The sequence below is a fragment of the Aquimarina megaterium XH134 genome, from assembly GCF_000520975.1.
GTDB lineage: Bacteria > Bacteroidota > Bacteroidia > Flavobacteriales > Flavobacteriaceae > Aquimarina > Aquimarina megaterium.
The window spans coordinates 1-115,343 of the sequence record NZ_JACB01000036.1 but is presented as its reverse complement, the minus strand read 5'-3'; the positions used below and the strand labels follow the sequence as shown (position 1 = coordinate 115,343).

General features: G+C 32.1%; 107 protein-coding genes, 1 tRNA gene and 2 pseudogenes. 67 read left to right on the top strand and 43 right to left on the bottom strand.

Annotated features, from left to right (window positions below; translation table 11 throughout):
- Positions 1-133: 133 nt before the first annotated feature.
- Positions 134-814, top strand: a complete 681-nt coding sequence (locus Z053_RS0119385; RefSeq protein ID WP_025666636.1) for a Lipl32 family lipoprotein — start codon at positions 134-136, stop codon at positions 812-814.
- A gap of 94 nt (positions 815-908) precedes the next feature.
- On the opposite strand, the gene Z053_RS0119380 is transcribed toward Z053_RS0119385, so the two are convergent.
- Positions 909-1,403 carry a YkgJ family cysteine cluster protein gene (locus tag Z053_RS0119380; protein ID WP_025666635.1) on the bottom strand — a complete coding sequence of 165 codons (495 nt, stop codon included), beginning with the start codon at positions 1,401-1,403 and terminating at the stop codon, positions 909-911.
- Positions 1,404-1,473: 70 nt separating this feature from the next.
- Between Z053_RS0119380 and Z053_RS0119375 the strand changes: the two genes are divergently transcribed.
- Complete coding sequence (locus tag Z053_RS0119375) at positions 1,474-2,184, top strand: class I SAM-dependent methyltransferase (RefSeq protein ID WP_025666634.1); 711 nt, start codon at positions 1,474-1,476, stop codon at positions 2,182-2,184.
- A gap of 200 nt (positions 2,185-2,384) precedes the next feature.
- On the opposite strand, the gene Z053_RS0119370 is transcribed toward Z053_RS0119375, so the two are convergent.
- The 3 genes from Z053_RS0119370 to lodA are packed head-to-tail and all read right to left on the bottom strand — an operon-like array spanning position 2,385 to position 7,247.
- The gene (locus Z053_RS0119370; protein ID WP_025666633.1) at positions 2,385-4,052 is read right to left on the bottom strand and encodes an FAD-dependent oxidoreductase; all 1,668 of its coding nucleotides are present in this window, start codon (positions 4,050-4,052) and stop codon (positions 2,385-2,387) included.
- Positions 4,052-5,236: a lysine-epsilon-oxidase maturase LodB gene (gene lodB, locus Z053_RS0119365; RefSeq protein ID WP_025666632.1), complete on the bottom strand. Its 1,185-nt coding sequence runs from the start codon at positions 5,234-5,236 to the stop codon at positions 4,052-4,054. The genes Z053_RS0119370 and lodB overlap by 1 nt, the downstream gene beginning before the upstream one ends.
- Positions 5,199-7,247 carry a CTQ-dependent lysine 6-oxidase LodA gene (gene lodA, locus Z053_RS0119360; RefSeq protein ID WP_025666631.1) on the bottom strand — a complete coding sequence of 683 codons (2,049 nt, stop codon included), beginning with the start codon at positions 7,245-7,247 and terminating at the stop codon, positions 5,199-5,201. Before lodA ends, lodB begins: the two co-directional genes overlap by 38 nt.
- 443 nt (positions 7,248-7,690) lie before the next feature.
- Here lodA and Z053_RS0119355 point away from each other — a divergent pair, with 443 nt between their 5' ends.
- Entirely contained in the window at positions 7,691-8,461 is a 771-nt protein-coding gene (locus Z053_RS0119355) for a hypothetical protein (RefSeq protein ID WP_051476096.1), read from the top strand.
- A gap of 94 nt (positions 8,462-8,555) precedes the next feature.
- Here the strand turns inward: Z053_RS0119355 and Z053_RS0119350 are convergent, their stop codons facing one another.
- Positions 8,556-8,936: a hypothetical protein gene (locus Z053_RS0119350; protein WP_025666629.1), complete on the bottom strand. Its 381-nt coding sequence runs from the start codon at positions 8,934-8,936 to the stop codon at positions 8,556-8,558.
- Positions 8,937-9,047: 111 nt separating this feature from the next.
- Between Z053_RS0119350 and Z053_RS0119345 the strand changes: the two genes are divergently transcribed.
- Entirely contained in the window at positions 9,048-9,719 is a 672-nt protein-coding gene (locus tag Z053_RS0119345) for an RNA polymerase sigma factor (RefSeq protein WP_025666628.1), read from the top strand.
- Here Z053_RS0119345 and Z053_RS0119340 read toward each other — a convergent pair.
- Positions 9,716-11,338, bottom strand: coding sequence for an amidohydrolase (locus tag Z053_RS0119340; RefSeq protein ID WP_025666627.1), 1,623 nt, complete (start codon positions 11,336-11,338; stop codon positions 9,716-9,718). The genes Z053_RS0119345 and Z053_RS0119340 overlap by 4 nt on opposite strands.
- Positions 11,339-11,630: 292 nt before the next feature.
- On the opposite strand from Z053_RS0119340, the gene Z053_RS0119335 reads away from it, so the two are divergent.
- From Z053_RS0119335 to cysE, 5 genes are all read left to right on the top strand, one after another.
- Positions 11,631-12,461 carry a class I SAM-dependent methyltransferase gene (locus tag Z053_RS0119335; protein ID WP_160170124.1) on the top strand — a complete coding sequence of 277 codons (831 nt, stop codon included), beginning with the start codon at positions 11,631-11,633 and terminating at the stop codon, positions 12,459-12,461.
- Positions 12,462-12,533: 72 nt separating this feature from the next.
- A complete protein-coding gene (locus Z053_RS0119330) occupies positions 12,534-13,910 on the top strand; it encodes a nuclear transport factor 2 family protein (RefSeq protein WP_035096437.1) in 1,377 nt (458 codons plus the stop codon).
- 42 nt (positions 13,911-13,952) lie between these two features.
- The gene (locus Z053_RS0119325; protein WP_025666624.1) at positions 13,953-14,699 is read left to right on the top strand and encodes a DUF6503 family protein; all 747 of its coding nucleotides are present in this window, start codon (positions 13,953-13,955) and stop codon (positions 14,697-14,699) included.
- A 4-nt stretch (positions 14,700-14,703) separates the two neighbouring features.
- Entirely contained in the window at positions 14,704-15,117 is a 414-nt protein-coding gene (locus Z053_RS0119320) for a DoxX family protein (protein WP_025666623.1), read from the top strand.
- Positions 15,118-15,127: 10 nt separating this feature from the next.
- Positions 15,128-15,865, top strand: coding sequence for a serine O-acetyltransferase (cysE, locus tag Z053_RS0119315; protein ID WP_025666622.1), 738 nt, complete (start codon positions 15,128-15,130; stop codon positions 15,863-15,865).
- Between the two features lie 17 nt (positions 15,866-15,882).
- Here cysE and Z053_RS0119310 read toward each other — a convergent pair whose 3' ends face one another.
- Entirely contained in the window at positions 15,883-16,578 is a 696-nt protein-coding gene (locus Z053_RS0119310) for a LytR/AlgR family response regulator transcription factor (RefSeq protein ID WP_025666621.1), read from the bottom strand.
- Between the two features lie 32 nt (positions 16,579-16,610).
- Complete coding sequence (locus Z053_RS0119305) at positions 16,611-17,627, bottom strand: sensor histidine kinase (RefSeq protein WP_025666620.1); 1,017 nt, start codon at positions 17,625-17,627, stop codon at positions 16,611-16,613.
- Positions 17,628-17,863: 236 nt separating this feature from the next.
- Between Z053_RS0119305 and Z053_RS0119300 the strand changes: the two genes are divergently transcribed.
- The 3 genes from Z053_RS0119300 to Z053_RS0119290 are packed head-to-tail and all read left to right on the top strand — an operon-like array spanning position 17,864 to position 21,650.
- Complete coding sequence (locus Z053_RS0119300; protein WP_025666619.1) at positions 17,864-18,868, top strand: SMP-30/gluconolactonase/LRE family protein; 1,005 nt, start codon at positions 17,864-17,866, stop codon at positions 18,866-18,868.
- Positions 18,869-18,892: 24 nt separating this feature from the next.
- Positions 18,893-19,396: an ankyrin repeat domain-containing protein gene (locus tag Z053_RS0119295; protein ID WP_025666618.1), complete on the top strand. Its 504-nt coding sequence runs from the start codon at positions 18,893-18,895 to the stop codon at positions 19,394-19,396.
- Between the two features lie 28 nt (positions 19,397-19,424).
- Complete coding sequence (locus Z053_RS0119290; protein ID WP_152538346.1) at positions 19,425-21,650, top strand: carbohydrate binding family 9 domain-containing protein; 2,226 nt, start codon at positions 19,425-19,427, stop codon at positions 21,648-21,650.
- Positions 21,651-21,661: 11 nt separating this feature from the next.
- Here Z053_RS0119290 and Z053_RS0119285 read toward each other — a convergent pair whose 3' ends face one another.
- The 3 genes from Z053_RS0119285 to Z053_RS30370 form a co-directional block, all read right to left on the bottom strand.
- A complete protein-coding gene (locus tag Z053_RS0119285) occupies positions 21,662-22,591 on the bottom strand; it encodes a helix-turn-helix domain-containing protein (protein ID WP_160170123.1) in 930 nt (309 codons plus the stop codon).
- A gap of 250 nt (positions 22,592-22,841) precedes the next feature.
- Positions 22,842-23,615, bottom strand: coding sequence for a LytR/AlgR family response regulator transcription factor (locus Z053_RS0119280; protein ID WP_025666615.1), 774 nt, complete (start codon positions 23,613-23,615; stop codon positions 22,842-22,844).
- Between the two features lie 42 nt (positions 23,616-23,657).
- Entirely contained in the window at positions 23,658-24,701 is a 1,044-nt protein-coding gene (locus tag Z053_RS30370) for a sensor histidine kinase (protein ID WP_025666614.1), read from the bottom strand.
- Positions 24,702-24,933: 232 nt separating this feature from the next.
- On the opposite strand from Z053_RS30370, the gene Z053_RS0119270 reads away from it, so the two are divergent.
- Positions 24,934-26,133 (top strand): hypothetical protein, encoded by a 1,200-nt coding sequence (locus Z053_RS0119270; RefSeq protein WP_025666613.1) that lies wholly within the window; start codon positions 24,934-24,936, stop codon positions 26,131-26,133.
- 139 nt (positions 26,134-26,272) lie between these two features.
- The gene (locus Z053_RS0119265; protein ID WP_025666612.1) at positions 26,273-27,508 is read left to right on the top strand and encodes a hypothetical protein; all 1,236 of its coding nucleotides are present in this window, start codon (positions 26,273-26,275) and stop codon (positions 27,506-27,508) included.
- 124 nt (positions 27,509-27,632) lie between these two features.
- Here the strand turns inward: Z053_RS0119265 and Z053_RS0119260 are convergent, their stop codons facing one another.
- From Z053_RS0119260 to Z053_RS0119240, 5 genes are all read right to left on the bottom strand, one after another.
- Positions 27,633-29,426: a DUF885 domain-containing protein gene (locus Z053_RS0119260; protein ID WP_035096436.1), complete on the bottom strand. Its 1,794-nt coding sequence runs from the start codon at positions 29,424-29,426 to the stop codon at positions 27,633-27,635.
- 162 nt (positions 29,427-29,588) lie between these two features.
- On the bottom strand, positions 29,589-29,945 hold the full coding sequence (locus tag Z053_RS0119255; RefSeq protein ID WP_025666610.1) for a hypothetical protein: 357 nt from the start codon (positions 29,943-29,945) through the stop codon (positions 29,589-29,591).
- A 172-nt stretch (positions 29,946-30,117) separates the two neighbouring features.
- Positions 30,118-30,930, bottom strand: coding sequence for a M23 family metallopeptidase (locus Z053_RS0119250; protein WP_025666609.1), 813 nt, complete (start codon positions 30,928-30,930; stop codon positions 30,118-30,120).
- Positions 30,931-31,112: 182 nt separating this feature from the next.
- Entirely contained in the window at positions 31,113-32,891 is a 1,779-nt protein-coding gene (locus Z053_RS0119245) for a TonB-dependent receptor (protein WP_160170122.1), read from the bottom strand.
- A 29-nt stretch (positions 32,892-32,920) separates the two neighbouring features.
- The gene (locus Z053_RS0119240; protein WP_025666607.1) at positions 32,921-35,938 is read right to left on the bottom strand and encodes a tetratricopeptide repeat protein; all 3,018 of its coding nucleotides are present in this window, start codon (positions 35,936-35,938) and stop codon (positions 32,921-32,923) included.
- A 328-nt stretch (positions 35,939-36,266) separates the two neighbouring features.
- Here Z053_RS0119240 and Z053_RS0119235 point away from each other — a divergent pair, with 328 nt between their 5' ends.
- From Z053_RS0119235 to Z053_RS0119225, 3 genes are all read left to right on the top strand, one after another.
- Complete coding sequence (locus tag Z053_RS0119235; RefSeq protein WP_025666606.1) at positions 36,267-37,136, top strand: LytR/AlgR family response regulator transcription factor; 870 nt, start codon at positions 36,267-36,269, stop codon at positions 37,134-37,136.
- 103 nt (positions 37,137-37,239) lie between these two features.
- On the top strand, positions 37,240-38,349 hold the full coding sequence (locus tag Z053_RS0119230; RefSeq protein ID WP_025666605.1) for an acyltransferase family protein: 1,110 nt from the start codon (positions 37,240-37,242) through the stop codon (positions 38,347-38,349).
- 288 nt (positions 38,350-38,637) lie between these two features.
- Positions 38,638-39,321, top strand: a complete 684-nt coding sequence (locus tag Z053_RS0119225; RefSeq protein ID WP_024768942.1) for a cell division ATP-binding protein FtsE — start codon at positions 38,638-38,640, stop codon at positions 39,319-39,321.
- Between the two features lie 96 nt (positions 39,322-39,417).
- Here the strand turns inward: Z053_RS0119225 and Z053_RS0119220 are convergent, their stop codons facing one another.
- From Z053_RS0119220 to Z053_RS0119210, 3 genes are all read right to left on the bottom strand, one after another.
- Positions 39,418-39,759 (bottom strand): tRNA-binding protein, encoded by a 342-nt coding sequence (locus Z053_RS0119220; protein ID WP_025666604.1) that lies wholly within the window; start codon positions 39,757-39,759, stop codon positions 39,418-39,420.
- Between the two features lie 411 nt (positions 39,760-40,170).
- Positions 40,171-41,970, bottom strand: coding sequence for a translational GTPase TypA (gene typA, locus Z053_RS0119215; RefSeq protein ID WP_025666603.1), 1,800 nt, complete (start codon positions 41,968-41,970; stop codon positions 40,171-40,173).
- A 134-nt stretch (positions 41,971-42,104) separates the two neighbouring features.
- On the bottom strand, positions 42,105-42,656 hold the full coding sequence (locus Z053_RS0119210; RefSeq protein WP_025666602.1) for a hypothetical protein: 552 nt from the start codon (positions 42,654-42,656) through the stop codon (positions 42,105-42,107).
- 119 nt (positions 42,657-42,775) lie between these two features.
- Here Z053_RS0119210 and kdsA point away from each other — a divergent pair, with 119 nt between their 5' ends.
- Entirely contained in the window at positions 42,776-43,594 is an 819-nt protein-coding gene (gene kdsA, locus Z053_RS0119205; protein ID WP_025666601.1) for a 3-deoxy-8-phosphooctulonate synthase, read from the top strand.
- Here kdsA and Z053_RS0119200 read toward each other — a convergent pair.
- Entirely contained in the window at positions 43,581-43,943 is a 363-nt protein-coding gene (locus tag Z053_RS0119200) for a DUF1801 domain-containing protein (RefSeq protein ID WP_025666600.1), read from the bottom strand. The two genes, kdsA and Z053_RS0119200, sit on opposite strands and share 14 nt — an antisense overlap.
- Positions 43,944-44,293: 350 nt before the next feature.
- Here Z053_RS0119200 and Z053_RS0119195 point away from each other — a divergent pair, with 350 nt between their 5' ends.
- From Z053_RS0119195 to Z053_RS0119150, 9 genes are all read left to right on the top strand, one after another.
- Complete coding sequence (locus Z053_RS0119195) at positions 44,294-44,947, top strand: hypothetical protein (protein ID WP_025666599.1); 654 nt, start codon at positions 44,294-44,296, stop codon at positions 44,945-44,947.
- 321 nt (positions 44,948-45,268) lie between these two features.
- Complete coding sequence (locus tag Z053_RS0119190; protein ID WP_025666598.1) at positions 45,269-45,892, top strand: hypothetical protein; 624 nt, start codon at positions 45,269-45,271, stop codon at positions 45,890-45,892.
- Between the two features lie 112 nt (positions 45,893-46,004).
- On the top strand, positions 46,005-46,298 hold the full coding sequence (locus Z053_RS0119185; protein WP_025666597.1) for a winged helix-turn-helix domain-containing protein: 294 nt from the start codon (positions 46,005-46,007) through the stop codon (positions 46,296-46,298).
- A gap of 54 nt (positions 46,299-46,352) precedes the next feature.
- Positions 46,353-46,814, top strand: coding sequence for a Coq4 family protein (locus Z053_RS0119180; RefSeq protein WP_025666596.1), 462 nt, complete (start codon positions 46,353-46,355; stop codon positions 46,812-46,814).
- A complete protein-coding gene (locus Z053_RS0119175; RefSeq protein ID WP_025666595.1) occupies positions 46,811-47,122 on the top strand; it encodes a hypothetical protein in 312 nt (103 codons plus the stop codon). Before Z053_RS0119180 ends, Z053_RS0119175 begins: the two co-directional genes overlap by 4 nt.
- 10 nt (positions 47,123-47,132) lie before the next feature.
- On the top strand, positions 47,133-47,417 hold the full coding sequence (locus Z053_RS0119170; RefSeq protein WP_025666594.1) for a hypothetical protein: 285 nt from the start codon (positions 47,133-47,135) through the stop codon (positions 47,415-47,417).
- Between the two features lie 12 nt (positions 47,418-47,429).
- Complete coding sequence (locus tag Z053_RS0119165) at positions 47,430-48,077, top strand: DUF1361 domain-containing protein (RefSeq protein ID WP_025666593.1); 648 nt, start codon at positions 47,430-47,432, stop codon at positions 48,075-48,077.
- A gap of 30 nt (positions 48,078-48,107) precedes the next feature.
- Entirely contained in the window at positions 48,108-49,463 is a 1,356-nt protein-coding gene (gene creD / locus Z053_RS0119160) for a cell envelope integrity protein CreD (protein WP_025666592.1), read from the top strand.
- 149 nt (positions 49,464-49,612) lie between these two features.
- Positions 49,613-50,110, top strand: coding sequence for a DUF192 domain-containing protein (locus Z053_RS0119150; RefSeq protein ID WP_025666591.1), 498 nt, complete (start codon positions 49,613-49,615; stop codon positions 50,108-50,110).
- 115 nt (positions 50,111-50,225) lie between these two features.
- On the opposite strand, the gene secDF is transcribed toward Z053_RS0119150, so the two are convergent.
- The 5 genes from secDF to gyrB form a co-directional block, all read right to left on the bottom strand.
- Positions 50,226-53,267: a protein translocase subunit SecDF gene (secDF, locus tag Z053_RS0119145; protein ID WP_025666590.1), complete on the bottom strand. Its 3,042-nt coding sequence runs from the start codon at positions 53,265-53,267 to the stop codon at positions 50,226-50,228.
- A 177-nt stretch (positions 53,268-53,444) separates the two neighbouring features.
- Positions 53,445-54,065, bottom strand: coding sequence for a hypothetical protein (locus tag Z053_RS0119140; protein WP_025666589.1), 621 nt, complete (start codon positions 54,063-54,065; stop codon positions 53,445-53,447).
- Between the two features lie 248 nt (positions 54,066-54,313).
- On the bottom strand, positions 54,314-55,240 hold the full coding sequence (gene mdh, locus Z053_RS0119135) for a malate dehydrogenase (protein ID WP_025666588.1): 927 nt from the start codon (positions 55,238-55,240) through the stop codon (positions 54,314-54,316).
- A gap of 86 nt (positions 55,241-55,326) precedes the next feature.
- The gene (locus Z053_RS0119130) at positions 55,327-56,328 is read right to left on the bottom strand and encodes a DUF6588 family protein (RefSeq protein ID WP_025666587.1); all 1,002 of its coding nucleotides are present in this window, start codon (positions 56,326-56,328) and stop codon (positions 55,327-55,329) included.
- Positions 56,329-56,417: 89 nt separating this feature from the next.
- Positions 56,418-58,358, bottom strand: coding sequence for a DNA topoisomerase (ATP-hydrolyzing) subunit B (gene gyrB, locus Z053_RS0119125; RefSeq protein WP_025666586.1), 1,941 nt, complete (start codon positions 58,356-58,358; stop codon positions 56,418-56,420).
- A gap of 444 nt (positions 58,359-58,802) precedes the next feature.
- Between gyrB and Z053_RS0119115 the strand changes: the two genes are divergently transcribed.
- Positions 58,803-59,009, top strand: a complete 207-nt coding sequence (locus Z053_RS0119115; protein ID WP_025666584.1) for a hypothetical protein — start codon at positions 58,803-58,805, stop codon at positions 59,007-59,009.
- Positions 59,010-59,014: 5 nt separating this feature from the next.
- Positions 59,015-59,092 (top strand): annotated as a pseudogene (locus tag Z053_RS32210) (hypothetical protein); the annotation flags it as partial.
- A 174-nt stretch (positions 59,093-59,266) separates the two neighbouring features.
- Here the strand turns inward: Z053_RS32210 and asnB are convergent.
- Positions 59,267-60,946: an asparagine synthase B gene (gene asnB, locus Z053_RS0119110; protein WP_025666583.1), complete on the bottom strand. Its 1,680-nt coding sequence runs from the start codon at positions 60,944-60,946 to the stop codon at positions 59,267-59,269.
- 260 nt (positions 60,947-61,206) lie between these two features.
- Here asnB and Z053_RS0119105 point away from each other — a divergent pair, with 260 nt between their 5' ends.
- A complete protein-coding gene (locus Z053_RS0119105) occupies positions 61,207-61,740 on the top strand; it encodes a DUF2911 domain-containing protein (RefSeq protein ID WP_025666582.1) in 534 nt (177 codons plus the stop codon).
- Positions 61,741-63,709: 1,969 nt separating this feature from the next.
- Here the strand turns inward: Z053_RS0119105 and Z053_RS0119095 are convergent.
- The gene (locus Z053_RS0119095; protein ID WP_025666581.1) at positions 63,710-64,339 is read right to left on the bottom strand and encodes a 7-carboxy-7-deazaguanine synthase QueE; all 630 of its coding nucleotides are present in this window, start codon (positions 64,337-64,339) and stop codon (positions 63,710-63,712) included.
- Between the two features lie 135 nt (positions 64,340-64,474).
- Entirely contained in the window at positions 64,475-64,933 is a 459-nt protein-coding gene (locus Z053_RS0119090; protein WP_025666580.1) for a RidA family protein, read from the bottom strand.
- A 111-nt stretch (positions 64,934-65,044) separates the two neighbouring features.
- On the opposite strand from Z053_RS0119090, the gene Z053_RS0119085 reads away from it, so the two are divergent.
- From Z053_RS0119085 to Z053_RS0119030, 11 genes are all read left to right on the top strand, one after another.
- Positions 65,045-66,580: a helicase HerA-like domain-containing protein gene (locus Z053_RS0119085; RefSeq protein WP_025666579.1), complete on the top strand. Its 1,536-nt coding sequence runs from the start codon at positions 65,045-65,047 to the stop codon at positions 66,578-66,580.
- A gap of 40 nt (positions 66,581-66,620) precedes the next feature.
- Positions 66,621-67,190, top strand: coding sequence for a hypothetical protein (locus Z053_RS0119080; protein WP_025666578.1), 570 nt, complete (start codon positions 66,621-66,623; stop codon positions 67,188-67,190).
- Positions 67,191-67,201: 11 nt separating this feature from the next.
- Entirely contained in the window at positions 67,202-67,570 is a 369-nt protein-coding gene (locus Z053_RS0119075) for a cupin domain-containing protein (protein WP_025666577.1), read from the top strand.
- Entirely contained in the window at positions 67,567-68,406 is an 840-nt protein-coding gene (locus Z053_RS0119070) for an alpha/beta hydrolase (RefSeq protein WP_025666576.1), read from the top strand. Before Z053_RS0119075 ends, Z053_RS0119070 begins: the two co-directional genes overlap by 4 nt.
- A gap of 127 nt (positions 68,407-68,533) precedes the next feature.
- Positions 68,534-69,547, top strand: a complete 1,014-nt coding sequence (locus Z053_RS0119065; protein WP_025666575.1) for an SIMPL domain-containing protein — start codon at positions 68,534-68,536, stop codon at positions 69,545-69,547.
- 52 nt (positions 69,548-69,599) lie between these two features.
- The gene (gene rluF / locus Z053_RS0119060; RefSeq protein WP_025666574.1) at positions 69,600-70,469 is read left to right on the top strand and encodes a 23S rRNA pseudouridine(2604) synthase RluF; all 870 of its coding nucleotides are present in this window, start codon (positions 69,600-69,602) and stop codon (positions 70,467-70,469) included.
- 98 nt (positions 70,470-70,567) lie between these two features.
- A complete protein-coding gene (locus Z053_RS31125; RefSeq protein WP_152538345.1) occupies positions 70,568-71,524 on the top strand; it encodes a YybH family protein in 957 nt (318 codons plus the stop codon).
- 21 nt (positions 71,525-71,545) lie between these two features.
- Positions 71,546-71,971, top strand: coding sequence for a VOC family protein (locus Z053_RS0119045; protein WP_025666573.1), 426 nt, complete (start codon positions 71,546-71,548; stop codon positions 71,969-71,971).
- A gap of 222 nt (positions 71,972-72,193) precedes the next feature.
- A complete protein-coding gene (locus tag Z053_RS0119040; RefSeq protein ID WP_035096432.1) occupies positions 72,194-73,015 on the top strand; it encodes a hypothetical protein in 822 nt (273 codons plus the stop codon).
- Positions 73,016-73,205: 190 nt separating this feature from the next.
- Positions 73,206-74,138, top strand: a complete 933-nt coding sequence (locus Z053_RS0119035) for a sterol desaturase family protein (RefSeq protein ID WP_025666571.1) — start codon at positions 73,206-73,208, stop codon at positions 74,136-74,138.
- Positions 74,139-74,180: 42 nt separating this feature from the next.
- A complete protein-coding gene (locus tag Z053_RS0119030; RefSeq protein WP_025666570.1) occupies positions 74,181-75,545 on the top strand; it encodes an aldehyde dehydrogenase in 1,365 nt (454 codons plus the stop codon).
- A 58-nt stretch (positions 75,546-75,603) separates the two neighbouring features.
- Here Z053_RS0119030 and Z053_RS0119025 read toward each other — a convergent pair whose 3' ends face one another.
- Positions 75,604-76,404 (bottom strand): class I SAM-dependent methyltransferase, encoded by an 801-nt coding sequence (locus Z053_RS0119025; protein WP_025666569.1) that lies wholly within the window; start codon positions 76,402-76,404, stop codon positions 75,604-75,606.
- A 143-nt stretch (positions 76,405-76,547) separates the two neighbouring features.
- Here Z053_RS0119025 and Z053_RS0119020 point away from each other — a divergent pair, with 143 nt between their 5' ends.
- From Z053_RS0119020 to Z053_RS0118935, 18 genes are all read left to right on the top strand, one after another.
- A complete protein-coding gene (locus Z053_RS0119020) occupies positions 76,548-77,366 on the top strand; it encodes an SMP-30/gluconolactonase/LRE family protein (protein WP_025666568.1) in 819 nt (272 codons plus the stop codon).
- A 308-nt stretch (positions 77,367-77,674) separates the two neighbouring features.
- Positions 77,675-77,932 (top strand): hypothetical protein, encoded by a 258-nt coding sequence (locus tag Z053_RS0119015; RefSeq protein ID WP_035096431.1) that lies wholly within the window; start codon positions 77,675-77,677, stop codon positions 77,930-77,932.
- A gap of 201 nt (positions 77,933-78,133) precedes the next feature.
- Positions 78,134-78,982, top strand: a complete 849-nt coding sequence (locus tag Z053_RS0119010; RefSeq protein WP_025666566.1) for a helix-turn-helix domain-containing protein — start codon at positions 78,134-78,136, stop codon at positions 78,980-78,982.
- 108 nt (positions 78,983-79,090) lie between these two features.
- The gene (locus Z053_RS0119005) at positions 79,091-79,564 is read left to right on the top strand and encodes a hypothetical protein (RefSeq protein WP_152538344.1); all 474 of its coding nucleotides are present in this window, start codon (positions 79,091-79,093) and stop codon (positions 79,562-79,564) included.
- A gap of 41 nt (positions 79,565-79,605) precedes the next feature.
- Complete coding sequence (locus Z053_RS0119000) at positions 79,606-79,977, top strand: DoxX family membrane protein (protein WP_025666564.1); 372 nt, start codon at positions 79,606-79,608, stop codon at positions 79,975-79,977.
- 176 nt (positions 79,978-80,153) lie between these two features.
- Positions 80,154-80,309 carry a hypothetical protein gene (locus tag Z053_RS31615; protein WP_160112139.1) on the top strand — a complete coding sequence of 52 codons (156 nt, stop codon included), beginning with the start codon at positions 80,154-80,156 and terminating at the stop codon, positions 80,307-80,309.
- 158 nt (positions 80,310-80,467) lie between these two features.
- A complete protein-coding gene (locus tag Z053_RS0118990) occupies positions 80,468-81,016 on the top strand; it encodes a carboxymuconolactone decarboxylase family protein (RefSeq protein WP_025666563.1) in 549 nt (182 codons plus the stop codon).
- A 102-nt stretch (positions 81,017-81,118) separates the two neighbouring features.
- Positions 81,119-81,487 carry a cupredoxin domain-containing protein gene (locus Z053_RS0118985; protein ID WP_025666562.1) on the top strand — a complete coding sequence of 123 codons (369 nt, stop codon included), beginning with the start codon at positions 81,119-81,121 and terminating at the stop codon, positions 81,485-81,487.
- 87 nt (positions 81,488-81,574) lie between these two features.
- Positions 81,575-82,297, top strand: coding sequence for a hypothetical protein (locus Z053_RS0118980; protein ID WP_025666561.1), 723 nt, complete (start codon positions 81,575-81,577; stop codon positions 82,295-82,297).
- A gap of 214 nt (positions 82,298-82,511) precedes the next feature.
- On the top strand, positions 82,512-83,780 hold the full coding sequence (kynU, locus tag Z053_RS0118975) for a kynureninase (protein WP_025666560.1): 1,269 nt from the start codon (positions 82,512-82,514) through the stop codon (positions 83,778-83,780).
- Complete coding sequence (locus tag Z053_RS0118970) at positions 83,777-85,177, top strand: FAD-dependent oxidoreductase (protein WP_025666559.1); 1,401 nt, start codon at positions 83,777-83,779, stop codon at positions 85,175-85,177. The genes kynU and Z053_RS0118970 overlap by 4 nt, the downstream gene beginning before the upstream one ends.
- Before the next feature lie 104 nt (positions 85,178-85,281).
- Complete coding sequence (locus Z053_RS0118965; RefSeq protein WP_025666558.1) at positions 85,282-85,698, top strand: RidA family protein; 417 nt, start codon at positions 85,282-85,284, stop codon at positions 85,696-85,698.
- Positions 85,699-85,730: 32 nt separating this feature from the next.
- On the top strand, positions 85,731-86,498 hold the full coding sequence (locus Z053_RS0118960) for an IclR family transcriptional regulator (RefSeq protein ID WP_025666557.1): 768 nt from the start codon (positions 85,731-85,733) through the stop codon (positions 86,496-86,498).
- Between the two features lie 19 nt (positions 86,499-86,517).
- A complete protein-coding gene (locus Z053_RS0118955) occupies positions 86,518-87,960 on the top strand; it encodes an aldehyde dehydrogenase (protein ID WP_025666556.1) in 1,443 nt (480 codons plus the stop codon).
- Between the two features lie 278 nt (positions 87,961-88,238).
- Positions 88,239-89,018, top strand: coding sequence for an SDR family oxidoreductase (locus Z053_RS0118950; protein ID WP_025666555.1), 780 nt, complete (start codon positions 88,239-88,241; stop codon positions 89,016-89,018).
- A gap of 131 nt (positions 89,019-89,149) precedes the next feature.
- Positions 89,150-89,680 (top strand): 3-hydroxyanthranilate 3,4-dioxygenase, encoded by a 531-nt coding sequence (locus tag Z053_RS0118945; protein WP_025666554.1) that lies wholly within the window; start codon positions 89,150-89,152, stop codon positions 89,678-89,680.
- A gap of 46 nt (positions 89,681-89,726) precedes the next feature.
- Positions 89,727-90,824, top strand: a complete 1,098-nt coding sequence (locus tag Z053_RS0118940; protein ID WP_025666553.1) for an amidohydrolase family protein — start codon at positions 89,727-89,729, stop codon at positions 90,822-90,824.
- A gap of 55 nt (positions 90,825-90,879) precedes the next feature.
- On the top strand, positions 90,880-91,521 hold the full coding sequence (locus Z053_RS0118935; RefSeq protein ID WP_025666552.1) for an O-methyltransferase: 642 nt from the start codon (positions 90,880-90,882) through the stop codon (positions 91,519-91,521).
- Between the two features lie 67 nt (positions 91,522-91,588).
- Here Z053_RS0118935 and Z053_RS0118930 read toward each other — a convergent pair whose 3' ends face one another.
- The 7 genes from Z053_RS0118930 to Z053_RS30365 all read right to left on the bottom strand — a co-directional run bounded on the left by Z053_RS0118930 (position 91,589) and on the right by Z053_RS30365 (position 99,369).
- The gene (locus tag Z053_RS0118930; protein WP_025666551.1) at positions 91,589-93,088 is read right to left on the bottom strand and encodes a S8 family peptidase; all 1,500 of its coding nucleotides are present in this window, start codon (positions 93,086-93,088) and stop codon (positions 91,589-91,591) included.
- Between the two features lie 344 nt (positions 93,089-93,432).
- Positions 93,433-93,726: a Sec-independent protein translocase subunit TatA/TatB gene (locus tag Z053_RS0118925; RefSeq protein WP_024768994.1), complete on the bottom strand. Its 294-nt coding sequence runs from the start codon at positions 93,724-93,726 to the stop codon at positions 93,433-93,435.
- 89 nt (positions 93,727-93,815) lie between these two features.
- Positions 93,816-96,125: a M1 family metallopeptidase gene (locus tag Z053_RS0118920; protein ID WP_025666550.1), complete on the bottom strand. Its 2,310-nt coding sequence runs from the start codon at positions 96,123-96,125 to the stop codon at positions 93,816-93,818.
- Positions 96,126-96,189: 64 nt separating this feature from the next.
- Positions 96,190-96,702: a DUF6702 family protein gene (locus tag Z053_RS0118915; RefSeq protein WP_231389068.1), complete on the bottom strand. Its 513-nt coding sequence runs from the start codon at positions 96,700-96,702 to the stop codon at positions 96,190-96,192.
- A gap of 138 nt (positions 96,703-96,840) precedes the next feature.
- On the bottom strand, positions 96,841-97,536 hold the full coding sequence (locus tag Z053_RS0118910; RefSeq protein WP_025666548.1) for a hypothetical protein: 696 nt from the start codon (positions 97,534-97,536) through the stop codon (positions 96,841-96,843).
- 180 nt (positions 97,537-97,716) lie between these two features.
- The gene (locus tag Z053_RS0118905) at positions 97,717-98,472 is read right to left on the bottom strand and encodes a peptidase associated/transthyretin-like domain-containing protein (protein WP_025666547.1); all 756 of its coding nucleotides are present in this window, start codon (positions 98,470-98,472) and stop codon (positions 97,717-97,719) included.
- A 108-nt stretch (positions 98,473-98,580) separates the two neighbouring features.
- A complete protein-coding gene (locus Z053_RS30365; protein ID WP_025666546.1) occupies positions 98,581-99,369 on the bottom strand; it encodes a carboxypeptidase-like regulatory domain-containing protein in 789 nt (262 codons plus the stop codon).
- Between the two features lie 103 nt (positions 99,370-99,472).
- Here Z053_RS30365 and pepE point away from each other — a divergent pair, with 103 nt between their 5' ends.
- The 3 genes from pepE (at position 99,473) to Z053_RS0118885 (ending at position 103,508) form a co-directional block, all read left to right on the top strand.
- Positions 99,473-100,180 carry a dipeptidase PepE gene (pepE, locus tag Z053_RS0118895; RefSeq protein WP_025666545.1) on the top strand — a complete coding sequence of 236 codons (708 nt, stop codon included), beginning with the start codon at positions 99,473-99,475 and terminating at the stop codon, positions 100,178-100,180.
- A 10-nt stretch (positions 100,181-100,190) separates the two neighbouring features.
- Entirely contained in the window at positions 100,191-101,105 is a 915-nt protein-coding gene (locus Z053_RS0118890; protein WP_025666544.1) for a glutaminase, read from the top strand.
- A 69-nt stretch (positions 101,106-101,174) separates the two neighbouring features.
- A complete protein-coding gene (locus Z053_RS0118885) occupies positions 101,175-103,508 on the top strand; it encodes a tetratricopeptide repeat protein (RefSeq protein ID WP_152538343.1) in 2,334 nt (777 codons plus the stop codon).
- A 26-nt stretch (positions 103,509-103,534) separates the two neighbouring features.
- Here the strand turns inward: Z053_RS0118885 and Z053_RS0118880 are convergent, their stop codons facing one another.
- The 6 genes from Z053_RS0118880 to Z053_RS0118855 all read right to left on the bottom strand — a co-directional run bounded on the left by Z053_RS0118880 (position 103,535) and on the right by Z053_RS0118855 (position 109,069).
- Positions 103,535-104,380, bottom strand: coding sequence for a GNAT family N-acetyltransferase (locus Z053_RS0118880; protein WP_025666542.1), 846 nt, complete (start codon positions 104,378-104,380; stop codon positions 103,535-103,537).
- On the bottom strand, positions 104,381-105,247 hold the full coding sequence (locus tag Z053_RS0118875; protein WP_025666541.1) for an NAD-dependent epimerase/dehydratase family protein: 867 nt from the start codon (positions 105,245-105,247) through the stop codon (positions 104,381-104,383).
- Positions 105,240-106,856 carry a hypothetical protein gene (locus Z053_RS0118870; RefSeq protein ID WP_025666540.1) on the bottom strand — a complete coding sequence of 539 codons (1,617 nt, stop codon included), beginning with the start codon at positions 106,854-106,856 and terminating at the stop codon, positions 105,240-105,242. Before Z053_RS0118870 ends, Z053_RS0118875 begins: the two co-directional genes overlap by 8 nt.
- Positions 106,847-107,257, bottom strand: coding sequence for a hypothetical protein (locus Z053_RS0118865; RefSeq protein ID WP_025666539.1), 411 nt, complete (start codon positions 107,255-107,257; stop codon positions 106,847-106,849). Before Z053_RS0118865 ends, Z053_RS0118870 begins: the two co-directional genes overlap by 10 nt.
- Positions 107,244-108,092 carry a polysaccharide deacetylase family protein gene (locus Z053_RS28935; protein ID WP_025666538.1) on the bottom strand — a complete coding sequence of 283 codons (849 nt, stop codon included), beginning with the start codon at positions 108,090-108,092 and terminating at the stop codon, positions 107,244-107,246. Before Z053_RS28935 ends, Z053_RS0118865 begins: the two co-directional genes overlap by 14 nt.
- A 101-nt stretch (positions 108,093-108,193) precedes the next feature.
- Positions 108,194-109,069 carry a glycosyltransferase family 2 protein gene (locus Z053_RS0118855; protein WP_025666537.1) on the bottom strand — a complete coding sequence of 292 codons (876 nt, stop codon included), beginning with the start codon at positions 109,067-109,069 and terminating at the stop codon, positions 108,194-108,196.
- A gap of 121 nt (positions 109,070-109,190) precedes the next feature.
- On the opposite strand from Z053_RS0118855, the gene Z053_RS30360 reads away from it, so the two are divergent.
- The 4 genes from Z053_RS30360 to Z053_RS28925 all read left to right on the top strand — a co-directional run bounded on the left by Z053_RS30360 (position 109,191) and on the right by Z053_RS28925 (position 114,527).
- Positions 109,191-109,868 carry a DUF4956 domain-containing protein gene (locus tag Z053_RS30360; protein ID WP_025666536.1) on the top strand — a complete coding sequence of 226 codons (678 nt, stop codon included), beginning with the start codon at positions 109,191-109,193 and terminating at the stop codon, positions 109,866-109,868.
- A 34-nt stretch (positions 109,869-109,902) separates the two neighbouring features.
- Positions 109,903-112,917 carry a hypothetical protein gene (locus tag Z053_RS0118845; protein WP_025666535.1) on the top strand — a complete coding sequence of 1,005 codons (3,015 nt, stop codon included), beginning with the start codon at positions 109,903-109,905 and terminating at the stop codon, positions 112,915-112,917.
- Positions 112,898-113,614 carry a polyphosphate polymerase domain-containing protein gene (locus Z053_RS0118840; protein ID WP_160170121.1) on the top strand — a complete coding sequence of 239 codons (717 nt, stop codon included), beginning with the start codon at positions 112,898-112,900 and terminating at the stop codon, positions 113,612-113,614. Before Z053_RS0118845 ends, Z053_RS0118840 begins: the two co-directional genes overlap by 20 nt.
- A gap of 223 nt (positions 113,615-113,837) precedes the next feature.
- Positions 113,838-114,527 carry a hypothetical protein gene (locus Z053_RS28925; RefSeq protein WP_035096429.1) on the top strand — a complete coding sequence of 230 codons (690 nt, stop codon included), beginning with the start codon at positions 113,838-113,840 and terminating at the stop codon, positions 114,525-114,527.
- Between the two features lie 55 nt (positions 114,528-114,582).
- Here the strand turns inward: Z053_RS28925 and Z053_RS0118830 are convergent.
- Positions 114,583-114,655: transfer RNA gene (locus Z053_RS0118830), tRNA-Gly, on the bottom strand.
- A gap of 297 nt (positions 114,656-114,952) precedes the next feature.
- On the opposite strand from Z053_RS0118830, the pseudogene Z053_RS28920 reads away from it, so the two are divergent.
- Positions 114,953-115,343 (top strand): annotated as a pseudogene (locus Z053_RS28920) (hypothetical protein); the annotation flags it as partial.

Sequence of the window (115,343 nt, the reverse complement as noted above, 5' to 3'; positions counted from 1 at the left end):
TCATCTTTTATATTTTATTTTAATTATAAACTCTCATATTTGTAATTAAATCGATAATCATAGATTATCAATAAAACTAACCTATAGTGATAAGAAGTGTGTGTATTTATCACTAAAATCAAATCAATTATTTATGAAAACAAAAATCTTAATTTTACTAAGCATATTTGCTTTAGGAACTTCTATTGATGCTCAAGCACAAAAACTGAAGAAATTTGGTGGTTTAACCGAAAAAAAGATAGGTCCAAAAACTATAAAGGTGCCTTATACAGATGTTGTAACATATCTTGGATATGCTGCACCCGGTAATGAAGATGAAGTAAAAGATGGTAAGAAATTTTATTATATCTATGTTTGGATTCCTGCTGTGGCTCCAGAGCTTGGTATAAGAATGATGTCTCCTGTCGGTAAAAACAAAATAAAAGGAGCTACTGCATCTGCTGCATATACAGAAAATGCAAGTTCTAGTGATTTCTTTGATACTTATATTACGTTAGAGCGTTCTGATATCATAAGCAAGGATAAAATTACTGGAGAAGCTGTAAAAAGTGCTAACTGGACTGTTCTAGAGCGTAATGATGACAGTAGTGAAATGCCTAAGCAGCCTAGCGGAAGTAGTTACAATTCATTATTAAGATATAAAAGTGAAGTTGGTGACCCTCTTAAAGCATTAACTGCTGGACTATATCGTATTGGATTTACAACATACAAAACTGGCGAAGTAAAAGGTACTTTCTTAGCTCAGGTTGCCGCTCCTATCAAATTACCAGGAGTTATAATGGCCAAAACTATCGAAGAGTTAAAAAAGGGATAATAATATATAGATCCTAATTTAATAAGCACACACTTGCGGTTATTCCCATATGTTTCTTAAAAGAATATATGGGAATACCTGTTTTATATATGTGCTATAAAGATATTTTAGATTTCATTTTTTCTACAATATTATATGCTGCAGGGCAAATTGCTACATTCTTCAACGTTAAATTAGATATCTGTTGAAACTTTTTACGATCCGTATGAGGGTACTCTCTACATGCCTTTGGTCTTACCTCATAAATTGCACAGTAATTATCGGCTCCAAGAAAAGTACATGGAGTTTGTTGTAATATCAAGTCTCCATCCTCATCTGTTCTCAGGTATTGATCTTCAAATTGCCTGGGTTTAATTTTTAAAAATTTTGAAATCCGATCTACATCTTTATCTGTAAATAACGGTCCCGTAGTTTTGCAGCAATTCGCACATTCTAAACAATCTGTATTACTAAACTCTTCATCATGTAACTCCTGCATGATATAATCCAGTTGTTTAGGCGATTTTTTTTTAAGTTTAGCAAAGAACTTTTTGTTCTCGTTATGTTTATCTTTGGCCAGTTTTGGTAATTGATCTATGAATTCTTGCATAGTACAAAAGTAAGACTTTTGAGAGTTCTGATTACCAAGTATCGTTTCCTATAATCACAAACTGCATCTCATGAATAAAGATATCTTCGGAAAAGCCATCAAAGATTTTTACAATAAAAAATACACAGAAGATATTATTGTGCAGGCAAATGATTTTGATGATGATCATATCCCTATTCCTTACCTATTTAGAGGGTATACCGAAATGCCCAAAATAGAACAAAAGGCATTAGAGCTTTCATACGGAAAAGTACTAGATGTAGGTTGTGGTGCCGGAAGCCATAGTTTGTTTCTTCAAAATGATCAAAAGTTAGACGTAAAAGCTATAGATATATCCGAAGGCGCTATCGAAGTTTGTAAAAAAAGAGGGGTATATCATGCCATGGCACAAGATATTTATGATCATAATAATGTCACGTATGATACCATACTATTGTTAATGAATGGTAGTGGTATTATTGGCACTTTGGATCACATTGATCGTTTTTTTACTCATATTAAAACACTTCTTGCTCCGGGAGGTCAAATTTTAATGGATTCATCAGATGTTTCCTATCTTTTTCAAGATGACGATGGAGGTTTTTGGGTAGATGCCTCTGCTGGATATTATGGAGAAATGCAATACAAATTAAAATACAAAGAACAAGAATCAGAATGGTTTGATTGGTTATATGTTGATTATAACACCCTTCAAAATGCAGCTAATGCCAATGGCTTACTGTCAGAATTAATAGTTGAAGGAGAAAATAACGACTACCTGGCTAAATTTACCTTAGCTTAGTTTTACTTTGGCAAAGTATAGAAACCCTAAATGTTTTGCGTGAAGGATTACGGTGAGAATCCCACTGCCTGAGCTTTTTTTTGCGAAGTACAAGAAATTGCAACACGACAGCGATATAGCGATGGGCAAAATGAAGCGCTGGTAAAGCCCCTTGCGGTCATGTTCAAATACTCAACAAGTGAAATTTGTCTCATCCCATTTTAAATAATCGTCTTTCGGGTTCTAAAATGATTATATGGATCTTTGGAATAGGTTTCTTTTATTTCTTTTAAACGTTCGTAACTTTTATCAAAATAAGTTTTAGTTGGGATTGAACTATCTTTAAAGCTTATAAAAGCCCCTGAAGTATTAGGAATATCAAAATCCCGACTGGTTTCTATCCAATCCAATGAACGGTTTGTTCTATCATACACAAAGTTATCTTGAAATTCTTCCTTCTCTTCTTTTTTTGTATTCCACCAGCATTGATATTGTATAGTATATAGTTTGTCCTTATAAGGAAAAGCACTATCCGTATTTTCTGCATGTTTCATATAATAATCTCCAACAATAGCTCCTAAAGTCACATAAGTAAATAATCCCAATTTCCTGTTACCATCTAAAATAAGATTAGAAAACAAACTCTCGAACAAGGCTTTGTATCCATTTTTACCTTGAGCATCTAATCCATCATTATTGACTAATCTTGATGTGATTTTATGAGGAGCAGGAATATCATAATCTGGTTGTAAAGGGGTTCCTTCTCTAAGCAACCCTAATTTATTTAAAATTTTGTTGTGTGATTCCCGGTCCCAGTTCCCCATTAAATGGGAACCATATTGGTTTTTATGTGCATAATCTGCTCCGGTTGCCGGTTCTATGGTAAGAGTATAAGGCGAAACTTTTTCTTTAAGATAATCATCTATAAACTTGCATAAGCTATTCTCATCTCCTTCCCAATATCCATAAAAAACACAATTATTATATACTGTGTTGATATTTACAGGTTCTCCTGTATCCCATGGTCTCCCATTTATTTTCAAGTTAGTTCCTATAAGGTTTGAAGTATTTGGTGACTCGATTAACTCTTCCCATTTTTGCAATATTTCAATTGTTGGCACCTCTTCATTTAATGTATCTGGTTTCTGATCTTCATAACAATTCCATTCTACCTCAAAACGATGTAGTACAGCGGGTAAGGTAAAGGTTTGTATACGTAATTCGGTTATGATACCATAGCTCATACCTCCACCTCCTCTAAGTGCCCATAATAATTCAGGCACAGAACCATTTTTTACATCCAGCTTTTGAAGGGTTCCATCACCCAATAGAATATTGGCCCCAACAAGATGTTCACAGCACATTCCCATTTTACGAGTCCAGGGCCCCCAGCCACCTCCCATGGTAAAGCCAGCGATTCCTACAGTGGCACAAGTACCATGTGGAATCATTACATCTTGTTCTGCAAGCTTAGAAGTAAGCGTTTGAAAGCGAATCCCTGGGCCTATACTGGCAATCTTGGTTACCGGATCAATAGTTAACGAAGCCATTTTTGAAACATCAATCAATACCACATTTGTCCCAGTGCATTCTCCCTCATGATCATGTCCCCCAGCACGAACCCGAATTGGTAATTTGTTATCTATAGCTGCTTTATACGTAATTACTACATCAGATTCGTTTTCGCAGTACACGATAACAAAAGGATTGTATTGAAGTCTTCTGTTAAAAATTTGACTATTCTTATTATGTTTATACACGTTATCTAATCCTCCCCAATTGGTAGATATTGTTATATTTGAAGGAAGATGGCTATTCAGTTCTTTTAAAAATGCATCAATATTGTCTTTCAGTAGTTCTGAAACTGTGTGTAAAGGTTCTTGTATCATCAGTATGATTTTATTTTTGATTTTATAGTATTACTCATCAGTCTTTGTTGCCAAAATTCGGATTCTTTCCAACGTTGTTCTGTTGTATAAAATTGATTTTTAGTCTGTTGGTAATCTTTATAAATAGTATTGATATTGTTTTGATAATCTAATCTATACGTATCGTCCCTGTTATTTTCAAAATCAATGATCGTTTTAGAAGCGTGACAAGCCGAACTAAGGGCAAATCCAATTCCCATAGAAGAAATGGGATCAAAAGACGCTATGGCATCACCAACAGCGATATAATTTTTTATAGGAGTAATATCTATCAATTTTGAATAAGCATTCCGTACCCAAGGCGATTGATATGAAACCCCTTGTTTTATTTTATTTTTGATATATCTAGTATTTAAAAGTAATTGATTAAATTGATGTGTCTTCTGAAGTTGTTTTTCCTTTGCAATTCCTGCATCTGTAAATAGTGTTAGTCCTATTTTGTCATTGGGTAAGGTAGCACAGTACCACCAACCTTCTTCTACTGTTTCTAATAACACTTCTTGTGCAGGCACTTTTCCTTTTTCAAAAGTTATAAAGGTCCCTATTGCTACTAATTCATCACTTTTTAGGGGTTTTAATCCCAAATTTCTGGACACAGCATTTTGCCGTCCCGTAGCATCGACCAAAAAGTTTGTCTTTACCAAAATATCACCTTTGGTTTTATGCTTAAGTTCAATCGTCCAGTCTCCTTCTTTGGTTTGCTTAAAATCAATACATCTGGTTCTGGGTAAAATGCTTGCTCCTCTTTGGCCAGCTCGTTCTAATAATAATAAATCAAAAGCTTTCCTATCCAGTTGTATACTATCCTCTACTGTGCTTGAAATAGAATACCTCGAGGACAGGTTAGCACTACCCCAGGCAGCTACATGGTTATAACCATATATAAAGCTATTTGTTTCAAAATCTGTTCGGTCGATATTCATATAAGCAAGTAAGTCAAATATTGCTGGACTTACCTGTTCCCCTACCCTTAAGGTATCTAAATCACTTTGTTCAACAATCGTTACCTTAAGATCTGAATATTTTAATAAACTTAATGCGGTGGAAGCCCCTGCTGGGCCTCCACCTACAATAAGTACATCTGTTTTAAATTGATATGCCATTGTATTACCTTCTGCTTCTTGTTCCAGATCGAGGCATTTCAAGCCCTTCTGGCGCTATTTCAATCTTATTAAACACGACCATTTCTAAGTGCTCTATCAATAGTTTTGCCTTATTGCTTTTCTTTTTTACTTCATGCTTATTCTGCTCAATAAAAAATACGGGGATAGTGGTGTCATTATCAGCATCATTTCCGGTGATCTCTCCTACGGGCACTTCTTTATAAGAGAATTGTTCATTATTTCTTTCGGTCTCTACAATGTATGGATATCCTGGAGTTGCCCCATTTTTATCTCTGATAAACCCAAGTGCATACCAATACTCCACCATTTGTACAAAACTGTTGATACCACGGGCATAATTAACCTGTTGTCCAGCAGGTAAGTGCGTTTGTCCTTGTCCCTTATCCGTAAATTCACCTACGATCACATCCCAAGGGCTTTGTGGCGGCCACCAATATGTATAGTAAGTAGGTGGTAACGGAACATTAGTCCCATTACTAAGTGTTATTTTATTGATGGAGGGTACGGTAAAATTGATATACTGGACTGTACATTGAAAAAAGTCGGCTTGCCATGGGCATGCCATTCTTTTGGTTAAATCTCCAGGTTCACAACCACCACCTTCACTCTCATCTCTAGAAGGGTTCAATCCATGTTGCACATAATACTCTTCATTTTCATACTGTTTGATTACATATGGTGCCTCATAAATTACATCATTTTGCATACTCCATGTAACTTCAATACCAGGACACATCGGTAACCCTACACAGTTTCCTACTCCTACCGTATCCATTGGGTTAATAGGATATTCTTGTGGAGTTTCATTATTAACAAATTTTCCTTCTGCCCATTGTTCTAATAAAAACAACTGGGTTTCATTTAATGCCATAAATTTATTGACATTGATATTGCTTACAGAATTACTACCAGAATTCAATGGCATCATCGGAAAAATATCACCTTCATTTTCTTTAAACAATTGTTGTTGTGGTAAATGTGGAGGCACTGGCGGTTGGGCATCATTGTTTCTGAAATAAGATAGATATTGCTTACGGTTTTCTTTATTTCCATCTGATGGATCTGAAAAATCAAAAATGTTACTAGTAAATGCCATCATCGACTGAACGTTGGAAACCCATTGGTAACGACTTATCCTATTGATAATAGGAAGTATGTCTCTTTTAAAATCTACAATAAAACTGGTGTTCCATTCACCTGTAGTCTTTGAATACATATCTGGATCCAAATCAAAATTACGCACCCCAACATCAAACATCGTATCACTTAGGGTAGAAATATTTACAATCTCTGGAGCAAAATCAGGAGATCCTATAATCACCCACGCTGAAAGCTTATATTCATTATCATCTGTATCTGTAACGGTACAATATACCGTTCCATCTGAAATATCATCGTGCCAAGTATTAGAGCCTCCATAACTTGTTAAGGGTTCATTTCCTCCTGCATGCCCGTATCCACCAAATACAATGAGTCGTCCTTTATCATCTGTCAATAAATCTCCTAATTTTTCTACAGGTAATCCATATTTTACCTTTGAAGGAGGGAATCGTGCCGGATATCCATTTGGTACATTTTCTTTATCAAAAGCGATTGATTGATTCTTTCCCAGGATAGTTCTAGGCCCTGGATCTATAATTAAGGTTTGTCTATCGGTCGTATCAGGATTTCGTAAGGGTACTCCACGATTTTCATAACTGTTTTCAGGACCGAATAATAAATTTCCTTCAAGTTCACTAAACTGATACCATGCTGCTTTTTTATTCGCCAAATGTACCGTCCATTCAATAGATTTGATATGCTCAGAATCCAGAGTGATTTCATTCTGATTTTCATCAAATATTTTAAAAGGTTGACCCTGTCTTTTAATAAGACCTTTAGCATCTTTAAATTCTTTAATTGGCCCTGTTAGATTCCCATGTTCATCACAATCAAAAGGAAGTCCTCCTATCTGATCTGGTGATAAACAAAGTTCGGTTGTACTGTTTCCTAATCGGGCAACTCCAATAGATGGGTGAATGGATAATTGCATTTGATTTTAATTTTTTGGTTAATTTTTGATTTTAAGATCTAGAATATGTTTAAAAAGATTTTTTCTAGAAAATGCTATTTACATGTTTGTAACTATATTCATTTTTCAAAAAAATAAGACTTTCATAAGTTTAATATGAAAAGCATTCCTATATTAAATGTACTTAAAAATCAGCCTTCAATACTATTGAAAATTCTAAAAAAATGTCTTTATCTGTAAAAACACGTATAAATACGGTTATAGATTTGCATTTAGCTTCGCTCTCACAAATTTCTTAAAACCAGACACATACACAGTTCCTCAAAGACCAAAACTTCCTAACAACATTGATGGTACAATCTTTGTGGCAAAGAAATCATTTAACAAAACAACCTTAAACTAGAAATAAGAAGCGATGTAAATTCGTTTATTTACTAGTCATAACCTCTTTAAAAAGAAATCCTGTGCAAATAACAAAGCTCTTTGGTTACCTGTTGATCTCTTCTTTTATTCTCATTGGATGTTCTGATGACGACGATAACACACTAGTTACAAACACCTTACAGGCAAACAACAAAAAACCTCTAGGTAGCTCTGCAAATGACCTGCTAAGTGCAACCAATTTTAATAGCATAACTATTGAGATCGTAGCTGTACAAGGATTCGAACCAACCTCACAAGCAATACAAGGGTTTAGAGAATTTTTACAAGATCGATTATTTAAGCCCGACGGAATTACCATTACACAACGTTCTATACCTTCTTCTGGTAAAGCCCCTTTTTCTATTGAAGAGATTGCAGAAATAGAAAACGCTACCAGAACACTATTTAATAAGGAAGATGATATCACTGTATATGTATATTTTGCAGATGGAAGTAAAGAAAATGACACTAATGAGCAAGTAACTTTAGGTTCTGCGTACCTAAATACTTCGATGGTAATTTATGAAGGTACATTACGCGCATTAAGCGTAAGGCCAAATTCTCCTTCTCTTAGCGCCATAGAAACTGCTACGCTAAACCATGAATTCTCTCATCTAATGGGGCTGGTAAACCTCGGTACTCCTTTACAATCTGAGCATGAAGATCCAGATGCGAGTAATCACTGTAATGTATCAAACTGTTTGATGGAAGCCGCAATAGAATTTGGTAGCGGGATGATGGGTATGGGTGATATAATCCCAGAACTAGATGCCCAATGCATTGCCGATCTGCAAGCAAATGGAGGAAAGTAAAATAAGAAAGCACCACCCTTTTATACTGATGATGCTTTCTTGAAAAAAATCACTGGCATTCCTAATACGCTAATCTTTCTCTTTTCTAATCTGCTTATACTTTTTGTTCTACTATAGAACTTGCTAGTTTTACTAATGAGAGTGCTCCTATTGCCATCACAACATCTCTTACGGCTACATCAATATAATGCCCGCTAAATAGAAGAGTTAATGCTATAGCTAATAGCCATCCCATAACTACATATCCGCCTATCTTGGGACGATAAAGCACTAAAATACCTGCTATAATTTCGATCACCCCTACAATACTCATAAATGTTTTGGCTTCAAAAGGTAATATAGCTGCAAATCCAGGAGAAACATATTGGCTCCAATCTGTAAGTATATTGGTAAATTTGTCTAATCCGGCAACTATGGGCACAAGGCCATATGTATATTTTAGTAGTGTAAAAACTGTCTTAATCTGCGAATCCATAATTTCAAATATTTTTTTGTTATTCGGTTTTTAGATAAAAAATCAACTTTTTGGTTACAAAGTTTTGTAACTTTTTATGCAGTTTTTCATCTAAGCTATAAATGACAAGCTATGGAACCCATTAAAATCAATGATTATAAAACTCATAAAATATCAGATTCTGATGTAATATGCCGTATTCATTCTGGAGAAAAAGAGTTGTATGAAATCTTGTTAAGAAGAAATAATCAAAAACTATATCGAGTTATTCGAAGTTATATAAATGATCTTGCAGAAATAGAAGACATAATGCAAAACACTTATTTAAAAGCCTATGAAAAACTCTACCAGTTTAAGCACAACTCACAATTCTCTACCTGGTTGATACGAATTGGAATAAATGAAACTCTAGCTCGATTAAAAACAAAAGGAAAATATCTTAATTTATATAAATCTGAAAATAGCGTATCGAATGATTTTGTTCTCGAGATTCCTGATACGGAACAATTAAATCCTGAAAAAAAAATGATACGACAAGAAGCAAAACAGATCTTAGAAAATACGATTGATCTATTAGATGTAAAATATCGAACCGTTTATGTTCTTAGAGAAATTGAAGGGATGAGTATGGCCGAAATATCAGATTGTTTGGGATTAACGGTTTCTAATGTAAAGGTTCGCCTACATCGTGCCAAAGATATGATTAGAGAAGAACTCTATGAACTCTCTCAGGATACCGATATCTTCGAATTTGGATTTAGTAAATGTGATACTATCGTAGATAAAGTAATGAATGCGATCTAATACACCTTTTCTCCATCAATATAAGTAGCTTTCACTTTTATATTTGGAATTTGGTCTTCATCAATTTCCATAATATTATCTTCAAGGATTACAAAATCTGCAAATTTACCTGCAGTTATGCTTCCTTTTTCGTATTCTTCAAAGTTACTGTAAGCTGCCCAAAGCGTCATTCCTTTCAGAGTTTCTTCTCTACTAAGTGCATTTTCTTTTTGAAAACCACCTTCTGGATATTGCTTTAGATCTTTTCGGGCTACCGCAGCATAAAAAGTATAGAATGGACTTACATGCTCTACAGGGTAATCTGTACCCAAAGCAATTCTACCCGTTTTTTCTAATAATTTTTTATATGCATATGCTCCTTTTATACGTTCTTCTCCTAATCGTTCATCTGCCCAATACATATCGCTTGTAGCATGAGTTGGTTGTACACTCATGACCAGATTATTATTAAGGATTTCAAATTCTTCGGGAGCCACCACCTGGGCATGCTCTACTCTCCATCTTCTATCCGATTTATTTTGAAGCACATCATAATACGTTTTCATTACTACTGCATTTGCCGAGTCCCCAATAGCATGAGTATTCATCTGAAAAGGCGATCCTGCTAATCGTTTTGCCAGAGTTTTAAAATCATCGTTTCCGATGACCATAGCTCCATAATGATTTTCCTTATCTGCATATGGTCGTTTTAATGTAGCTCCTCTAGATCCTAATGCTCCATCAGCATATACTTTGAAAGAAGAAACATTTAACTTATCTGTTTTATGTACTCCATTCTTTAGATAATGATCTACATATTCGGGCACATTACTTACCATAGCGTACATCCTGATTTTAAGTTCGTTTATTTTCTGTAAGCTATCTACTAGTGTAATTACTTCGGGGCTCAATCCCGCATCATCTACAGTTGTTAGTCCATACCCAAAATTAATTTTTTCGGCGTCTTTTAAAGCCTGTATTTGCTCTCGCACTGTGGGTTTAGGGATAACTGCACCAATCAATCCCATAGGGTTATCGATTAATACACCGGTAAGTTTTCCATCTTTTTGAAGTATCTCTCCACCTTCTACTTTAGTATCTACCGTAATTTTAGCCAGGTCTAATGCTTTTTGATTTGCTATCATCGCATGGCCATCTACTCGGGTTACTGCCACAGGAGTGTCAGGAAACAAGCTATCTAATTTTTCTTTGGTCGGAAATTCTTTTACCTCCCAATCATTTTGATCCCATCCTCGCCCCGTAACAAATGATACATTTTTTTCTTTCTGAAAAGCGACAATCCTATCCAATACTTCTGCATAGCTTTTGGTTCCCATCAAATCTACTTTTTGCTGTTGTAATCCAAGGCCATAAAAATGACAATGTGCATCAATCAATCCAGGTACTATTGTTTTTCCTCCTGCATCCAAAGTATTAGCTGTCGTATACCCCTTTAAGATTTCATCGTTACTCCCTACAGCAATAAATTTACCTCCCTTTATAGCAAATGCCTCTGCTTTTGGATTCGTATCCTCTACAGTATATACATTTGCATTAATAACCAATAAGTCTACTTCAACTGGTTTCTTACAAGAAAAAAGTAATACAGTAATAACTAATAGTAAGGATGATTTTTTCATTATTGTCGAGTTTTTAAAGCTCTAAATGTAAATATATCTTATGGGTGTAGTGGTTAAGGTTTTCTTAATATAATAAGAATCCTACTTTAATAACCATATTGTACTCAAATTCATAAAAACTGTTAAGAGTTGTCTCATTTCATAAAAGTGAGACCGTTTGATACCAAAACTCACGATTTATTCATAAAAGGAAATGATACTTTTGACCACAATCGGCATAAAAGTATCAATCAAAAAACGAATAGAGATACTACATAGTCTTTTGGCAACGGCTATACCTAAAAACAAATTTATGAATACAAACTTACCAGAGGATCATGCTTCAATACAATATTATGATAGTGATTATCCCTCAGAAGAACATTCAGTTTTTTCTAAAAACTTCGATGATATCGTTTCCTCACAGGGTCTTAAACATGATGTTGATCGTTTTCTTGATTTTGCATCAAAAAGTAATGAAGATATCCTCGAATTATGTTGTGGATCGGGCCGTGTAACTATACCATTGGCCAAAGCTGGTCATCGAGTTACTGGAGTTGATAACTCTAGAGGTATATTGGAACAATTTGAACATAATTTACAAAGAGAAAATGAAGATGTTCGTCAAAACATAAAATTAATTGAGCAAGATATAACCTTGTTGAATTTGGATAAAACAGATTACAAATTGGTAATCTGTGCGTTTAATAGTCTAATGTGTATTCCTGATTTTGATAGTCAATGCAAGGCCTTATCTAGTATTTATAATCATATGTCTAAGGATGGATTAATAGTAATAGATCTTATGAATCCATTTATTTTAAACCTATCTGGCGATGCCATACCCAAACCATTTTTTACAAGAAAAAATTCACATACCGGTAATTCATACACAAGATTTGCAGCATCAGGACCTATGAACAAAAACCAGGTTCAGGAATTATATGGCTGGTATGACGAAGTACTTCCTGACGGTACATTAAAACGCAAAAATTATAGTATGAAATGGCGTATTATATTTCCATTTGAAATCAAACTAATGCTTAAACAAGTCGGGTTTAACATAAAAACTATAGAAGGAGGGCATCAAAAAGAACCTTATACTACTGATGCTAAAAAAATGTTTATTGTTGCAGAAAAATAAGGAATTGGATCGTACCGAAAGTTATATCTCATACTATTAATAATTATTTAAATGATAAATAAGAGCAAATACATGAAATGTAGACATATTGTTATACTATATATTATTTTGATATTCAATTATTCTTTGATCGCACAATCTAAAGCATCAAGCATTGAAACCACAAGATATTTTGAATTTCATAATAACTTCTGGATTAATCTTCACTTCTACTTATATGAAACTGCTATTGCATCGTATGAAAAACCATTAGATAAGCTGGTTAAAAAAGGGATTTGGCAAAAACTTAGTCAAAAAGAAAAAGTAGTTTTTCAAAAAACCATAACCTACTATAAAGATCATATAGATTTAAAAAATCATTTCAACCAGGAATTGATAGGGTTTAGAAAATGGATTATTAACTATAATGAGCAAGATATGCTTCCTGAATCCAGGTTCGAAATTCTTTTTATAAAAAACCTCAACGAATTTAAACCAATCTATAGTACTCATTTTTGGAAAATTCATCGACAAATCAACACAGATAAGTTACAGGAGAATATTGATCTTATCAAAAAAACAGAAGATATTGTCATTTCTCGAATGGCAAAATTAGCTCAGGCAAAATGGCAGGATACCAAAATGCGCATTGATCTTTCGATAAAAAGTCCGGGAGGTGGCGCTTTTACATTAAGTCGAATTCCTAGCTCTATTGTATTAAGTACTGTTATTAATTATCCAGAAATAGCAGGCGATTGGGTAGAAACCTTATTTCACGAAGCAAGTCATACTATAATAAAAGGACAAAAAGGAGCTATCGCAGAAAGTATAAATAGAGCAAGTGAGAAGTTAAAAGTAAAGCCTCCAAAAAATCTCTGGCATGCTATATTGTTCTATACAGCAGGAAAAGTAAGCCAGGAAGCATTTTTAGAACAAGGAATTAATGACTATACGCTATATATGAATCGTGAGAACGTTTTTAGTTTTTATCAGAACGCCATACATAAGTATTTTGCTTCTTATCTGGTTGATGAAACCGAACTAGATATTGCAATAGAAAACGTAATTAATTCTATATCTGATAAGCTGGAACTTGCCCGAACAATTACTATTTTTAATACAGCATTTAAAGAAGGTAATATTACAAGACTCGAGAGTTTGATAACCGGTAAGTATCAGCATACTAACGGAACATCAAAATCGATAGGAAAAACAGCATGGTTAAAATATTTAAAAAATAGAAAAAAAGATATTGATGATGGTAATTTGGTAGTTACCAAGTATGAAATGAAAGAAACTCAACTCGAGCTATATGACAACTTTGCAATTGTTACCGCAAAAATAATAACTTCAGATATTCGAGATGGAAAACTCAAAGAAAGTCAATATAGAGTAACCCATGTATGGGTGAAAGATGGTAGCCTATGGAAACGTACAGGATTTCATGATAGTAAAATTGAATCGAATTAAAAATAAAAACTTAAATTTCATAAAAATAAAAACATGAAGATCATGTATAACAAATTATACTACATCTTAATCCTTACCATATGTATTGGATTAAGTTGTAACTCTCAAAAAGATCAACAACTACTAGATCCTCAAGTCATTCTTCAAAAAAGCACAAAAACATACGACCCCGATAATCGTTGGTCGATGACCAATCTCAAAGTTCATATCCAAGAACCTCGTTTATCCAACCCTCACCGGTATTCTATCTTAAAAATGAACAATAATGACAATAGCTTTGAATTAACAAGAAATAGAGATCAGCATATATCTACACACATCATAGATGAAAAAGGAATCTCAAGAACACTTTTGGATGGAGAGATTAATACAGATAGTATTCAAATAAAAAAATATCGACTACAACCAGAGCGAAATCTTAGCTATCAAAAATTTTATCAGCATTTAATTGGCTTACCTATGTCTCTAAATAACGCAACAGTTGACACTTATGGTAAAGCAAGTAAAGCCATATTTAGCGACACAGATAGTTATAAAATCGAACTTGTCTTGAAAGAAGCTATATTTTCTAAACACTGGAATGTATTTATTTCTCAAAAAGATTATACTTTACTAGGTATCGAAATTGTATTTCCTGATGATCCTGAAAAAGGAGAACGTCTTTATTTTTCTGGTGAGATTACTATTGAAGGAGTTAAAGTCCCAAGAATACGACATTGGCACGAATATGATACCGATGCATATTCGGGATCTGATATCATAGTGAAAGAGGTAGTTCAAAATAAGTAAATGTATGAGTAGAACATATGATTTGAAACAAAAATTAAGCTCCAAAGCATATATTGGAATTTTCATTCTACGAATTTTTGTGGGTTTACGTTTGCTATATGGAGTAATAGATAATATCGTTAGTTGGGAACGAATGTTAGAGTTTTCTGGTTTCCTTCACATCAACAGTTTTCCTTTTCCTGTAATTAGCGCTATCCTATCTGTATATATACAAGCTATAGGAGGCTTGTTGATTCTTATCGGTTATCATATACGATTAGCTTCATTAGTTCTGGTAATCAATTTTATAATAGCAGTACTGGTACATATACGTCTTGGCGATAGTATTGAGGCCATGACACCAGCATTGGCTATATTATTCTGTTGCCTTGCCTTTATATTTATGGGATCAGGTAAACTATCTATAAGTAAACCTTAAACTCTAAAAAATGACAGGTAATATTTGGGATAGAATTCGATTAGAATTAGAAAATACTTCAGAACCAATTGCAAAGAAAATTTTAGATCAACACCAAAAACAATGCAAGGACTTAGCAGATGTTTTAAGTATTATACTGAGTAAAAAGCTTTCTGATGACCTTATAACTTCTAACGAGTTAACTGCTATTTTTAAGGAGATTCTCACTGATAACACAGAACTAAAAGATACTTTTAAGCGAGATCTCACCTCTTATTTCGAAAGAGATTTTGCGTGCACTCATTATTTTGAAGTATTGTTTTTTTTAAGAGGATACCAAGCATTACAAGCGCATCGATTTTCTCATGAATTATTCAAAAAAGGAAATCTGATAACTGCCAAATGGTTACAAAATAAAATTTTTGAAACTTATGCAATCGATATACATCCTGCTGCAAAAATTGGCAAAGGCCTGGTAATAGATCATGGGATAGGTGTTGTTATAGGAGAGACCTGTGAAATTGAAGATGATGTATTTATTTTTCACAATGTCACCTTGGGAGGTACAGGAAAAACAGAAGGAAAAAGGCATCCAAAAATCTGTTCTAATGTGGTGATTGGAGCAGGTGCTACTGTATTAGGGAATATAACTATAGGAGCACATTCTAATATTGCTGCCGGAGCTGTAGTTCTAAAAGATACAGCACCAGGCATGACAGTTGCAGGAATACCGGCAAGACCTAAAGGAAAGGCAAATAAAATACAATAATTCTTTTAAGAAAAACTTCAGGATTTTTCTAAAAATGACAATAATGCATTTCGATAGGTTAAGCTTATTGGGATGTGTCTTTTTTTAATTTCTACATACTCTTTGGTATAGGTTTTTATTTTTTTGGTATTTACAATATAAGACCTATGTATACGCATAAAAGAAAAAGAAGGTAATCGTTGTACGAGATCACTCAGCTTTTCATAGACAACCAAAGTATTTTCTATTGTATGAATTTTGACATAGTTACTTAAGCCTTCGATATATAATAATTCTGAAAAATTAATTTTAACCATTTTTTTATCGGCTTTCACAAAAATATGATCTACTACAGGTGTAGACGTAACAGCAGTATTTAAAAAATTAGGGTTAATTTTCTGAATAGCTTTTAAAAATCGATCAAAAGAAAAAGGTTTTAACAGATAATCAACTGCACTTAAATCGAAGCCTTCTAGCGCAAACTCACGATGTGCAGTTGTAAATATGATTTTAATTTTATGCTCTACAATTTTGGCCAGATTTAAGCCCGAAAGCTTAGGCATTTCAATATCCAAAAACATCACATCTACCGAATGATTCTGAATATAATCTAAGACTTCGAGAGCATTTTTAAACTCTCCTGTTAGATCCAAAGTAGAAACATCTCCAATATATTTTTTTAAAATATTTCTTGCAGTCTGTTCATCATCTACTATAATACATCTAAGCTTCATCTGTCTCTTTTATTTTTTTGCAACTTACCTTATCAAATAGCAATTTTTAATACAATAGTATATAATCTTTCTTCATCTTTAATATCCAATTGATATCGATCATTATATAGGATATCTAATCTTTTTTTGATGTTCTGCAAACCAATTCCTTTTAGTGAAGAATCTTCTACAGTAGCTTCTGGTTTCGAGTTTATAACTTCATAAATTAGTTGATTATGTACTACCTCTAATTTAACAATTATATGAGCTATTTTGGTTTCGTTTTTTAAACTATGTTTAAATGCATTTTCTACAAATGGTACCAAAATAAGAGGAGGAATAGATATCGGGTCTATATGTTCGGGAATAGAAACCTGTACATCTACCCTATCTTCAAAACGAGATTTTTCTAGATCAATAAAATCATTTAATAAACTAATTTCTTTTTCTAAAAGAATAAACCTTTGAGAACTCTCGTATAAAGAAAAGCTAAGGAAATCTGATAATTTAAGTATAAGTTCGGGGGCTTTTTTTGAACTTTCTAAAGATAGTCCGTAGATATTATTTAAAGTGTTAAAAAGAAAATGTGGATTAATTTGTGATTTTAGATACTTCAATTCTGATTGCAATTTTTCATTTTCAAGAGTTTTGGCCCTCTTTTGTAACTCTGCTACTTTCCAAATAACCGAAATTCCAATAATAAAAATTAAAGGAGAAGCTATGATCATAGAAGCCTGTAAAAACTTATATGGTAGCCATAATCCAGAATCTTTCATATTAGGATAAAGCATAGATAGCACCTCATAATTAATAATTCGTTGAATACACCCAGAGATGATTAATGTGAGTATCGTATACACAAAGTATTTTACCGTTTTGCCTTGCAATAAGAGTTTTGGCAACAGAACAAAATAATTAAAATATACGATAATAAGTCGCATCGGCATATTCATAAGCTCAAAAGCCAATGCCTCGGTATATTCCCCTTTATAACTAGCTTCAACAATAGTAAATATTGCGGTATATACAATCCAAAAACCAATATGAAACCAAATGCTTTTAATCTTCATTGATAACAAAGCTATATGATTTTTGGTTTTCAGTCCTACCCAAATCCATAATTTATGTAAATCTATAATTTACTTATGTGTAATCAACTCACATAAGCACAATACAATTACACATTAAAAAAGAAGAGTTTAATATAAAATCGATCTTCTCAATTCCTTTATCAAATACATTCGTCTTAGGACGAAAAATACTAAACATTATCCACCTCACATATTTTATTTTTAAAACAAAATAGATGAAAACAGTTTTTTATATCATTTTTTTTACCGGATTTGGTTTTTATAGTAGTGCACAAAAACCAAATGAGCAATTCAACAAAAGTTTTATAGCCTATACGATTCCCGAAAAAGATCTATTACCCGAAAACGTGGCTTATGATCCCACAGATATGTCTTTTTATATAGGAAGTACCCGAAAAGGAAAAATTATAAAACGATCCAAAGACGGGACATATCGTGACTTTGTAAAACCACAACAAGACGGTTTACATATGATTATCGGGATGAAAATTGATCCGGTACGAAGACACTTATGGGTATGTAGCTCTGGAGGAAGTAATCTTATCGGGTATAGTAGAAAAGATAAAAACGAGGGACGTCCTGCAGGGGTTTTTAAATATGATTTGCAAACGGGGAAACTTATCAAAAAATATTGGATCGATATACCAGGAGAAGTTCATTTCTTTAATGATATCGTTTTAGATACATCAGGAAATCTGTATGCTACACATATGTTTTCTAGTCCTATGATATATACCATTCAGAATAATGAAGATGAACTAAAAGTATTAGCTCATCTTTCTGAAATAAAATATCCTAATGGAATTACTATTTCTGATGACCAAACTTATTTATTTGTAGCACATTCTGAAGGAATTACTCGCATTCATATCAAAACCAGAAAAAAAGAGAATATACAATACCCCAAGGGTGCAGATACAACTAGTAGCAAAAGCATAGACGGATTATACTTTTACAAAAACTCTTTGATCGGTATACAACCTGGTAAAAACTCGGTTAAAAAATTCGTCCTCAATACAGAGCAAAATACTATTACAAAAACTGTATTACTAGAACACAATCACCCTATAATGAACAATCCTACAACAGGAGTTTTGGTAGATCGCGAATTGTATTACATCGCAAACGCACAATTCGGAAGCTTTAATAAAGACGGATCCCTATTCCCTATGGAAAAATTATACGAACCTACCATTTTAAAAGTAAAACTAGATGACTAATAACATCTTATAAAAACAGTAATTATGGACAGGAAACAATTTTTAACTACTGGTGTATTAACTACTGGACTATATATTGCAGCTCCGCATGTGATATTTTCGAAAGAACAAGAAAAACCACAATTAGACAAAAAAATAGTGCAAAATTTTGTTGGTGCCGGACATAAAAGTTTGGAAACAGTAAAAGAACTATTAGCAGAACACCCTACACTGATCAATGCTGCACATGATTGGAGAGGTGGAGATTTTGAAACATGTTTGGGAGCCGCAAGTCATGTTGGATATAAAGAACTGGCTCAATACCTATTAGATCATGGAGCTCAAGCTAATGTATTTACTGCTGCTCTTTTCGGGAAGATCGACATCATCAAATCGATACTAGAATTTTCTCCCAGAACACTACATGCCAAAGGGCCGCACGGATATACTCTTCTTCATCATGCAGAACGAGGAGGTGAAGAATCAAAAGAAATTACCGAGTATCTAAAATCTTTAGGTCTAAAAAAAACAAAAATAGACCTCTTTTAAACAATCAAAAAACGAACAGAAAAATCAAATGAGGTCTATTTTTATTGTATGTATGCTGGTGAGCGTAGTATCATCGGCACAAGAAATTATTGATGTTCCTTTGGGGAATGGCACTATTATTTTGGATGGAAAATTAGAAGAGAACGCATGGAATGACGTCTTAGAATTTTCTGACTTTAAGCAAATAGATCCTAATATAGGAACTCCAGCATCGGAGCAGGTAATCGTAAAAATTCTATACGATAAGGAATACCTCTATGTAGGTGGAATTATTAATTTTAGAGATCCTTCTCAAATATTCGCCACAACACTAGAAAGAGATGTAGCTCAAGTAAAAGACGATTATTTTCAAATACATATCGATACTTACAATGATAAAATAAATACGCTCATTTTTAGGACAAATCCATTAAGCGCACGACAGGACATGGAAGTAAGCCGTAATGGCGAAGAATTTAATACTTCGTGGAATACCTTTTGGAATGTTAAATCGAGCATTACAGAAAAAGGATGGAGTACAGAAATGAGGATCCCGTTTTCATCGTTACGGTATGAAAAATCTTCTGAGAATATCATGAGGATTAAAGCAACGGTAAAATACAAAGAGATCAATGAGCGTATAACGTCTCATCTCAAAAATATCGATATTGGTAACGCGTTACATCATTTTACAAATGCTCAGGAAATACGTTTTACAGGTTTACCGGTAACAAAACCGCTGTATATAACTCCGTATATAAAGGCAAATGCCATTCGGGAAAACCTCATTAACGAAGAAGGAACAGCATATAAAAGCAACACTTCCATTTTAGAACGTAAACAATATGCAGATCACGAAGTATTAGACAAAGTATTAAGTAATTTGGGAGTAGATGTAAAATTTAAGCCTAACGCAAATCACACGATAGATTTTACATTAAACACAGATTTTGCAGAGGTAGAAGCAGATGATCGAATCGTTAACATTTCTCGTTTCCCAATATTTTTAAATGAAAAACGACTGTTTTTCCTCGAAAATGCAGATATTTTCAACTCTAATCAATTTGATCATCGTTTATTTCATTCCAGACGTATCGGTATTCAGGACGGTGCTTCCATTCCTATTATAGGAGGTGTTCGTTTTACAGGCGGAAATACAAAATGGCAATACGGGCTTTTATCAATGCAAACACATGAGGTAGATGAAGTGGCAGCTTCTGCTAATAAAAGTGTAACCCGAATTAAAAAAAACATAGGAGAACTAGGGTCATATATTGGTTTTATAAATACCAATTCACTAAGCAGCGAAAACTATAATCATCTCATGGCTGTAGATGCAAATATTCGTTTAACTAATACTGTTAGAACTCAATTAACAGTAGGTACAACCTTTGATAAAGAAAAGGGAGATTGGAAACCAATGTATGGTGCTTCAATAAACACCTTTAAAAACAATGGTTTTGGGCTGCAATACAGATTTCGGGAGTACACAGAAAACTTTGATCCCAAATTAGGTTTTGTTTCTCAACCCAACACCAAACGTTTAACATTAAATCATGGGTGGAGAAAGTCATTCACTAATCATTCATTCTTGCAATTCTTTTCAATAGGTCACTATTTCAGAAAAAACTGGTTGTCTAATTCTGATCATCACGATTTTTTTCAAACGAATTTCTACATGACAGCGATACATAAAAAAGGGCATCGTTTAACTATGTTTTTTCCTATATATCAAGAAGATAATTTATATAGTGATTGGGAAATAGCCGAAGGAGTAACTGTTCCTGCTGCACAGTACAAGATGTGGAAATTTAATCCCATTTTTATTTCTGGAGATGCAAAACCATATAAGATTACACTAGATACAGAAATAGGAGAGTTTTATGGTGGAAACCAGTTTACTATATCGTATAATGTTTCTTATGATTTTAGCAAACTCTTTCAAGCTCAATTAGGTGGCACATACAATAATCTTAGGTTTCCAGATGAATATGCTAGTGAAACCTCTAGAAAACTAAATTTAAGTCGATATTTTTCGAGGTTGAAATTCAATTTATCTTCGAAAACATCATTAAACTCTTATGTGCAATATGATACGCGAAGTGATCAGCTAGGATGGAACCTTAGATTTAGATATAACCCTACAGAAGGTACTGATCTATATGTCGTCTATAATCATAACGCCAATACTAATAGAAACGCATTACAACCAAGACTACCATTTACAGATAATCAAATACTAATTATCAAATTTTCTAAAACCTTTATACGATAAAATCCCTTAATCTATTCTAATAATTTATTACTTATTACACTTGCCTTATACTCATTAGGAGTCATACCAGTGTGTTTTTTAAAAACTCTGTAGAATGTTGCTTTAGAATTAAACCCTGATAGTAAAGCAATACTGGCCAGGTCATAATTATTATACTTTTCTTCTTTCAGATTATTTTTAAATTCTTTAATTCTATACTCATTCACAAAATCAGTAAAACTAGAATATCCTTTTTCGATCAAAACAGATCGAATTGCAGATTTGGTAACTCCCGAAGAAAGAGATAATTCGTCTATAGTAAGGTTTGGGTTTTTAAACACCTCGTTGGCAGAGAAAAATTCTTTGATATGCATAAAAACATCTGCGTTTTTTTGAAAGTCATTCACAGGTTGATGTATAGAGGCTATCAGGAAATATTTTTTTACCCATTGTAATTCTGTAATCCCGTAAAAGAGTAAGAATATAAAAAGAAGCATATATATAGGAACAGCCCAATATTCATAATAAGGTAATACAACGGCTTCTGTTAAGTTCTCAATGATGCTAACATCGGTATATATACTAAGAAACAATATAAATCCCGGTATAATGGTAAACAATAAATGAGTATTTACTATGGTATAAAAACTTTGAAATCTAATTTTTGATTTTTCTTTTAAGTTTATTCTTATATGCTGTTTAAATTCTTTTATCCCTAAAATGAAATAAGAAATTAACAGGGTCCAGTAGAAAAAATACCCCACTGCTTTTAGCTTTACAATCATTGAATCTTCCTGGCTTATAAAAAAATAACGATAAAGAGACAATCCAAATAAAGCAAATGGAAGTATTAAATGAATCCATTCTTTTTTATGATTCCATTTTTTACTTAACGATTTTAAATAGAGGTATAAAACAGGTCCATAAAAATATCCTTTCCATCCTCCAAAAAAAGCATACATATAAGGTTCTTTTTTGAAGAAATCACTAAAAATAAGGGCGATATGGGCATTAGCCACAAGAAGGCAGTATATACCTAGGAAAACATTTTTTGTATTTTTTGTAAATACATTTAAAGAGCCGACTACGACTAACTGAATTGTAATACATAGTTGGATACCAATAAAAATCTCACTCCAATGATACATTATATAAAAATAGCTTTTTCTTTTTTTATCCTCATGAAAAGAAAAGTTTTATCATGTTTGTCTCCTATTTCCCGTCGAGTATAAGTTTTAACCATCTCGATCGTTCTGGACTCAAATATATTTCATCGTGGTATTCTGGAGTTAACAGTACCGATAATTGGCCAGGTTTTGAAGGGGTTAATTTGTTTATTGCGTTTATGTTTACCAAAAGTTGCCTGTTTAATCGAATAAATTCTTTGGGATTAATCATCGTTTGTAATTGATTTAAAGAATCATCCAAAGGAAATAATTTTCCATCTAAAAGCTTTGCAAAAACTAATTCGTCCCGATAGAAATATGCTATATCACTTATTTTTACCGGAGTCATGCTATTTCCTGATTTTAGTAAAAAACGTTCCTTATACTCAGGTTTATCTTCTTTTTGTATACGTTGAAGTAAATCTATATTTCTAATAATCCATTCATCTGCTTCTTTGACTCGGCTTTTAAAGAATTTTCTTAATGCGTTTTGTAAATCTTCTTCATTTATGGGTTTTAGTAGATAATCAATTCCTGTAGTTTTAAAAGCTTGTATAGCATATTCATCATAAGCGGTAATAAAAATAATGGGAGCATCGATGATAACTTCTTTCAATATGTCAAAAGAAACCCCATCGGATAGGTGAATATCCATAAAAATTAGATCCGGATGTTTATTTGATCGAAACCAATCTATACTTTCTGTTACTGTAGAAATTGATGCAATAACAGAAATATCTGTATTGACTCGGGTTATTAATTTCATGAGATGATCCCTGGCCGTTGCTTCGTCCTCTAATATGATAGTTTTAATTTTCACATGTTCATTTTTTTATAATCTATTGATACTAAATGAAAAAAATTAAACATTGCTGTTTATTTCATTGGTTGTTGGCAGTAAAGGTATAGACACTCTAAATTCATCTTTGGTATTAGAAATAATCACCTTATTCTCGGTTAGGAAATCATATCGTTTTGTGATATTTTCTAATCCGGTTCCGGTAGTACCAGACGTACGTTTAGGATTATTGTTGTTTTTTACGGTAAAGTAGTTTTCTGTTACTTCAAAGTGAATGTGTAACGGTGATCGTTCATCTATTCTATTATGTTTTACGGCATTTTCAATAAGTTGTTGTAACACTAATGGAGGAACACTTTTATACTCAAAAAATGATGAATTTACTGCATCATGTACTTTTAGAGCAGTTTTATAGCGTTGTTCAATAAGTAAAAGATATTGTCGTGCCATCTCGTATTCGCGTGATATAGGTATAATTGCCTTTTCATTATTTTGAAGAATATATCTATATACCGATGCTATGTTTTTTAGAAATTTTTGCGCCAGTGCACCATCTTCATCAATTAAGTAATATAACGTATTAAAGTTATTAAACATGAAATGCGGATCGAGTTGATTTTTTAGAATTGATAAATTTGCCTTTATAATTTCCTTTTTAAATTGTTCGTTTTGTATATGTGAAATATAGTACTGATTTTTCCAGTTGAATGTCAGTAAAATTAAGCCAAAAATCATACAAATTGCTAATCCAGTCAAAGCAGAAAATATCACATGTTGTATCATAGGAGGTTCACTACCGAGGATCAAATAGTCTAACCATTTATAAAAATAAAAAAAGATTGTATAGATAACTGTTCCTCCGATACTACTCCCCAAAAAGATCCAAATAGAGTTTAGATTTTTTTGCACCAACTTTTTCTGAAGCCGATGAATCACTTCAAAACTTAAGTAAATAATAGACATCCATAACAATAAAAAAAGTAGATCTACTTTAGGAGCTTCTCTAAATTTTGATGCAATTGCTATAATGCTAAACATAACTATCCCCACAATAAAAACGATAACAAGTCGCCATCCCAGAGATATTTTAGGTGTTTCTATATTCATATCGAATCTTTTTACACTAATAAAAATAGGCAATTGAAGGCAAAATCTATTTTACGAAAGCAGATTTACTCTACTATTTCATAATCTTATCGTCATGCTCATATTCTATATTATGTAGTTTATCCTTTAAAAAAATAAGTTCGAGAGTATAATATTAGGGTTCATGATATTCTTCAAAAAAACACAGAGCAAACGAAGTATTTTTGAGGTATCAATCTCAAAATAATATGCAATGAAAACTATTTTTTCTTTATTTCTAAGTATTACCTTTTTATCTATCACATTCATATACTCACAGGATAAAATCGATTTATCAAAGTACAGTTTTCAGATAGAAAACTTCAACGATGGTACTTTTCTATCCTTTACAAAACAGCGATTAGAAAATAGTCAATTTGTATTTGTAGGAGAACAGCACGGCATTAAAGAAGTGGGAATTTTTACAAATTCAATATACGATATTGCACAACCTTTTGGTTATCATACACTCTGTATAGAGACAGATGCTATAGCTGCAGAAAAAATAACTGCCATAGCGTCGTCTCATGATCCTATTGGTAACGCAAAAAAATTACATCAAGAGTTTCCTTTCGCTATTCCTTTTTACAATAATGAGGATGATTATGATCTGTTTACCAATGTAATTAAAAAGAAAGGAATGCTCTGGGGGATTGACCAGACTTTTATGGTTCAGTTTCGTCTTAATTTTGATTATATTATTTCTACTACAGATAATACACCTTTAAAAGAAAAACTACAGGAATTAAAAAAGGAGGCCAACGAAGGTTATCAATATGCTATAGCTAATAAAAAGTACGGAGCGACTTACATTTTTAAATATAATGAAGCTTTACACAAATCGTTGCTAGAACTAGCTACTGATGCCAAAGAAATCGAAATTTTAAAACAACTCTGGAAAACTAAGGAAATATATGCCTATAATATGATCACCAAAGAGTATTATAAAAATAATAATACGCGAAGTCAATTAATGAAACGCAATTTTTTAAACTATTATGATAACACAAAAGATCGTAATACTACTCCAAAAGTGATCTTTAAACTAGGAGCCAATCATGCGGCAAAAGGATTAAATCGAACTAATATTTATGATATTTCTAATATGGCTAGTGAATTGGCTATTATCAACAAAATGCATTCGTTGCATTATATGGTGATGGGTATAACTGGAAAAGCTGCTATAGGAAATCCATTTTCACCTATTTCTGTAGTGCCATTTGATAATATTAAAGATTTTCCTGAAGAAATTCAGAAGGTTATACCAACTATAACCAAGAAGTATTATGTACTGGATTTAGCTTCCTTAAGACCTCTTGCTTATGCTAATTTTTCTGATGCCTTTAAGAAAACCATCTTTAGATATGACGTTCTTGTTCTGGTACAAAATGCAGAAGCATTTAAGGGTTTTTAACCCTGTTGGAACCAAATCTATCTTTGTGAATTAACAACTACATAAAGCGTTTGTTGTTAAATAAGGAGGGAGATTTATGGTTTTACCATAATCTGTGCGTTTTTTTTATATTTGCCCTTTAAAGCTAAAGCCCTAATTTATGAAAAAACAAATACTTAGTACCATTTTTTGCATTGGTATTATAATATGTTCTTGTTCCTCAGATGATAGTCCTGCACCCGCACCTACAGGAGGTGAAACCCCAACAGAAGAAACTCCTACTCCACCAGAAGTTGGTCTAAAATTTTTTGGATTAAATGAAAGTAGTGATTTTGGAGTTAATATATTTAAAACCTCCTATGGTTATATTTCTTTTGAGCTAATTAATGGATCTAATGGCGCTGGTACTACAGGTGATAGTGATATTGCAATCAGAAAACTAACAGATAAGTTAGAAGTAATTGAAGAAAATATTATGGATACTTCATCATATGATATGCTTAGGAAAGCAATTCAAATAGATGAAGACACTTATATTTTAGTAGGTTCAAGATCAGTTGTTGATTTTTTCACTTCAAATTTCCCTATCATTCAAATGGTAAATGGTAAGGGCGAAGTATTAAAATCTACTATTATTGGTGGTTCGGCAGCAAACACAAGCAATAATGGTGCTATAAATGATGTTTTTTTATTAAATAACGAAATATATCTTGCTATTAATTTTGATGGGAGTCAAACTACAGCTATTGTACTAGATATGAATCTTGTAGAAAAATGGAGAAATACATTTAATAGTACCCGCTATAGTAAGATATTTGCAGATCCCACTGCTGTATACTTTATTAACAACAAGTTAAACCCAGCTGCCAGTTTATACAATACTCTGATTTTAAACAAGCTAAATATTAGCGATGGTACAACTGTTACTAGTACAGAGTATGAGAATATTCTGGGACAATTTAACAGTGAATTTAATATTAATAAAATTAATGCCGATAATGATTATCTATATCTAGCAGGTCAGGGAGGAAGACCAAAACTTGCAGAAAATGGGCAAATCCCACAAGGAACACTTCTAAAAGTTAATAAAACTGATGGGAACGAAGTTGCAAGGCTAACTTTTGACAAGTATTGGTATTTGTCCGATATAGAGTTTTCTGGAAATGATATAATTATTGGTGGTTGGAGCAATCGAAGTTTTATTAAAATTGATAAGATCGATACTGAAGGAAATCAAATATGGACTTATGAATATAATGAAAGTCAAAATGATGTTGTTTCTGATATTATCCTTAATGATAATGGCCTCACTTTTATAGGAAGTGTACAAAGACAAGCTACTGGAGATAGAGATATTGTTGCCGGAATTTTAAAAAGTGACGGAACTTTAAAATAATTTCTGGTTAGAACTATACATTAAAGTATATAAAAAAACCTCTTTGGTGTACTAAAAAAATGATTTAGTACACCAAAGAGGTTTTATTGTTTATCATAATATTTATAGTAGTGTACCTATAAAATTACTTATTACTGGCAATCCATGTATTGATTTTATTTTCTAGTAATGCCAATGGTACGCATCCGGTTTCTAACACTTGATTATGAAACTGGCGAATATCAAACTTATCTCCCAGTTCTACCTCTGCTTTGGCACGAAGCTCTCTTATTTTTAACTGTCCGATTTTATATGATAATGCCTGACCTGGATTAGCCATATACCGTTCGATTTCTGAAGTAATTCCTGCTTCTGATTCTGCCTCGTTATCTAATGAATATTGAATTGCCTGCTCACGTGTCCATCCCTTAGAATGTAATCCTGTATCTACAACAAGGCGAATAGCACGATGCATCTCTGCTCCCAACATTCCGAAATACTGATATGGATCTGTGTATAAGCCTAGTTCCTTACCCAAAGACTCACTATATAATGCCCAACCTTCTCCATAACCACTGTACCACAATGTTTTTCTAAATTTTGGCAATTCTCCACTTTCTTGAGTTAACGAAATCTGATAATGATGCCCTGGTATGGCTTCGTGTAAAAACAACGACTCATCACTATAAGTATTATACTTGGTTACTTCTGGAATTGGAGTATAAAAAATCCCAGGGCGAGTACCATCTAATGATCCTGGATTATATTCGGCACTAGCTGAGTTCTCACGAAAAGCTTCTGTTCTACGTACTTCAAATGGTGTTTTTGGTTTTACATCAAACAGTTTTTCAATCTGTGGCTTCATGCGATCATGGATTGCATTAAAATTATCGATCACTTGTTGTGGTTCTGTAAATGGCATCAATTCTTTTTTGCTACGCACATGATCAAAGAATGATTTTAGATCTCCTTTAAATCCTACTTGTTCTTTTATTTTTTCCATTTCAGAAGAGATTCTGGCAACTTCAGAAAGTCCCAGCTTATGAATCTCATCGGCTGTCATAGTTGTTGTTGTGTACAACTTGATTTGATATTGATAAAATTCCTTTCCGCCAGGAATCCCTTCGATTCCAGAACTGGCTCTACCTGCTTCCATATAATCTGTACTCATAAATTTATGAAGACTTTTATAGGTAGGAATAATTTTTTCGGAAACCATTTTGCTATAGGCTTCTGTTAATTGTTTTTTATCTTCATCAGAAAAATCCTCTGGAAAATTCTTAGCTGGAGTATAGAAAAGATGTTGATCTAAGTCTTCAACTGTTAATGCCTCTAATTGCGGAAGCACTTTTACGATTAATGATTTTGGTAATACATACCCAGCTGCCATACCTTCTTTCATTTTTGCTTCGGCAGACGTCATCCAATCTATATATCCTTCCAGACGTTTTAACCAATTATGATAATCATCGACAGTCGTAAAAGGTTGTGCACTAGCACCACTAGCCAATTGTCCGGCAACAAGGTTAATAGACCACATTTGATCAATAGGAAAATAGTCTTGCTTATAATTAAAGCTTTCTAAATTCATATCGCATTCCCAATTGAGGATTGCCTTAGTCATCTTTTCGCTTTCAGATAATGCAGCATCATCAAATTGCGCTAATTGCTCTTTATACTTATTAAAATAAGCTTTGGTTTTATTTACTGTTTCCTCTGCCAGAGGATTAGGAAATTGGTCATTAAATCTATTATCACCAGCAAAAGTAGCTTGTACTGGATTGAGTTGTAGACCTTCTTCATAATAATTATCTAGCATCTCATTAAATTTGGCACTAACATCTACCTTTTCTACAGGTTCTTTGGTAGTAGTAGCTTCATTTTTACAGCCCGTAAAAATCATAGCAAAACAAGCTATAGAAAGCATCTTTTTGATCATGGTATGGTATATTTTGATTTAGGAATGGAAGATAGGAAAATTAGCACGAAAAGAAATGCATCTTAACAATGTAGTAACTTCTCTAAACAAACGTGACCTCGCAAGTTTTTGAAACCTGCGAGGTCAATGATGTATTGGATTTTTGGTAAGTTTTTGATATACTTACTTCTCTATTAGCAAAATAGCACGTTTGCTTTTTTTAGTTATAATTTTTGCTTTTAAAACACTTCTTTTCAGGGCTATTAGGCAAAAAACAAAACGCTCTACTACAAGAGAGTATAACAATACATTAAGGATTAATCCCCCTACTACACCATAGATTCCATTAACAAATGTAGCATATCCTATAGTATTTGTAGGAAGGTTAATTATCGAATCTAATTTTAGTAAAAACTCTGTTGTGGGAGTCAAAACGAGTGTTCCTTCATTGTTAGCGTACCCAATTAAACTACATATTGCTGCTAGGACATATAGTAAAATAAATATAACAATATATGTATGTATATTAATCTTTTTCATCTGTATATCTGGTATTAAAAGTTATAATAAAACTGTTCTTAATACTGTGCAAGATATAGCCGTTTAAGCAGGTACAAAACACGGTAAACGATGAAAATTAGGGTACTGAAAACAGGGATGTTTTATACCCTATTTACCGGTATAATATATTTAGAATCTATTAAAAAATACGTTAATACTCCCTACGGTACTTTTCTTTTTCTTTAAGTGCAATGGCTTGTTTTCCTTTCCCGGTCAGGAATTTTGTTTTTAAGGTAATTCTTTCTTTTAGTCTTTGAAAAAATACAATGAAATGTAAATGTGGCCCTGTAGCCCAACCTACATCACCACTATATCCTATAAATTGACCTATTTTTATCTGGTCACCAATGTTTACCTGTGCTCCATTTTTTTTAATATGGGTATACTCGGCAAATGTACCATCGCTATGATAAATGAGAATAAAATTATTATACTTGGCACAATCTGCAGAAGTACAACTTTTACTAAAACTTTCTTCTACATCTACAACTACTCCGTCCCGCGCTGCATAAATTTTAGTTCCTACAGGCATTTTAAAATCTAGTGCATTTTCATTTTGGTGAGAAGTAGCTCCATTATATCCCTGGGATAGCCAATATTCTTCTCCTTTTTTAAAAGGCAAGTAATATTTAAAACCGGTATCGTATTTTTTTTGATTATGGTTTCCATGATTATAGATAGATTCATAACCTAATTTTATCCGTTTTTTTCTATCAATTACCTTTAGATCTGTAATCGTATGTCTTTTTGTTTTTGCTGGTACTACAAAAACTTTGTTACTCCCATTAGTAGATGTAAGGTTTTCTAATCTGAAATCTATTTTTGCAGACACCGGAGTATATTCGTCATTATCTGCCAAAATCTTAAACCCATTTTCTGTTTCTTCATAATAGAGTTTAAAGTTATCCTGGGAAAACATACCTATTGAAAACAGGCAAAAAATAAGAAGTAAAGTACCTTTCATAAGTTTTATTTTATCTAAACAACTACAAAAACTATACCGATAGCAATATGTTAATCAATCAATTAACAAGACATCATCGATAAAAAAATCAAGTTATTATATTCAATATATGAATAAATAATTGACATTTTTATTACTATAAGGTACCAAAAAATTTAAATTTATCTAATTCGAGATTAAATTTAGTAGTTAAATTTATACGTAACTCCTCCTAAAACTTGTATATCCTGAACCGGGAAATTTACCCAGCGCTCATAATTCTCTCCCGCCAGATTGTTTCCTTTAATAAAGAAAGATAATTTGTCACTTAATCGATATCCTAAATTTACATTAGCGTCAAAATAAGAATCCAGAGTTACAATAGATTCTGGAACTGTAGGTAAAGAAATTACCTGATTATTAATATCTTTTCGTTCGCCAACATAAAACAACTGTGCTCCTACGTACCATTTTTTATTGATTTGGTAATCCATAAGTACCGAAGCTTTTAGTTCAGGGAGATTCCATGCTTCTTGTTCGTCTTCTGAGCTATAATTAAAATATTCTGCAGAGGCTCCTAATTTAAATTTTTTGTTAATTTCAAAATTTAACTCTCCATATCCTATTAAGGTATTAACATCGTCATAGCGATACGAGAATGAGTTTCCATAATCAAACCCTTCTCGTTGTAATGTTGCGCTAACATTATTAACAAATAAAGGTTTCTCATCTTCTGAAATATAACTTCCTCTAAAGTTATAGCTCACTACATCAGATATTTTTCCTTTTAATCCTATATACGCATCATACAACATGTTTGTAGGTTCTATAATCAAAGTAGGAGATACAAAAGGATTTTTTTGTACAGCATCCCGATATGTATTTTGTTGTAAATCACCTTCAAGTCCACCATAGGCAATTACAGCTTCTTCTAATAATCTATAGGAAGCGGTTACTTTGGGATAAATAAAGAAATCATTATCACTATTTTCTGTATCAATACTATAATATACTGCTGCACCAAGATTTACAGTAAGATTATCTCTTAATATTACAAGACTTGGGTTGACCCCAACATTTAAAACACCATATTCATTAGGGGTTTGGAACGCAAGATCACGATCGAAACTTCCTTTTAAATAATCTGCGATAAAATTAGTTGTGATTAGGTTATCTCCTATTTCGAACTCAAAAGTAGGTTTTGCTATCACATGGTGTTCTACAGAACTTAAAGCATCACCAAAATATCTATAGTTTAATACAGCTTTCTTAAAATACAGGTCATCAAATTGAAGTTTCCCTCCTAGTTTTGCCCCAAAATAACTCTGTTGTGAATCAATCGCATTAATCTGTTCTTGTGTTAATGAAGGAATATCCGGTAATCCATACCAATTGTATAATTGATGCTCTGCTCCTACTTCTATCCCATATGTATAATCTCTTGTACGGGATGTATAATTAAGATCTAAAAAGGTATTATAAAATTTATCATCTAATTGCACTTCTTCTATACCTCCCTGTGATGAATTATGGTGCAAATACAATCCAATATTATCTGATCTATTAAGCTGAAAATTACTATAAAACTCTGCGAGAACCGATGTAAAATTCCCAAATCCCAATGTAGCATAGTTATCATAGATATCTATAGGTTTTGGTCTATCGATATTAGCAGCCCTTCCTTTTGCAGGTGTATATGTAGACGCCACAGGAACAGAAAAAATACTATATCGTATTTGCTTTTTCTGCTGTGTCACAGAATCATTAAGAACGGGAGTAGATTTTACTTTAAATGCATCACTAATTGTTGGTGTGTATGCTTTTACAATAACCACACGTTCTGTATCCAGGGTTTCATTTTCTTTTTCCTGGGCAACGCCCTTTATCCCAATTATAAAAATTGGCACAAAAAGTAACACTCTAGACCTCAAAGGTCTTGAAGACCTGTGAGGTCTATTCAATTTCTTAAAATATGTAAACATACAATACAACTCGTTTTACTAACTGATTATTACTGTTCGGTTTGGATGGATGAATTTGTTTTTGCCTCTTCGGCTTTGATTTTTCTGAGTTCGGTTTGCGCTTCATCAATTACCTCGGGAAAATCTGTGAAATTTTTAATTACGCTTTCCAAAATATATGTGGCTTGATAAGCATCTTTAAGTCCGTAAAAGTTTTTAGCCATAAGTACTAATCCTTTAGAACCATATAATCTATATCCAGGGAAATCTTTAGATAATTTTTGAATGGTTTCATTAGAAACCTTGTAATTACCATCTAGGTTTTTAAAATACGCATTATAGTATAATGCTTCGGCAGCCAATTCTCCTGTTGCTATTTTTTGCACTTCGGCATATGCTCTTTTTGCACGTTGCATGTCTACAGTCTTAAATGCTGCACGAGCAGTAAAAATCTTAGCATCACTTTTTACATCATTTTGAATTTTTGGATTCGCTAAAACTTTATCTGCATATTCGATAGTTTTTTGATAATTCAACAATTGATAATAAGACTTCATTAAATTAGATTGTGCAAAAATGATATTTTGCGGATAATCGGCATCACTTTCTAAACGTTCTAGCACAGGAATTGCTTTTTCATACTTTCGATTCTCCAGATACACTTGTGAGAGTCTTGCCAATGCTTGCTCTGTAAACTCTGTCCGATCTTGTTGCAGCACAAATTCGTAATGCGGAATTGTTGCATCCTTATTTCCTTTTTTGAAATACAACTGTGCCAGGTGAAAGTGGCTCTTAAGAGCGTGTAAACCATTAGGAAATTCATTAAGGTATTTCTCAAAACCACTGATTGCACCTTTATCATTATTTTCTAAGAATTGTTTTTCTGCGGCTTCAAAAGCCGTATTATCCAGATCAGCATCGCTAACATCTACAAAGCTTAATCCTTTTACCCAGCTAGCATATTCACTTGTTCTTCCTAAATCTACGTAGATCAATCTTGCTGTATTCACAGCCTGGATTGCTTCATCGGTACCTGGATATTCTGCAACTACTTTTTTAAATTTTGATAAAGCTCTGTCTCCCTGATTTCCGTTATAATAAATTAGCCCTTGTTTTAATAATGCTTTTGGTACATATGAACTTCTGGGTACATCTCTAATTAGACGATCATAAGCTTCGATACCTCGCTGTGTTTTATTTTCGGAAACATACACATCGCCAAGAGCAAACATAGCATCATCCCGATATGTGGATCTGGGATACATTTTTAAGAACATTTCTAGGTCCTGAATTTTTTTATTATGCTTATTTACAAAGCCATAACTAATTGCTTTTTGATAATGTGCATAATCAGAATCTGGTCCATTCTTTTTAATTGCCAGGTTATAGGCTTCCATTGCCGGCCAGTATTTACTAGAAATAAAATGGCTATCTCCTAATCTTAGATAGGTATCTGTTTGTCTTGCTTCATCGGCTTGGTTACTTTTAGAGAACGTTTCAAAATATTGAGCCGCCTGGGGATATTGTTTCAGCTTAAAATAAGTATACCCCAAATTATAATCTATATGTTCATACTCACTAGTCGATGACGCTCCTGTACTGCCTTGAAATTGTTTAAATCCAATTAAAGCATCATCAAAATTGTTTAGTAAGTAATCACTTTCGGCTTTCCAATATATTGCTTTAGCGGTAAATGCAGGATCTACTTGTTCTTTTAGAGATTTATCAAAATAGACTATTGCTTCTGGATAATCATTTTCAGAATACAATTCTATCCCACGGTAAAAAGCTACTTTTTGATACACTTCTTTATCTGCAAAGTTTCTACTTCCTTCGAGCAGATCCATCGCTTCTTTATAATTCTTTGATGTGATATACGAACTGATCAGTAGTTCTTTGATCTCTTCTTCAAATTCTGTGTTAGGATATTGATCTAAATAGGATAGCAAAACTTTTGGAGCACTCTCGAAAGAGTTTCCTATTTCATAGCTCAATTTTGCATAATTATACGTAGCATCTTCTTTGATTTTAGCTTCAAAATCCATTTCTGAAGCATTTTTAAAAGCATTTAGTGCTTGCTGTTTTTGATCTGTTTTAAGATAAGATTCTGCCAGGTGATAATATGCGTTTTGGGCAGTAGCATTACGCCCATCTACAATTTTATTAAATTCTGAAATTGCATTCTCATACGCTCCTTGTTTATAATAAGCATAGCCTAATAAATAATAGTCTGTATTGTTCCATTTGCCTTTTCGTCCTTTATACTCTTTAAGGTATGGAATTGCTTTATCATACTGACCAAGGTTAAAATAACTCTCTCCTATAATTTTATTTAACTCTGATCTTTCTGAACGTTTCGATTTAGGCAATTGTACCAATCCTTCATTAATTGCTTCTTCGAAATTTCCTGATTTGAAATTCATATCACTTTGGAAATACGATAAATTCTTATTGTATTGATCCAGATCCTTTACTTCGTCAAACAATTTATCAGCTTCTTTATAATTATCTCCTTCGTAAGCAATAAAACCCAGATAGTATTTTGCTTTAGCACTATATTCTGGAGAATCTTCTACGCGATTTAAAAATTTCTTCGCTTCGTTAAATCGTTGAATTTTGAAATAGGCATACCCATTATTAAAATTATATTTCTCCTTTTCTGCCCTGCCTAAATTACCTTCATCAACCTTATCATACCATTTACGTGCATAGGCATACTTACCATTATCAAAATAGTAAGTCGCTGCATCAAGGTATGCTGCATTACGTTTAATACTTGTAGGGTATTGTACTACAAAATCTTCTAAAAGTTGATCTGCTCCTTTTTGATTTAACCATACTGCACAATTAGCAATATAATAAGTACAATCAGCATCAATATTTTCATCTGTAGAGGCATCTTTAACCTTATCAAATAGGTTTTGAGCGGCCAGAAATTGTTTATTGTTATACAATTCGAGAGCCTGATTATACAGTACTAATTCATTGGTGTAAATTGCGGATTGCTGTGCAGACATATATGTAGACAGAACAATCACAAAAAGCATCGAGGTGATGTATTTGTTCATTTAAGTAAGTATTACAATCTAAAAAGTAAATATCGTTTCCCGCGAATAAATTTTGTGTTAAAGATACCCTAATCTTCATTTTAATAACGAAATATTTTAGATATAATTACATAGTAAATTTAGAATTGTGAATACTTTATGAGTATAACGCCTATAAAATATGATCTTACAAACATCTATTTTATGTATTTCTTCTTTTAAAATAAACGAATACAACGAAGATTTGAGTCTAGGGTTACTATGCTAATAATACAATTGTTTTTCATATAATTTTATAATGTGGTTTTAAAAAATTTAAATTTGTTTCGCAAATTGTAATCTATATCAAATGCAGCTTAAAAAATATTTAGAAGAGCCATATCCATATTATTATGGCAACCAAAAAAAGTTAATTCTAATTTTGGTTTTGATTTCTTTTTTAAGTTTTGTTTTCTCTTATTTTTTCGATCCTTTTGTCGTTAATATATCCGAGCATCGAATAGATTACATCTGGATTTTAGGAATTCATTCTCTTATTCCTTTTCCCATTGCCTATTTATATTTTAGCTACCTTAATTGGAAATCAAAGGGTGATTCTTGGACTCTAGGAAAGGAAATTTTAAATCTTTCTATAATTTTATTGATCATTGGTATTGTTGATTTTTTAATTCGCGATATCATTTATTTGAATCCAGATAACTGGTCATTGCGATATCTTTGGGAAGAGATACGGAATACTTTTTTGGTGGGTGTTCTTTTATTAGCTATTGTTTTACCGATAAACCTTGAAAGGCTTATCAAAAAACATTCTTCTAGTTTAAAAAAACTATCTCTTAAACCAAAGGAAAGCTTAGTTAAAGACAGCACAATACACATAAAATTAGGAGTTTCAAATGATCATTTTGAAATTAAGACAGAACATTTTTTGTTTGCAAAAGTCGAAAGTAATTATACCGAGATTTTCACCACATCATCTAATGGTTTTAATAAAAAACTAATTAGAATAACGCTAAAAGAATTAGAATCTCAATTACAATCATTTCCTTTTATTTATAAAACTCATAGGTCTTATCTTGTAAACATTAACCACATCAAATCATTCTCTGGTAATGCTCAAGGTTATTTGATTAATTTTAAAAATTACGAATGGTCAATTCCGGTTTCTCGTTCAAAAATCAAAGAATTTAATCTACTTTTTTCATCCAATTCGGAAACATAATTTACTTTGCATTTCGTCACATACTGTTGCTATTTATCACATAAAAAAAATTACAATAGCATTTGTTTATAAGTTTACCAACTCAAATTTAAAAACAAATATTGTGATAGAAAAAAAGAGAAGGTATGATTTAGATTGGTTAAGAGTAATTGCGATTTTGGCTGTATATCTTCATCATATCGGAATGCCTTTTAATGGCGATAAATTTCATATTATGAATTCAGAGTCCAGTAAAATCCTGGACGATATTATGGTATTTTTTGAACAGTTTAGATTGCCGTTATTATTTTTAATTTCTGGAACCGGAACTATGTTTGCTTTTTCAAAAAGAACATGGTTTCAATTCTTAAAAGAACGAAGTATTCGTTTATTGATTCCTCTTTTTTTTGGAGTCCTTTTTATTGTTCCTCCACAAACCTATTATGAAAATATAGACAGTTACATTTCTTATTTTAAAATATATGATAATATAAATCTTAAAGTTAACCACCTCTGGTTTATTGAAAACTTGTTTATCATTTCTGTTTTGGCAATACCGTTAATTTTGTTTTTGAAATCATCAAAATCAAATAAAATCTTAACAATACTAGAACACAGTACTTCTAAAAAATATGGAGTATTATTATGGGTAATTCCGTTAATATTTATAACTATAGTTTTAAAAAAATTATACCCGAGTGATTCCAAATCAATCACAAACCTTTCGTCTACTGCTTTTTATGGATATTTCTTTATATCTGGTATGCTATTTACTTCGGCAGAAAACATTTGGGTGTACTTGAAAACATATCGTAAATTTAATTTGACTATTTTCTTAACCAGTACTTTGATTTTTTATGGCTATTATTTTTTACCAAATACGTTTATTGCGCCATATCTATCTAACAGTATACAATGGGATATTTGGTATTTAGTTTGTGCATTAGTTAGCTGGACATTAATTATTTCTATACTTGGTTATGGACAAATTTGGTTTAATAAATCAAGTATTGTACTTAAGAAGTTTAATGAAGCCATATATCCTTTTTATATTCTACATCAAACAATTATTGTTGTATTAGGGTACTATATTATTCAATTAAAATTAAACATCTCTTTAAAAATACTAGTATTAATCATTACTACATTTCCGTTAATAATTATCATTTACAGGTTTTTAATTTACCCTTTCACAATCCCAAGAATATTATTTGGTATGAAAAAAAGAATTTGAAAATTCTAAAATAACTTATGATAGATAGATTTTTTTAGTGATTTAGTAAGAAGTGTATTTAAATACCTTACATGAAAATAATCATTATATTACAATGTTTCATTACATCAAATCATTACTTCTGGCAATCTAACAGTTCAAATTGTCTTATAATAACAAAAAAGTAAACTATTTCCTGAAAAATTGAGTTATTAATTAACTTATGTATTAAAAACTATTTCCATACCTGATTTTTTTAACAGAAAACTTTTTACTTTTACCAAGTATATTAATTCAGAACCATAAACTATGTCTAATACGGTATTAAGCCTCAAAAATGCTTCAATTTATCAACGCGAAAGTTTAATTCTTTCTGATGTCAATGTTGAAGTAAATAAGGGGGATTTTGTATATCTTATTGGTAAGACCGGTACAGGAAAAAGTAGTTTTATGAAAACATTATATGGGGATCTTCCTTTGTTAGAAGGTGAAGGGAGTATAGTTGATTTTGATCTACCTACCTTACAAGAAAATCAAATCCCATTTTTACGTAGAAAATTAGGTATTGTATTTCAGGATTTTAAATTGCTTAATGACAGAACTGTAAAAGGTAATCTTTTATTTGTCCTTAAAGCCACAGGGTGGACAGATGAAAAAGGTATGGACAGTAAAATTGATGATGTATTGGATAAAGTAGGTATGAAAACCAAAGATTTTAAATACCCTTATCAATTATCAGGAGGAGAACAACAACGTATTGCTATTGCCAGAGCATTACTTAATGATCCTGAGCTAATATTAGCCGATGAGCCTACCGGAAACCTAGACCCGCAAACATCTGTCGAAGTTATGGAAGTTCTACGGGATATCAATAAAAATGGTAATACTATACTTATGGCAACTCATGATTATGCTTTATTGCTTAAATATCCTTCTAAAACATTAAAATGTGATGGAAATAAAGTATTTGAAGTGGTACAGAGAAAAGGATAAAGATATATTGGTCTTTAATAAATTTAGAATCTAAGCTTTTCGTAATTCTATTACTCACCCTTCATATACAATAATGTATGTAACATATTACAGAGACTAACCTATTCGCAATCCATTTTTAACAGCTAAGTCAGGAGTTAACAAAGTTACTTCTTTATCTTCTCCTACAGCTCCCAAAACCAAGCATTCACTCATCATATTAGCAATTTGTTTTGGTGGAAAATTGACCACCGCTATAACTTGTTTTCCTATAAGTTCTTGGGGTTGTTGGTAGAGTTGCGTGATCTGCGCAGAGGTTTTTCGCTCTCCCAATTCGCCAAAATCAACAATCATTTTATAGGCTGGATTTCGTGCTTCTTTAAAGATTTCTACATGTATTATAGTGCCCACTCGCATATCTACATTCATAAATTCTTTCCATTCTAAATCTCGATCCATTATTTTTTACTTCAAATTATTTCTTAAAAGTATTGAAGTTCTTTTAAAAAATAACACTTTAAGTATCGATCTTTCAAAAGAGCAGTAAAAACCGTATTAAAACAATGTTTTTTGCGTATTTTATCGTTGTTAATTGTATTTTACCGATAATTTGTTGTTTTTTACAAGCTTAGTTACGGGAATTATTCTTACATTTGTACCACACAAGTAAAATATTGTATACGATAATTCGCCCCAAAATATAGAATTAGCCCCAAATACCCCAATGCATACCCCAAAATATCGACGATAAATCCCGAGTTAACTCGGGATTTTATTTTTAATATCAATTATAGTTTAAATCTACTGTAATAAAAAAACCGTGAGAAATCCTCACGGTTTTTTACTTCTATATGTATAACTTAAAAGAGTTTAAACGATTTTATTTCGTTTACGTTCAACTTCGGTTAAGTAAATTTTACGTAATCTCAAAAAGTTAGGAGTAACTTCTACGTATTCATCTTTTTGGATATATTCTAAAGCTTCTTCTAATGAAAACTTGATTGCAGGTACAATCTTAGCCTTATCATCTGCTCCAGAAGAACGTACATTTGATAATTTCTTTGTTTTGGTGATATTAACAGTCATATCATCACCTCTAGAATTTTCTCCAATCACCTGTCCTTCATAAATATCTTCTCCTGGGTCTACAAAGAATTTTCCTCTATCTTGTAGTTTATCAATAGAATATGGTATTGCAGAACCTTTTTCCATAGAAACTAATGAACCATTAATACGTCCAGGAATATCTCCTTTAAGTGGTTGATATTCTTTAAAACGGTGCGCCATAATTGCTTCACCTGCGGTTGCTGTTAATAATTGATTACGTAAACCAATAATTCCTCTAGATGGTATCATAAATTCACATACCATACGATCTCCTTTGGCTTCCATACTAAGCATTTCTCCTTTACGCATAGTTACCATTTCTACAGCTTTTCCTGATACATGCTCAGGCAAATCAATAGTTAATTCTTCGATTGGTTCACATTTAGTACCATCTATTTCTTTAATGATTACTTGTGGTTGTCCTATCTGTAATTCATATCCTTCACGACGCATAGTTTCAATCAATACTGATAAATGCAGTACACCTCGTCCGAATACCAAAAACTTATCTGCACTATCTGTATCATTAACTCTAAGTGCTAAATTTTTCTCTAATTCTTTTGCTAATCTTTCTTTAATATGTCTGGATGTTACAAATTTTCCATCTTTTCCAAAGAAAGGTGAGTCATTAATTGTAAACAACATACTCATCGTAGGCTCGTCGATAGCAATAGTTTTTAATCCTTCAGGATTTTCTATATCTGCTACAGTATCTCCTATTTCAAAGCCTTCAAGTCCTACCAGAGCACAAATATCTCCTGCCTCTACTTTTTCTACCTTCATTCTTCCCAGGCCTTCAAAAGTGTGAAGCTCTTTTATTTTTGATTTTTTTATCGTCCCATCTCGTTTCACCAAAGAAACCTGCATACCTTCTGTCAGAGTTCCTCTTTGTAAACGTCCAATAGCGATACGTCCTGTAAAAGATGAAAAATCTAATGATGTGATCAACATTTGAGGAGTACCTTCTTCAATTTTCGGAGAAGGAATATGCTCAATTACCATATCAAGCAGAGGTTCGATATTATCTGTTTCATTCTTCCAGTCTTCGCTCATCCAATTATTCTTGGCAGAACCATATACCGTAGGGAAATCGAGTTGCCATTCTTCTGCACCAAGTTCGAACATCAGGTCAAATACTTTTTCATGTACTTCGTCTGGTGTACAGTTTTCTTTATCTACCTTATTAACCACAACACAAGGTTTTAATCCAAGGTCAATTGCTTTTTGCAGTACAAAACGAGTTTGTGGCATAGGCCCTTCAAAAGCATCTACCAAAAGTAGTACTCCATCTGCCATATTCAATACGCGCTCTACTTCTCCTCCAAAATCGGCGTGACCAGGAGTATCTATAATATTAATTTTGGTTCCTTTATAAGTAACCGAAACGTTTTTCGAAGTAATTGTAATCCCTCTTTCACGCTCCAGGTCATTATTATCCAAAATTAAATCACCTGTATTTTCATTTTCACGAAATAATTGACAATGGTACATAATCTTATCTACCAACGTAGTCTTACCGTGATCTACGTGAGCAATTATCGCAATATTTTTTATAGCTGTCATAAACGCCTCATTTTTAAGGGTGCAAAGGTACGAGATATTTTGACAGGTTGTATACGAAAATTTTAATTATTAATAAATAGGTATATATGTATTCAAAAAAAACAAAAAAAACACTATAACCAACTCATTGTCTATTAATTAGTATCTTTTCCGAATGTCCATCCTATTGAAAAACTGGCAATTGGTGATATGTAAGTCTCCTTATCATTAAATCCATAACCAACTCCTAGTTCCAAATTCCAGTTAAGTTTTGATTCATAAGTTCTCTGTATTCCCCATACAGGACCAACTACCCCATTATAATCCGACCTTGTTTCTAAATCACCAATCAAAGGATCTCCAATGCTTAGATAGGATGATAAAGCAAGATAATTTCCAGAGTTATTGGCTATTCTTTTTCCCTTTTGTTTTCTTCTTTTAAAATTATAATAATAACGATATGCACCTTCAAAATTAGGGAAAACCCCATATTCAGAGCCATTGGCGTCGCTATACACCCAAGCGAATCCTGTGCCAACTCCAACACTCAATGAAGTTTTAGAAGTTAACCCTACTTCGTATCGTAGTCCTGGCATTATTATATTTGCAGTAAACATATTTTGTGTTCCTTGCGCATGATTAGTACTAGTCTGAGCATTACTACTAAAAACACCCAATATCAAAATAGTGAGAAATATTTTTTTCATGTATAAAAGCTTAATTGATAAAGAAAAAATCTATGAATCAAACTTTATACCAAAAGTTGATGGTTAAATCGCTTATACATTAACAAAACTCATATCTTTGCGCCATAAAATAAGCTATCATGCAATTAGAAAATATTCCAAACCTTAAGAACCTTGATTCAAACAACTTTTTTCTCCTGGCCGGACCCTGTGCTATTGAAGGAGAAGAGATGGCATTACGTATTGCAGAAAAAGTAGTTACTATTACTTCTAAGCTCAAAATTCCTTATGTTTTTAAAGGATCATTTAAAAAAGCTAACCGTAGTCGTATTGATAGTTTTACGGGAATTGGTAATGAAAAAGCATTAAAGATCCTACGTAAAGTTGGAGATACTTTTGAAATCCCAACTGTTACTGATATTCATGAAAATGAGGATGCAGCACTTGCAGCCGAATATGTAGATATTTTACAAATCCCGGCTTTTTTGGTGCGCCAAACCGATCTTGTGGTTGCTGCTGCAAGAACAGGAAAAACGGTTAACTTAAAAAAAGGGCAATTTATGAGTCCCGAAGCTATGCAACATGCTGTAAAAAAAGTAAAAGATAGCGGTAATGAAAATGCAATGATCACCGATCGTGGAACTATGTTTGGTTACCAGGATATGATTGTTGATTTCAGAGGGATTCCTACAATGAAACAGTACGGCACTACGGTACTCGATGTAACACATTCGTTACAGCAACCTAATCAATCTAGTGGTGTAACTGGAGGAAGACCTGATATGATCGAAACTATTGCACGTGCAGGAATAGTAACTGGCGTAGATGGTTTATTTATGGAAACACACTTCGATCCTGCAAATGCCAAAAGTGATGGTGCAAACATGTTACATCTTGATCATCTCGAAAAACTATTGAGCAATCTGGTTGCTATTAGGCAAACCGTTAATCAGTTATAAATTTTTCATTTCTAAAAGTATATGCTTGTTCAAGAACTTCGATAAGTACTTGATCATCGATATCATCTATACTTTGGTATCGAAGAGATTTTACATATTTTCTTTTATCAGACTCTAGTTTCTCCTGGTGTTTGGTAAAATACTGTGCGCTCCAAAATCCCACGTCTACATATCCTTTAGTTACATTAAAGTAACAGATCGGGCTTTTACCTATATAATAAAAAGGAACTCTCCATTTAAACAACAACTCTACTTCTGGTAATGTCGTTTCAATCACTACCTGTAGATGAAGTACTATAGATTTAAAAGGTTCTAATTGTCTTAAAATATATTCTTCTGCTGGATTCATACCTCAAAAATACTAAAAATCAAAGGCGGCTTTATTTTCCTTTACAACAATCGGTGGATAAACCGCAAAAAACAATTGATTAGCCATGTTAGTTGTGTTTTTACGCGAAGATTCCTTTCGTAAACACTCCACCAAAGTTTAAATTTATAAAATCATTTTCACCTTTTTTGATTACGCATTTTTATATCTAAAATTAAAATATTGATGTAGTATTATGTGTAGAAATAGTGATTTGTTTTGGAAGTTATTCTAGTCGACAAGAATATTAAAAAAACAATTCCTTTTTGATAAAAATCAAAAATTTGAATCATGATAACACAATCATTTTATAATCTTAAAACAAATTAATTATGAAAAAAACAAAAATGCCGTTTTTCCTTTTACTGGCACTACTATTGGTAATGGTATCCTGTCAAAAAGATGAAATTACGGAAGAAATTGATACTACAGAAAGTATAGATTTTAAATTGGCTATGCAAAAAAGTTCATCTTCATGCGAAACAAGGACTATATGTTATAATGAACCTGTACCTACGGGGTATGAACTCATAGACTACACCTTTAGTGATGATTGTCCTGACAGAAGACCCCCTAGAGATTTGGAAGAGCCTCGTGAAAATGCAAAAATAATTAGTTACGGTTTAACTCCTAGAATAGTAAGAGGCGGATATGGTTGCGCAGACAGTAATTGCATCTGGATGATTGCTACCAAAGTCGGTAAGAATGTGGGAGTAACAACACGTCATCCCGTAACTTGGGCTCCTTTGGAGAGTTACACAAAAAACCCTTCTAGTCCTAACAATAAATTAACTGTAGTATTCAGAGATGGAAAATGGACATGTACACTAAGATTAGCTACTCAAAAAGAAAAAGATCTTTTTGCTTCTCAAGGTCTGCTATGTACAATTTATAACTTAAATGACGGATGTGGTAAATGGTCTACAAAGTTAATTAAAGGACGAAAACCTCCAGTTGAACCTCCATGTAACCCACATTGTCCATGATCTACCATAAATCAAGATAATTTAATTACAAACTATATAATAAATAGATTTAGATTAAAGTAAATTATATATCCGTAAGTTTTATGTAAAATTTACGGATATATCTCTCTCCTTTTGCAAACAGGTCAAAACTTTCTCATTATAAAATCTAATTTTAGTTACTATTAATTCACGAAAAACTTTCAACACACAGTAATTCATATATAAAACGGTATATCAATAACTGGAGCATCAAAACGATTAAGAAAATAATAAAAACATACCAAAATTTGCAAAATTCAATATTTTGATTTTACTTTGTATTTCAAAGTACTTTTTAATATGAGCACAGAAGAATACTTAAAAGACATTACCGAGATTAAAGATATGATGAACAAATCATCTCGTTTTTTCTCCCTTAGCGGTTTATCAGGAATAATGGCTGGTATCTATGCCTTAATCGGTGCTGCTGTTGCGTATTACCTGGTTAGTATTAGTGGAAGAAACTACCTTATTCTAGATGGTAAAATATTTAATTATATCCTTCTAGACCTGGTTCTAGTTGCTTTTCTAAGTATTATTACAGCCATTATATTAAGTATTACAAAAGCGAAAAAAAATAACGAAACCTTATGGAATAGTGCTTCCAAACGATTACTTACCGCTTTTTTGATTCCATTAGTTACTGGTGGTATTTATATCATTATAAAAATATCCAGCGATCATTATGGTCTTACCGGTTCATTAATGCTTATTTTTTATGGTCTCGCTCTGGTAAATGCTTCAAAATACACTATTGGTAATGTAAAATATTTGGGATATATAGAAATTGTATTAGGTTTGATCTGTGCAATTTTTCCTGGATATGGCTTCTGGTTTTGGGTGCTGGGATTTGGTGTAATGCATATTATATACGGAAGCCTGATATACTTTAATGAGACTTCAAATTCGAAATCTAAACCATAAAGTAGCAATCCTTACCCTATAAATTAGTTTTTGATTTATACGGAAATGCAATTCAATCAGGTTAAACTGAGTACAAAATTTGAAAAAATTCCTTTTTTTTAGGGAATCCGGAATGAAAAATATAATTAACAATATAAACAAAGCTTTTGACCATCGAATTCGATTAGGAATTATGTCGATATTGATTGTTAACGAATATGCCGATTTTAAAACGCTAAAAGAGCTTCTGGGAGCTACCGATGGTAACTTAGCCAGTCATACTAAAGCTTTGGAAAAAGAAGAATATATTATAGTAGAAAAATCATTTATAGGCAGAAAACCCAATACAAGGTACAGTGTTACCAAAAAAGGCCGAGAAGCTTTTAAAAAACACGTAGAAGCTATTGAAAAATTATTAAAACAGTAGCTATATTTTTTTATCATTTTTACTTTGAAAAACAAAGTACTTTTAAAATAAATAATGAGAGCGTTTATATTAGAAACAATTTATGAGTTAAGTAAAAAGCCATATCAAAAATGGTTTAAAAAACAACCATCCTGGGATATCTCAGTAAAAACACTTATTACATATCCCAAAGGAAGTCTTGGGTTTCATTTAGGTTGCTTTTTGCTACAACATGATTTTAGCTCGCAACCCAAATTAGAAAATCATGATGTTTTTCATGTATTAACCAATATTGGCATCTCTGTTTCCGAAGAAGTGGCTATGCAGTATTATCTTTTAGGAAATGGTAAACGTACAATATACCTAATCTCTGTCATAGTACTAGGCACCCTATTCTATCCAGACAAGATCAAACTTTTTAAAAAAGCATATCAAAAAGGGAAAACCGCTTATCCTTTTTACCAACTGGATTACAAAAAGCTTTTACATCAATCTGTGCAAACCCTGAAAACCACATTTTTAATCTCATCATTATGAAAATCATACAACCTATTAACAAAAATGCACTTATCGTAGCAACCATAAGCTTTCTTTTGGGAACTTTACTATTACTGTTCTTTTTAATTTCTCAATCTAATATCGTATTAGACATAGGTTTTTTTTATGTGATCATAGCATCAGTTCTTAATGCAATCGTCTTTGTAGGGATCATAACTAATGCTATCATCAACCACCAGTACTATAAAGAGAATTTAACAACGATCATACTGGTCGTTCTCAATATCCCAATTACTATTGGGTATATCATTATCGTAATCAACAACCCTTTCTTAAAATATTTTTAATCTCATCATTATGAAAATAGCGCATCCTATTAATAAAATTGCAATCATTTTAGCCTTAGTTAGTTTTCTTATCGGAACCTCTCTATTGCTTCTTTACATATGTTTTAAATGGAGTGCACTATTACACATAGGAATTAATTATGTTAGAATTGCTTTCCTTGTTAATGCAATTTTTCTGGCATTTCTAATTATTAATGCGCTTTTCTTTTCAAAAGACACCAAAGAGAATCTAATCACAATACTGCTCTTTCTACTTAACATTCCTATTACACTTATCTATATCCAAATCGTATAAATACTAATCATTATGAATATTATAGAAAAACAATTGCCTTTCATAAAACTGTTTACGTTTTCAGTAACATTTAGTTTATTATTACTGGCAATCAGAATTTTAAAAACAGAATCTTCTTTTTATCTATTTCTGGTCTGGAACCTCTTTTTGGCATGCATTCCTTATGGCATTACAATACTACTAAGCATACGCAAAACAAATCAGCTCATTTTCTGGTTAGGTTTTGTGATATGGCTCTTATTTTTACCTAATTCTCCATATATCTTAACAGATTTACAACACATCAGATTAAGTAACTTACAGTCAGTTTGGTTTGATGTTTTACTTATTCTATCCTTTGCCATCAATGGTTTAATTATCGGTTTTGCTTCTTTATGGATGATGCAGACACTACTTCTTGAAAAATTTTCTAAAAAAATTACAAACCTCATCTCTTATAGCATTCTGTTATTGTGTGGTTTTGGAATATATCTGGGAAGAGTATTAAGATGGAACAGTTGGGATATACTTCAAAATCCATCAGGGATTTTATCAGATATCTTAAAAAGAGTTCTATTTCCCACTCAACATATTAACACCTGGGCTTTTACGATAAGTTTTGGCGGTTTTCTAATCATCACATATCGAATGATCCAACATTATCAAGAAAAAAATAATTAAAAAAATACAATCACTATAAATATTATATCTATGGAAACCCAAAAACAAAAAAAGTCCTTTGGTCAATGGTTAAAGACTTCAATTACCGTTCGAATGCTAATGGTCGGAATACTAATTTTAGTATTATTAATCCCTTTATCTTACATTAAAGATTTAATACGAGAACGCTCCTATAGACAAGAAGAAGTTGTTAAGGAGATCAATCAAAAATGGGGAAATGAAGTATTATTATATGGTCCGATTCTCAAAATCCCGTATCAGGTGCATACTTTAAAAAAAACCTGGGATGATAAAACAAAATCCTATAACGAAGAAGATATTATTACTATAAAACATGCTTTTTTCTTTCCTAACACATTAGATATAAAAGCCAATATCGAATCCGAAACTCTGGGAAGAAGTATCTATGAGTCTGTAGTATATACTGCTGATATGAAAATAACAGGCTCTTTTACTACTCCAAACTTCGAAACACAGGATATCGCAGAAGCAGATATCTTATGGAACAAAGCTACTGTGCAAGTGAACTCAACAAACCTAAAGGGTATACGAAGTAACCTGGAACTAAAACTAGGAACAGATCAATATCCTTTGCGCTCTCGATATGCACAAAACTCATACACAAATACTCTGGAAACCAAATTTCTAAAAGATAGTTCTTTACCCAAAGAAAGTACAGTTGATTTTAGCCTGGATCTCCTGATTAATGGAAGTGAACAGTTACGATTTATACCTGTAGGTCGTGAAACCAATGTATCTATGACATCAAATTGGGCCTCACCAAGTTTTAATGGTAATTATCTACCTGATACCAAAACCAAACAAATCTCTGATCAAGGTTTTAAAGCCAATTGGAAAGTATTACAAATCAACAGAGAGTTTGAGCAAGAATTTTTTGGAGAACTGCCACATATTAATGCCTCTGCTTTTGGTGTAAAATTACTGATCCCGGTAGATGAGTATCAAAAAAGTGAACGTGCTGCCAAATATGGATATCTGGTGATTGCACTTACTTTTCTGGTATTCTTCTTAATCCAGGCAATAAGTAAAATTCATATTCATCCTTTTCAATATTTAATGATTGGATTAGCATTAACCATGTTTTATACATTATTAATTTCTATATCAGAACATTCAAGTTTTTTACAAGCATATGCTATAGCGGGTAGTGCAGTAGTTTTACTAATTTCTATGTATTCTAAAGCAATACTGAAAAGCTACAAATTTATGGGATTCATAGCTGCTTCTTTAGCAGCTTTATATGCATTCATATTTGTAATCATCCAATTAGAAAACTATGCATTATTAGTAGGAAGCATAGGGTTATTCCTAATCCTGGGAACCATAATGATGATATCCCGAAAAATTGATTGGAAAAATGAGTAAAAACAATATTAGCCATTACTAATTAACTCATAATTAATAATGGCCAATTTATAATAAAAGATGCTGGTTAGTTAGTTGATAAAAGTCGTGCTTCATATTTTTGAAGTGCGGCTTTTTTATCTACTTTTAGTTCTGCTAAAAATAAACTGATGAAAAAAAGCATTTATATTTCAATTTTTGCATGTGCAACACTAAGTATGTTTTCTTGTAAAACAGATTCTAAAAATGATAAGAACCTAACTAAGGAGATTACATTTACCAAGGAAGGTGAGCTTTCTTTGTTTGACCTAAAGGATTCAATCCCTAATCCAATAACCAAACTAGATATCGAAATTGCCGACTCTGATTACGAAAGAGAAACAGGCTTAATGTATCGTAAATCTATGCAGAACGATCAAGGTATGTTATTTATATTTTCTGAAGAAGCTCCGCATTCGTTTTATATGAAAAACACAAAATTTCCTTTGGACATCATCTTTATAGATGCAAAAAACAAGGTAGTAAGTATCCAAAAAAATGCACAACCTCTTAATGAATCTTCATTACCATCTGAAGGACCAGCGCAATATGTGTTAGAAGTAAATGCTAAACTTACAGATACCTGGAATCTTAAAGCCGGTGATTCTATTTCTTTTACTAAAATGTAAAATAAGACCTCACAGGTTTTAAAAACCTGTGAGGTCTTGAAAAAATAATAGAAAATACAAAAATCCTTTCTAATCGCTTAGAAAGGATTTTTTGTAATTATAACTTAGAAAAAGATTATTTTTTCTTCTCTTCGGTTACTTTTTCTTTAGTCTTTAAACCAACTTTACGTACGGTATCATACATTACCGGAGTTGCAATAAATAGAGACGAATAGGTACCTATAATCACACCAATAATTAACGAGAACATAAACCCTCTTAAAGGCACAGCGAATATAAAGATCGCGATCAGTACCAATAATGTGGTTAAAGATGTATTTAAAGTACGACTTAACGTACTATTTAAAGCTCCATTAACGTTTTTATCCAATGGTCTTCCAGTATGCTCGTTGAAGAATTCCCTAATTCTATCAAATACAACCACGGTATCATTTAACGAGTATCCAATTACAGTAAGTATAGCCGCAATGAACGCTTGATCAATTTCCATATTAAATGGCATAAACTTATAGGTTAACGAGAATATCCCTAGTACTATTAATACATCATGGAATACCGCCGCTACAGCACCTAAACTAAATTGCCATCTTCTAAATCGTAGTAAAATATATAAGAAGACAACTATAAGAGATGCAAGTACCGACCAGAATGCTGCTTGTTTAATATCATCTGCAATTGTTGGCCCTACCTTCATAGAATGCATAATACCTACTTGCTTATCATCTCCACCATTAGCAAATTGATCATAAGTCAACCCATCTGTTAAATAAGGCTTTAAAGCTGTAAATAATTTGTTTGAAATTTCTGCATCTACTTCTTCACCTGTTTCATCAACTTTGTACTTTGTTGTAATTTTTAATTGATTATTGGTTCCATAAGTTTTTGCCTGTGCACTTTCAAATGCTGCAACAAGATCTTTCTCTACAACAGTAGGAACAACATCTTTTGCAAAACGAACAGTATATGTTCTTCCTCCTACAAAATCTACACCTTGATCCAAACCATTGGTGAATAATGAACCAATACCTGCAACGATAATAATACCAGAAATGATATAAGCAACTTTACGTTTCTTTAAGAAATTAATATTAACATTCTTAAATAAGTTCTTGGTTGCTCCTGTAGAAAAAGCTAATTCTTTACCATTTTTACCGTAACCATCGATAAATAATCTGGTTACAAAAATAGCTGTAAATAGAGAAGTTAAAATACCTATTAATAAGGTAGTCGCAAACCCTTTAATTGGTCCAGTACCAATAACTAATAAAATAAGACCTGTAAGACCAGTAGTTATATTCGCATCAAGTATTGACGATAATGCATTACTAAATCCATCTTTAATAGCATCTACCTGAGACTTACCCTTTACCAACTCTTCTCTAATTCGTTCAAATATTAACACGTTTGCATCCACCGACATACCAATCGTTAATACGATACCTGCAATACCAGGAAGTGTTAATACCGCTTTTAATCCTGCTAATACTCCAAAAATGAATAAGATATTAACCACCAAAGCCACATCTGCAAAAAGTCCAGCTTTACCATAGTAAAATACCATCCAGATTAGAATTAACACTAATGCTATTGCAAAAGACATAATACCACTATCAATAGCTTCTTGACCTAAAGACGGTCCTACTACCTCACTCTGTATAATATCTGCAGAAGCCGGTAATTTACCTGCTCTTAATACATTTGCCAAATCCTGACCTTCTTCTATAGAAAAGTCTCCGGTAATCTCACTTCTACCTCCACTAATCGCTCCTGTTGTAACACCTGGAGCAGAATATACTATATCATCTAATACAACTGCTATCTGGCTACTTTGATTAAAAGCACGGCCAGTCATTTCTTCCCATTTTTTAGCTCCTTTACCATCCATTTGCATGGTAACTGTTACTTTACCTAATTGGCTATACTCTTGTCTTGCATCTGTAATAACACCACCACTTAATTCTGGCTCATTATCTCTATTTCCTTTTATAGCATATAAATCTAAAAACTCAGAATCTTTTTCTGGTTTTCCCCATGCAAATTTCATAAAACGTTGCTCTACCGGCAATAAAGCTTTTACTTTAGGATCATTAAGGTATGCCATAAACTGATCTGCATTCTTCTTCTCTACGGTAGCCACTACTGGTCCTCCTTGTCTTCCTTGTCCTACAATTAGGTCAAACAATGGGTTTACCTGTGCTTCAATATCAGTAGAATCTTCTGCATCTTCCAATAAGTTTTCGATCGCTGCATCGGCATCAGTTGTTGTAGAATCAACTTTTGCCGTATCTACCTGAGTAGAATCTACCACATTCTCACTGGTTTCAGCAACTTTTTCTTTTATTTCATCTACACCTTCAAGCTCTTCTTTAATCAAATTATTAGCAGCAATAAGATGATTAAAAACTTCTTCCATCTTATATACATCCCAAAATTCTAATTGAGCTGTACTTGTTACCAAGCTTTTTACCCTCTCGATATCTTTAGCACCTGGAAGCTCTACCAAAATACGACCAGATTCACCTAAACGCTGGATGTTAGGCTGTGTAACCCCAAACTTATCGATACGCTTACGCAATACTTCGAATGCTGATACTACAGACTCATCAATCTTACGTTTTAGAACAGGTTTAACTTGCTCATTAGTCATATCATAAGTGATATCATCACTTAAGTTTTTGTTTGCAAAAATATCTGGTGATGCCAATTTTGCATCCGGAATTTTTTCAAACTCGGTAAAGAAATCATCAATATAATTATTTTGGCTATTTTTCTGTACCTCATCAGTAGCAAGCAAAGCCTGATTAAACGAAGGGTCTTTAGAATTATTTGCAAGTCCACTTAAAATGTCTTTTACAGAAATTTGTAGAATAACATTAATTCCTCCTTTAAGGTCAAGCCCTTTATTAAGTTCTTTATCCTTTGCATCATTATAAGTAATACCGGCAAAAATTTCTTCTTTACCAATAGAATCTAAATAATTACGCTCTGCTGTCTCCCTTAATTTTGAGTAATCTTTTACGCTTTCGGGATACTTTTGCTGTGCATAAATTTCAGCTTCTGCCTCTTTTGTGTAGGCCATGTACGTATATGACAATTGGTAAATACATACCAAGCCAAATAAAATAGCAAACACTCTAACAAGTCCTTTATTTTGCATTATCTATTTATTTTGGTCAAACCTGCTAACAAGAGTACTTACAATATTCCTCTTCAGATTTGACAATTATTTTTATTATTTAATACTATGTGATTGAGCTTTATCATACAACTGACAAAGGCTCTATTTTAAAATATGATTAGTTTTTAGGAATTTCTTAAAAGCTTAGAATTCCAATCAAGAGGTGGGTCCAGCTCTTACTTCAGGAATATTATGCGAAGTGTGGTCTATTGCAATTGCAATATTTGTATTTACTTTTTGGGCTACTTTGACGAGCCTATCTATATAATCGGTATCAATTCCTTTAACAAAACTATACGAGTTAGAACCAGAATATCCATCGCGTTCATGTTTTACTTCTAAAACATACTTTCCATTAAAGTCAGCATCAAAATCTGTACTTTTCTGGATTTCATAAACATCGAAATTATAGTCTTTAGAATTTTTATTTAAAGGAAACTGATCACCATCTTCGTTTTGATCATAAAAAACATGATCCAAGGCTACATTATGTGCTTCAGAAAGTATTCTTTTTATATACTCTACATCTGCATCACTATAGTAGGCAATTTTGAGCTTGCCATTTTTTAGCCCTTTTGATATCCTTGTATGCTGCACTCCTATAGATTGCAGTTGTTTTTTTACAAGTGTTATCGCATTTTGAGCTTCAACAGAAGTAATCTCATTATTAACAAACTCTAATACAATTTCCTGATTAGGTACTACGGTTTGCTGCTGAATAACAACAAGTGTTGCTAAAGCAGAAATTAAAATCCCGAAGTACCATTTTTTCTTCATGCGGCAAATATAAAAAAATTAAAACTGCATTTCTAAAGTCTTCAAATAAATATCTATTGCAATCTTCAAACATCAAAACGTATAAGTTTCAATTTTGGTATTTATCACTATTCCAAAAACATCAAAACCGAGACTTGTTCTATTGTAAAGACTTCATTAATTAGAGAAAACATATTTCTTTCTACACTACCGTAAAACAATAAGAGCTGCATAAAGCAGCTCTTATTAAACTTATTTATAAGGATATATTATAACTCTAATAATCCATTTGTTTTCTTAACACCTTCAGCACTTTCTGCAAGTTTAGCTTTTTCTGCATCGTTAAGTTCTATTTCAACAATCTTTTCGATTCCGTTTCTACCTAATACAACTGGCGCACCTATACAAAGATCATTTAATCCATATTCTCCTTCTAATAAGGTAGAGCAAGGGAAAATTTTCTTTTGATCACAAGCGATTGCTTGTACTAAACCTGATACTGCTGCTCCTGGAGCATACCATGCCGATGTACCTAATAATTTGGTCAATGTAGCTCCACCAACTTTAGTATCTGCAGCAACTTGCTCTATTCTTTCTTCTGAAATAAATTCTGAAACAGGCACGCTATTTCTTGTAGCCAATCTTGTTAATGGCACCATACCTTTATCACTATGCCCACCAATTACCATTCCGTCAACATCAGAAATAGGAGCACCTAATGCTTCTGCTAATCTGTATTTAAAACGGGCACTATCTAAAGCACCACCCATACCTATAATTCTATTTTTAGGAAGATTGGTTGTTTTATGTACCAAATAGGTCATTGTATCCATAGGGTTACTAACCACAATAATAATTGCATTAGGAGAGTGCTCTATCAAACTTGAAGATACTGATTTAACAATCCCAGCATTAATACCAATTAATTCTTCTCTTGTCATTCCTGGTTTACGAGGAATTCCTGAAGTAATTACAGCAATATCACTTCCTGCAGTTTTAGAATAATCTCCTGTAGTACCAGTGATTTTGGTATCAAACCCATTTAAAGAAGCGGTCTGCATGAGATCCATTGCTTTTCCTTCTGCATATCCTTCTTTAATATCTAACACTACTACTTCTGAAGCAAAATTCTTTATTGCTATATATTCAGCGCAACTAGCACCTACTGCACCAGCTCCTACTACTGTAACTTTCATGGTATATTTTTTTGAATGTAATTAAACTTATTTATTTCGCGAAAATACGAATTCTTTGATGAATTAATTAACAAATAGAGTGTTAATTACCAGCCAAAATTAAGTCCTAAAGAAAGGTTATTATAGTTTTGCAATGTATAATCCAGATTCGCTCTAAAAATACCAAACTGTACTTTTGCACCAATTGATGCTTTAACTCCTTTTGTTCTATTTTTTACACTTATTGGATCTATTACCGTTTGGGATGTTAGCGGTCCGTTTTGAATTTGATAGGTTCCTAATAAATCTGCATCACTCGAACCAAAATAATATCCTAGTCCCCCATAAAAGTTTAAAACAGGTAATTTGGTAGATACAATACCTGTGATCAACCATGAATTAGTATTTAAGCGTACTTCCTGATCTGCACCTTCTATCCCACTACTGGCATTAATATCATAAAAACCTTTTACATTAGTATATCCCAATAAAGCAGATAGTCTAACAGGCCATCTCTTTAACGGAAAAACCCAATCGGTAAACTCATGCTGAAAAGCGACACCATACAGTTGTATTTCTGCATCTTGTACTGCTTTGATCCTTGGCAAAAACCTAAGTTTTATTTCTGTACTTTTTATTAACCCCATTGATCCTTGAATAAATCCGCTTGGTAAAGAATTAATTTCAGAATCACCAATACCATTTGGTAAAACAACTTCTAATTCTGTGACTTGACCTCGATTTATTACTACTACTATTTCTTCTCGGTTTACACCTAATGCATTTGCAACAGTCTGACTGGTTTGCCCATTTCTAAATGTTAAATCTGTATAATCCTGCACATTTAGGACAAAAGATTGTTTTTCTTCTCTTACAAAAGAAAGGTTACCTACAATCCCAGCTTCGAAGTGCCATAATTTCTTTGTTTCTGCTGTATTATACCAACCATTAGACATAGCGTTTACCAAAGACTCTCCTGCAGATGCAAAATAATCTTCACTAAATCTCTGGGCATTTTCAATTCCTATTTCAAGAATTTGATCGATATCTGTTTGCGAAAACGTAACATGACCTAGAAGTAATGCTAACAGCAAAGTACATTTTTTCATAAGATTTGGGTTTAATAGGCATTGCAATATAAAAAAAATCCGCTATACCTATTATATAGCGGATCTTAAATATACTTCTAAACTATTGTTTATGCATCGATATTTGCATATACAGCGTTCTTTTCTATAAACTCTCTACGTGGTGGTACTTCGTCTCCCATTAGCATAGAAAATATACGATCGGCTTCGGTAAGATTTTCGATAGTAACCTGACGCATTGTTCTAAATTCTGGGTTCATGGTAGTATCCCAAAGTTGTTCTGCATTCATCTCTCCAAGACCTTTATATCGTTGTATTTTAGAATTTTCTCCAAACTCTTTTACAATCATATCTCGCTGATCATCGTTCCATGCATATTGCTTTTTGGCTCCTTTTTTCACCAAATATAGTGGTGGAGCTGCTATATAAATATGCCCTGCTTCGATGAGTTCCTTCATATAACGGAAAAAGAAGGTTAAGATTAATGTAGAAATATGACTACCATCGACATCGGCATCACACATAATTACAATTTTATGATAGCGTAATTTTGAAAGATTTAGTGCTTTGCTATCTTCTTCAGTACCAATGGTAACACCAAGAGCTGTAAAAATGTTTTTGATTTCTTCGTTTTCAAAAACTTTATGATGCATTGCTTTTTCTACATTCAATATCTTACCACGTAACGGAAGAATTGCCTGAAACATACGATCTCGCCCTTGTTTTGCTGTTCCACCTGCAGAATCTCCCTCGACTAGAAACACTTCACATAATGCGGGGTCTTGTTCTGAGCAATCAGAAAGTTTACCAGGTAAACCTCCAATACTCATCACAGATTTACGCTGCACCATTTCACGTGCTTTTTTAGCAGCATGACGTGCCTGGGCAGCTAGGATTACTTTCTGAACAATCGTTTTAGCATCATTTGGATTCTCCTCAAGATAATTCTCCAGCATTTCAGAAACAGCTTGCGATACCGCAGAAGTAACTTCTCTGTTTCCTAATTTGGTTTTAGTCTGACCTTCAAATTGTGGTTCCTGAACTTTTACAGATACAATTGCTGTTAATCCTTCACGGAAATCATCTCCCGCAATTTCAAACTTTAGTTTATCTAATAATCCTGAAGCGTCTGCATATTTTTTTAACGTAGATGTAAGACCTCTTCTGAAACCTGATAAATGCGTTCCTCCTTCATGCGTATTAATATTATTTACATAAGAATGTAAATTCTCTGCATAAGAATCATTATAAATCATAGCGACTTCTACCGGAATATTGTTTTTTTCACCTTCCATAGAAATTACATCTGCTATAATAGAACTACGACTTGCATCAAGAAATCGTACAAATTCTTTCAACCCTTCTTCAGAAAAGAAAGTTTCAGTAACATCGTTACCTTCATCATCCTGATGGCGCTTATCGGTTAACGTAATTGTTATTCCTTTATTAAGATATGCCAATTCTCGCAGACGACTTGCCAAAGTATCATAATTATACTCTAGCGTTTGTTGAAAAATTGTGGCATCTGGCTTAAAAGTTACTATAGTACCGTTAAAATCTGTATCTCCTGTAGATTTAACCGGATATAATGGTTTTCCTCTTTCATATTCCTGCTCCCATACTTTACCATCTTTATGAACAGTTGCGTGCAAATGATCTGATAATGCATTTACACAAGATACTCCTACCCCATGAAGACCACCAGAAACCTTATAAGAATCTTTATCAAATTTTCCTCCTGCTCCTATTTTGGTCATTACAACCTCTAGAGCAGAAACACCTTCTTTTTTATGTATACCTACAGGAATCCCTCTACCATTATCACGAGTAGTAACAGAATTATCTTCATTGATAGTTACTTGTATAGCATCGCAATGCCCTGCTAGTGCTTCATCAATTGAATTATCTACTACCTCATACACCAAATGATGTAACCCTCGAGATCCAACATCACCAATATACATCGATGGACGCATACGTACGTGCTCCATCCCCTCGAGTGCCTGAATACTATCGGCGGAGTAATTTTTCTTATTAGCTTCTTCGCTCATAAAATCCCTTAATTAATTATTTTATTTTTTTGACAACAAACAAAGATAAAAAAAGAGTAAAAGGATCAAAGAGTTTTATCAAGAAGGATTTAACGAGTTATCAACAATTAGTTAAGAATAGTACTAGAAAAATAAAAAACGCTCTTAAAAACGATAAAAACGCCCTTAAAATGAATTTAAGATTTATTTATATTCTTGAAAGGATGATTTTCAATTTGCAAAATCTGTAGTATTCATCACAGTAAATTATAAGTATTATAAATCATACCCCGAGTATATATATACGCCAAAAACAAGTAGTTATTACACAAATCTTATCAGTTTACACCTCATAAATAACATTTTATTTACTAAAACGACATGTTTATGTAAAAGAAATTAATCTTTAGAATGTTGCGTCTATATTTGATAATAACATTTTTACACAAACTTAATATAACAATTATGAAAACTAAAAAAATTAATGTGCTCAAAACCCTTACATTGAGTGCAGTATTACTTTTTGCTTCTTGTCAAAAAGAAAACATTGATGAGAGCACAAATACAAACTCATCATCGACAACTGGAAAAACTATTGAAAAATATTTTCAGGGAGATTTGGTAACTGTCGAAGACATAGGTAATGGTCTTCGGGACAATCGTATGCAGTAGGAGATAAAGTAACCTATTCTGGTTATTTATACACGTTACAAAGTAATAACAGATGGCTTCGGGGAGAAAGATGTAGCAACTAAATTAGTTCATATCACCCAAAAAAAATGAATTTGTAAAGAAGGCTATAATCATTTTTGTAGCCTTCTTTTATTTTAATTTTCAACATAAGATATATTACAAAACCCTAAGAAAATATTCTTAGGGTTTTAATCTCAATTAACTCAACTTTCAGCTAAAATAAACTGTAATTTTTATCATATAGCAACATCATCATAAGCTTCTTCATGTACATTGGCAATAGCTCTACCACTTGGGTCATTCATATTTTTAAAAGCTTCATCCCATTCTAAAGCAATTTTTGTACTACATGCTACCGATGGTTCTTGAGGAACACTTAATGCCGCAGTATCACTAGGAAAATGTCCTTCAAAAATAGTTCTATAGTAAAATTCTTCTTTGTTTTGAGGTGTTTGTATTGGGAACCTAAAATGCGCATTCGCCATTTGTTCATCTGTAACTTCGACCTCAACAATTTCTTTTAATGTATCGATCCAACTATACCCTACTCCATCAGAGAATTGTTCTTTTTGCCTCCAGGCTACGCTCTCTGGTAAATATGATTCAAAAGCCTTACGAATAACCCATTTTTCCATTCTTTCCCCATTAATCATTTTATCTTTTGGGTTAATTCTCATTGCAACATCTATAAACTCTTTGTCTAAAAACGGAACTCGCCCTTCGATTCCCCATGCAGCAAGCGATTTATTTGCTCGTAAACAATCATACATATGTAATTTGTTGAGTTTACGCACAGTTTCTTCATGAAATTCTTTTGCATTTGGTGCTTTATGAAAATATAAATACCCTCCAAAAATCTCATCGGCTCCTTCTCCCGACAGTACCATCTTTACTCCCATAGATTTAATAACTCTAGCCATTAAATACATTGGAGTTGAAGCTCTTATGGTAGTAATATCATAGGTCTCTAAATTATAGATCACATCTTTTATCGCATCAAGACCTTCTCGAATAGTAAATTTTATTTCGTGATGTATGGTTCCTATATGATCGGCTACTTTTTGTGCAGCTTCCAAATCCGGCGAACCTTCTAATCCAACAGAAAACGAGTGCAATTTTGGCCACCATGCATCTTTGGTGTCACCGGATTCTATTCGTTTTTCTGAATATTTTTTTGCTATAGCAGAGGTTACTGAAGAATCTAATCCGCCAGACAATAGAACACCGTAAGGAACATCAGACATCAATTGTCTATGAACAGCTGCCTCTAGAGCATCTCTTAGTTCATCAATACTCGTTTGATTTTCTTGCACTGCTTTATAATCAGACCAATCTCTAACATACCACTTCTTTGGTTCTCCTTCTTCACTTGACAAATAATGTCCCGGAGGAAACAATTCTATTTTAGCACAAACTCCTTCAAGAGCTTTTAACTCGGATGCCACATAGAAAGTACCGTTTTGATCCCATCCCATATAAAGAGGAATAATCCCCATATGATCTCTAGCAATGAAATACGTATCCTTTTCTACATCATATAGTGCAAAAGCAAAAATACCATTAAGATCATCTAAGAAATCTACACCTTTTTGTTCATATAGTGCCAAAATTATCTCACAATCAGATTCTGTTTGAAAATCATAAGTTCCTTCAAATTGTTTACGAAGCTCCCTGTGATTATAAATTTCTCCATTAGCTGCTAGTACCAGTTTATTATCTGCACTAAACAATGGTTGTTTACCAGAAACCGGATCTACTATAGCCAATCTTTCATGAGCTAGTATTGCATTTTTACTGGAGTATATTCCACTCCAATCCGGGCCTCTATGTCTAATTTTTCTTGACATCTCAAGTAATTGAGGTCGTAACATCTCTGAATCTTGCTTTATATCAAAAGCACAAACAATTCCACACATATTCTTCTTTTTCTATTATTTTGAAAGGTCAAAGGTGGATTTATAGTTACAAAATTAAAACAATAAACACAGTACAGCTTACACATTAAAACAAAAAATATAATAAACTATAACAAAAAGAAACTTTAAAAAGGATATATTCTTATATATACTACCATATTGTTATCTCAAACATTTAACACAATTTATAGACTCGATTAACATTTCAATTGTAAGTTCAACAATATCTTTACGTCTGTCATAAAAATTAAAATCAAATTATGAAAAAATCACTCGTATTAATTATTATTATGTTTTTGGGTACATTATCAAGTGTAAACGCTCAAAAATTTGCAGGACTGCAGAAAAGTCCAACCGATATTTCTTATGCTAAGAAAGATAGAAATGCCAAACCAGAGATTAAAGTTGTCTATAGTCGTCCACAAAAGAAAGGGCGTAAAATTTTTGGTAGTTTAGCTGCATATGATAAAGTATGGAGAACTGGCGCTGATGAAGCTACCGAAATTAGATTCTCTCAGGATGTAAAAATGGGAGACAAAACCATTAAAGCAGGTACATATTCACTATTCACTATTCCTGGTGAAAAAGAATGGACTATTATTATAAATTCTGATCTAGATAGTTGGGGAGCCTACTCTTATGATAAAAGTAAAGATGTGGCTAGAATTAAGGTTCCGGTTGGAAGTGGTGATGAGTTAGAAGTTTTTTCTATAGCTTTCAAAAAAGTAGATAAAGGGTATCACATGGTTATGGGATGGGATACTACTCGTGTAGAAGTACCTTTTTATTTATAGCAAACGAAAGAGTTTACAATTTAATTCATAAAAAAATAGCTTGAAAATAAATTTTCAAGCTATTTTTTTCCTCAACTTTTGTGTTTGTTCTTATCTCGAACAGAGATAATAAGTTCTTATGTTATCTGTGAATAGCATGACCAGATGCCCCAGGTAACTCTTTTAGAAAATCCATCACAATTCTAAAAGTTAATCTAAATTTTGTGTAAAATAGCCCCATATGTTACGTTTAAAATTAATGTAATTATTATTCAAATATAATACCGATATAACTCGATGTCAATAAATTTATATATATTTTAGATATAAATCAAGATTTTATCGATAATAAGCACGAAAATCTTAATTCTAATAAGTCCACCCCCTAATGCTTTGTTATTTTATACAAGGATAATGGGGTAATTTCCCTAAATTCCTTAACATAAATTTTTCAAAAGCTTATTCTTTTTCGTTTCATTCGGTTTTCAAAATCGTCCCTCAACAATTTCAAAAAATCTTATCTATGGATTGCATTACTGCAAGCCGATGGTAGTTGTCTTAAAAAGGTTTTTAAAGCCTTTATATCAACAAAAAAAATACCGTAAAATAGCTTCATAATCTTTTGGTTTAAAATTGTTATACAAAGATAATGTCTATCTCATTTGACCCATAAAAATTAACATCGACAAAACAAAATTTTAGACATAAAACACTTTAAAACGCCATAACACCAAAAATCAATTTACATGTGTTAATTTTTGAGGTTTTTTCCCACACTGTAAAGTTGTGTTTTAGGGGTTTTCTCCCCCTTTTTTATTTCACATCCTTTCAATCAAATTTTCTTAAAACATATAAAACAACTAAAAAGCAGAGTTATATCTATATATTATTCTAGAAATACCATTATTCATTCCTTGTTAGAAATGTGAAAAAGAGATTATATTTAATATTATATAACCCATTTTTATGTTTTTTTTTGAATATTTTTTCCTTCAATTGAATATTATACTATGAAAAATTAAAGAAAATAATGAAGTCTATTGATCAAAACAATTATGACGTTTATCCATATAAAAACTTAAAACTTAATTGATCACTAAATGTAGCAATGAATTTCTAAGGAACTGTTAATTACACTGGGGATATGAAGTATTTTGTTTAACCCAAATAAAAAAAGCAGTATTTTAAAAAAGAAGTATTGATCATAAAAACAGATATAGTCCTTTTCTTATAAACCATATCATCTTTTTCTTACTTATAAAAATTAGTAAGAGACTGTTTCTTAAAACAATCTCTTACTAAGGATCTAAAAAATAAAATGATCGATGATAATAAACTAGTACATTCATCATTATCATTTATTGATTGCATACTGAGATGCTCCTGGAAGATCTTTTAAAAAATTAATTACTACGTTAAAACTTAATCCGAAAATAGAGGTAAAATATTTCATAACTGTCTGGTTTTTAATTACAGTTACAAATTTATCTCATATTTACATTGTAAGTATAAAAAATCGTTAGCTGGTCTAAAAGAATAATTAAAACGACATTTACATTCGACGAAAGGTAAATTCACGTTCAAAATCAAAAAGTTTATATACTTCTTTATGCAGATATTTATCTACGCATAGCATATAGAGATGCTCCTGGCAATTCTTTTACAAAACTGATAAAAGCTCTAAAAGTTAATCCAAATGTAGCGTATAAATTTTTCATAAGAAACTGATTTTAAATTGTTCACATAAATTTAAACACTACCAAAACAAGTAATAAAACAAAAATGATAATTTCGATATAAATACTTAAAGAGCTGGGTAAAAAGTATACGAAATATTGAAAAACCACAAATACCGTAGTCTTTTTCCTTCAAAATGAAAAATAAAATATGGGGAATTATCCCCAAAATTATGGAAAAACCATAACGCATTAGTGATTAAATACTTGTATTTTTATTCAAAAAGCTTTAAGAATCAAAGTGATAGATCTTTTTAGGGAATATTTAAGTATTTATGAGTTTGAAGAGAAACTTTCCATTTTGGGTTTTTCATAACATAATCGACAATCAGAGGAATGATTTTTTCGCGAACACTCCATTCGGGTTGAAGATACAATACACAATTATCAGAAACCTTGTCTGCTTGCCTCTCGGCAAATTCAAAATCACTTTTGTTATAAACAATACATTTTAACTCATTAGCTTTTTTATAAACTTCTTCTTTTGGAAGTTTTACTTTTTTGGGAGAAAGACAAATCCAGTCCCATTCACCTGTTAGAGGATAAGCACCAGATGTTTCAATATGAGTTTTAGCTCCTTTATTTCTAAGACCTTGAGTTAACAAGGTCATATCCCAGGTAAGAGGTTCTCCTCCTGTAACCACAATTACATCGCTATATTTTAGCGCATTTTCTACGATAACATTTGTATCTGTTGGAGGATGCAAATCTGCATTCCAGCTTTCTTTTACATCACACCAATGGCACCCAACATCACAGCCACCGATCCTAACAAAATATGCTGCTGTTCCTTTGTGATAACCTTCTCCCTGGATGGTATAAAATTCTTCCATCAAAGGAAGCATTTTACCATCATTCACCAATTTCTGTATACTCTTTTGCATAAGGTTGCAAATGTAAATAATATTAAATTACGATTTCAGAATAATTACATCTTAAAAAAATCTTCTAATCAAAATTATGAAACACTATCAAAAGCAACTTAATCCTGTATCTATGGTAGATGATAACTATTATCTTTATTCAGACTTAACAGCGATACATTCTATTTCGATTTTAGCACCAACAGCCAATCCTTTGGCAGCAAAGGTGGTACGTGCTGGTTTTTGTGGAAAGTAGGTTTTATACACTTCGTTAAAAGCAGAAAAATCTTCTATGTCAGCTAAAATCACGGTACATTTAACTACATCTACCATATCCATACCATGGTGTTGTAAAACTGCTTTTATATTTTCCAGAGTTTGTTTTGTTTCGGGCTGTATTCCTCCTTGCACCAATTTTCTCACACTATGATCCATTCCTACCTGACCAGACAGAAAAAATAGATTCCCTACTTGTACGGCATCAGAAAAAGGAGCTGTTGATTTTTTAGGCTCGTGAGTTTTATGAAAAACGACTGTATCTACAGGCTTTATAGTATCTGTATTACAACTCATTAAAAAAGCGAATAGACAAATAATTAATGTTATTTTTTTCATGGATCCTGAGTAATAAAAAATTAGTATTGTGATTTACTTTATATTAAAAGTAACTTATAATTTCTATAGAAAAGTTAAGATTCCTATTTTTATGCAAAATTATATCTAATTATGAGTGATAACCAGGCATTTCTTGAACATATTAACGAAGGTTATAAAACCAAAGGTGATTTTCTAACTATGGGAGCCGCTATGTATAATGGAGAAACAATAACCGATGCTCATGTAAAAATCCCTTTAAAAACATTAAATCGTCACGGGTTAATTGCCGGCGCTACGGGTACAGGTAAAACCAAAACTCTACAAGTGCTTGCAGAAAATCTAAGCGAACAAGGAATACCTGTACTCTTAATGGATATAAAAGGAGATCTTAGTGGGATTGCAGCTGCCAGTCCTGGTCATCCCAAAATTGACGAACGTCATGAAAAAATAGGTATCCCATTCGAAGCCAAAGATTTTCCTGTAGAGATTTTATCTCTTTCTGATCAGGATGGCGTTCGGCTAAGAGCTACAGTAAGTGAGTTTGGACCAGTTCTACTATCCAGAATTCTTGATGTTACTACAACTCAAGCAGGAATTATCTCTATCATATTTAAATATTGTGATGATAACAAATTACCATTATTAGATTTAAAAGATCTAAAAAAAGTCTTACAATATGCTACTCAAGAAGGTAAAAAGGAACTAGAAAAGGATTATGGACGTATTTCTACTGCATCTACGGGTTCAATTTTACGTAAAATAGTCGAATTAGAACAACAAGGAGCAGATCTCTTTTTTGGTGAAAAATCTTTTGAAGTTCAAGATTTATGTAGAATTGATGAAAACGGTAGAGGTATCATCAATATCATTAGATTAACAGACATACAAGATAAGCCAAAGTTGTTTTCTACATTTATGCTTAGCCTTCTTGCCGAAATATATGGCACTTTCCCAGAACAAGGGGACAGTGGGAGGCCAGAACTAGTGATTTTTCTTGATGAGGCTCATCTCATTTTTAAAGAAGCTTCTAATGCACTTATGGGTCAGATAGAGAGCATCGTAAAACTAATACGATCTAAAGGTGTCGGTCTTTATTTTGTAACTCAAAATCCAACCGATGTTCCTGATGGAGTTTTAAGTCAATTAGGACTCAAAGTTCAGCATGCGCTTAGAGCATTTACTGCCAAGGATAGAAAAGCGATTAAACTTACTGCAGAGAATTATCCAATTTCTGAATACTATGACACCAAAGAAATACTTACTTCTTTGGGAATTGGAGAAGCTTTGGTATCTGCCCTTGATGAGAAAGGACGTCCTACTCCATTGGCAGCAACTATGCTAAGGGCTCCTATGAGTCGAATGGACATCCTAAACGATAGTGAATTAAAAGCTTTACTTAAAAAATCAAAACTTATCCCTAAATATAATAAAGAAATAGATAGGGAAAGTGCTTATGAGCTTTTAAACGAAAAAATTGAGAAGGCAGAAGCAGAAGAAGCAAAAGCAGCCGCCAAAAAGGAAAGAGAAAAACTAAATAGAGGCTCATCTAGTTCTCGATCAAAAAGTAGAAGAGCTAGTGCTACAGAAAAAGCAGTGATAAAAGTACTTACCAGTGCAACTTTTATTCGAGGAGCTTTAGGAGTACTTAATAAGTTATTGAAATAATTTACGTTTATAATTTAACAAATCACTAAATCATCTAGTTATGGCAAAGAGAATGTTAAAAATTCTTCTTATTTCACTATTAATATATAGCTGTCAAAAAGAACAAAAACAAGATCCGTTTGAGATTACCAATAATAGAATAGGACTATTAACCAGCGAAATACAAATCAAAGAATTAGATTCTATCTATGCCAATGATTCTATTGCAAAAAGAGCTGCTGGAAATCAATTTCTTAATAATGTAAATGAAATAGAAATTTATGAAAAAGGAGGAACAAAGTTATTAGTTTTAGAAGCTCATAAAGAATCAGATCCAATGTCTACTATAGAAAACATTCAAATTGTGGATCCCAGATATAAAACTGCTTCGGGTTTATCTTCTAATGGTGTTTTTAAAGATATCAAAGACCATTACAATATCTCAAAAATTAATAATACACTAAGTACAGCTGTAATATTTGTAGATAGCATTCAGGCATATTTCACTATTGATAAAAAAGAATTATCAAAAAAGTTTCAATCTACTACCGATATAGAAATAACAGCAACAGATATACCCGATTCTGCAAAAATCAAACATTTCTGGATAAGCTGGGATGCAGCCAATTAAAAAACAAAAAAATGAGTAAAAAATATCAGATCCAAAAATCTCCTTTTATTGTTCCGACTACAGATGGAAAACTAATAGAAGAGCATTTTGGTATGGCAACTGATCAAAATTCTCAAATTAGTATCGCACATATGATTGCGCCACCTCATTGGAGCGAGCCTTTTCAAACCCCAGAGTTTGATGAATACACTTATATTATTAGAGGTAAAAAACAGTTTATCATTGATGGAGAAAAAATAATATTAGAATCGGGACAATCTATTAAAATTAAAAAAAACACAAGAATTCAATATACTAACCCATTTGATGAAGAATGTGAGTATCTTGCCATTTGCCTCCCTGCATTTACTATGGAAGCAGTACATCGTGAAGGTGAATGAAAGAAAAATATAAAAAATACTTGCCTCTTATCATTGGAAAATACATCCAGTTTCTTTTCCTTTTTTATCCAAAAAAGGCAATCAATAAAGCATATATCTTATTTTGTACTCCAAGAAAGGGTAAAATATTACCAGAACAAGAAGATTTTCTCGAAGAAGCAGAAGACGAAATGGTTCTTATCGATACTATCTATATCCAGACCTATAGATGGTCTAGCATGGGAGAAACAATTTTATTAGTTCATGGATGGGAAAGTAATACGCATCGATGGAAGGTACTCATACAAAAATTACATAAAAAAGGATTTAATGTAATTGCTTTTGATGCTCCTGCGCATGGTAATTCTACAGGAAAAATATTAAACGTCCCTTTATACACTAAGTGCCTTCAAAAAATAGTTGAACTCTATCGACCTAATCATATGATTGGGCATTCTGTAGGTGGTATGGCAACTATATTTCATCAATATACCTATCAAAATAAAGAAATAGAAAAACTAATCGTATTGGCGCCTCCTTCAGAACTTTCCAGAATCATGAAAGGATATCAGGAGGTATTAAAGCTTTCTCCTAAATTTATGAAAGCGTTAAATCATTATTTTAAAGAAAAACATGGTTTCTATTTTGATGAGTTTTCTATGGTTAACTTCGCTAAAAACTTAGTAGTTAAAGGGCTTTTAATTCATGATAAAAATGATGATATCGCTCCTTATAGTGAGGCCGAAAGTATTAGCAAAAATTGGAACAATGCTCAATTTATAACTACAGAAAATTATGGTCACTCTCTATTTTTTGATGAAGTTGACAATATGATTATTGATTTTTTGAAAGCATAAGCTTTAAACAAATCCTAATAGTGCCTTTCTTTGAAAAAAAAGCAATTCCCTCATTTAAAAGGGCCATTCACTCATTATTGTTTTTGCAAAACCAGCTTTCAACATAGATTTACGATAAATCTATATCATGAAAAATTTAATTTATATCTTCTTAGTATTCTCTAGTTCATGCGCTTTTGCTCAAATTAAAGGAAACGCAACAATTATTTCTAGGCAAAATATAATAGCTTCTGCAGAATTAGCGAATGCTGATATTTATGGAAATCAAATACAACAATTTAGGCAAAAGGATTTAACACCTAACCCTGTGATAACAATTGATGCTAAAGTATTAAACAATATTGTTGCCGATTCGTATACTGCAGTTTTTAATATCGTGCAAATTGGAAAAACATCTCAAGAAACTAATACGCTAATGAACGGGAGAGTAGAAAAAGTAAAAGATGAATTGCGCACCAAAGGTATTTTAGAGGGAGATGTTATTATCGATGTCATTTCATTTGTTCCTGTATATGAAACTGTAGTAGAAAAAAAATTATTCAGTAAAAAATACAATGAAGTCCCCAAAGGTTTTGAACTACAACAAAATATCCATGTAAAATTTACTAATGTAAATCAATTTGAGAAAATACTTTCTACCTGTGCAAATAACGAAATTTATAATCTTGTAAAAGTAGACTATTTTATAAACGATATACAAGCTGTATACAAACAACTACGTACAGAGATATTGAAAACTCTTAAAGAAAAACAACAATTCTATACCGATTTGGGTTTTGATTTAACGTCATATCATCCAACAATGGCAGATACTAAATATTGTCATTTTCCAAGAGAATTTTATAAAAGCTATCAAGCTTTTCATAGTACTTCTTTAGACACATTTAATAAGAAACAAGGGGTTGTAGCTGCAAAAAAACAAATCACGTATTATTATGATCCTATCTCATATAAAAACTATGATATGGTTATAAATAGCTCTATAGTTGAACCCGTTGTGCAAATAGGAATGGAAATAAAACTACAGTATACGCTTATACCAAAAGAGCAAAAACCAATTGAAAAAGAAGTAACAAATCCAAAATATTTCTTAATCTCACCAGATGGGAAGGTTGATATTAAAGAATTAAAATTGAATTAATACCATTTATCATTTTGTTATAACCATTATCTTTGTATACTATTTTTATTGTATGCTTGAAAAAAATTTCACCAGACTTAATAAATATCTAAGCGAAGTTGGTTATTGCTCACGTCGCGAGGCAGATAAATTAATCGACCAGGGTCGTGTAACTATTAATGGCAAAGTACCTGAAATGGGAACCAAAGTTACTCCTGATGATATTGTTCTGGTAGATGGTGAATTAATAAATAAACCTAAAGAAAAACACGTATATCTTGCTTTTAATAAACCTGTTGGTATAGTTTGCACGACAGCGCAAAATGAAAAGGATAATATCGTTGACTATATCAACTACCCTAAACGTATCTTTCCTATTGGTCGATTAGACAAACCTAGCGAAGGGCTTATTTTTTTAACTAGTGATGGAGATATCGTCAATAAAATTCTTAGAGCGAGAAATAATCATGAAAAAGAATATCTAGTAACAGTAAACAAATTGATTAATCCATTATTTATAAAACGAATGAGTAATGGAGTCCCAATTCTAGATACTATAACCCGTAAATGTGAAGTAGAACAAATTAACAAATATGATTTTAGAATCGTGCTAACTCAAGGACTTAATCGCCAAATTCGCAGAATGTGTGAATACCTCGGGTACGAAGTGGTGAAACTTAAACGAATTAGAATCATGAACGTTCCTCTTGATGTTCCTGTAGGAGAATGGAGATATTTAACAGAAAAAGAATTAGGAATTCTTAATGCCGATGTTGGAGATTCGAGCAAAACAGAAGAAGCTTCTGTACTAGAAGACACTAAACCGAAGAAAAGAACCAATAACTCAAGACGGTTTACTTCTAAAAACGACAAAAAAGGAAATTCTGATAAAAGAAGTTCTCACAGATCTAGAGATAAAAAGCGAAAAGATCGAAGAAACTAACCCTTTTTTCGTTGTTAATTATATCTTAATTTCCCTATTTACAAGTTTTTCCCTTTTCTAAAATACCTAAATTGTCTTACTAATCAATTCTCAATCCCATGACGCGTATACTGTTTTCTTTATTTTTTTTGATAAGTATTGTAACCTGGAGCCAGTCAGAATACGAACCTTCAAAAGCACATCCTTTTGGGCAACCAAACCCTAAAGCACCAAAAGAAATTCTGGATTTTGCGTCTCTTATAGGGAAATGTAATTGTGTATCACAAACCAGAAATCAAGATCGAACTTGGGGAGAGCCAAATAAAATGACCTGGGAATTTAAATATATCATGAACGGAATGGCTATTCAAGACCAAACCTTAAAAGCAGATGGTCGACATTCTGGTAGTATAAGACAATTTAATGCAGATAGTAGTCAATGGTATGTGCATTATTATTCATCTGTAAGTGCCAATCCTGTACTTTCTTCCTGGAAAGGAAATAAGAAAGACGGAAAGATCATTTTATATCGTAAACAAAAAGCCCCTAATGGCATGGATGGTTTTTCTAAACTTAGTTTTTATGATATTAATGACAATGGATTTAAATGGCTTGGTGAATGGGTAGACACAAATGAGTCTATTTCTTTTCCGACCTGGAAAATTGAATGTGTTAGACAAGAAAATACAGAACAACTCTTTGATGAAGAACTAATAAGAGCAGAGGCAAAAGCTTTTTCTGACGCTTATCTAAGGCAAGATTATGAAGCTATCGCGAAAATTTATACGGATAATGCAAAAATATTTCCAACCAATGCCCCTATCATTAAAGGATATGATGCTATTAAAAAAAGATGGGCAGAGTCTAGCGGTTATACTCCTATTGAGCATGAAATTATTCCTGAAGAAATTATAATTCTCGGAGATACTGCTCATGATTATGGAATTTATAAAGGAAAAAATAAAAATGACGATGGCACAGAGATAACATATCAAGGAAAATATGTCGTTATCTGGAAAAAAGTTGATGATCAATGGAAAATGTATTTGGACATTTGGAATAGAATAGAAAAATAACCCTAATAATTTTATTAGAAAATGAATACTTTATCTCCTTTTCATCTGGCAATCCCCGTCCATGATTTAGAAAATGCCAGAAATTTTTATAAGAATATTCTAGAACTTGAAGAAGGTCGAAGTAGTGATCACTGGGTTGATTTTAATTTTTTTGGTCATCAATTAGTAATTCATTACAAATCAAAAACAGGCATTGAAAATAAGCATAACAATTTGGTGGATGGTAAAGATGTTCCGGTTCCTCATTTTGGAATTATTCTAGAATGGAGTATATGGCAAGATCTTGCAAAAAAACTATCTGATAAAAATATTCAATTCGTTATAGAACCCTATATCAGGTTTGAGGGAGAAGTTGGAGAACAAGCAACTATGTTCTTTTATGACCCTTGTGGTAATGCATTAGAGTTTAAGTCATTTAAAGATTCGTCCCAAATTTTTGCAAAATAGGCAACCCATATCTCTTACCATTAGATAAAAAAACAGCATTTCACAAACAAGATGTAAGTATAATCCTACCTTTTCCTTAAGATCAAAGCTTAAATTACGTATTTTAAAGGATTTTTACTATATTAGGGCTATAAGCAAATTTTTTACTGTTTTTTAACACATTTAACCTAATTATAACTTTGTTTTAAACAATTAATAACCATAATCTCAAAAAGTTTAGTAATGAGAAGAATTATACTTTCTAATATTTTAATGACTTTGATTCTAGTTAGCTGTGGTGTTCCTCAGGCTGACTTTGATAAATTAAAGGACGAAAATGATAAACTAAAAAAAGAAATTGCAGAATGCCAGCTAACTCCTAGTCAAATACTTGAGCAAGCGCAGGAGTATCATGACGCCTTAGACTATATCAGAAGTAAAGAACGACTCGAAACTCTGGTTGATAAATACCCTAACTCTAGCGAGACCAAGAAAGGAAAAAGCTTACTAAAAAAGGTTAAGAAAGAAATTCTTCAAGCTGAAAAAGCACTAAATAAAGATGAGTTAACAGAAAAAAATAATTCTAAAGAGTATCAAAAAGCGATTGCTAAAATGCGGAAGAAGTATGACGCTGTTAATGAAGTGACCTGGTATTCAGACAAATCTTCTATTCAGGTAAATACTAAAAGTTATTTTCAGATTTATATTGGTAAAAAAGATAATCGTAAACCATGGTTAGGATTTTCTATAAACTATTTCACTAAAAAGGATTGGTTATTTGTTCAAAGAATCGAAATAGATGTGGATGGTAAAATCTATGATGTAGAAGAAGACACCCCCGGAGAGTTTAATTCTAAAGAAGAATCTGGAGGTAAAAGAGAATGGATTGATCGTGTAGTAAAACAGCTTGAGATGCCAATGATAAAAGCAATTGCTTCGGGGAAAAAAGTTAAAATAACATTTTTTGGTAAAGAAGACGTTGACTCGAGAATTGTAAGTAAGGCAGAAAAGAAATCTATGCAAAATGTCTTGGCAGCCTTTGATCTACTTAGAGAGCTTCATTAAATCATAAAACAACCTAAAATAAGCGGTTTGAAAAATAGATTGACAATATGTTCATTTATTTTTCAAACCGTTTCTTTTATACAAACTAACACTAAAATAGGGTTCGTAATCGAATACTTCAATTTTGTGGATGATATCCTAAAAATTCTCCCTATATTCCGCCACTATGGAATAAAACAGAAAAAGAAAAATGGAATTTATTAAACCCTTGACCTATGGAGTGCCTCTTTTTTTGGCATTAATTTTATTAGAACTCACCTACAGTAAAACCCACAATCACAAGGACTTATATAACTGGAAAGACTTAACTGCTAGTTTAACTATGGGTGTGGGATCTGCAATCTTAGGGCCATTGATCAAAACTATTTTTTCTATTGTACTCTTTCATTTTGTATACGAACTTTTTAACCCAGAAATCGATGGGGTTCGAACTAATATTATGGGTTGGAAGTCCTTTGGATTTGCATGGTACGTTTGGCTTTTATGCCAACTTGCAGATGACTATACTTATTATTGGTTTCATAGGCAAAATCATATGGTAAGAGCTTTGTGGGCTGCGCACATTGTACATCATTCTTCGGATAATTTTAACCTTGGTACCGCAGTAAGAAATGGATGGTTCACTCTTCTTTACAAACCATTATTTTATATGTGGTTACCTGCAATAGGTTTTCCTCCTGAGATGGTAATAGTTTGCTTGGGTATAGAGGCTTTATGGCAATTTCAACTCCATTCGGTGTATGTTCCTAAAATGGGGTTTATTGAAAAAATATTCAACACACACACCATGCATCAAGTACATCATGCCAAAAACGTAGAATACATGGATAAAAACCATGGTGGTTTTCTCAACATTTTTGATAAGATATTTGGTACCTGGAAAGAACTAGACGAAGACATAGAAATACAATATGGTGTTACACATGCACCAAACTCATATAATCCTTGGGTGATTCTCACTCATGAATATAAGGATATATGGAATGACACCAAAAAATCAAAAAACTGGTACCATAAATTCATGTATATTTTTGGCCCTCCAGGGTGGAGTCATGACGGTAGTACTTTGACCGTAAAACAGATGCAACGAGAACTACTTAAGCATAAAAAACAAAAGGCTTAATAAAAATCCTTATTTTTAAGATTCTCAAGAATATTTATCATTATGGATTATCAAGGTCTTATAGATCAACAACGTCTATTTTTTAATACGAATACGACAAAAGACATCTCTTTTAGAATTAGAGAACTAAAAAAGCTAAAAAGTGTCTTACAAAAAAATGAGAAGCTACTTTATACGTCTATCTATACAGATTTTAAAAAGTCTGAATTCGAAACTTATGTTACCGAGTTATCTATAATCTATCACGAAATTGATCTTGCTTTAGTAAAAATTAAAAAATGGGCTCGAAAAAGAAAAGCTTCTACAGGATTAGCAAATCTTCCGGGGAGAAGCTACATTATCCCAGAACCATATGGGAGTGTTCTTGTAATCGGAGCATGGAATTACCCATATCAATTATCACTTTGCCCAGCAATTGCAGCAATTGCAGCTGGGTGCACTGTTATTCTTAAACCAAGTGAGATACCATCTCATACCTCTAAAACAATAGCTTCGCTTATCAATCAAAATTTTGATCCTTCATTTTTTAAAGTTATCGAAGGCGGAGTACAAGAAACATCTGATCTTTTAAAAGTTAAATTCGATAAAATATTTTTTACAGGAAGTGTATCGGTAGGAAAAATAATCTATCAGGCAGCCGCAAAACATCTTACTCCGGTTACCCTGGAATTAGGAGGTAAAAGCCCCGCAATTGTTACTAAAGATATACATATTAATATGGCAGCCAAAAGATTGGTTTGGGCTAAATTTCTTAATGCCGGACAAACTTGTATTGCCCCCGATTATGTCTTGGTAGAGTCCTCTATATACGATCAATTTTTAGCAGCGATGCAAAATCATATTAATAAAGCTGATTATAAAGTAACTCATCATAATTACACGCAGATCATTAATAATAAAAATTTTGATCGACTTAACAGCTTAATAGATCCTGATAAAATATATGTAGGTGGCTTGGGTGATCCAGAAGAGCGAGTAATACCGCCAACAATTCTAAAAGATATTTCTTTTTCTGATAAAGTAATGCAAGAAGAAATCTTTGGCCCTATTTTACCAGTGCTTTCATTTGATTCTATCGAGGAAGCTATCACAAAAATTAAAACACTATCCAAACCTCTTTCTTGCTATGTTTTTACCAAAAACAAAGCTGTAAAAAACAAAATTCTAAACGAAATATCCTTTGGAGGCGGTGCTGTAAATGATGCTGTAATGCATTTTGCAGAACAATCTCTCCCTTTTGGAGGTGTTGGTGATAGTGGCATCGGAAATTATCATGGAAAATATGGATTTGATACTTTTTCTCACTTTAAGAGTATTCTTCAAAAACCATTTTGGATAGAACTTAATTTAAAGTATGCTCCATATAGTGCAAAAAAATTGAAATGGTTAAAACGAATTATCGGGTAAATACAACGTAATTAGCCTGAATGATTTTCAATAATTTGTTAAAAAAAGCAATTAACACCTATCGCCGAGCTTTGATCGCAAAGACTAGGGGATATAACTTCTCTTTTCTAACAAACATCTTGTTTTCATCCTTAATTAAACCAGGGAAAACCTCATAAGGCGATCCATCATATTCATTTAAGTATTCTATAGTTAACCCAGCTTCTGTAAGAGATGATACTACCTCTCCTAATCCATGATTCCATCCATACTCTTTACTAATCATATTAGATTCTGGATTAGCATATGTTCCTTGATATTCTTCATAGATGACATCTTTTTGATGATATCCATATTTCATTATAGGCTTCTCTTCTAAGTAATCAAACATCCATACTATAGGGTGAAACTCAACTATATAAAAAACACCTCCAGGTTTTAGTCGCTCGGCTATCATTTTGCCCCAGGGTTTTAGATCAGGTAACCATCCAATGACTCCATAACTAGTAAAAACAATATCAAACTTATCTTTAATATATTCTGAAGTATCCAACACATTACAACATATAAATTTTGCATCCAGATCCAACTCTGCATTTAAACTTTTAGCCAATTCGATTCCTTTTTCAGATAGATCAACACCAGTACATTTCGCTCCTAACCTACTCCAGCTTAAAGTATCCTGCCCAAAGTGACACTGAAGATGTAATAATGACTTACCAGATACATCTCCTAGCGCTTCTAGTTCATATTGTTTCAATGAAGTTTTTCCCCTTTTAAAAGCTTCTATATCATAAAAATCACTTCTGGCATGAATATCTACTTTTTTATTCCAGGTCTGTTTATTGGTTTCAAAATAATTATGTAATTCTTTAGACATTATAGGATTAATTTAATCAGGTATACTTATTTTTCATAAATATAATAAAGTCAATTCTATTAAGGTATATGAAAAAAAACAATGGGATGTAATAAACAAATACAAAACCGTAACTTTGAAAAATCAGTTTTCAACCTATTATTATGAATAGTCTCTCTACTACATTTTTTGTTTTTATTATATGTATTTCATTTTCTGTAAAATCGCAATCTTTTGATAATCCAGAAAGCATAACATTTGATGAGACAACAGATTCTTATTACGTTTCAAATATTGGTAGTGGAGAAATCCTTAAAATAGATAAAACAGGTAAAAAGACATCTTTTGTATCAGGATACACTTCATTTCTTGGCGTGAAACTACACAATGGAGTTATTTATAGCGCAGAAAACAATAAATCTGGAGATGATTTTGTTAGAGGATTTGACATATCGACTGCTGAGTTAGTATTTTCATTACGTATACCAAACACTAAACAACTTAATGATATCGAGTTTGACAATACAGGAAATTTATACATTTCGGATCGTGAAGGAAACACAATCTTTAAAGTATCGATCGATAATAAATCTTATGAAATTCTGGATAATACTATTAATACTCCGAACGGACTTTATTTTGACATCAAAAAAAATAGACTATTAGTCTGTAATACAATAGACAAAAGTGCAGTATACGAAATAGATTTAGAAAGCAAAAAAACCACATTAGTTGTCAAAACCAATTACCCACATTTAGATGGAGTTACAATGGATAAAAACGGATCAATTTATCTTACTAGTTGGTCTATTGATTGGAAAAAAAGTATCCTTTTAAAATATAACAGTAAAGAATTTATTGAAATTGCAACGAATAGCAATGGAATGGCTGACATAGAATATAATCAAAAAACGAATGCGATCGATGTTGCGCAATTATTTGACAACTCGATATTACACTTTAATCTTTCGAATAAAAAATAGTATCGCTTATATATAAAATTCTAGCTCAATTTTTTATTTACAAAATAAGTACAGCTTCATAAATAAGGGATTTTATACAACTCTAAAGTTGTCTATACTTATAATTTAATTCAAAAAACCTTATTTTTTTTCTACTTTTTTCACTAGTTGAGGTTTCCCGTAAGAATTCTAAAAAAATCTGTATTAAATTAGTAATAGAGAAAAAATAGCACAAAATATACTTCTCATTATACGTCAGTTTACCGATCAATAATTACTTATACTTACTATAACTAACTATGAATGACTTAATTTTAAAAGATATAAATATGAGTTTAAATAGAATAGCTAGAAAAAGTGGTGTAACATTAAACTCACTTAGAGATCTTACTGAAGGAAATGTAAGATCTGGCATAGCAAATAAACTTGGGGTTACAACTTCTTCATTACAAACATTTGTAGATGGAGGTACTAGTAATGCACTTGCTACTAAAATAGAAATAACCTCATCGAGCTTACAAGAACTTAGAAACATGATTGGACAAAGAGGTGCAATTGGATTAATCGTTAGATTATTATTAGTTTGAACCCCTAACTATCATAGTTTATCATAATCGATCTTCTTTTTACGAATATCGATAACTCCCATATTGTTTCTCTGTTTCGATAGAAACACATTCTACAGATATCCAATACATCAAAAGAACTTATCAATGAGGTCAAAAACATAGACTTAAATCTTTTACATTGATTTGTAATAAAATCATATAAAAAACGACCTACACTATATGATAAAAGAATTTAAAGAATTTTCGACCGGTGCTGTATTAAAAATTGCCAACGAAGAACTACTACAATCCTATACAACATCAAAACTTGTAGAATTATATACTTTTATCTGGGTTAGAAGTACTGATACTAGTATAGAGATTGATGGAATTTCTACAACAGTCAAAAAAGATAAAATTATAGTGTTAACTCCAAATCAATATTTTAAATTTATTGATGGATCAGATATTTTAGTATATCAGTTTAACAGGGAGTTTTATTGTATCAAAGATCATGATAAAGAAGTAAGCTGCGTCGGAGTACTTTTTCATGGCAATACCACCATTTCTATTGTAGAATTAAATACAAAAGAACAAAACAAATTAGATCAATTATATAAAGTTTTTCTGGATGAATTAGATACCGTAGATACTATACAGGCAGAGATGTTACGTATGCTAATGGCCAGATTTATAATAACGACCACTCGCCTTATTAAACAACAAAGTAATTACAATAACCTTGGAGATCAGGTAGATTTGATCAGAAATTTTAATATCCTGGTAGATACCCATTTTAGAAAAGAACATGCTGTAGGTTTTTATGCTCAAAAACTATTTAAGTCTCCTAAAACGTTATCAAATAATTTTGCGAAATTTGAGAAAAGTCCTCTGCAGATTATTCATGATCGAATAATTTTAGAAGCCAAACGCTTACTTATCTATACTGATAAATCTGCTAAAGAGATTGCTTATGAAATTGGTTTTGAAGATGCATCTCATCTTAGCAGAATGTTTAAAAGACATACATCTCTTTCTCCTTCAGAGTTTAAAAAACAATTAAAACCAGAATCCGAAGGGAAATATTGACAAGAATACGGGAAAAAAATCCATATATTAGTATTCGTTTTTGCCCCAACTTTGTATCCTAAAAATAAAATAATTTACCGAAGTATTTTCGGATAAAGTATATTAGATATGAAAAGTTCAATTCGCACAATCAAAACAACAATACTAGGCATCTTATTCCTTTCTCTTTCAATGAGTAATGCTCAAATAATTTATGAAGATCAATTAGAGACCGTATACCTCAATAAAAATGCAGAAGAGGTTGTGTATACAAATAGCTTTAGCGATTTTAATAATGATCTCATTGCTATAAATGAAATCAGTTTCAAGAATCAAATTCAAAAAGCTAATCAAAACAACGACCATTTATTGTTTCTTTCGGAGAGAAGTAACCTGCAAATTCTAACTTCAACTTACTTAAAAACTATACGTAGAGGAGCCAATCAAAGCAATGACCCTAAGTCTTTTAAAGCTTTTCTTAATGAGAAATTACCAGAGTTAATTCATCAATTTAGAAAAGATAATAATCTAGAAGAATTGTATATTATCTCAAGAAAGAATACTTTTAATGGGAAAATCGACGCTTTACCCAGTGTTTTGTAACGTGTTTACCGCACTATGAAGCTAACAAATAACAACCTAACATGAAAAAGATTCTACCCCTCTTGTTACGAATCGTCGTAGCATTGATCTTAATTCAAACACTAAGATTTAAATTTACTGCTCATCCAGATAGCGTGTATATATTCACAAAAGTTGGATTAGAGCCTTATGGTCGAATAGGAACAGGGATAACCGAACTAATCGCCGGAGTTTTATTATTAATACCCAAAACAGCGTGGATTGGTGCAATGTTAACCCTAGGTATTATAGGAGGAGCTATCATGATGCATTTAACCAAACTAGGCATTGAAATTAATAATGATGGCGGAATTCTCTTCATTACAGCTGTAGTAACTTTTGTATTAAGTGCTGTTATTCTTTGGATGAGAAGAAAAGAAGTCAAGTTTTTTTAACTCTAAAGTGATTAGATACTAATCTATAGTATTCAAAAAAAAGTATTCAACACCTCTTTATAATAGAGGTGTTTTTTTATGTCCGGGAAAAATCGACAAGCCTCAGGGAAAAACCACCATTTCTTTCCCTTCTTCTATGGCGCATCTTTGCATTGTTAATTTAAAACAATATAAAAATGACCGTACAACATAAATCAATTTTCAATTTAATTGAAATTTTTAGCCAAGGAAGAAAAAAAATAGCCGCCGCTATTCATCCAAAAACACATTGCGAGCAAAAAGCTATTCATGATTTTTATTGTGATACCAAAAAATCTTTCGCACAAAGGTAAGTATCAAAATAGATCGGGAAAATTTGACAAGCAATCGGGAAAAACGACTATTCTATCCCGCTTATTTCAACACGATCTTTGCCTCAATAATTTAAAACAAAACAACAGAAGCCCAAAAAGGTTTCAATTTCAATAAAATAACTTAAAACAATTATATTATGAGCACATTTAATGTACCAACAAGAGAAGAAGTAAACGCTGGTAATCAAGCAATATTTGATAATTTAAATAAAGCACTAGGATTCGTACCAAATCTATATGCCACCTATGCCCATAGTGATACAGCATTAGAAAACTACCTAAACTTTTCGAATGCAAAAACATCACTCTCTGCTAAAGAAAAAGAAGTAGTGAATTTAGCCGTAAGCCAGGTAAATGATTGTATTTATTGTTTATCTGCCCATACCGCTATAGGAAAAATGAACGGATTTACCGATGAGCAAATTTTAGAACTTAGAGCTGGTCGTGCTTCTTTCGACACTAAACTGAATGCATTAGCCGGATTAGCCAAAAATATTACAGAAAATAGAGGTAAAGCTAATCAGGATGTTGTAAACAATTTTTTAAATGCTGGATATTCTAAAGGAAACTTAATAGATACTATCGTATTAGTAGGAGATAAAACCATTTCTAATTATATACATAGCACAACCCAGGTTCCTGTAGATTTCCCAGTTGCACAACCACTAGAAACTACCGAAGTCTAATTACCCCCGATTGAACCTCACAGATTGATATCAAACTCGATTGGTATCTCTGTGAGGTTTACAAAATAATTTCAAAACAATTTAAATTCAAGTATCAAAATCATGAAAAAGTTAATTACAGTATTCTCATTTATTTTAGCAATCACATTTAGTGCACAAGCACAAAAAGTAAAAAACGTTTCTTTAGAGCAGACTAAAGGAGAATTCACTCAAAAAGAAATAAAACTATCAGAAGGAAGCTATGTATTCAATATTACCAACAACCATGCAGGAACAGATGTTGGTTTTGTACTAGTTCCAGAAGGAAAAGACGCTTCTAACGCCGAAAATCATATCAAAACAGCATATGTAACCAAAGTCGTAGCTGAAGGAAAAACAGAAAGCTCTCAAACAGTTAAATTACAAAGAGGAACCTACAAATATTTTTGTCCTTTAAACAAAACTCCTCAATACACTTTGATTGTAGAGTAATTCTCTCTATCTTTTTAAAACCTAAAACCTTGTTAATCTCGATTAGCAAGGTTTTTCTTTTTATATTTTAGCCAAAAATAACCCACAATGAAAAAAGCCTTAATAGTATTATCATCTATTTTATTATGTGTCGCATGTAACAACAACACTAAAAAAGAAAATACATACGAAGAGGATATAGAAGTTAGAGACCCAGAGCCTTTGGCAGATAAGAATAAAAAGAAAATACCAACAACGGCAGAAGCAATTGCTAATGCCAACGGATTACAGCATTGGGATAAGGTAAAAGAAATTAAATTCACCTTTAATGTTGATCGAGACAGTAGCCATTATCATAGATCCTGGAGTTGGAAACCCAAAAATGATATGGTGACTTTAACCTCTGAGCAGGATACCATAACCTATAACAGAACTCAATTAGATAGCACTTCTACTAAAGCAGATCAAAGATTTATTAATGATAAATATTGGTTATTAGCTCCTTTCAATCTTGTTTGGGATGCAGCTAGTTTTACTTCAAAACATGAAGTAAAAGCCATCGCTCCTATAAGTAATGTCGAAATGCAAAAATTAACCATAGTGTACAAAAAAGGAGGATATACCCCTGGAGATGCCTATGATTTTTATTTTGAAGGAGATTTTAGCATCAAAGAATGGGTATTTCGAAAAAATAACCAACCAGAACCTTCTATGATAACGACTTGGGAAAATTATCAGAATTTTAATGGTATTAAAATTGCTAAAACTCATAAACTTCATGAAGGAAACAGAAAGCTCTATTTTACAGAAATTGAAGTAATTACTGATTAAAAACCATAGTAATCTTCATACTTCTTCGAAGTCATTTATATTATGTAACATATCTCATTTCAAGATTCGTTTTACTGAGTTATTTCTAATTGGATAGCACATAGTATTGCTTCTAATTTAATCTTACACATATCAAAATTAAGTTTATTGCTTTTAGTATCATTTTATTTTTGTAAATTAGTGAAACACTGTTTCAATTATTAAAACACTCGAGATGACCATAGCATCAAAAGCTAGTTTAGAATACGCAAAAGAGCTTGATCAAAAAGATAAAATAGCACAATACAGAGATCAATTTCATATTCCAAAAGACAATAACGGAAACGATTGGATATACATGTGCGGTAACTCTTTGGGGTTACAACCAAAAACTACAAAAAAGTACATTCAGCAAGAACTTGAGGATTGGGCTAATTATGGTGTAGAAGGCCATTTTGAAGCCAAAAATCCCTGGATGCCATATCATGAGTTTTTAACGGATACTATGGCAAAAGTAGTCGGTGCAAAACCTCTAGAAGTAGTTATCATGAATACATTAACTACCAATTTACATTTGTTAATGGTATCTTTTTACCAACCCAATAAAACTAAATATAAAATTGTAATAGAGAGTGATGCATTTCCTTCTGATCGATATGCAGTAGAATCTCAATTGCGATTTCATGGTTTTGATCCCAAAGAAGGGTTAATAGAATGGAAACCACGTTCTGGTGAAGAATTATTGCGATTAGAGGACTTAGAAACTATTCTTGATCAACAAGGCGACGAAATTGCTTTATTATTAATTGGAGGCGTTAATTATTACACAGGTCAATATTTAGATCTTAAGAAAATTGCAGATCTGGGACATGCTAAAAATTGTATGGTTGGTATTGATCTGGCACATGGCGTTGGCAATATCCAACCAGAATTACATGAATCCGGAGTCGATTTTGCTGCATGGTGCACGTATAAATATTTAAACTCTGGTCCTGGCAGTTTGGGAGGATTATTTGTTCATGAAAAACATGCATATAACAAAGATCTAAAACGTTTTGCCGGTTGGTGGAGTCACAATAAAAACACCCGTTTTAACATGCGTCAAGAATTTGATGTTATGCCTGGTGCAGAAGGATATCAATTAAGCAACCCTCCTATTCTATCTATGGCAGCGATTAAAGCTTCTCTAGATATTTTTAATGAAGTAGGAATGGATGCTTTGAGAAAGAAATCTAAAGCATTAACAGGGTATTTCGAATTTTTAATTAACGAGATAGATACCGATAGAATCAGAATCATTACTCCCACTAATCCAGAGGAAAGAGGATGCCAATTATCTGTTCAGGTTAAGAATGCAGATAAAAGTTTGCATCAACAACTTACAGATCATCATATTATTACAGATTGGCGAGAACCTGATGTTATTCGTTGTGCCCCAACGCCGCTATACAATAGTTTTGAAGATGTATATCGAATGACCGAAATATTAAAAACACTGGTATGACGCAAAAAGAAGAAAATATACTAATCATTGGTGCAGGTCTATGTGGCTCTCTCTTAGCATTAAGAATGGCACAAAGAGGATACCGGGTAACTGTATATGAAAGTAGACCTGATTTAAGAACTACCGATATCTCTGCAGGGCGTTCTATCAATCTCGCGTTGTCTGATCGTGGTTTAAAAGCCATGAAAATGGTTGGTATCGCAGATAAAGTAACTCCGTTTTGTATCCCGATGTATGGTAGGATGATTCATGATATCAAAGGAAATACATTTGCTTCTAACTATTCTGGAAGAACAGGAAAATACATCAATTCTATTTCTAGAGGAGGTTTAAATGGATTGCTATTAACCGAAGCCGAAAAATATGAGAATGTGACCATTCATTTTAACAAAAAATGCACTGGTGTTGATATCGAAAATACAGTTGCAAAATTTAAATGTTATACAACGAAAGAAAAGTTTGAAGTACATGCAGATATCATCTTTGGTGCAGATGGTGCAGGTTCTGCTCTTAGAAAGAGTTATTATCTCGAAAAAAAGTTCCTGTTTAGTTACTCTCAGAATTATCTAACACATGGCTATAAAGAATTAGAAATTCCGGCAGGCAAGATAGGAAACCATCAAATAAGTAAGGATCATTTGCATATCTGGCCCCGTGGCGAATATATGCTTATAGCTTTACCAAATTTAGATGGTAGTTTTACGGTAACCCTATTTTTATCTTATGATGAAGGCGAGTACAATTTTAATAATCTAACCAATATTGAAAAAGTTACCGAATTCTTTAAAACACAATTCCCTGATGCTCTTGATTTAATTCCAGATATTGACCATGAGTTCTTTAACAATCCAACAGGAGCATTAGGTACTGTAAAATGCTCACCGTGGTGCTACAAAGGGAAAACACTATTGATTGGGGATGCTGCCCATGCAATTGTACCATTTTATGGTCAGGGAATGAACGCTTCTTTTGAAGATGTTGTGGTTTTTGATGAAATTTTAGAACAACATCAGGGAGATTGGAGTGCTACTTTTAAAGCATATCAAAAAGTGCGAAAAGAAGATACAGATGCCATTGCAGATTTAGCAATTGATAATTACTTCGAGATGCGCGATCATGTAGCCAATCCCTTGTTTAAAGAAAAAAGAAAACTAGAAATGGATTTAGAAAAAACATTTCCCGATACTTACTTCTCAAAATATTCTATGGTCACTTTTGATGAAAACATTGGGTATGCCAAAGCCATGAAGATTGGGAGAGCGCAAGATAAAGCTTTACTAAACTTAATTGCCGATCATGAAATTGACACCTCAAAAGATTTAAAAAGCATATTTGATCAAGTACAACAGGAAACCAGTGAAATACTTGAAGAAGATAAAATTGCAGGATTAAAATAAGTATGGCACTTAAAACAAGAACCGGAAAACGTAAGTTTTTCTAAACAAAAAATGAAAATTATAGATTCTCTATACGTAACATTAATATTTCAATACTATTAACCATGAACAAAGGAAAACTAATACAAGGTAAAGCCACTCCAAGAGGTAAGTTTCCACATGTAAAACGTGTTGGAGATTTTATATTTGTTTCTGGCACAAGTTCCAGAAGACCAGATAATTCATTCGAAGGAGTAGAAGTAGATGAATTTGGTACGACAAATCTAGATATCAAAGCACAAACAAAAGCTGTTTTAGAAAACATTAATGATATTCTAAAAGAAGAAGGTGCAACCCTAAAAGATATTGTTGATGTTACTTCTTTTTTGGTTAATATGAACGATTTTGGAGGTTATAATAAGGTTTATGCTCAATATTTTGATTATGATGGACCAACAAGGACTACTGTAGCTGTGCATCAATTACCTCACCCTCATTTATTGATAGAAATAAAGGTAGTTGCCTACAAAAAACAAAACTAAAAGTTTGTAATCTCTAAAAAATCAAGGTAATCATGAGTAATGCCATAGACAAAAAAATTCTAAATACTTCGGTTGAAAAAGCATTCAATATTCTAGACTGCTTTTCAACAGATACAATAGAATTAGGTGTTACCGAAATTGCGAAACTAATGCACACCAATAAAAGTGCGGTATACAGGATGTTAGCAACTATGGAAGCCCTTAATGTAATTCAACAAAATACAGAAAACGGCAAATACCGATTAGGGCTTAAATTATTCGAATTAGGGCAAAAAGTAAGCATTAATCAAAATTTCATATCTAAGGCAAGGCCCTTTATGGAAGAATTGGTAAAACGTGCTGGTGAGACCGCTCATTTAGCTATTTACAAAAATCAAAAAGTATATTTCTTAGACAAAGTTGTAGGAAGACATGATTTACAAATCAATTCACAGATTGGTACAGAAAAACCTCTGCATTGCACTGGATTGGGAAAAATTATGCTTGCATTTGTAGAACACGATTACAAAAAAATTATTAAAAATCTTGATTTAGAGTCAGTCACTAAAAACACAATAACCGATAAACAAAAATTAATTATCGAAGTTGAGAATATTAAAAACAATGGTTTTGCTTTGGATCTGGAAGAAAATGAAATAGGACTGGTATGTGTTGCTGTTCCTGTTTTTAGTACTAAAGGAAGATTTATTGCCGCAATAAGTACCTCTGGTCCCTCGGCTAGATTTAATGAAAATGAAATTCAAACTTATACGGGAGATTTGAAACAAACTGCCGAGCAACTAAAATACATTTTCAGTTAATTAAAAAAATTGAGAACGCATGAAAAAAATTAAAAACTATATTAACGGGGAGTTCAAAGCTCCTGTACAAGATGAGTGGATTGATAACTACAACCCATCTACTGGTGCTATATATAGTTTAATTCCTAATTCTTCGACAGCAGATGTGCAGGTCGCCTATGACGCTGCTGCTCAAGCATTCCCTAGCTGGTCAGAAACACCATTACAACAACGTAGCGAAATTTTAGCTAAGATAGCATCATTAATAATAGAAAACCTGGATCAACTTGCTCAAGCAGAAACTATTGACAATGGTAAACCTTTAAGCTTATCTACCAGTGTAGATATTCCAAGAGCATCTTCCAACTTTCAATTTTTTGCTAATGCAATTACACAGTTTGCAAGCGAAGCGCATGAAAGCACAGGCTTAAATGCTATTAATTTTACCCTAAGGCAATCTATCGGTGTAGTGGGGTGTATTTCTCCGTGGAATCTGCCACTCTATTTATTTACATGGAAAATTGCTCCGGCATTAGCTGCTGGTAATACTGTAGTAGCCAAGCCTAGTGAAATTACACCAATGACAGCTTATTTACTTGGCGATATCTGTACTAAAGCAGGTTTACCAAAAGGTGTTTTAAACATTGTTCATGGATTAGGGAATACTACTGGGCAAGCCATTATAGAACACCCAAACATTAAAGCCATTTCTTTTACAGGAGGAACGGCAACAGGAGCACATATTGCCAAAACTGCTGCTCCAATGTTTAAAAAATTATCTCTGGAGTTGGGAGGTAAAAACCCAAATCTCATTTTTGCAGATTGCGACTATGATAAAATGCTTAATACAACACTAAGATCATCATTTGCAAACCAAGGACAAATATGCCTTTGTGGCTCCCGAATATTTATAGAAAGAACGATTTATGATAAATTCAAAACTGATTTTATTGCAAAAACCAAAGCGCTAAAAGTTGGTGCTCCTCTTGATCCCGAAACTAATTTAGGTGCACTAGTTTCAAAATCCCATTTAGAAAAAGTAAAATCATATATCGATATAGCAGAAGAAGAAGGTGGTACTATTCTCTGTGGTGGCAATTATGTAACGGTAAATGGATATGAAAAGGGGTATTATTTACAACCAACCATTATCGAAATTAACACTACAGATTGCAGATTGGCGCAAGAAGAAATTTTTGGACCAGTTGTTACGATTATGCCATTTGATAATGATGATGATGCTCTAACTATGGCAAATAATGTGCGCTACGGGTTATCATGTACAATTTGGACAAATAATTTAAATAGAAGTATGTATTTAGCAAAGCACATACAAGCTGGTATCGTTTGGGTAAACACCTGGATGATGCGTGATTTACGTACCCCATTTGGAGGTACAAAAGATTCTGGTGTAGGTAGAGAAGGTGGATTTGAAGCATTAAGATTTTTTACCGAACCTAAAAACGTTTGTATACAATATTAAGATATGAGTATTAAGTATTGAGGAATCAGAATTAAGAGATCAGGCAACTAGAAAAAATAAGATTTACTGATACTTAAATGTAATAAATCAGATAATTATTAATAAAAATACTGTTTACATCTGTTTTAAACATTTTAAATAATTGTAGCGTATAAAAATAAATAATGAACAGAAGAATACATTTTTGAACTTTTATAAGTAAACACATTAGAAAATATGAAATTGAAAATTTCGATAATCATCTCAATACTAACATCTAAATACTCAATACTAAAAAAATGAATCTAGGTCTAACTCATAAAAATGCATTAGTGTGCGGGAGTACTCAAGGTATAGGAAAAGCATCTGCTAAACAATTAGCCGAATTAGGAGCCAATGTTACCTTAGTTGCCAGGAATGAAGAAAAACTTCAACACGTCTTAACAGAATTAGCAACAGATCAAGGGCAATCGCATACTTATATCGTAGCAGATTTTCAGAATCCAGAAAGCCTACAGCAAAAAATTTCTGCTACAGAGCAAGCTTTTCATATTTTAGTAAATAACACAGGAGGGCCCGCTGGAGGACCAGTGTTTAATGCCTCTCTGGAAGAATTTGAACGCGCCTTTACCCAACACTTGAAATGTAATCATATCCTGGCACAAACTGTAGTCCCCGGAATGAAAAAAGAAGGATATGGAAGAATAATCAATATTATTTCAACCTCTGTAAAACAACCATTAAATGGACTAGGTGTTTCTAATACCATTCGTGGTGCAGTAGCAAACTGGTCAAAAACATTAGCTAATGAACTTGGCGTATTTGGAATTACTGTAAACAATGTGTTGCCCGGTGCCACGGCGACAGAACGACTAAATGAAATCATTAATAACAAAGCAACAAAACTAGGAAAATCAATAGAAGAAGCTTCTGATGCTATGAAAAATGAAGTGCCAGCAAAACGATTTGCCAAACCGCAAGAAATAGCTTATGCTATAGCATTTTTGGCATCTGAAGCTGCATCTTATATCAACGGAATAAACCTTCCTGTTGATGGAGGAAGAACAAAGTCCTTATAGTTAACTATTTGTTATTACAAAATAACAATCAAAATAATTAAATTTAATACAAAATACTAATCAATAGTGTAGATTATAATGATAGTATTTATGCTATAGAATAAACAACACATCTAAATTAAAACAAGCATATGAGCAATCTAGTTTCACCATTAAATTTTAAAGCCTGGATAGACGAACATCGCCATTTACTAAAACCTCCTGTTGGTAATAAATGTGTATGGAAAGACGGAGATTTTATTGTAATGGTTGTTGGGGGACCTAATAATAGAAAGGACTATCATTATAATGAAACACCAGAATTTTTCTATCAGGTAGAAGGAGATATGGTATTAAAAATAATAGATAATGGCGAACCTAAAGATGTTCATATCAAAGAAGGTGATATTTATCTATTACCACCTAAAGTCCCACATTCTCCACAGCGAGGGGCAAATACAGTAGGTTTAGTGATTGAATATCCACGAGAAGAAAAAATGATGGATGCTCTGGAGTGGTATTGTGAAAATTGCAATACTCAACTATATAGAGAAAAATTTGCATTGGACAATATAGAAACCGACATGCCTATAATTTTTGATACATATTATAGTGACAAAACAAAATGCACTTGTTCTAATTGTGGAAGCGTAATGGATGCTCCAAAAAAGAAAAAACAATAACCTAATTAAAAAGATTCCTGTATAAACAACAGGGATAACATCTATAATGAAAAGAAAACTTCGCATAAACGGTCATTCACATTTACTGCCATACCCAGAAGAGATTCCTCAGTTCATGAAAGACAAAGAGATTTTTTGGGTAGATGATGAACGTAAGTACATGTTACAAAAAGGGTGGAAACGCCCGGTTACTCATTCTAGTTTTTTCTTAGATGAAAAATTAGAGTGGATGGAGCAAAATAAAATTGATCATGCAGTAGTATTAAACCTTTCTCAATTATATGGTAACGGTTTACGTCTAGAAGAAATGAAACATGCATTACGATTTCAAAATGATTTTAATGCCCACGTACAACAAGATCACCCAGATAAGTTCTCTTGTGGTTTTGTTATACACCCTGGATTCATTAACGGAGCACTATGGGAAATGGAGCGTTGTGTAGAAGAATTAGGAATGCATGTACTATGCTTACCCACTCACTTTATGGATTCTATCGGACAGTGGCGATGTATTTTTGATGAGGAAAATGATCCGATTTTTGAACTAGCAGACAAATATAAACTAGCTATAGAAGTTCACCCTTATGATGGTGATAAAATGATCAAATTAGAAAATGTTTCCTGGCGTTTTCACTTGGTATGGATGCTTGCCCAATGTGGTGATGCTTATCATTTTTATACTCTTAACGGGATGCAAACTCGCTATCCAAACATTAGAACTTGCTTCGCTCATGGAGGGCAATTAGCACAAATGAATTTAGGAAGACGTATCCAGGGATTTGACGGAAGACCAGACCTCTTTAAAGGAAAACAACATCCTCGAAAAGCGGTAGGGCATCCTAATATATATTTTGATACCCTGGTACACGATACCGATTCATTAAAACTAACTGTAGAACGACAAGGTAGTGATCAGGTAATTATGGGGCTAGACGATCCTTATCCGTTGGGTGAAATGGAAAGTGAACCACAGTCTTCTTACCCAGGAAAAATATTGGATTTAGCATTGGATCGTAATATTATAACTACAGAAGAATATGATGATATCTGGGAAGATAATGTTTTACGCTGGTTATTTGGAGATAATGAAAAAGCAAAGCAAGATTTAATAGATAAAATTTTAGGTAAAGAAAAAGTTCATTAGGAATATCAAAAATCGTTATAAAACATTCTAATTTTGTATCTAAAAACCAATAATCATGCATTTTATTCCTGAAGAACTGGATACGTATGTAGTAAACCATACCCAAAAAGAACCTGAATTACTACAACAATTAAATCGTGAAACATATCAAAAAATATTACAACCCAGAATGCTTAGTGGCGCTTATCAAGGGCGTGTTTTAAGCATGTTAGCTAAACTTATTCACCCAAAAAACATACTGGAAATAGGGACGTATACAGGGTATTCTGCCATATGCCTTGCCGAAGGGATTCAAAAAGATGGAGAATTGCATACCATTGATATTAATGAAGAGTTAGAAGATTTTCAAAGAAAATATTTTGACCTTTCTGGTTATGGAAAACAAATTCATCAACATATTGGTGATGCTACCGAAATTATCCCAAATCTGAATATTAAATTTGATCTGGTGTTTATAGATGCCGACAAACCTAACTATCCTACTTATTTTGAATTGGTTATTAATAAAATGAATTCTGGAGGTGTAATTTTATCAGACAATGTATTATGGAATGGTAAAGTAATCGAAAAAGTTGAAGAAGAAGATATTTCTACCAAAGCTCTTTTGGAGTACAATACACTTTTGATCGAAGATAAACGAATAGAAACTGTATTATTACCTATTAGAGATGGGTTAACCATTAGTAGAGTACTATAACTTTTACAAAAATATAAGGCTGTGGCATCTAAATACCACAGCCTTATGTTTTATATTTCATCTGTTTTTATTGAACCGCTTTTAATGCATCAATATTACCATAACCAAATTTACTATTACGATTAGGGTAAAACTCTCCTGCTTTCTTTAGTTTATCCAGCACTTGAGCTCTAGTCATATTAGGATTACGAGCCCATACCAAAGCAGCAATTCCTGCTGTGGTAGCCGTTGCAACAGAAGATCCTCCTACATAAGTTTGTATTCCTGTATTAAACCCTAATACAGGTACATTTCTATTAGAGTTTCCTGCTCTCTCCATCACAATAGTAAAATCGATTTTACTACCATCATGACAGATATTACAACGATTATATCCATTATCTTTTATACCTGTAACCGCAACAGTCTCTGACATACTTGCCGGAAAAATAACACCATACCAATTTGTAAACGAAGTCGATGTACCTCCCGCAGCGATTATCATTTTCCCTTTCCCATATGCATATTTTACGGCATCTTTTACATTACCAATAGACCAGGGATACCCAATAGACATCGAGATAATCTTAACATCTCCTCTATTTCCTAATGCTTTTAATGCATTACTTACTCCTTTACGCTCATGATAATCATTTAGTACAACATCCTCTGTTCCTCTATAAGCAACCAAATTACAGTTATACGCTACTCCTACTGGCATAAAATCATCATTACGAGGTGATGCAATTGCTGATGCCATAGAAGTACCATGCCCACACTTATCATTTGGGCCATCTAAGTTATTAGACCACCACCATGGAGAATCGATAAAGGTACCAAATCGTTGTACAAACCTTCCATTAGAAACCCCATCATTAAATCCACTACCAAGTAAATTCTGACTTGCAGAAATTCCAGTATCAATCAAACCAACAGTGATACCTGCCCCGGTACTATAATTCCAAGCCTGTGGTACTTTATGAATGTCAAAATTCCAAGGTAATCGTGCATTAGGTGAAATTACTCTATAATCCCCGCTATTTATAGATTGTCCACTTTTACTACATCCCGCAGATTTCTGTTGGTTTGAGTTATCTTCTTGTAGATAAAAACCATAACCAATTGGGTCTAAGTAACGAATTTGATCTGCTTTTTGTAAAGCTTTTATGGTTTCTAAACTAGTAACTTTTACATCAGTTACATTAAGTATTTCATCGGCAGATATTACAGAATTAGACTTACTTGCTCCTTCTTTAGACTGTATAATACTATATACATTTTCTCTAGCATCATTTAGTCTTGATGATCTTTGGATAGAGAAACTTTCTCCTTTTTCTCCAAAACCAACACTTAACACTTCTCCACCGTGTACTACAGCACTCCATAATACCGCAGAAGGTGCTTTCATCCAGTTTACATCACCATTTTGTTTTAATTCGCCTTCGATATACGTATTAACTTCTGATACAGAAAGTAATTTTTGAGATTCAGAAATTTCTGAATTTGGTTCTACAATTTCATTAGGATTTTCTTTAGAGCAAGAAAATACAAGAATTAGTCCTAAAGTTAGAAGAGTAATCTTTTTCATTTTTAGAATAAGTTTTTAAGAGTTTGTGTGTAAAAGTCAATAAATGACAATCTCGTAAAAATTACGAATAATTATCATTTTAATAATTTCACAGCTAATGTATTAAATTATATTCAAATATTTTACAATTAAATTGTCATATAATCAGAAAAAACATCAATATTATGCTTGCATAGGACCAAAAAAAGTTACTGAAGCCTTGTAACAAGTCAGTGTTTACGGGGTGTTTAATCGGTTAATATTAAAAGTGAAAATATTTTAAAAAAAAATCACTTTTTTTGAATATTAATCAGAATTTACAAGGAAAAACAAACAAAAATAAGCTTAGGAAAGGATATCGCAATTTAGAATTTGCGTTTTATCGGACCAGTAACTTTATCAATATCATCTTTGACCTGGTCGATCTCCTTTTTTATATCAGATGTAATAGAAGTAGGAATATCGGTATCAATACCATGTTTTTCTGCACTTTTGGTAATTTCGGTTTTAATATCATTGGTTGCATCTTTAACGATACGCATTCCTTTACCCAATCCTCGTGCAATCTCAGGAATCTTATCTGCTCCAAAAACCATAACCAATATAAAAACAATAAAGGCAATTTCGGTTCCGCTAATAAATAAAGGTAAGGTTGTCATAACAATGCAAATATAATCAATATTGTGTAAAAAAGCCATCCCGAAAAGACTTCGGGACGGCTTTTATTTATCTTTTGTAAAAGAATAGGTTACTGTCCTTTTACTTTGCTTTTAAATTGCTCAAATTTTCCTAATTTCTTTCTTTTAGGCCAGCTATTATTAGAGGTATCAATATCTGCTGTCTCTTGTTTAGGATCAACGACAATTTTAGAAATCTCTTTCTCAGAAGCTACAGCTCTTTTTACCTCAACATCATTTTTTCTCCAAATTTCTGCAGGATATGTTATTGTCTCTGTTGTTCCATCTTCATAGGTGTATTCTACGATCAATGGCATTACAAGTCCACCTGGTTTTTCAAAGGTAATCTCATAGAAAAACTTAGGTTGTTTAAGTTTTTCACGCTCTTTAACAGAAAAATTATCCATTAGATATGCTTTTAATGTTTTAGCATCACTAATAATATTTCCATTCTTTTTAATCGTTTCATATTCTTCGCTTCCCTCTTTAACCATATATACAAGTGGTCCTAGATCTTCAACTTTAGCACCTACAGATGCAGCATATTCTTTTACTCTTTTATTTGGTTCTTTAGAAACTACAAATTTCTTCACTTCTTTCACTCCAATATCGGTATAATCTGTGGTATAGAACCATCCTCTCCAAAACCAATCTAGATCAAAAGCAGAAGCATCTTCCATAGTTCTAAAAAAGTCTTCTGGTGTTGGGTGTTTAAACATCCATCGCTGAGAATATGTTCTAAATGAATAATCAAAAAGATCTCTTCCCATTACGGTTTCTCTTAGGATATTTAAGCCTGTTGCTGGTTTTGAGTATGCATTAGGTCCGAATTGGTGAATATTATTAGATTGAGACATAATTGGAGATAGGAAATTTTGATTTCCACTCATATACGGTACAATCTTTTTTGCTGGCCCACGACGAGATGGATATTTTTTATCATTCCCTAATGCTTTTGGATACCATTCTCCAAAATCTTGTTCTGCAACATATTGCACAAAAGTATTAAGACCTTCATCCATCCAAGTCCATTGTCTTTCATCACTATTCACGATCATCGGGAAAAAGTTATGGCCAACTTCGTGGATAATTACACTCATCATTCCATATTTTACACGATCGCTATAGCTACCATCAGGCTTTGGTCTTCCGTAATTCCAGCAAATCATAGGGTACTCCATACCTTGATTTTTTGCATGTACAGAGATGGCTTTGTGATATGGGTAATCGAAGGTCATTCGGCTATACGATTTTAATGTACTAGCTACTACCTTTGTAGACCAATCTTCCCAAAGAGGATTTCCTTCTTTTGGATACATCGATACTGCCATTATATCTTTCCCTCCAATCTTAACAGCCATCATGTCCCAAATAAATCTTCTTGAAGTAGCAAAACCAAAGTCACGTACATTTTCGGCTTTTAGTTTCCAGGTTTTCTTTTTTTCTGAAAATGTTTTTTCTTTTGCTATAGCTTCTTTTTGAGTTACAATAACAACTGGTTTATCATATGATTTCTTTGCTGCTTCATAGCGGCTCATCATGTCTTTTGTAAATACTTCTTTTCTATTTACTAATACTCCGGTTCCGTCTAAAATATGATCTGCAGGAACAGTAATATTTACTTCGAAGTTACCAAATGGTAATGCAAACTCTCCTCTACCCCAAAACTGGTGATTTTGCCACCCTTCAACATCATTATACACTGCCATACGAGGGTAAAACTGAGCGATAACATACGCTCTATTTCCATCCTCAAACTCTTCATATCCAGATCTACCTCTACCATTTACATGATCATTAATATTGTACCACCAATCAATTGAGAATACAAATTTCTCGCCAGATGCCAAATCTTTAGGCATCTCTACACGCATCATAGTTCTATTGATTGTATATTTAAGTGGATTTCCACTACTATCCTTTACTGCAGTAATATTAAATCCACCGTCAAAAGGTTCTGCAAGATATTTATTTAAAAAACCTCCTGGTGTTGTTGCAGGGTCAATTCCATTTGATTGAATTAATGGAGTTTTAGAGTCTTTAGCTCGCATATTCTGATCCAGTTGTACCCAAAGGAATTCTAAATCATCAGGAGAATTGTTAGTATATGTAATGGTTTCTTTTCCTGATAGTTTTTTGTTTTTATCATCAAGTTCAATATCCATCTTATAATCAGCCTGTTGCTGGTAATAAGCCGGACCCGGGGCTCCAGAACCTGTTCTGTACATGTTGGGAGTTGCAAACTCGTCGTACATTTGTTTGAATTTGTTCTGATTAGTATGCCCTAATTCACGAACATTTTTAGCCTCTTCTTGATTTTGAGCATATGAAATACCCGATATCAAAAAAGTCACCGAAAGGACTAAAAGTATCTTTTTCATTGTAATGGTTTTGAATTTAATGTTATGATTTCGCAAAGTAATTGTTTTTTAAAAGTTTAGTGATTTATTCACTAAACTTTAACATCCCCAAAGCTTTTTCTTTTTCAAGTATAAGGCTTTTGCGTTGATTTCCTTTTTTAACGTGAACAATATTCTGTTGTTCTTCAAAAAGGTCCATCAAAACTTGATTTGTGATTTCTATAGTATTTAAAGAAGTAATATTTTCTATTTCTAAATAACAAATGATAAGATCATCTTCATACTCTTTTCCTAAAAATGTAAAAGAAACTTCTTCTCCATTCACTACAAATTGTAGTTTCTGACCAAGATATGTTGCTAAATTTTTATCTACTCTCAGGCTTTCTTCATCTTTATCTAAATTAGTAGACTCATCATATCGTACTTTTAGAAGTTCTTCTATATCATCAACAAAAACCCTGGATACAATTTGTAACGACTGTTGTTTTGCATTATAATCTACCTGAGTTACACTTACATAAAACTTATGCGCAGTTGTAAAAGAACTTAGTGAAACAGACACTACAAAAAGAAAGAGCAGTAAGGTTTTGTTCATCATCTAAAATTTGTAAAGCGTTAAATGTAATTAATTTTAATGGTATGCATTAAAAAATTATGCCAAACTTCTTACCATTAGAAACAAAGAGTTAAAATCTATTCTCTTGTTAGTAAAATTTAACTATCTGCAGCAATATATTCATTGTTTGTTTACCACAAACTCTTTTCGTTTATCTGAGAATATTTTTAATACCACATTGTGATTTTCTTTGCCAAATTCATATTGAATATCACTAGTTTGAATACATAATAATAAAAAGTCATATATTTTCTCTTCGGGGAGGTTGTATACTGTAGACAAAAATTGTTTACCATAAAAATCCTGAATAGCCTCTAAACTATTATTTTCTTTATCTAATTTCCTTGTTGTTTTTAAGGTTTTATAATATCCTGATAAATTTTTATAAGTTGCTTCAATATCTAGTCTAAATCCTATGCCATAAAACATAATAGCTTTATGCATTGGCACAATTTCCTCCGCCTGAACTCCATCATAAACAGGTATTCCAACATCTTCGGGGCTAAACAATTCTTCTGTCTTTATATCCTTAATATCAGTATTTAAATTACCTGATAATTGCACCCCTACAATTACTTCATCTAATTCGTTAAGGTTTTCTTTTAGCGCAACATTAAATTCTTTATTGTCATACATATCTTTATTTACCACAATAACCTTTAGATCGTATTGAACAGATGAAATAACAAACACATCTCCTATAGTTGCTTCTATAAAGAAAACTCCTTCTTTATTTGTAATCGTAAATAGATTGGCTGTTTTATTAATTATATGAATTCCTTCCGAACTATCATTTTCTATTACTCCTTTTATCATTTTTCTTTGGCAGAAAACAGAAAGAAAGAAGAAATGAAATAAAATTATAGTTACGTATTTTTTCTGCACTTATGGTTGTTAAAATTCACTATTAAAGACAAACTATATCCAATCATGTTGCATTCATATCATTTTTTATAATTTTTTAGAAATCAAACTTTAGGCCATAACAAAAAGTAACTAATCCAGCTCTTTGTGTTCTTTATAAGATTTTGCCTTTGTCTGAAAAAACTCTACCAGTGTTAACCTTTTAGGATTTTCAAGAAGGTTTTTAAAATATTCATCTTTAGCGCAGTAATACATAAAATCGGTTATCAAATCTTCTGGTAATTGTAGTGCTTCTACAAAGAAGGTAGTATTAAAAGTCGTTTCTCCTCTTTGTACTATTGCATCAAGATCTTCTAATGCTTTAATTCTCTTTAGTTTTTTTAATTTTCCGCTTAGATAATTAATGGGTCTATCAATTATCCCACTTCTTGCTGTATAGATTCTTCTTTCGGCTTTTGTTGGCTGTGGTTTATCGCTAAACGGAAGACCCAATGTCCTATTATCTACAAAAGGTTGTAACTCTACGATACCTACATCTTTATCAAGGTTACCCGAAAGCTCTGTAGTACTAATCCTTACTTGTTCTAATTGTTGTACTATGGGATATAGTACAATTGTAATCCTTTTATCCTGAAGCTGATCCTGCTTAACTACAATTGATCGTATTTGATATTGAACAGAAGAAAAAACAATGGAGTCCCCTGGACTTGCAGGTATTTCAAAAAATCCCTGCTCATCATTTGTTGTTCCTATTTCTTTAGTGAAATTTACAATATTAATGGCGTACCCTTGTAGGGAATCGGCAACAATTTTTCCTTGAAGTTTTTCAGATTGACCAAAAGTTTGTAATGAAATAATTAGAGGTAGAAATAGTAGTAATCTTATCATATAAATATCATCAGAAATGATCTTTATATAATACCACTAAATAAAGATCTTCTCTACAAAAGACGATATAACTAACATAGAATTACAAAAGCTCCTTTTTGGCCTACCTTATTTCTTATGATAAAGCTTACTTTGATATGCCAAAAACTGTAAAAGATCGAGTTCTTTTCCTGATTCAAAATACTTTGCATTTAAGCCATTTTCTTCAGCAAAAAAGATAAAATCATTAATCTGATCTATTTCTAATGCCAGATAATCTTTAAAAAACTCATCATTATACAAATCTCTAACCCTAACATCAATATCTGAAGAGTACTTTTTCTTTTTAGAAGTTTTCTTAGTATTATAAAACAATTTAAAAAGGTTGACAAAATTTAACCCGTTAATCATTCTATCTTCTAAGAACACTTTATTTTCTAATGGAGACAACTCATCTGGTCTAAAATCATAATCGGTATCATTAATTCTCGAAGACGTCTCTTCTGCTACATCTCCTATACCACTTTGACTAAATCCTATCTTTTTTACATCTACAGACACATTACCAGCTAAGTCATATGGGGTTACCACAACTTCTTCTAGTTGGTTTACAGATTCGTTAAGAAAAATATTTAATCTCTTAGTATCTACTATTCCTTTATCTACCAGTATCACAAAGTTCTGATATTGCATTGCCACAACTTCAATCCGATCATTAATACCAGCACCTATTTTAAACTTTCCATCCTTGGTAGTAATTGTACCTTTATTGGTACTGCGATTATAGACTACTACACCTTCTACATCATCTCCAATGGGCGCACTAACTTTTCCATGAATCATAACTCTTGAAGTAATTTGGGCTATAGATGTACTAACTATAAGGCAAGCAAAAAGAACAGATAATTTTATCTTCATAACAAACGAGGTTAATTTTATTTTTTAAGATACTACATTTTTTTATTTTCACAGAAGATTTCTAGATAAGAAAACGTTAAACTACTTTTATAAAAAAAATCTAATGACAAACTGTATTATTGCAAGTACATCTACACTTCACGGAAGTGAACCCTTGGCATATTTACAAGACACTTTAATCAACTTATACTCAGGTATTGAGGAAATACTTTTTATACCTTATGCTCGTCCGGGCGGAATTTCTCATGACGAATACACTATAGGTATCAATAATATTTTTAAAAAAATAAATAAAAGAATAGTTAGCATACATATGTTTTCAGATCCTATAGAAGCTATTAAAAACACCAAAGGTATCTATACCGGAGGCGGAAATACATTTCTATTGGTGGATCAATTATACCGAAATGGAGTTATAGAACCATTAAAAGAAGCCGTTCTTTCTGGAGTACCTTATCTGGGAACAAGTGCAGGAAGTAATATTTGTGGTCTTAATATGAAAACTACAAATGATATGCCTATTGTATACCCTCCAAACTTTGCAACATTGGGTATCGTACCATTTAATATTAATCCACATTATCTTGACCCTGATCCTAATTCGACACATAAAGGAGAAACCCGAGAAACTCGAATTAAAGAATTTCATAATCTAAATCCGCAACCCGTGGTAGGTTTAAGAGAAGGAAGTTGGTTAAAAGTTTATGACAATAAAATAACTCTGGAAGGAAATTTAAGTGCTAGAATTTTTGAAAAAGACAAAGACCCCTACGAAGTAGAAACGGGTAGCTCATTATCTGGATTAAATTAAAAATTATACTGTGGATTATCAACAAATACTTAACGAGATAAGATCAGAATTACCGTCGATACATTATACTGGAAAAGTAGCTTCGTATATTCCTGAATTAGCTAAAATTGAACCAAAAAAATTTGGGATGCATTTGCATTGTATTAATTCTGGTCATTATAATTTTGGAGATCATAATGAACGGTTTTCTATTCAAAGTATCTCGAAAGTATTTGCTTTAACTATGGCAATGTCATTATTAGGTGATGAATTATTTGAGCGTGTGGATGTAGAGCCCTCTGGAGACCCTTTTAACTCTTTGGTACAATTAGAATATGAGAATGGAATTCCCAGGAACCCATTTATAAATGCGGGGGCCTTAGTAATTTGTGATGTTTTAATATCTCAATTAAAAGACCCTAAAAAAGATTTTCTCGATTTCATACATAAAATCACTGGCTGTACATATATTGATATCAACCCAAAAGTTTTTAAATCCGAAAAAGATTATAGTCACCGCAATGCCGCCTTATTAAATCTAATGAAATCTTTTGGCAATATTAAAAATGATATTGAAACCATACTTGATTTTTATATTTATCAATGTTCTGTAGAAATGTCTTGCAAAGAGCTTTCTACTGCATTTATGATATACGCCAATGGCGGAAAACGATTATTTAACAAAGAACGAATATTGTCACCAAGAAAGGTAAAACGTATTAATGCAATAATGCAGACGTGCGGTTTTTATGATGAAGCAGGTGAGTTTAGTTATAGAGTAGGTTTACCCGGAAAAAGTGGTGTTGGCGGAGGAATTGTAGCAGTGCACCCAGGGCAATATGCCGTAGCAGTATGGAGCCCACCTTTGAATCCCAAAGGAAACTCAGAACTTGGGATGCTTGCTTTAGAACGATTAACTACTCTAACAGGATTATCTATTTTTTAAGATTCAAAATTTGTAGTATTTGATAAAACAAGTAATTTTATAAACAACTAATTACTAAAATTTATTTTTTTGAATATATCCCCAAAAAAGAAAACATTATATTTTGTTATTGTTATGATCATAATCACTACAATAACCTATCTCAATCATTTTGATAATTCTTTTCATTTTGATGATATTCACACTATTGTTGAAAATCCTAACATAAGAAGCTTAAAAAATATTCCTGCTTTTTTCAAAGATGGAACAACAATAAGTTCATTACCACAAAATCAAACATATAGACCAATTGTTACCACATCCTTAGCTATTGATTACTGGTTAGGTGATGGGTATACACCTTTCTTCTTTCATATAACATCCTATATTTTATTCCTTTTACAAGGAGTTTTACTTTTCTTTTTTACAAAAAAAATTCTTGATCTATCTTTTAACGACACTTATAATTTTTATGTAGCTAGCGCAATTACTCTATGGTACATGCTACATCCTGTTATGGCAGAAACCGTTAATTATATTATTGCAAGATCTGATTTGCTATCTACATTCTTTATACTTCTTGCATTTGTATTATATCAATATTCAGCCTTTTCGAAAAAATATTATTTATACCTTATTCCATTAACAATAGGGGCTTTAGCAAAACCTACCGCTATTATGTTCGCCCCTTTATTCTTATGCTATGTATTACTTTTTGAAGAAAACATAAGCTTTAATACCTTTTTTTCATCAAAATCTACAAATAAAACCATTCGTGCAATAGTAAAATCTATCCCGGTAATAATTTTTTGTGTCCTCATATATGTCTTTCATCATATAATGACTCCGGATACTTTTACTACTGGATCATCTGAAACATTTAACTATCTTATTACACAACCTTATGTAATTTTTTATTATTTCACAAGCGTTTTTCTTCCCATTAACCTTAGCGCGGATACAGATTGGACTGTTTTACAAACAATTTGGTCGTATAAATACCTTATAGGTATACTATTTTTATCTATAGCAGCTTATGTTATATTTATTACCTCTAAAAAAGAAAAATACCGCCCTATTTGTTTTGGATTGTTATGGTTTTTTATAACACTCGCTCCTACTTCTAGTTTTATTCCGTTGGCAGAAGTTATGAATGATCATCGCATGTTTTTCCCCTATGTAGGCTTAATACTTAGTGTAGGTTGGTCACTGAATTTGTTCCTCCAATATCTTAGAAACAAGTATCATTTTCGATTTTCGTTTCTACCAATACCCATTCTTATAATATTATCTATTTATGCTTTTGGGACCTATTTAAGAAATGAAGTATGGCATAATGATGAAACTCTATGGAAAGATGTCACTATTAAAAGCCCAAAAAACGCCAGAGGATTGATGAATTATGGGATTACAAAAATGAAAAAAGGAGAATATGATAATGCAGAAACATATTTTAAAAAAGCGCTAAAAATAAGGCCTTTTTATCCATTTTTACATATAAATCTCGGTATATTATATAATGCAAAAGAAAATAGTGCGTTAGCAGAAGTGCATTTTAAAAAAGCTATAGAATACGGAGCTAACTATTATAATTCATGGTTTTACTATGGGAAATTTTTATGGGAAAAATCTAGAAATGAAGAATCTATTGATAAACTATCTCAGTCACTAGAATTATCTCCATATAGTATAGAAACACGCATATTACTTATGGAAAACTATCTAAAGTTAGAAGATTGGAAAAATTTAAATCTACTAGCTTCCAGCACTCTTGAGATCGATAAAGATAACAAAAGAGCACAATCCTTTTTAGTGGCAAGTATCGAGAAAAATAGCGCATTAGCAATTGAAGAAAAAAACATTGCAAATGACCCTACGCCTGAAAAATATTTTAATCTGAGTTTCAAGTATTATCAAAAAAAACAATATCGTAAATCCATATCTATTGCTAAAAAAGCCATAGCCCTAAACCCTAATTATGTAGAAGCCTACAATAACATATGTAGTGCTCATAATCTTTTGGGAGAATATGAAAAAGCAATTAAAGCGTGTAAAAAAGCAATTGAACTAGCTCCAAATTATCAACTTGCAAAAAACAATCTTGAGGATATTGTTAATCGTAAAACTAAAATAGATTATCAAATTAATCTATTAAAAGAAGATGTTAGCGAAGAAAATTACTTGAATCTAAGCGTATTATATTACAATTATGGATTGTTTGAAAAATGTATAAAAATAGCTGAAGAAGGAGTTATAATATATCCCAACTCTGATAAGCTTTATAATAACATTTGTACTGCACATAACGCCTTAAAAAACTGGAATAAAGCTATTGAAGCAGGAAAAAAAGGGTTAGTAATAAATCCAGACAATCAACTTTTAAAGAATAATTATAATGTAGCTTTAAAAAACATACAACAATAGCAAATAAGTAAACGTAATATAACAACTTAATACGCATCAAAATCTAATGCATCGAATTGTATTTTAGAAAAATCAAATTCTCTACCATTTCCAGTAAGATCTTTAAAAATTAAATTAAGTGGCGATGGCCTCATTTTTAATGGAATATCAAAATAAAAAGATTTTTTCCAATCGATAGTATTATCAATACCCATCCATAGCTTAATAGGCATCAAACTTAGAGTACGTGTATGATTATCATCAATACTATATTCTTTGTCAAATTCTTTAAGAATTGCTTGTATCCCAAAACGATCTGTTGGAGCTAAAATTCTATTATTTTTGATTTTGTACTGTAATTCGGGGTTAGATATACGCCATTGTATTGTATCCTCATTCCAAATTCTTTGATAATCAACATTGTAATCATCTTTTTCACGTGTAATTGGGCCCCAACCTAGTTTAGCATCAAGCATTCCTATAAATTGAAAATCTAATTTCTTCAAAAAACCTGATGTGCTTTGGGCATTAGCAACTCCGATTATAAAACTAAACCCTTGATTCGCTGCTTCTTTATAACTTTCATTTGCTAACTTAGGAAACAATTTTTTTCCTCTATGTTCAGGATGTGTTGCTGTATTTAATGACAATAATCCCTTCTCTTCTTTACCATAAATTTTAGCTTTGATTGGCATCAATGCATAATGAGCTGCTAAGGTAGCTCCTTCATATGCATTATAACCCATCATTGGTCCATCGGGGTTATCTACATATTGCCAGACAACAAAAGTTTCTGTATATTTCTTAGCATGAGGAAAAGTAATTTTCAATAGATTTGTAATCTCTTTAATCGATGTTTCATCTGTCCGAATAGGCAAAAAATTGTAACTCATCTATTTTAATATTAAATCTAAACTTTCCTGAAAGCTTTTTAACTTTACTTCTATTTTTTTTTGATCTTCTTTTGTTTCAAAAGTTGTCAATTTCTTTAATCCCAACACACTTTCTGAAGATATCGGTATTTTCACATTAATTCCTTCAAAAAATTTGCACGCTAAATACAACATAAAAGTTGGAATTGGAATAAAAATTAATTTCCTACCTAATCGTTGCGCCAATTCTTTATAAAAAACTTTCATAGTCACCACCTCTTGATGCGCTACCTTAAAAACCCCAGTCAATTCTTTCTTGATGAGAGTTTTCTCAATAATCTTACCTAAATCTTCTATATAAATGGTTTGCAAAGGCTGTACTCCACCTCCTACCAATGGAAAGATACTGGATGTTTTCATTCGACCAATCATTTCCGACAAAATCCCTTTTTCTCCTATTATAAATCCAATTTTTAACACTATATCTTTTTCTAAATCAAACAACTCTTCACATCGCAATTTTGTGATTCCATAGTGTGAAATTGCTTTATCATGTGCTGAAAATGAGGAAAGAAAGGCTACTTTTATTTTTTTTTGTGTACAGATAGAAACTATTTTTCTAGTACCTTCTAGATTGATTTCATCTGCGTTAGTATTTTTTTCATACCTGAGATACGCAGCATGAATTAGAAAATCTACACCATCGAAGTAGGTTGATTCTTTACATTCTTCCAAATTGTATTGAACATAGGTAACATCCTCATACTTTTCTTTTGGAAAACTATGAACAAATGCTTTTATTTTCCATTTTTTTATTCTAAAATAATCTACCAGGTATTTACCTAAGAAACCATTTGCTCCAGTAATAATAATAGTGGGTTTATTCATAATCAAGAACATTTCTAGCTACCCTATTAGCATTTGCCATTAGAGTTAATGTTAATCCCTTTGCCGGTAAATATTTGAATCCCGATCCATCAGCTACAAATACATTTTTTGTCCCTCCTAATTTACCCGATTTAGAAATAGTAAAAAGGTCTCCACCTTCATCAAATGGTAAAGTTCCTCCGTAATGAATACTCCCGCCAATGGGAGTACGAATTGTTTTTAATGGAAAACATCCTAAAACCCTTAATGCTTTTCTAATTTTTTTCTCTCTGGCATGATTTATCCTTTGTTCATCATCAGACAATATATATTGACCAGTCAAAATATCTCCTGTATAGCTTGAAACATCTTTCTTCATTGATATAAACTTTGAATCTGATCCTTTATCCGGGTGATGGATACCTGCTATCGTAAAAGAAGAGTGCAAAAATTGCATTATAATTCTGGCATCAGCAAAGTTAAGAGGAGTCTCTTTGATTAACTTAAACAACAAAAGTGATCTATAACTAAATAATGCGGCCATACTTACATCAAAATTATCTTTATTTTCATCAATAAAAAGTAGTAATTGAGCAAAACTGGTTTTATATCGTTCAATTTTTTTACCTAAACGTCTCCATTGCAAACAGGGAATATAAGAATACGGATTACAAATTATAGGAAGTTTTTCTTTCTTATAATCAAAAGATCTAAGAACAATACGGGCTGTCCCTAATACACCAGGTGATAAAATTAGTTTCTTACATACAAAAACTTGTTCTTCATTGGTATCAATTCTTTTCACATAAACTTCGATTTTGTTTTCTTGCTCTTTAAATTTGATCACCAAACATTTCTTATGATAATCAAAATTTGGTTTTTTCAACAATTCGTCAATAGTAATCCAAGATCTGTACGCTGACTTATTAGAATCACTCCAAAACCCCATATCACTGTACTTAACAGCAGAGCGATTGTTCCAATCCTTTGTAAGTAAAGCCAACCCTGATCGGCCAATAAATATATTTTTTTTATTCAGTTTATTCTTATTGGTATAATAAGCATTAAAAATTCCTTTTAAGTTATCTTCAATTTTTGTTGGCGATTGTATATCCTTCAAATTTCTTATACTATATGGGCTTCCATCATCTTTTGCTCCAGATATTCCAATATAAGAAGCCACTTCCTGATACGCAGATAACATTTCTGACTCATTCAACCCTAAGGCTTCTAATTCCAATTTAGAAAAAACATAACAACCTAATCCCCAACCGCCACCTAATCCACCTTTTGCTGTACTTTCCATCGGTTGAAAACTATTTGATTCAAAAGGCAATAATTTCTCAGAGAATCTTGTTAAAAAACTTCTTGGAGGTGTTAGCTGGGAACCGACTCTTGTGGTTTCCCAAGGAATTCCTTCAAATTTATTTCCCAAAAAATAAGAATGCTGTAACTCGTCATTTTCGCGTATTGTTCGAAAATCAGCGTTAGGAATCACATCTTTATATACCTTATCCTCTTCTCCAATATCCAACAACCCAACTTGCTCCCCTTTATCCACAAGAGTTTTTGCTGCTATTGCTCCTGTAGCCCCCGAACCTACAACTATATAATCATAATTCAACTGCATTTCGATCTAATATTTGTAATAATTATTACTCCAAAAAGAGCTCTAAAAACAGCTCGGAAACCAACCATTCCTAGTCTAAAAAAGTAAAAAAAGGAATATCGCTGTGATAAAAAAAACATAGTATAGTTTGGTGAAGCTTCCAATATGGCGAGCATTGTGAAAATTTTTCTTCTCACTATATTATTCGGATCTTTTATTGCTAAACCGCCATCTATACATGCCATTCTCCACTTACTTTTAAGCATATTAGATAATAGCCTCTGTTCATATATTGTTAATTGAAGATTAAATTGAGTCATTGCTGACACATAGTTACTCTCTTCCTTTCTTTTCAAAGGAGCAGAGATTAAATAATCTGTAATTCGATTTGCTTCTACAATGTAATCTCTATTTTCCTTCATTCAAAAGTTCAATATAACTTTTATAAGTAATGATACTTGGATTAAAAATATCCATAATTTTATGGAGTCTTGGGTATACTCCTTTTCGATTAAAATACATTAATTTATTATAAATCCAATTATCATTAATCTCAGGATGCATAAATTTTTCTTGTTCTGTATCAATATCATAAGGATGAAAATAACTAGTTATCGCCCTGTTTTTATTATAATGAAAATTAAAGCTTTTTTTTATAAAATAGAAAGGTAAAAATCTAAAATATACTCCCCCCGAAAATGGCACTTTAAAAAATCTCCCTTCACGCAGACTTACTGGTATTTCCCATAAATCGGTGTTCATTTTTCTAGGGTCTTCTCCAAATTCTTTCCATCCATATAAAGGGTTTTTTGCAGGAAGTACCGAACTAGAATATTTAAATCCTAAATCTGTCAAAACACCAAAAGCCCATTCTGTATCTTTAGTTATAGAGTATGTTGGTGCTCGATATCCTATAAGTTCTTTTGCTCCTGCATTATATAGATTATCCATATTTCGTTGTAGATCATCTCGAAACTCTTCTTCGCTTTGCCTTGTTACCGGAATATGTTTGTTTGAATGACAGGCAATTTCATGCCCTTCAGCAGTTATAGTTTTAATCAGGTCTGGATAATGTTTTGGAATATCTCCAACAGTAAAAAATGTAGCTTTTGCCTTATATAAATTTAAAAAATCTAAATATTCTTCTGTTAATTTTTCAACACTTGGCTTATATCTTAATCCATCATTAACACGCAAACGAACATCCTCTAAATCAACGCTAAACAAAAAAATATTTTCTTTTTTATCAAACTTCATTATTCGACAATTATAAGTACTTATTTCTCAAAAAAGTGATTCTAATTATTTCTGGCGAAGCTTAAAAGCAAACCATAAAAACACTTCTTTTTTTAAACAAATTATTGATTTTTTCTTAGAGCAGATAATTGTTCGGCAATTAGTCCTAAAAGAAAAATTATCAAACCGGTAAGTATTAAAGTACTAGCTCCAATACTTATACCTTTACCTTGAAAGAAAAAATTAGCTCCCCAAAATACGCCAAACACAAAAAAGAAAGCAGAAATAGGTAAGAAAATTCTTGCTGGGTTAAATAGGATTATAATATTGATGATCTCCATAACCGTCTCAAAAGCTGTTCGTATACCTATAGTACTTACCCCTCCAATTCGTTTCTTAATTTGAATAGGTTCTTCAATGACCAAATGTCGATTACTTACAAAAGTCAATGTAATAATATCACTAAAAGACATGGTATCTGGAGTTAGTTTTAAATATTTCTTGACCAATTTTGTGTCATAAATTTTCATCCCCGAATTAATGTCATAAACCGACAATTTCATAAGCATTTTCGCAACAAAACGAATAATTCCTTTTCCCACTTTCCTAAATGCCGAAGCAGACAATTGTCCTTTTCTACTTCCAATAACCAAATCAGCATCTGTTTCTAATATCTTGGCAAACAAATTATCTACATCACTTAAATAATGCTGACCATCTGCATCTATTGTTATTACATAATCGGTATCACACTCTTCAATACCACTTTTAATTGCCCCTCCATACCCCTTATTTACTTTATGGGTAATTACTGTAAGTATAGAAATATTTGCAGCTTGCATGTTCAAAATTTCACTAGTCTTATCTTTAGATCCATCGTCAACCAAAATAAGAGAATACGAATTAGTTATACAATGGTCAATAACCTTAGGTAAAAATAACTTTAGTGATTCTTCTTCATTATAAACAGGCATTACAATGGTTAATGTCTTGCTCATTGAGTTTATTTTTAAAACAATATAAACATACTAAATTTATCTTTAGCCAGAGTCATAAGAATAAAAAAGGCATTTTTTTCCTAAAACTTCTTTACCTTGTGCATAGTAAAATTTAAAAAGAATGAACGATCTGATTAATCAACTAAATCTTAATTTTGAAGAAAACTTTTCCATTCTAAATTATGTCATTAACATACTTATATGCGGAACACTTCTTTTCTTCCTGAAAATTGTTTATGTAAGATATGGAACCGCCATATCCAATAGATCTCAATTATCTAAAGTTCTTATTTTAGTTGGCATAACTACTTTTATTATTATTTCTATTGTAAAATCCTCCTTGGCCCTTTCATTAGGTCTGGTAGGTGCTCTTTCTATTGTTAGGTTTAGAACAGCAATAAAAGAACCCGAAGAATTGGGGTATTTCTTTATTGCTATCTCAATTGGATTAGGATTAGGAGCTAATCAATTATTACCTACGATTATTGGTTTTGGAATACTTATTTTAATTGTAATTTTCCTAAACAAGAATAAATTAGGTAATTCTTTTTCTCAAAACCTACTAATATGTTTACAATGCAATAATGATGATAAATCTAAAATCACTGATCAAATAAGCACTATAGTTTCTGAAAATTCTAATCAAGTAGATCTAAAAAGAATAAAATATGCAAATGGAGAAATCCATTTCAATTTTTTAATCAATATCTCTTCAATAGAAAATATAAGGTTAATACATGATGGTCTATCAGAAATAAATACTACTGTAGATGTTACATTTCTTAGTAATGAAATATAAATAAAATATAGATTAGTTAAAACCTATTTTTTTTATGAAAATCAAAAAGGTTCAAAATAAAAAATCTCATTTGATTATAATGCCAATCGTATTTTTTGCATTATTTATATCTAGTTTATTATTTCAAAAAAACAACTCCTTACCCAATAATAACGAACAAGTACACAATACAGAAATCCCCACTACCACTCTTAGTGAAGAAGGAATCTCTGAAATGATTGATAAGAATATAAACAAAATATACTCAGATTCTGAATTTTCAATTTATTATAAAGCAGATCGCGGCGTGCCTAAAATATATTATGTTTACAAAGATAGTTTAACAAATAGACAGTTAAATGATGCATTTTTCATACATATTTTCCCAAAAGATGAAGAAGCACTATTAAAATTACAGAAATACAATTATATAAATCTGGATTTCTTCGACTTTAATCCTATTGAATTGAAAATAAATAATGAAACCTACTTTGTCTTTACAGGTGTTTTTTCCCATAAAACACTAACTCATTTTTTAGAACCTAATAAGATAAAATTCTTCAATACAGGTAGATTTTCGGAAATTCAAGGAAGGTCATATCAAGCAGATGGAATCAATTTCGAAAACCTATCTCCTGATAACACATCTAATACTTTAGAAAAAATAACGATCTCTATTAATAAAAAGAACTTTGAGAAAGTAAAATCAAGACGAAATGAAGCATTAAAAAGTAAAATTTTAATAAAAAAAGATGATGATTTTGTAACATCCAAAGTTTCATATAATACAACAAAAAATATAAAATCTAGAATAAGACTTAAGGGGGACTGGACGGATCATTTGGATGATGAAAAAAAATGGTCTTTTAGAGTAATTCTTGAGGATGAAAATCTTACTATAAGAGGAATGAGTAAATTCTCCATCCAACATCCAAAAGTCAGAAATTATGAGTGGGAATGGCTATTTCAAAAAGTGATTAAAAATAATGATCTAATTGGATTACGATATGATTTTATCAATGTAGACATAGAAATAAAAGAAAAAGATAGTATACAAACAATTCCTTTGGGAATTATGGCTATTGAAGAATCTTTTGACAAAAGATTAATAGAAAATAATAAAAGAAGGGAAGGTATTATCTTGTCGTTTGATGAATCTTTGCTTTGGGAAGATCGAAAAAAATCTTCTGACCTAAAATTGAATGTCAATTCGTGGAGTAAAAAATTACAAAATACACAAAATTTACCCATTAAAGTTTTTGATGAATCACGAATACTTTCAGACCCCGTACTATCAAAACAGTTTAACGTTGCCAAAAATTTATTAGAAGGTCTTAAAAAAGGAAAATTAAAAATCTCTGAAGTATTTGACATAGATAAATTAACAACCTTCGTTGCTTTGTCAAATCTATTTGGGGGACAACACGGATTAATAAATCATAATTTGAGAATCTATTTTAACCCTGTTACAAATAAACTAGAGCCCGTTTGTTTTGACTCTCACCCAGGCTTCAAAATAGATAAAATCACTCACTATCCTTTTTCAAAAAATGATAGTATTTACACAAAAAAAATACTAGAAAAGCTTGAAATAATTAGTAATGAAAAGTTTATTAAAAATTTCATAAATAAGTTCAATAACGATCTTAATAAGGTATTTGTAAATTTACAAACAGAACTAAAAACAACAGTAGATCTTTCAATTCTTGACTATAATAGTAATTTCATAAAAAAACAAATAAACCCTTCAAACATAATTGTTTCTAATTTACTAAATATTGACAAAAAGCAAATACAAATAGATATCAACAACCTATCTGATTTCCCTGTTATCATCAATAGTTTAGAACATAACAATGGAAGAAGGTTAAGTTTTCCTTTTTCCTCAGATCCAATTATTCATCCAAACGAAAAAAAACTTATTACTTTTTACATAAAAGATGCTTTTAATAATGCCTTCGTTTCAAAAAAAAATAAAAAGGGAGGATTTCGGTATCCTAAAGATGTAAAAAAATTGAAAATAAAATATAAGCTTCCAGGCCTTTCAATTTCTCGGAAGAATATTATCATTCCCTTTGGGGCGAATCAAGATGAAACACTAGAGGTTATTAATACTTATAAAAAATCATTCGTAGCTAATTATACCAGTTTTAATTTTATTGAAGTTAAAAATAATATACTTACGATACCAAAGGGCAATCATAAATTAAATAAAACCTTAGTCATTCCAAAAAATCACAAAGTTATTGTCGAAAAAGGAGCCTCTATAGATATGACAAATAAAGCATCTATCATCTCATATTCACCAATTATATGCAAAGGAATAAAGAACTCTCCTATTCATTTTTTTTCATCTGATAATTCAAGTGGTGGAATTTTCATTTCAAACACTAAAAAAAAATCAATACTAAATCATTGCAATTTCACAAGCCTTTCAAATCCGACATCTAATCTCTGGACTCTATCTGGTGCTGTAAATTTTAACGAAACTATTGTCGAAATCTCTAACTCTGTTTTTAGAAACAATAGATCAGAAGATGGCCTTAACATTATTAGATCCAAATTTCTTATTGATTCTACGATTTTTAAAAACACATTATCTGATGCATTTGATGGAGATTTTGTTGAAGGAAAAATTCTAAATAGCACATTCTCAAACAATGGAAACGATGGCATAGATGTATCAGGCTCTACTATTTTCTTAAAAGATATTGTAATCAGAAATTCTTCAGACAAAGCGATAAGTGCAGGAGAATCAAGTACGATCAAAGGAATGAATATTAGTGTGTCTGAAGGAGAAATTGGTATTGTAAGTAAAGATTTATCAAGTATCTCATTGCAAAATGTTAGCATATCAAATACAAAACTAGCATTATCGTCTTTTCAAAAAAAGTCTGAATACGGAACCGGATCAATTGATATTTCAATGTTGACATTGCAAAACAATGAATTAGATTATTTAATTGAAAATGGCTCTCAACTTTTAATTGATAAAACTCCTGTTAGAACCGTATCTAATAAAGTAATAGATCAAATGTATGGGAAAAAATATGGAAAAAGCAGTAAATGAAAATTTTCATAAACCACTCTTTTACAATCTGAGATATGAAAGAAAATTTATATTTCAAAATATACACTTAGATGACCTAATACAAACTATTGTTTACACAAACACTTTTGGTTTTGAAGAAATCTATTCAAAAAGAACCGTCAATAATATATATTTTGATGATAATAATTATACATTTTACAAACAAAATATTTCTGGAGACGGAATAAGAGAAAAATATAGACTTCGATGGTATAATGATGTACCATCAATAATAAAATCCCCAACCATAGAAATAAAAAAGAAGTTCGGAGAAGTCGGAGATAAGCTTTCTCTTAAAATACCCTCTTTTGAAACAAACCTACAATCATTACATGCAGATCAAATCAATTCTCAAATAAGAAAAGCAGTAAAAGAAACAAAAAACAAAGAATTAATTTGCAAGTTTTATAATCTATTTCCAACACTGTACAACACATATGAAAGAAGATACTTTCTTTCTGCTTGTGAAAAATTTAGGATCACTTTAGATTTTAACATGCATTTCTTTAATCCTAATAATTATAAGCATTGTCGTTCAATCAATAATGAGATTATTTTAGAGCTTAAATACAATAAAAAACATGATAATGAATCTAGAGTCTTAACGCAACAAATTAATTCTCGATTATCTAAAAACTCAAAATATGTTAGAGGTATTGGGATAATTCATTCTTAGCCGTATGAAAAACAAAAAAGCTTTCAAACCAGTTGAGTTCAATATATATATTGTGACGGTCGTTATACCTTTAGTATGTATTTTTTTTTCTGTAAGATGTGCTACTCCAAAAAAGAGAATTCTTAATTCTCGATCAAATTACATTTATCTATCACATACTAGATTGCAAACAAATGATAGCATATTTAAGAAAATCTATGATTTAGACCTGAACTTATATGATATGACTTTGTTAGGTGGAGATTTAGGTGTCGCAACATTTGAAGATTCAATAATACATCATCTGGATAAAGTTTTTGATTTAAAAAACAAAAACACTCTGTGGAGTATTGGTAATCATGACAATACATCAAATGAAAATTTCAAGAAGTTTACAAATAAAAATAAATTTCATTATTATATAAAAGATGGAACTACCTTTATAACAATCAATTCTCAAGACAGTTTAAGTTCTATAGTTGGCGAACAAAAAACAATGTTTTTTGATATCCTAAATACTTTACAAACCAAAAACATTGTTATTCTTTCTCATAAATTAATTTTTATGGATCAACATCCTGTAATGGATAGTCAAATTAATCAGATATGTAATGGCCCCAAAGGAATTTGTGATTACTGCCATAATTCAAATAATTTTCAATCTGAAATATACCCCAAACTATTACAAGTTAAAAACTCTGGTAAAACCATTTTATGGATTGGAGGTGATTTAGGAGCAAGAGCTTCCAAGTTTGAATATATCGACAAGAATGGAATAGTTTTTCTAGGAAATGGTTTTTGGTTTATGAATAAAAACAATCAAATTCTACTTCTTTCTAATTATAAAAATGAAATCGATTACAAGTTTATAGCAATAGACACTTTAATAAAATATCAAAATTCAAAATATATTAATTCGCTTTTTTTCAAATAGTTACAAGACATTTAATATAAATAAAAAAGCTTCATTAAAATTAATGAAGCCTTTGAGCGGGAGACCAGGTTCGAACTGGCGACATTCAGCTTGGAAGGCTGACGCTCTACCAACTGAGCTACTCCCGCTTTTTGTGGCGACAAATGTATTAGATTTCTTCTAAACTAAAAAACAAATAAATATTTTTTTATGATAATTTCACGTTAAATTTTAACAAAAGCTAGTTATAAATATTTTTTTATGTGTATTTTGACGATAAAAATTGTTTTTTATCGAAAAAATCATATATTTGCTTAATTGATAACATTTTAAGGAATTATCAATTTATATTTATGCCAAAAAAGAATAATTGCTGTTTTAACCATATATATACTGTGGTTAAACCGTAATTTATTTAAGTTTTAATTATAAATAAAACGTAAAATATGAAGATAAAATTACCCCTCATAATCTTATTTTTATCTTTAGCAACTGCTCAGGCTCAGGTCAAAGTTGGTGATAACCCCAATCAAATAGATTCTTTTTCTATTTTAGAATTGGAAAGTACTAATAGGACATTCGTTCTCTCTAGAGTTACAACAACTCAAATGAACGCAATGACTCCATTAAATGGAGCATTAGTTTATAATACAACTGTCAATTGCGTCTTTCAATATAACAACAATAGCTGGTCAAGTCTATGTTCCGGCAATGATGATCAACAATTATCTTTTAATCCTACAACAAACATTTTAAGTTTGGAAGATGGAGGAACTGTTGATTTATCTTCTCTAATATCTGCAGGCCCTATAGGCCCAACTGGTGCGCAAGGACCAA

Excerpts from the sequence above, each read along its gene's own strand:
- Z053_RS0119385 (WP_025666636.1), top strand. The coding sequence starts at position 134 with ATGAAAACAAAAATCTTAATTTTACTAAGCATATTTGCTTTAGGAACT.
- Z053_RS0119380 (WP_025666635.1), bottom strand. The coding sequence starts at position 1,403 with ATGCAAGAATTCATAGATCAATTACCAAAACTGGCCAAAGATAAACAT.
- Z053_RS0119375 (WP_025666634.1), top strand. The coding sequence starts at position 1,474 with ATGAATAAAGATATCTTCGGAAAAGCCATCAAAGATTTTTACAATAAA.
- Z053_RS0119370 (WP_025666633.1), bottom strand. The coding sequence starts at position 4,052 with ATGATACAAGAACCTTTACACACAGTTTCAGAACTACTGAAAGACAAT.
- lodA (WP_025666631.1), bottom strand. The coding sequence starts at position 7,247 with ATGCAATTATCCATTCACCCATCTATTGGAGTTGCCCGATTAGGAAAC.
- Z053_RS0119350 (WP_025666629.1), bottom strand. The coding sequence starts at position 8,936 with ATGGATTCGCAGATTAAGACAGTTTTTACACTACTAAAATATACATAT.
- Z053_RS0119345 (WP_025666628.1), top strand. The coding sequence starts at position 9,048 with ATGGAACCCATTAAAATCAATGATTATAAAACTCATAAAATATCAGAT.
- Z053_RS0119340 (WP_025666627.1), bottom strand. The coding sequence starts at position 11,338 with ATGAAAAAATCATCCTTACTATTAGTTATTACTGTATTACTTTTTTCT.
- Z053_RS0119335 (WP_160170124.1), top strand. The coding sequence starts at position 11,631 with ATGAATACAAACTTACCAGAGGATCATGCTTCAATACAATATTATGAT.
- Z053_RS0119330 (WP_035096437.1), top strand. The coding sequence starts at position 12,534 with ATGAAATGTAGACATATTGTTATACTATATATTATTTTGATATTCAAT.
- Z053_RS0119325 (WP_025666624.1), top strand. The coding sequence starts at position 13,953 with ATGTATAACAAATTATACTACATCTTAATCCTTACCATATGTATTGGA.
- Z053_RS0119320 (WP_025666623.1), top strand. The coding sequence starts at position 14,704 with ATGAGTAGAACATATGATTTGAAACAAAAATTAAGCTCCAAAGCATAT.
- cysE (WP_025666622.1), top strand. The coding sequence starts at position 15,128 with ATGACAGGTAATATTTGGGATAGAATTCGATTAGAATTAGAAAATACT.
- Z053_RS0119310 (WP_025666621.1), bottom strand. The coding sequence starts at position 16,578 with ATGAAGCTTAGATGTATTATAGTAGATGATGAACAGACTGCAAGAAAT.
- Z053_RS0119305 (WP_025666620.1), bottom strand. The coding sequence starts at position 17,627 with ATGAAGATTAAAAGCATTTGGTTTCATATTGGTTTTTGGATTGTATAT.
- Z053_RS0119300 (WP_025666619.1), top strand. The coding sequence starts at position 17,864 with ATGAAAACAGTTTTTTATATCATTTTTTTTACCGGATTTGGTTTTTAT.
- Z053_RS0119295 (WP_025666618.1), top strand. The coding sequence starts at position 18,893 with ATGGACAGGAAACAATTTTTAACTACTGGTGTATTAACTACTGGACTA.
- Z053_RS0119290 (WP_152538346.1), top strand. The coding sequence starts at position 19,425 with ATGAGGTCTATTTTTATTGTATGTATGCTGGTGAGCGTAGTATCATCG.
- Z053_RS0119285 (WP_160170123.1), bottom strand. The coding sequence starts at position 22,591 with ATGTATGCTTTTTTTGGAGGATGGAAAGGATATTTTTATGGACCTGTT.
- Z053_RS30370 (WP_025666614.1), bottom strand. The coding sequence starts at position 24,701 with ATGAATATAGAAACACCTAAAATATCTCTGGGATGGCGACTTGTTATC.
- Z053_RS0119270 (WP_025666613.1), top strand. The coding sequence starts at position 24,934 with ATGAAAACTATTTTTTCTTTATTTCTAAGTATTACCTTTTTATCTATC.
- Z053_RS0119265 (WP_025666612.1), top strand. The coding sequence starts at position 26,273 with ATGAAAAAACAAATACTTAGTACCATTTTTTGCATTGGTATTATAATA.
- Z053_RS0119260 (WP_035096436.1), bottom strand. The coding sequence starts at position 29,426 with ATGATCAAAAAGATGCTTTCTATAGCTTGTTTTGCTATGATTTTTACG.
- Z053_RS0119255 (WP_025666610.1), bottom strand. The coding sequence starts at position 29,945 with ATGAAAAAGATTAATATACATACATATATTGTTATATTTATTTTACTA.
- Z053_RS0119250 (WP_025666609.1), bottom strand. The coding sequence starts at position 30,930 with ATGAAAGGTACTTTACTTCTTATTTTTTGCCTGTTTTCAATAGGTATG.
- Z053_RS0119245 (WP_160170122.1), bottom strand. The coding sequence starts at position 32,891 with ATGTTTACATATTTTAAGAAATTGAATAGACCTCACAGGTCTTCAAGA.
- Z053_RS0119240 (WP_025666607.1), bottom strand. The coding sequence starts at position 35,938 with ATGAACAAATACATCACCTCGATGCTTTTTGTGATTGTTCTGTCTACA.
- Z053_RS0119235 (WP_025666606.1), top strand. The coding sequence starts at position 36,267 with ATGCAGCTTAAAAAATATTTAGAAGAGCCATATCCATATTATTATGGC.
- Z053_RS0119225 (WP_024768942.1), top strand. The coding sequence starts at position 38,638 with ATGTCTAATACGGTATTAAGCCTCAAAAATGCTTCAATTTATCAACGC.
- Z053_RS0119220 (WP_025666604.1), bottom strand. The coding sequence starts at position 39,759 with ATGGATCGAGATTTAGAATGGAAAGAATTTATGAATGTAGATATGCGA.
- typA (WP_025666603.1), bottom strand. The coding sequence starts at position 41,970 with ATGACAGCTATAAAAAATATTGCGATAATTGCTCACGTAGATCACGGT.
- Z053_RS0119210 (WP_025666602.1), bottom strand. The coding sequence starts at position 42,656 with ATGAAAAAAATATTTCTCACTATTTTGATATTGGGTGTTTTTAGTAGT.
- kdsA (WP_025666601.1), top strand. The coding sequence starts at position 42,776 with ATGCAATTAGAAAATATTCCAAACCTTAAGAACCTTGATTCAAACAAC.
- Z053_RS0119200 (WP_025666600.1), bottom strand. The coding sequence starts at position 43,943 with ATGAATCCAGCAGAAGAATATATTTTAAGACAATTAGAACCTTTTAAA.
- Z053_RS0119195 (WP_025666599.1), top strand. The coding sequence starts at position 44,294 with ATGAAAAAAACAAAAATGCCGTTTTTCCTTTTACTGGCACTACTATTG.
- Z053_RS0119190 (WP_025666598.1), top strand. The coding sequence starts at position 45,269 with ATGAGCACAGAAGAATACTTAAAAGACATTACCGAGATTAAAGATATG.
- Z053_RS0119185 (WP_025666597.1), top strand. The coding sequence starts at position 46,005 with ATGAAAAATATAATTAACAATATAAACAAAGCTTTTGACCATCGAATT.
- Z053_RS0119180 (WP_025666596.1), top strand. The coding sequence starts at position 46,353 with ATGAGAGCGTTTATATTAGAAACAATTTATGAGTTAAGTAAAAAGCCA.
- Z053_RS0119175 (WP_025666595.1), top strand. The coding sequence starts at position 46,811 with ATGAAAATCATACAACCTATTAACAAAAATGCACTTATCGTAGCAACC.
- Z053_RS0119170 (WP_025666594.1), top strand. The coding sequence starts at position 47,133 with ATGAAAATAGCGCATCCTATTAATAAAATTGCAATCATTTTAGCCTTA.
- Z053_RS0119165 (WP_025666593.1), top strand. The coding sequence starts at position 47,430 with ATGAATATTATAGAAAAACAATTGCCTTTCATAAAACTGTTTACGTTT.
- creD (WP_025666592.1), top strand. The coding sequence starts at position 48,108 with ATGGAAACCCAAAAACAAAAAAAGTCCTTTGGTCAATGGTTAAAGACT.
- Z053_RS0119150 (WP_025666591.1), top strand. The coding sequence starts at position 49,613 with ATGAAAAAAAGCATTTATATTTCAATTTTTGCATGTGCAACACTAAGT.
- secDF (WP_025666590.1), bottom strand. The coding sequence starts at position 53,267 with ATGCAAAATAAAGGACTTGTTAGAGTGTTTGCTATTTTATTTGGCTTG.
- Z053_RS0119140 (WP_025666589.1), bottom strand. The coding sequence starts at position 54,065 with ATGAAGAAAAAATGGTACTTCGGGATTTTAATTTCTGCTTTAGCAACA.
- mdh (WP_025666588.1), bottom strand. The coding sequence starts at position 55,240 with ATGAAAGTTACAGTAGTAGGAGCTGGTGCAGTAGGTGCTAGTTGCGCT.
- Z053_RS0119130 (WP_025666587.1), bottom strand. The coding sequence starts at position 56,328 with ATGAAAAAATGTACTTTGCTGTTAGCATTACTTCTAGGTCATGTTACG.
- gyrB (WP_025666586.1), bottom strand. The coding sequence starts at position 58,358 with ATGAGCGAAGAAGCTAATAAGAAAAATTACTCCGCCGATAGTATTCAG.
- Z053_RS0119115 (WP_025666584.1), top strand. The coding sequence starts at position 58,803 with ATGAAAACTAAAAAAATTAATGTGCTCAAAACCCTTACATTGAGTGCA.
- asnB (WP_025666583.1), bottom strand. The coding sequence starts at position 60,946 with ATGTGTGGAATTGTTTGTGCTTTTGATATAAAGCAAGATTCAGAGATG.
- Z053_RS0119105 (WP_025666582.1), top strand. The coding sequence starts at position 61,207 with ATGAAAAAATCACTCGTATTAATTATTATTATGTTTTTGGGTACATTA.
- Z053_RS0119095 (WP_025666581.1), bottom strand. The coding sequence starts at position 64,339 with ATGCAAAAGAGTATACAGAAATTGGTGAATGATGGTAAAATGCTTCCT.
- Z053_RS0119090 (WP_025666580.1), bottom strand. The coding sequence starts at position 64,933 with ATGAAAAAAATAACATTAATTATTTGTCTATTCGCTTTTTTAATGAGT.
- Z053_RS0119085 (WP_025666579.1), top strand. The coding sequence starts at position 65,045 with ATGAGTGATAACCAGGCATTTCTTGAACATATTAACGAAGGTTATAAA.
- Z053_RS0119080 (WP_025666578.1), top strand. The coding sequence starts at position 66,621 with ATGGCAAAGAGAATGTTAAAAATTCTTCTTATTTCACTATTAATATAT.
- Z053_RS0119075 (WP_025666577.1), top strand. The coding sequence starts at position 67,202 with ATGAGTAAAAAATATCAGATCCAAAAATCTCCTTTTATTGTTCCGACT.
- Z053_RS0119070 (WP_025666576.1), top strand. The coding sequence starts at position 67,567 with ATGAAAGAAAAATATAAAAAATACTTGCCTCTTATCATTGGAAAATAC.
- Z053_RS0119065 (WP_025666575.1), top strand. The coding sequence starts at position 68,534 with ATGAAAAATTTAATTTATATCTTCTTAGTATTCTCTAGTTCATGCGCT.
- rluF (WP_025666574.1), top strand. The coding sequence starts at position 69,600 with ATGCTTGAAAAAAATTTCACCAGACTTAATAAATATCTAAGCGAAGTT.
- Z053_RS31125 (WP_152538345.1), top strand. The coding sequence starts at position 70,568 with ATGACGCGTATACTGTTTTCTTTATTTTTTTTGATAAGTATTGTAACC.
- Z053_RS0119045 (WP_025666573.1), top strand. The coding sequence starts at position 71,546 with ATGAATACTTTATCTCCTTTTCATCTGGCAATCCCCGTCCATGATTTA.
- Z053_RS0119040 (WP_035096432.1), top strand. The coding sequence starts at position 72,194 with ATGAGAAGAATTATACTTTCTAATATTTTAATGACTTTGATTCTAGTT.
- Z053_RS0119035 (WP_025666571.1), top strand. The coding sequence starts at position 73,206 with ATGGAATTTATTAAACCCTTGACCTATGGAGTGCCTCTTTTTTTGGCA.
- Z053_RS0119030 (WP_025666570.1), top strand. The coding sequence starts at position 74,181 with ATGGATTATCAAGGTCTTATAGATCAACAACGTCTATTTTTTAATACG.
- Z053_RS0119025 (WP_025666569.1), bottom strand. The coding sequence starts at position 76,404 with ATGTCTAAAGAATTACATAATTATTTTGAAACCAATAAACAGACCTGG.
- Z053_RS0119020 (WP_025666568.1), top strand. The coding sequence starts at position 76,548 with ATGAATAGTCTCTCTACTACATTTTTTGTTTTTATTATATGTATTTCA.
- Z053_RS0119015 (WP_035096431.1), top strand. The coding sequence starts at position 77,675 with ATGAGTTTAAATAGAATAGCTAGAAAAAGTGGTGTAACATTAAACTCA.
- Z053_RS0119010 (WP_025666566.1), top strand. The coding sequence starts at position 78,134 with ATGATAAAAGAATTTAAAGAATTTTCGACCGGTGCTGTATTAAAAATT.
- Z053_RS0119005 (WP_152538344.1), top strand. The coding sequence starts at position 79,091 with ATGAAAAGTTCAATTCGCACAATCAAAACAACAATACTAGGCATCTTA.
- Z053_RS0119000 (WP_025666564.1), top strand. The coding sequence starts at position 79,606 with ATGAAAAAGATTCTACCCCTCTTGTTACGAATCGTCGTAGCATTGATC.
- Z053_RS31615 (WP_160112139.1), top strand. The coding sequence starts at position 80,154 with ATGACCGTACAACATAAATCAATTTTCAATTTAATTGAAATTTTTAGC.
- Z053_RS0118990 (WP_025666563.1), top strand. The coding sequence starts at position 80,468 with ATGAGCACATTTAATGTACCAACAAGAGAAGAAGTAAACGCTGGTAAT.
- Z053_RS0118985 (WP_025666562.1), top strand. The coding sequence starts at position 81,119 with ATGAAAAAGTTAATTACAGTATTCTCATTTATTTTAGCAATCACATTT.
- Z053_RS0118980 (WP_025666561.1), top strand. The coding sequence starts at position 81,575 with ATGAAAAAAGCCTTAATAGTATTATCATCTATTTTATTATGTGTCGCA.
- kynU (WP_025666560.1), top strand. The coding sequence starts at position 82,512 with ATGACCATAGCATCAAAAGCTAGTTTAGAATACGCAAAAGAGCTTGAT.
- Z053_RS0118970 (WP_025666559.1), top strand. The coding sequence starts at position 83,777 with ATGACGCAAAAAGAAGAAAATATACTAATCATTGGTGCAGGTCTATGT.
- Z053_RS0118965 (WP_025666558.1), top strand. The coding sequence starts at position 85,282 with ATGAACAAAGGAAAACTAATACAAGGTAAAGCCACTCCAAGAGGTAAG.
- Z053_RS0118960 (WP_025666557.1), top strand. The coding sequence starts at position 85,731 with ATGAGTAATGCCATAGACAAAAAAATTCTAAATACTTCGGTTGAAAAA.
- Z053_RS0118955 (WP_025666556.1), top strand. The coding sequence starts at position 86,518 with ATGAAAAAAATTAAAAACTATATTAACGGGGAGTTCAAAGCTCCTGTA.
- Z053_RS0118950 (WP_025666555.1), top strand. The coding sequence starts at position 88,239 with ATGAATCTAGGTCTAACTCATAAAAATGCATTAGTGTGCGGGAGTACT.
- Z053_RS0118945 (WP_025666554.1), top strand. The coding sequence starts at position 89,150 with ATGAGCAATCTAGTTTCACCATTAAATTTTAAAGCCTGGATAGACGAA.
- Z053_RS0118940 (WP_025666553.1), top strand. The coding sequence starts at position 89,727 with ATGAAAAGAAAACTTCGCATAAACGGTCATTCACATTTACTGCCATAC.
- Z053_RS0118935 (WP_025666552.1), top strand. The coding sequence starts at position 90,880 with ATGCATTTTATTCCTGAAGAACTGGATACGTATGTAGTAAACCATACC.
- Z053_RS0118930 (WP_025666551.1), bottom strand. The coding sequence starts at position 93,088 with ATGAAAAAGATTACTCTTCTAACTTTAGGACTAATTCTTGTATTTTCT.
- Z053_RS0118925 (WP_024768994.1), bottom strand. The coding sequence starts at position 93,726 with ATGACAACCTTACCTTTATTTATTAGCGGAACCGAAATTGCCTTTATT.
- Z053_RS0118920 (WP_025666550.1), bottom strand. The coding sequence starts at position 96,125 with ATGAAAAAGATACTTTTAGTCCTTTCGGTGACTTTTTTGATATCGGGT.
- Z053_RS0118915 (WP_231389068.1), bottom strand. The coding sequence starts at position 96,702 with ATGATGAACAAAACCTTACTGCTCTTTCTTTTTGTAGTGTCTGTTTCA.
- Z053_RS0118910 (WP_025666548.1), bottom strand. The coding sequence starts at position 97,536 with ATGATAAAAGGAGTAATAGAAAATGATAGTTCGGAAGGAATTCATATA.
- Z053_RS0118905 (WP_025666547.1), bottom strand. The coding sequence starts at position 98,472 with ATGATAAGATTACTACTATTTCTACCTCTAATTATTTCATTACAAACT.
- Z053_RS30365 (WP_025666546.1), bottom strand. The coding sequence starts at position 99,369 with ATGAAGATAAAATTATCTGTTCTTTTTGCTTGCCTTATAGTTAGTACA.
- pepE (WP_025666545.1), top strand. The coding sequence starts at position 99,473 with ATGACAAACTGTATTATTGCAAGTACATCTACACTTCACGGAAGTGAA.
- Z053_RS0118880 (WP_025666542.1), bottom strand. The coding sequence starts at position 104,380 with ATGAGTTACAATTTTTTGCCTATTCGGACAGATGAAACATCGATTAAA.
- Z053_RS0118875 (WP_025666541.1), bottom strand. The coding sequence starts at position 105,247 with ATGAATAAACCCACTATTATTATTACTGGAGCAAATGGTTTCTTAGGT.
- Z053_RS0118870 (WP_025666540.1), bottom strand. The coding sequence starts at position 106,856 with ATGCAGTTGAATTATGATTATATAGTTGTAGGTTCGGGGGCTACAGGA.
- Z053_RS0118865 (WP_025666539.1), bottom strand. The coding sequence starts at position 107,257 with ATGAAGGAAAATAGAGATTACATTGTAGAAGCAAATCGAATTACAGAT.
- Z053_RS28935 (WP_025666538.1), bottom strand. The coding sequence starts at position 108,092 with ATGAAGTTTGATAAAAAAGAAAATATTTTTTTGTTTAGCGTTGATTTA.
- Z053_RS0118855 (WP_025666537.1), bottom strand. The coding sequence starts at position 109,069 with ATGAGCAAGACATTAACCATTGTAATGCCTGTTTATAATGAAGAAGAA.
- Z053_RS30360 (WP_025666536.1), top strand. The coding sequence starts at position 109,191 with ATGAACGATCTGATTAATCAACTAAATCTTAATTTTGAAGAAAACTTT.
- Z053_RS0118845 (WP_025666535.1), top strand. The coding sequence starts at position 109,903 with ATGAAAATCAAAAAGGTTCAAAATAAAAAATCTCATTTGATTATAATG.
- Z053_RS0118840 (WP_160170121.1), top strand. The coding sequence starts at position 112,898 with ATGGAAAAAGCAGTAAATGAAAATTTTCATAAACCACTCTTTTACAAT.
- Z053_RS28925 (WP_035096429.1), top strand. The coding sequence starts at position 113,838 with ATGACTTTGTTAGGTGGAGATTTAGGTGTCGCAACATTTGAAGATTCA.